The organism is Pseudoalteromonas sp. S2893 (assembly GCF_005887105.1).
Classification (GTDB): domain Bacteria; phylum Pseudomonadota; class Gammaproteobacteria; order Enterobacterales; family Alteromonadaceae; genus Pseudoalteromonas; species Pseudoalteromonas atlantica.
This window is the reverse complement of record NZ_PNCY01000012.1, coordinates 1-82944: the sequence shown is the minus strand read 5'-3', so window position 1 is coordinate 82944 and position 82944 is coordinate 1. Positions and strand designations below refer to the sequence as shown.

The window sequence follows — 82944 nt, the reverse complement described above, 5'->3', positions numbered from 1 at the left end:
CGCCGCGGCCTGATCCCGCCCCTTACCCACATCCATGTAGGCAACAAAGAGTTTATCGCCCCTAGGCAGAACCCGAAGGGCAGCACATGTTTGGCATTTATGCTGCGTTATCGCCTATTTATGGGGAATAACCACACTTCATAGGCTCTGCCTTGCCTAAAAACCAAACACACTGCTGCAAATTCAACCATCAAAGCTCAAAACGCCCTGAAAACTTGGCCTTAATTTATTGTGTAAATTGCGTGAAAAAAATTATTCAGGTGCTACTTCTAACGTCGTGAATAAAGCATAACGACCGGCATCTACGCCTTCTTCGTTTACTTTAACTTTGTTAGAGGTTTCGATTAGGTATAGGCCTGGCTCTTTCCAGGTTGTGCTAAACATGCCGTTTTTATCGGTTGTTACTTTTATTTCGCCACGTTCGTTACGGTAACGTGTATCGCCTTTTAAAATGCTTACTTCAATGCCTTCGCCCGCTGGCTTGCCATCTTGTAGTAACTGAAAACGCGCTTGCTCGCCAACAAATAAATCGTTTGGATGCGTTGGGCCGCTAAGCTCAAGGCCTAAACCAAGTTGTGCAGGCTTAGAAGTACCGTTACGGCTTACAAATGTATCTACTGTAGATATAACTTTAGTTGTGGTTACATCTTTTGCATTGCTTGGTAATTTAGCTTCTGACTTTTTACCAAATACGCGCTGGCGCTTACCTTCTTCGTTTTTGTAGAAGGTCATGTACATTGGCTTTTGCGTCATGGCAATGTGGTAAGTACCTTCTTCTTTTAGGCTTACCGCCGCTGAGCTTTTACGCTTTAGGTAATAAGCACGAATGGTCTCAGATACTTCTTCACCGTTTGGTGCAAGGGCCATAAGTAGAGTGTCGTCGTACTCTGCGCCTTTTTCTTTTGGCTTAAAGGCTTTGTCGGGTGCAAACATTTCATTAGAAATACTCGCATCAATCATTACGTAGTGCGCTTTGTCACCAGATAATGACGTGTGCGAAGGTAATAACCAGCGCCCATGTGCACTTGCCGATGTAGATACCAGCGCCGATAAGCTAAGTGCGCCAATTAAAGCCGTTTTTAATAAATTAATTTTCATTGTATTTCCTTAAATTCAAATGATTAAGTAGCAGCTACTTAGTGCTTACGGTTACAAAACTTGTCGAAAATTCTTTTTTACCTTCAATGGTCACTTTGCCAGCTTGCGATAAATCAAGCTCTACGCGGCTGTAATCACGGCCGCCTTCTTCGCGCACAACCTCAATGTTTAAAAGGTATTTGCCAGGCTTTACGGCATTGCCGTCTAAATCTTTACCTTGCCAGTCAATGGTGTAAGTACCTGCGCGCTTAGTTGCACCACTTATGCCGTCAAAGTTAATGTCGGTTTTACCTGCTTTACGCCACCATTGGCGCAAATCTTTAAACCATTCTGCTTTTTGAACCCATAGCGCAAGCGTAGTTACGTGTTTACGCTTTGGCGTTTCTAGCCAAACAGCCACGTATGGGCGGTGGTAAGGTTGTACATCGAGATCGGGTAGAGTTAATTCAATCTCTAGCTGCGGCGTTTGTGCCTGCGCAGTTGTTTGAAATAATGCGGCAACTATTAATAGTGCTCCACTTAGTACCGTACTTACTTTTAACATTAAGACACTCCTTTAATTTGTGGCACCCAACATAAATAAATAACCAAAGGCGTTGCTATGCCTAAAACGGTTATCCATATTCCTGCTAAGCGTTTTTTTCTGTTTTGAAATAAAATAATCATCCCGGTGATTGAAAAAATAATCATCAATACCGCTGAAATATCAATAACCCAGCTCCACACGGCGCCACTGTGGCGGCCTTTGTGTAAATCGCCAATGAGGCTTAAAAAGCCACCGGTTTGGTAATCTAGGTTTAGCTCACCGGTTGTAAAATCAAGCTCTGCGTAAGCAAAACCTGCCGGTAGTGGGTAGTCGAGCATAACCAGCGCGTCTTCTTTTTCCCACTCAATGCTTTTAACATTAGTGAGCGCGTATTGCTCGGCAAAAAACGCTTCTATGTCTGGGTAGAGGGTGGGTAATGTATCTAGTTGAGTATTCGCTTTAGCCATTAACGCTTGAGGAATAGCGGTACTTACTTGGCCGTTGTTTTTGTCGTTTTTAAGCCAATCAACATGGTTAAGTACAATGCCGCTAACGCAAAATAAAATAAGCAAAAAAAACAAAGCTGTAGAAATATAAATATGGAGCGCACGGCTTGTGCTGTACAAAGCCCGCTTATTAATAAACGCCATAAAAACAGTAATTAAATTAAATTTAGAACATGATAATCATTTGCATTAACTATTACAAATTTACTTACTTAACTTTACATTAAATTTTTGGCAAAACGGTGTGTGCATGCAAAAAAGGGCGGTTATTTAGAGCTTGGTGGCTGCGAGGGCCTTAAAATTAGGTAAATCATAACGGCTATTTCAATTACGCCAACAAGGTAAATAACCCAAACAGGGGCGTTTGAGTAAAGCAAAAATATAAAACCAATTAGCATACCAATCGCGGCGTAGCATTTTGCTTTTACAGGCACTACTTTATGCGCTTGCCATTGTTGTAAGGTAACGCCGTAACGAGGGTGGTTAAGTAGCCAGTGTTCAAGCGCTGGTGATGAACGAGTAAAGCAGGTAAGCGCAAGAATAAAAAAAATGGTGGTAGGCATAACCGGCAGCACAATACCAATAATGCCAAGAGCCGCTAACAATAACCCAAGTGCTTTAAGCCATAAGTTTTTATAACAAATAAATACTGCTTTTATATTCACTTAGGCTCTTTTAAGTAATGGCTGTTAGTTAAGATTGTAGGCCAAATAGTTATAAAATCGAACCCTATAAACGCAAAAAAGGGCAAACTAAGTCTGCCCTTTTAAAATACTAAATATGTTTTACTTATTTAGAAGTAGTAACCTACGTTGATGTTAAAACGACGTTCTGTATCGCCATCACCTGCAACAGAGCCACCAATAAATGGCTGGTTACGTGCTTGAATAAAGTCAAAGTAAGTAAATAATGCACCGGCCGATACGCTCATGCCTGTTACGTTCATCCACGTATCTGGGCTGTCGTCAGACTTGTCGTAAATAATGCCGTAATCGTTGTAAAATTGAACGCCTGTTACTGGGCCCCAATCAAGTGATAGGTCGTAAGCTACGTTAAAGTTGGTCATGGTTGCTTCGCTTGATACGGTATCGTAGTAATCAAACGCGCCAACTACAAAGCGGTTGCTGTTGTCATCTAGGTCGTAGTCGTACTCGCCGTGCTGAAATTGAATATTCCAGTTATTAATTTGGCTATTTACATGAAACGCCCACGCGCCGTAGTTACCTGCACGGTCGTTACCGTCGTGCAAACCACCGCTTAGTAGTGATACGCCAATATCGGTTTTAGCGTTTTCACTGTGCTCTATTTGATACACTGTACGACCAGCAAAAGTATTGTACTCACCAAGGCGCGAACCTGGTGCGTCGTAGGTGCCTTCGGTTGTTGCACGGCTACCAACAATATCGTAAGAGTAACGTTCGTTAACTTCTGAGCTGCCATCAACGCCGCCTACTTCATCATTTTTGAAAAAGCCGAGGTCTAATTTCCAGTTGTCTTTAAGTTTACGGTTTACTGTTACACCTAAATCAAAGTCATCTTCTAGGCCAACGTAGTAGTTGGTGCTAAAAAAGTAGCTGTGTGAGTTGTATGGGCCGTTACCAAACGGTACAGGTGCAATACCTGCTTGAGCTTCCCAGCCATCTGTAAATTCGTAACCTAAGTATGCATACTTAACAATGGTCATGTAATCGTAAAAACGAAAATCACCATTTACAGAAATATCGCTAATTTCACCCGATAAGTTAAGGCGAAATACTTCAAAGTCTAAATCGCCGCCACGGTCTTGTGTGTCTTCATCGTAGGTGTTTGTGCTGTAGTTAAAACGTACGGCACCGCCAATTTTAATGCCTTCATCTTCTTGTTCAGGCGCAGCGGCGGCAACAACAACTTCTTTGTTGTCGGCCTTTTTACTGATCTCGGCAACTTGTTGTTCGTGTTGCTTGTTGATTTGGCTTTGCTTTGATTTTTCATCAGCAAGCTGCTGTTCAAGCAACTGCATTTGTTGCTTAAGCTGCTTTAATTGGCTTTGCAGTGTGTCGAGATCGGCTGCATGAGCAGTGCTTGCAGCACCGCCAAGCATTAGTGCTAGCGTTAATTTTGAGAGTTTAGTCATTGTTGATGCTCAGGTTTTGATTAAAAAATAAAAAAATTCAAGGTGCCCAAAAGCCCCTTACGAATGATGTAAGAACTAATTTAAATTTATTTTTTTTATTTATTTGGTGTTTGAGTTAACGCGCCTACCTCTAACAGAGGTGCTGCGTCTAACTTATCAGCATCCATCATTGCTGCAACGCGTTGCATTGATGAAAGCAATAAACTTTGCTCCCACTCTGCAAGTGCAGAAAACTTTTCAATAAAGTGTTCTTGCAGTGGCTGAGGTGCTTTTTCTAGTAACTCTTTCCCTTGCTCGGTGAGGTATAAGCTCACTCGGCGTTTATCCATTTGACTACGAACGCGTGTTACAAGGTTTCTGCTTTCTATTCTATCAAGAATATTAGTTACAGTAGCCGGGCTTAAGTTAACATTCTGAGCGATACGGCTTGCTGTTATTCCATCGGTGTGCGCTACTTCTTGCATTATAAGCAATTGTGGGCCTGTTAAACCTGATGTTTTATTTAGCTGCTTAGAATGTAAGTCAATCGCGCGGATTACTTTACGTAAAGAAACTAATAATTCGTCATATTTTTGCATTTGCTTATCTCGTCGATGGGCCAAAGGTGTGCCGTAATCGCGAAATGTTACACATCAAATAAATTGAATTCAAATAATAAATTAAGCTTGAGCCCATGTTTATTGGTTTTTATTAGTTTGAGAAGAAACTAAAATAGTATAATTTTGTTTAAAACTTATTAAATGTTATTAGCATATTGTTTGCATTGTGGTGCGCACACTACGTATGTTGTGAATAATTGGCAAGTCTTATGGTTTAGACTTTAGTATTATACCCACCTGCATTAATACCTTAATAAATTTAACATGCGTTTGCCTAAGCTTAGCCGCGGTTTTACTGCCCTAAAGCATGGCCATTATTTATACGCATTAGTGTTATTTATAACAGCTGTTATTAATTGGTAATTGTTTGTAAGTTAGCTGTGTATGTATTAATCGCCAATGAACAAATTATGCACGCAATGTTTAGTGAGTATAGCGTATACTTTGCACATGCATTATTGTTTATATGCACATGTTAAAAATCTTTAATATCAGCATTGTAGGGAAAAACATGAAATTATCGCCATCAGTTAGCATTGAACAAAGCGAAACCGGCCTAGAGTTTATAAAAGTTGCGAGCTCAAAGTGTGATGCAAAAATATTTTTGCAAGGCGGGCAAATTACCGAGTTCATCCCAAAAAATAATAAGCCACTTATTTGGGTTTCTAAAAATGAGACGTTTCAAGAAGGGGTGAGCATTCGCGGTGGTATTCCTATTTGTTGGCCTTGGTTTGGTAATCATGAAAATCAAGATTGGCCAGCACATGGCTTTGCACGTACCAGTTTATGGCAAGCTGATGCTGTGCATGAAGATGATGAGCACATTACAATTAGCTTAAACTTACCCATGAAGTTAGTTAACCCAACGTATTGGCCGCACCAATCGGCGTTAAAGGTTGAGTTTGTATTGAGCGAGCAATTACAGGTGCGTTTAACAACCACTAATTTAAGCAATAGCCCTTTTAGCTATACGCAGGCTTTGCACAGCTATTTTCCTACCTCAGATATAAAACACACCCATGTAGAAGGTTTACAAGGTGCGCAATATATTGAATTTGGTGAAGGGCCGTTTGCGCAAAATGCGCCAGTGGAGTTTACCCGCGAAACCGATATGGTTTATACCCAGGCCGCTAAGCAGCAACACATTCACACCCCAGATGGAATTATTAATGTAAGCCGCGAGAACTCAAGCTCGTGTGTGCTGTGGAACCCATGGATAGAAAAATCTAAGCGTTTATCTAATTTTGCTGACGATGAATACCTGAGCATGGTGTGTTTAGAAGCCGCCAATGTGTTAGAAGATAACGTGACACTTGAGCCTAAACAAAGCCATACGTTAGTTACTACAATCAGCTGGGCTAACAGTCAGTAAATAGGAAAGGTACTTAAAATCGTGTTTGATAATCAGCAAGTAATGGATTTACCAAAGCATAGCGAAATACAGCTCAACCCCTTGGCCGATAAAGCGTTACTACACGTGCAACTTAATTGGCTGGCGTTTTACATTCCTTTTTGCGCGGTACTGTTTGCTGTTTGTTACTTTAACGAAGCGTTTGCTAACAAAGCACAAACCTACTTGCTTATAGGCGTGCCTATTTTAATATTGCTTTCAATGCTTTATAACGCCCTGAGTATTAAGCTGCAGGGCTTTGCGCTGCGCAATCACGATATTGCGTTTAAAAAAGGGGTTATTTGGCAGCAAATAACTATTTTGCCCCTCGCGCGTGTACAGCATATGGAAATTCACCAAGGCCCCATTGAGCGAAAACTAAAGTTAGCCAGTTTAAAGTTATTTAGTGCCGGCGGGGTCAGTGCTGATTTACAAATAAGTGGTTTAACCCACGAGCAGTGCAAAAACATACGCCAATATGTACAAAATTATCGCCAAGACGGCACACCCGCGCAGGTTGAATTAGCAAATGAGTAATACCATTAGCCAGGAGCAAAGTAGCTCACTACATTGGCAAAAAGTATCGCCTTGGGCGGTGTTGTATTTTGTGGTGTATTTTAGTGTGCGCTTTGTAAAAGACGGGCTTTTAAACCTGCTGCCTATGCTTGTGGTGTTTGTAACACAAGTAGAAAACAAGCTGTTTTGGGCGCAAGTTGCAGGTGCTATAGCGATAGTGACACTGCTAATATATTCAATTTTATATTACATAAATTTTAAGTTTTGCATTAGCGACGATCACGAAATTTTGCTTAACAAAGGGGTGTTTAAAAAAGAGCGCCTAACGTTAAAATTTTCGCGCGTGCAAAACGTTAATATTGCTGAGCCCTTTTATTTTACGCCCGTTAATTTGGTTAATTGTATTTTTGATGCCGCAGGCAGCGTAACCCAAGAGGCGGTTTTGCCAGGTGTTACCAAAGCCTATGCACAGCAAATGCGTAAACAAATTTTTGCCTTTAAGGCGCAGCAGCAACCCGACGAGCAAACACCCTCCAGCGAGTATTTTGAAGCAGAAAATAGCTTACGTATCAGTAATAAAGAAATCGCTAAATTTGGCTTAATGTCTAATATGGCTATATTAGCAATGGCCGCTATTGCGCCTTTTATAAATGTGTTGGTAGATTTTTTAGAGCAGCAAATTATTGCTAAGGTAGAAGGGTTTTATCAGCAAGAGCTTGGTTTACTGGCAAGTGCTGCAACCTTTGCCATGATAACGCTTATTGCTTTGCTTGTTTTAACGGCTGTGATGTTGTCGGTAGGTATGTCGCTTATTCGTTTTTATAACTTTGAGCTTTACTTTAAAGGCCAAAAATTTAAACGTATTGCCGGCTTATTAGAGCGCCATCAGTTGTCTATGAGCATGGATAAAGTGCAATCTATAGTTATAAAACAAAACCTAATGGGGCGGTTACTAAAGCGTTTTACCGTTGAGTGCTTACAAGCTAGTAGCGGCGGTATAGCGGCGGGCGTGGCTGCTAAAAAAAATAAACAAACCTTAGTGTTACCCGTTTTAAATAACGAGCAAGTAGATAGCGTTTGCCAATGGATTTACCCGTGGTTTAATAGCAAAAAATTGCAGTTTAACGGCGCAGAACGTGCCTTACTTTATAAAAACTTGAGCTTTTATGCCTTAATTCCAAGCGCTATTGTGCTGTTAGGCTGTTACTTAGGCGACTTTAATGCCTGGCTTAGCTTGGGAGTATTACTTATTTTAGCAGGGTTAGTAACGCTTGCTTATCAGCGTTATGGCTATTATTTGCATGAAGACAACGGCCGTTTTTACATGGTGGTACGCAAAGGTATGATAGGAGTGCATTACCGTGTGTTTGAACTGTATAAAGCACAAAGTGCACGCAGTATTAGTACCTACTTTATGCGCCACGCAGGGCTTAAAAGCCTGTATATACAACTTGCATCAGGGTTTGCCTTTATGCCCTATATAAAGCAGCAAGATGCTGATTATATAATTGATTTTATTCTTTATCAGGCAGAATCAACGCAGCGTAACTGGATGTAATTATACCAATCGACTTACATATTTAGCCTTTTTAGGTTGCCAAATAAAGCGTTAACGGCGTTATTAATCTTTCATGTAAAACAAGGCATTGCTAAATTTAAAAGCTTATAAATTATACACTTTCATAAGCTTTGTTACATTTTTTTACTGCAACATTGGTTGGTTTAATAATACTCTAAGTGGTATCAATCATTTAAAGGATTATTATGAAAAAATCACTCATCGCTGCCTCTTTGTTATTAGCCACACCTACCTTAGCTGCTGATTGGCAAACTATTCATACCGAGCACTTTAATGTACATTACAGCACCGAAAACGCCGATTATGCTAAATCGACAGCGGTCGAACTTGAAATAGTACGCAGTAAAGTGCTTGAGCAGCAAAACCGAGCGCTTGATAAAGTAGTTGATGTGGTGGTGTTTGATCCCCTAAATGCGCCCAACGGCTTTGCTTTACCTACTTCTAATAATCCTTTAATGGCCCTTTTTACCACGCCCCCGCAATCAGATACGGTGGTTTCTAACATTAGTGGCTGGCAGCAATTACTGATATTGCACGAATATATTCACTTAGTGCATTTAGCGCAGCCCACACGCAACACGTGGCAGCAAAAAATACGGAGTGTGTGGGATATTTACGACTTAACTTACAGTGATATGCCGCGCTGGGTAGCCGAAGGTTATGCAACCTTACTTGAGTCAAAAATGACGGGCCGAGGGCGACTATTTGATAACTACACTGAGTCAATGCTCATTGAGTTTGCCCAGCAGGGGGCATTGCCTAGCTATAGCCAGCTAAGCGATACAGAGGGCGGTTTTATGGCTGGCTCTATGGCGTATTTAATGGGCAGCCGGTTTTTAAATTGGCTAGAGCAAACTTATTCAGCGCAAATGCTCGATGCCGTTTGGACACGTATGCAGGCAGTTAAAAAGCGCGATTTTAACGAGGCCTTTACTGGGATATTTGGCCAAAGTGCGGCTAAGTTATATGGCCGCTTTATTGCACAATATACCTATAAAGCGATGGCAAAAGAGCAGTCAGAGCCTGCGCTTAACAGCGAGCTGTGGTTAAAGCTTAACTTATATGCAAGCAACCCTGCGCTTTCAAAGGATGGCAGTAAACTTGCGATTGTTGAACGCGATAAAGATAAAAAAACCAAGCTAATTATTTATAGCACGCAGGATAATACTAAAGCTGAAGATGAATTTACAAAAGCACAAAAAGCGCTATTAGAAAACGATGCATTGGATATACCCGATAACGCCCCGAGTGTATTTAAGCGTGAGAAAAAGCACGTATTAAATCAAATAAACAGAGCGGGAATTGCTAATCCACAATGGGTAAATAACAGTACACTTTACTTTAATGCTTATACACGTGAAGAGACGGGTATTTATAACAAAGTGTCTGATATTTTTAGTTATAACACCGAAACCGGAAAAGTTGAGCAGTTAACTAAACTTGCTGGCTTACGCCGCTTTAGTGTTACAAACAATGGAGAAACCCTTTACGCCGAGCAAGTACGTGGTGGCTACTCAGAATTAGTAAAAGTAGACTTAGCAACGCAAACCATTACCCCTTTATTTGCTAAAAGCTTAAAAACAGCTTACGACTACCCAATTTTTAGCCCTGATGAAACCCAATTAGCTTATGTATCAGCCAATTTAAATGAGAATTGGCAATTGTATATACAAGATGTTGCCAATAATACTCGCCAAGCCGTGCCTATGCCAAACGGGTATCAATACCTAAGCCAACCCAGCTTTAGTAAAAACGGAGAAAAAATTTACTTTGTAGCCGGATTAAAAGGCTCAACTGATATTTATAGCTACCATATTGCAAGTAGCACATTAACTAAACTTACCCAGGGCCAAGAAGCCGTTGCCCACCCACTAGAAACAAACGAAGGGGCATTACTTTATTTATCTATTACTGCTGATGGGCCTAATGTAAAGCAATTACCGAGTACGCTAGAGGGTGAAGTAATCACCGATTTAGCACTTGATAATAGCGCGCCACTGCTTTTAGTTGATCAGTACACTTTGCCTAAAGCAAAAATATATAGCGACAATGTAGGTAAACAAAGCAGCTACGATGTGCTTGATCAGCATGCGAGCCTAGCGCTAGGCGCACAGTATTACTCGGCCGCTACAAGTGCTTTAAATATAAATATTAAAAGTAGTGACTTACTTAAACAGTTAGACCTTCAAGCGGGCTATAGTGTTGATTTAAATGATGATGCTTTGCACGGTGGGTACGCCCAAGCAAAATATAATGCACTGCCAGTTAAGCTTAAGTTGAGTGTATTTGATTATGATTTAAATACCGCAAAACAATACCAAGTGAGCGAAAATGCAGATGTATCTGCACGAGGTGGTTTTGCAGCCTTAAGTTACCCGATTAAATACGCGGCGTTTAGCATAACGCCAGAGCTGGCTTATAACTATACCGATTATAAACAAGACTATAATAAATGGGCACGCATAGGCATTACACAAAGCTGGCAGTACGACCGCCAAGCATTTGCTATAGGGCAAAGTGTTAATGCCCAGTATTACGATGGCAGCAGTAAAAACAATAATTGGGATGGCTACGATTTAGCGGCCAAAGTATTTGGTAAAGCGTTTGATGTGCCGCTTTATATTAATTTTACTCAAAAGCAGCGCGATGATAGCAGCTTAGCGCTAGGCGGATTTAGCTCAAACCTAATTAGCGAGCACCAAAATAGTGAGTTTGTGCTTTCACCAGAGCTGCCATTTTATAGCACAACTGCTGAGCGCTACATGGGTTATGGCGGTGGTTTTAGCTTTAAAGAAGGCATGCCGTGGCTTTATTACAAACAGCATCAGGTAGATGATGCGGTATACGCACAAAGTTATGGTTTAAAGTATCAAGGCAATTTTAGCTTTGGATTAGGCCCCGTCGGTGTGAACGATTTAACTTTTAATATGGGATTATCGCGCGTAGAGGGCGATAGCTTTGAGGATGAAATGCGCGGCTGGTTTAGCTTTTACTACTCGCTTTAAATAAATTGCGATAACACGCTAATGCACTTGTGTAATAAGTGCATTAGCAAAAGCCGCGTTTAAACTAATTTAAAATAAAGATGGTTAATTGTGCTTGTTTAGCGACGCAAGCTTAGCTTGATATACGTTTAGCTTTTCTTTATTGCGCTCATATTGGATGGCTTTTTCAAGCAAGCTTTGTGTTTGCGCTGTGTTACCTTGTTGGTAGCGAATTTTAGCCAGCTCTAAATAGAGCTCCGATATATAAGGGGCTTTTGCAATGGCAAGTTCGAGTTGTTTTTTAGCTTGAGTGACCTTGCCCTGATGTAAGTTATTTTTAGCAATAACGAGTAGCTCGTAGGGATCTTTTTCTTTATCAACAAGCTGGCTTGTTAGGCGTTTTTCTAGTGTTTTATCTCCCAGCTCTTTTGCTAATATTCGATAGTTATTAATTAAATTTATACTTATATCGTTTCTATCAAGCGCGGTTTGGTAAATCATGTGAGCGCTTTTTAAATCGCCTGCACGGCGGTGCAGCACGCCGGCTATATTAAACAGTTCTGCATCGTTTGGGGTAAAGCGGTTGGCTTGCATAATTAAAGAGTAAGCCTTATTAAGGTTGTTTTCGGCTAGTGCCGTAGCGGCTAAGTTGCTATAAAAATTAGAGAGTAAATCGTTATACGTAGCGCTGCCTGAATAAAAGCTGCCGCGAGTGGGGAAGTAATCAATTAACGTGCCTGCGCGAATTATTACAATAATATCTTCATCTGTTTCTTTTTTTGGGGCGTAAATTTTCGTTCTAAAGTGGTTAGCAACATAAATTACATTGCCCTCTTTGGCATACACAGGTTCGCTCGTCATTTCTTGAAAGCTGGTTTCGAGGTTTAAAAGCTGCGCATAGCTTTGCGTAAGTATGGCTAAACTAATGCAGTTACCTTCTGAGCGTTCAATCGCTTGTTGGGCTGTGAGGGTGGCGCCATCATACTTAAAGTTGGTGAGCTGGTTTTGCAGGTAATTAAAAATAATTTCATCAGCGCGTACATTGTTTAAACGCGAGTGTGCGTAGGTTAAAAATGCGCTTTTTTCAGGCTCCGACAGCTCAAAAATACTGTGCTCGCTAGGTGTTTTAACCTGCTCGAAAAGCGAGTGATTTATTATATGGGTAAGTTGTACTTTTTTAATTGGCGCTTCGGGCGGGGTGCTACTGCAAGCAGTTAGCAATAAACTAAGTGTAAAAACTAAATATTTCATATATCACCTCACTGTGATTTTTAACATTACAGTGAGGTGATTTTTTAATCAAGCACTTACAGTGCGGTGTTTACTTAAGCGGTTTTTTTGAGACTGTTTTTTACGCTTACGGCGAGTAAACCATAAATAAAAGCCAGTACCGCCAAGCCAAACAGGGCTTAAACCAATAACACACCAAATTATTTTACTAATGAGCCCTGCAAAATAACCAAAGTGTAGTTTTCTAAAGCTATCAATTACTTGCCAACCTACACCCACTTCGCGAATGTCCCAGTTAGCCATATGCTCGCCCGTTAGCTTATTGTAAGTCACGGTATTGGCATATTCACTGGCAAGCGGGTTGCTGGTATCAACCTCACCAAATAACGTTATGTTTTCGTCTGGCTCAAGCGGCATTACTAAAAACGTACCATTAAAAGTGGGTATTTGCTTTTGGCTGTCATCAAGTACGTGCTGAAAAGAAATCTCTTCATTGTATAAATTTTTAGTTAATACAAAGTGCTCTTCTTCTGCGTGTTCAATTACTTCGTGATACCACACCGCGCCGTTAAAGTAGCCGCCGGTGATGGCTAAAATTATAATAATTGGCGAGCCAATTACGCCGGTCATTTTATGAATGTCGCTAAGCACTATTTGCAGTGTGGCGCGCCAGCGTACACTAAATAACCGCTGCCAAAACTTACGATAAATAATAAGACCTGTAATACCCAGTACTAAAAAAAACACCGCAAAAAAGAACCCTAAAACAGTGCCAGTTTGCCCTGGTAAGCTTTTTAAATCGTTAAGTAAAAAGGTGTAATGTAAGTCTAAAAACCAGTCGGTAAAGTAATGGCTAGTGCCTACTGGCTCCGATAAAATATTACCCGTGTATTGATCTAAATGAAATTTATACCAGTCCTCTGTACCGCGTTTAATTAAATAAACCCGATCAGCAGTATCATCGTTAAATATTTCCCAGCTACCTACGACATACTCAGGGTAGGTTTTTTGAGTTTTTGTTATAAGTGTATCAATAGGTAAGCGGTTGTCTTGTTGTTGTACAACAAAGTGACTGTCTGGCATTAGTAAGCCGTCAATCTCGCTTTTAAATACCAAAACGCTACCAGTTATACTGATAACAAGCAGCGGAATAAGCGCTATAAGGGCTACCCAGCTGTGAATTTTAAAAAGTGTTTTTCTCATAGTTTATTTTTTGTGTAATTGCCACAGACCTGCGTATGATAACAATTATCAGTTCTATTTCATAGTTATGCGATGAATGCACAATAATTGTTTTAGAGCGAGCCGATCTCTAGAGTAAAACGTGTTTAAGCTGTGGTGTAAGGTTGGTAACTTTTAAATACAAAGCGGCCCAGGTGTTCACTTAAAGTAACGCTTTTTGTACAGCTATCTTGCCAGTGCCTAATATAGGTTTACGCTAATTTGTTGAGTAAAATGTAATCATCATTACAATGCGCGCTCACTTTAAAACCCTTTTAAAAACATATGTTTATTTATTGTTTCAGGCGGGTTTTATATTAACATTTAAGTAACGAGCGAGGTTGTTTTGGCGCACTATCTACCTATTTTGTCGGCTTTTATTTTAGTTTTTAGCTTTTTACCGCTATTGAGCAAAATTAGAAAGAATCGCAGTGTGTCGGGGTTATCACTATTAATGATGACCTTTGGTTTAGCACAAAGCCTCTACTTTATTACCTACAATATTTATTTTGAACGCTACTTTATTGCTTTACCATTTTTTGTAACTGGGGCGCTAAGTGGTCTAATTTTATATTACTTTGCACGCTATAACGCCGCAAAAGCTGAACGTATACAGCTTGTGGCTATGCTTGGCTTTTCGTTATTACCTTTTTTATTGCTGTTAAATAAAAGCCTAGAAACATCATCGGTGCTCAACGCCCTTACATACGTAGGGCTGGTAATGAGCTCAGTGCGGGTTATGCCGCAAACGTATAAAACCTTACGCAGTGGTAATATTAGCAATTTAAGCGCCCGCTACTTTAGCTTGCAGTTTGTAGCAGGTACCTGTGGCTTATTTGTAGAGCTAAGCAGTGCTATGCCCAGCACCTCGCATATTTTAATGTTTGTTATGCTACTACTTACAAATGCCGTGCAATTTGCATGTGTGCAATATTATAAAATGCGCCCCGCAATGGCTTAAAAAACAATCGTCTTCTATTTATATTGTGCTAAATATGTGGCAAGTTACTTTATCAAATAAAAGGATAAAGTATGAATTGGAATCAGTTTGGCTACATTTGCCGTGTCTATAGTTCTAAAACATTAAGTGCCGCACAAAAAGAAGAGCTAACCACACAATCGTATTTAGCCGTTTATGCTAATAAATACGCAGACAGTAAATTAGCCAATTGCCTTGCAGCAAAATTTGCCCTGCAAGATGCAGATATTTTGCAAAAACAAGCCCTGCATTATCAATGTGTACCGCAGCTAGTTAGCGGGTATAAATTTGAGCACAAAGGCATTTTTAGCTATTTAACTGCTGTTTTTTTTATTTATGTTTTTTCTTCGCTTTTATATCAGTCTTTTGTTGTTCCTACATTTGTAGAGATATATAGCAATCATATGGCTTCTTCCGCGCACACCTTAGGTGATTACTTTTCTTATTGGTATGTGCCAATTATTCTATTGGTTTTACTGCAAAGTATTATTTTTATAGTAATTTTTAAAATTAAAAATGCATGCGCTTTAACCGACTCGCAGCCTTTTACTGGTTTATCAAAAGCTTTACTTCCCCGCAGTTTAATTAAGAAATACGATCGCCTAATGACAACGCTTAACTTTGCGGTAAATTTCAAAGAGGATGAAAACGCCGCAATAGTCGAAACTAAACATTTGGCTAAGTGTGATTCGTTAGGCTACGAAACTCATGAAGAGTTTAAAGTGTTACTTGAGCAGCAGCTCGAACAATTTAATTTGCAGGCTAAAGGCTTTATAAATAAGCTGGTTATTCTGTATGGATTAGTCATTGTTGTGTCAATTTACTTATTTGTGAAAGCGGCTTACCAACCAATTTTTATGCTAGGAGAAGTGTTATGAAGTCAAAAGGATTTACGCTAATTGAATTGATGGTCGTAATTTCTATTATTGGTATTTTGGCGGCCGTTGCCTTACCTCAATACAGTAAATATATGCAAAAAGCTGAACTTGTTGATCCGCTTGCTATGGCCGCAGTAATAAGAGAAGACGTAACTACGTATTACATTGAAAACAGAGAGTTTCCTAAAAATAATAAACAAGCAAATGTGCCTGAAAGTAAATATTTAATAGGAAATCGAGTGACAGGTATTGCCATAGAAAACGGTGCAATTAACATTAGCTTGGGGAATAAAGCCTCGCAGCCTTTACAAAATACAGTTTTAACTTTTAGACCCGCAGTCGTTACTAATAGCCCCACAAGTCCTATTGCATGGTTATGCGGTTTTGATGAACCTGTTGTAGGGATGCAAGCTGTGGGTGAAAATAAAACGACAGTACCTAAAGATGTATTACCTTCGGCTTGTTTATAACTAATTTAGGGGGTTAACCTATGCAACTCACCATCCATCAAATTGATGCATTTACAAGCGAGTTATTTAAAGGCAATTACGCGGCAGTGATCCCGCTTGAGTCGTGGCTTAGTGATGAGTTAATGCTTAATATTGGCGCTGAAAATAATGTTTCTGAAACTGCGTTTACTTGCCCTTTGGCAGATGGCAGTTTTGCAATACGTTGGTTTTCGCCATTAATGGAAATAGATTTTTGCGGCCACGCTACGCTCGCTGCTGCGTATGTTTTATGCGAGCAGCACAACCTTAGCCAAGTGCGCTTTAACGCCGCGGCTGTAGGGGAGCTTATTGTTAATAAAAATAGCGATGGCAGTTTTGCTATGACCTTTCCTAAACAAGCGCCAGATGAAGTAAAAACCATACCCGATGCGTTGTTGAAAGGGTTGTCTATACAACCAATTAAGGTGCTTAAAAATCGCCAAGCATATTTTGCTATATACGAAAATGCTCAACAAATTCATGATTTGACCACTGAGTCTGATTTGTTAAAAACCTTATATCCACTTGATGTGGTCGCCACAGCCAGTTCTGCTGAGTACGATATTGTGTCTCGTTATTTTTGGCCAGCAAGTGGTGGCGAAGAAGACTTTGCTACGGGCTCTATTCATACTGGCCTTGCCCCTTACTGGGCGCAGCAATTAGGTAAAAATAAATTAAATGCGTATCAGGCTTCAAGCCGTGGTGGTTTTATACAATGCGAAGTAGGCGAAAATACAGTGACCTTAACCGGTAACGCTGTGCGGTATTTAAAAGGCACAATTTATTTATAAATTAACAGGCCACGTATTAGGTGGCCTGTTTGATTTAGTTAATTAAGCTTCTAACGCTTTAGCAATTAAGTGATCAATATACTTTTTATGTGCTTTAGTTGCTGTATCGGCTCCCCATCCTACGCTTGTATCAGCTATTTGCGTTAGCTGATAGAGCGCGGCAGTTTTTGCCAAATTGTCGTGTTTACTGGCTTTGCCTAGGCCTGCAATAGCAATAAGCTGATTTACATACTCAATTTGTAGATTGCGGCTAATAGACGTGCTCTCTTTGCTATCAACAAAAATACTGGCAGTTAGGTCGTCCATAAATTGCGTTAGGCTATATTCGTTACCGTACAGCGCGGTGTCTGAAATACGCAGCATAACAGCAGGGTGCAGCAATTGCGCAAGTACTGTTTTTTGCATGCCTAAAATCATTTTGTGCGCTTTAGGGTCTTCATTTTTACCATAATGGCTAAAACCACGACGCTGTTGCTGTAAATAGTTATACAGTGGTTGCATGCTAGTGAGTACATCTGGCGCAAATACATATTTAGCAAGTATGTTCATTGCTTGTGTTTGGCGCTCAAGCGGTACGGGGGTAAAGGGTTTATCAGCATGCTGGTCGCCCACAACTGCGCGTTCAACATATACGCCACCTATTTGGCGAGAAACAATGCCCGCTTGCGTGCGGTATTGGCCAAATAAACTATTAGCTGAGGTAACCAGCTGTTGGTAAGACTCACCTTTTACTGTGGCTTTATCTTTTAGCTCAGTAAATAACGTATTAATTAGCGCCATACGATCGGCGCCATAGGCTGCAGGGTTTGATGAAAGGTCGCCTATCATTACGCGTGGGTCTATATGGCGACCTGGTGCACGCATGTCGTCGGCATCGTTACCAAAGGCAAGCGCATGCTCGCTAGAGCGCGCTAATATAGTATTTAGGCGTGCGCGCTCTGCGGCTTCATCTTCAAGGGCTGTGCTGTAGCCATAGTTTATAGCCCAGTCGTCATAAGGGCCTGGCTTGGTTTGAAAAATATCGCCTTGCTGCACACCAATGGGTGCTATGTTGGCCGGCGCATAATCCATCACTGAGCCTGTAACTATGCCTTGGGTTTTGGTTTTATCATGAACCTCTTTTTCATCCCACAAAATAGACGATTTCATATTGTGGTTTAAGCCTAGTGTATGGCCTACTTCATGAAGAATTAACTGAGTTAAACCTTGGCGAATCATTTCATTGTCATCAATCGAGGCACCTGTTGCTAAGCCTTTGGCAAGTAATAGGTTTTGTTGAATTTCATGGCCTAGTGAGCAATTTAAATCGCCACTTGTGTGCAGGTTTTCGCCGTGGCTCATTGTGCCTTGTGTGTAAAGCGTGTCGTAAATCCAGCGGTTTTTCATAAACACAAACTCAAGCATAATGTCTGAGCCAAGTATTTCACCTGTTAGCGGATTGGCCAGAGCCGGCCCGTAGCCACCAAATGGCGGTTTAGGTGATGAAGTCCAACGTAATACGTTGTAGTTAATATCACCAGCATCCCAGGTTGCGTCATCGGGTTGTACTTTAACTTCTAGTGCGTTTTTAAAACCGGCTTTTTCAAAAGCGCTATTCCAGGTAAGTACGGCACCGCGTATTGTGTCGCGCCACTCTACTGGGGTGGTATTTTCTATCCACCAGGTAATTGGCTTTACTGGCTCAGAAAGATCAGCATCAGGGTTTTTCTTTTGTAGGTCCCAGCGTTTAATAACATCTTCATATGGTGCCCAATCGGTCGAGGTCATTAGATCAAATTGATTGGTGAAATAGCCTATGCGCGCGTCATCTTTACGTGGTTTATAGTCATTTTTTGGTAATGCAACAAAAGAGTGCTGCACCTTTACAGAGACATTGCGCGGGTCGCTTACTGCGCTTGTACCACGCACGGTGGGGCTGGCATTACTAAATACGTAATCTACAACCACATCTAAGTTATTTGGGTAAGGACGCTGCTTAACAATACGCGACTTTTTGCTGTTTAATTTACCCACTTTAAAGCGTTTTTTAGCTTTTTTATCGGCTGGGTTTGGCGTTGGCGATACCTTGTGTAGCGCTTCACTTAAAAATAGCTTGTTGACCTTAAAGGCTATTTTTCCTTGCTCTTCTTTTTCTATTTTAATGCTGGCTAAAACGGCTTCGCTAATATTGGCATTGCTTGCTTTGGCAATGGCACTGTTTTGATCAAATTTATAGCGAGGGGTTTTGCTAACTATATCTATGCGGTCAAAGTATTTTCTAAACTCAATAAGCTTGGTTTCTCTATAGGCACCGCGATAATGCCCAGCATCAGTGACACCGTCGACTGTATGGGCAAAGTATACAAAAGGGGTATTAAGCTGCGATTCGGTGATCACCATTAAGTGCTCACCGGTTTTTGGGTCTTGGTATAAATTAAAAATACCTGAAAATTCGGTTTGTCCTTCGACCATTTCGCTTAGGGTTTGTGGTTTTTTGTCTTCTTTTTTATCGCTAGCCAGTGCGTGGCCGCTAAGCGCTACACTAAGTGTTAGCGCAAGGGTTGTTAATTTCATTGTAATAATCTTTTTCGCTGTTATTTATTTAGTGTGACTGTACGTAAATTAAAATTTGTTCGCACATCTTCTCGATGAAATAATAGCCTAAACCTGTAATTTGTTGATTTTAAATAGTAAAAGTTTGTAACAAAATATAATAAATGCGATGAATAGCAGGTGTTTGTTAACGGGTACACAGCTATATTTAGTTCCCAATTTGATTTGTAACAGTTGCTTACAAATGTCAGGTTAATGTTTTATTGCGCTCTGTTATTATAGTGTTAGTAGAAATATGAGGTAATTAGGATATGCAATCAAATTCACTGAGATGGGTGTTCCCATTTGTAGCATTAGCCATTGGTGTAGTGGGCTTTATGGGAATAAACGCTATTGCACAAGAAGATCAAAGTAAAACAGCAGTAGATACACGCCCCACCGTGCAAGTTGAGCCTGTAGAAGCTAATAATCATCAAGTAATAATAAACAGCTATGGCGAAATAAAACCATTAGAAAATACGCAGTTGGCGGCGCAGGTGTCGGGCGAAGTAATTAGTTGGCACCCTAACTTTGTAGCGGGTGGCGTGGTTTCTCGTGGCGATACACTTATTAGCATTGAAAAAGACAACTACGAAGCAGCCGTATTGGTAGCCGAAGCCGATTTAGCGCGTGCCAAAGCGGCCTTAATTGAAGAGCAAGCGCAGGCAAAAGTGGCCGAAGACGAAGCAAAGCGTTTTCCGAGTAAGGCACGTACTGACTTGTTTTTACGTAAACCGCAGGTGCTAAGCGCCCAAGCAGCGGTTAAATCGGCGCAAGCCGCATTAAAAAGAGCGCAACGCGATTTAGAAAACTGCGATATAAAAGCACCTTACGATGCGCTTGTGATAAGTCGTAATGTGGGGGTAGGCCAGTTTGTGGCTATGGGCGCACAAGTGGCCGATTTAAATAATATAGAAACAGCAGAGGTTATTATTCCTATTGCTGGTTTTGATAGCGTATTTTTACCGGAGCGAATTAAGGGCATTAAGGCCACTATTATTCAAAAAGGTTTAAACAGTTTTACACGTGAAGGCGTGATTGACCGCGACCTAGGTATTGTAGATAACGCGACGCGTATGAGCAGCTTAGTGGTACGTATTGAAGACCCATACGGCTTAAAAACACAGCAACCGGCTATTAAATTTGGCAGCTACGTGCAGGTTAATTTTGCAGGCGCCATGCTTAATAATATTTACCGTTTGCCGCAATCATTAGTTAATAACCAAACGGTGTGGATAGTTAACGAAAACCAAGAGCTTGAACCGCGCAAAGTAACCGTAGTGAGAGAAGAAGGCGAGTACTTTTATATTAGCAGCGGACTTAACGCCGATGATAAGTTGGTTACCACGTTACCTGAGTACCCACAAAAAGGCATGCAGGTTAAAGTGGCTGGCATGGGCGAGCCAAGTAACGCTAATACAAACACCGAAAGTAGCGCTGATGCGCAACAGTTGTAAGGTGTAAATTAATGAGCGAATCAATTGAAAAAAAACAAACAGGGTTAATAGCTTATTTTGCTAAAAACTCAGTTGCAGCCAACCTAATGATGGTTTTTATCATCATCATGGGGATTATTAGCTACTTAACCATTCAGCGCCAAATGTTTCCTAATGTAGAAATTAACTACATTAATGTTGAGGCAAATTACCCCGGTGCCTCACCACAAGAAATTGAAGAAAGCATTCTTATTAAAATTGAAGAATCACTAAAGGATGTGACCGAAATTAAAAAGGGCGTGTACCGCGCCTTTAGAAATGGCGGTAGAGCAAGCCTAGAAATTAACACTGATGCAGAGCTTACCGATGTACTTGATAAGGTAAAGCTGCGTGTTGATGGTATTGCAACCTTTCCTGCGGGTATGGAACCGGTCACCATAAGTCAGATTGAGTTTAGGCAAGATGTTATAGGGATGACCTTAGTTGCTGATTTGCCGCTGACAGAACTCAAACCAATTGCCAATCAAATTGAAGATGAGCTATTACAGCTATCAAACGTGTCGTTGGTAGAAAACGATGTGCCGCTTGATGAAATTGCCATTGAAATCGACCCAGACACTTTGCGCCAATACAACTTAACCCTAAGCGATGTAATGACCGCTGTGCGTAATTACTCTGCTAATTTTTCGGCGGGACAACTAACAACAGATGCAGGGATTATTTCTGTTCGGGTTGAAAACCAGTATTACTCTGGTGATGAGTTTAGACAAATTCCGGTAAAAATAGGCGAATACGGCGCTAAAGTATTGTTGCAAGACATTGCTGTTATTAAAGACCAATTTACCGAAGGCGAGCGCTACTTTAAATTTAATGGCGAAAACGCAGTGTATATGTCGGTAAAGGCAACGCAAGATCAAAACATGATCCCCGTTGCCGATTCGGTTAAAGCATTTATTGAACAAAAAAATACCCAGCTGCCACCGGGCGTTAGGTTAGAGCCATTAATGGACATGACGTACTACCTAAATGCGCGCCTTGATATGATGAAAGCTAACTTGTTTCAAGGGGCAATATTAGTCGCTATTATGCTTTCATTATTCTTGCGCTTTAAATTAGCGCTTTGGGTAATGATTGGCTTACCAGTGTGCTTTTTAGGCGCCATGATGCTAATGCCTTTATTTGGTATAAGCATTAATATTATTTCGTTGTTTGCTTTTATTATGGTGCTCGGGATAGTGGTAGATGACGCCATAGTAATAGGAGAGGCCGCCTATACTGAGGTTGAAAAAAGCGGAGGTGGAGTTGAAAACGTCGTCCGTGGTGCTAACCGTGTAGCAACCCCTGCTACATTTGGCGTACTAACAACCATTGCGGTGTTTGCCCCGTTTACACTTTCAAGCGGGCCAGAAAGCGCCTTTTTTTACGGTATTGCCGTAGTAGTTATGCTGTGTTTAGTATTTAGCTTAGTTGAATCAAAACTTATTTTACCGGCGCACATTGCCCACACGCACTTTTCACCTATTAAAAAAGGGGGCTGGCGCGATAGGTTTAATACCCGTTTTTTTGGCTTTGTAAATGGCCCTTATAAGCGTTTTATATCGCGTTGTGTAGATTGGCGTTGGACAGTATTGTTTGGCTTTATTGCTATGTTTTTTATAAGCATTGCGCTGATCACATCAAATAAAGTACGCACAGTACCTACTCCTAAAGTGCCGCATGATTTTCCGCAAATTCAAATAGAAATGAATGACAATGTGTCTGATTTACAAACTATTGCAGCTATTCGTGAAGTAGAAGCCATGGTGTTAAGAGTTGATGAAGAAACAGAGCGTGAATTTGGGCAAAAAATAATTCGTGATGTACTGGTATTTAACCAAGGCAGAACGGAGTCTCAGTTACTTGCGCCGTTAGTAGATGAAGACTTACGCCCTTATAACGCGTTTGAACTTTCGCGCCGCTGGCGAGAAGCCATGCCAACCATTGCCGGTATTAAATCACTCACTATTGAAGATGATGTTGGCGGCGGTGGCGGCACTGGCGAAGGCGAATTTGGTTATTTACTGTTTGGCTCTGATATAGAAACGCTTAATGCGGCAGGCCGTCGTTTTATTCAGCTATTGCAGCAACAAAAAGGCTTGTTTGATATAAGTTCAACCATTGACCCTGCTAGCAAAGAAGTGCAAATGAGCTTAAAACCTGTAGCTTACGATTTAGGGCTCGACCTTGCTAACATTGCAAATCAAGTAGGCGCTAGTTTTTATGGTGGCGAAGCGCAGCGTGTAATACGTAACGGCGAAGAAGTAAGAGTAATGGTACGCTACCCTAAACTGACTCGCGAAGCGTTTTCATCGCTAAAACACACTGTAGTTACTACACCGCAAGGGCGTGAAGTACTTTTAGGTGATGTGGTTGAATTAACCGAAACGCCGGGTATTAGCTATATTCGCCGTGAGGGCGGTTATCGTACTGTTTATGTGTACGGCAGTATTGATGAAGAAGCTATAGAGCCAGGCGAAGTGGTTTCGCAAGTAAAAGAAAACTTACTGCCACAACTTAAAGAAGAATACCCAAGTGTTAAATCAGAGCTAGGTGGCGCAATAGAAGAGCAACAAGCGCAAGCTAATGAGCAGCTGCTGTTTTTTGTAGGCGGCATGATTTTAGTTTATATATTGCTTGCTGTACCACTTAAAAGTTATGCCCAGCCGCTTATTGTTATGTCGGTTATTCCGTTTAGTTTAACGGGGGCTATTTGGGGGCACTTTTGGTTTGATTTAGACATTAGCTTAATGTCGGGCTTTGGTTTAATAGCCGCGGCCGGCGTTGTAATAAACGACTCGCTGGTAATGACCGACTACGTAAACCAAGTACGCCGAGAGGGTGTAAGCGTTAAAAACGCGGTAATAGAAGCCGGTTGTGCACGCTTTAGGGCAATATTATTAACCTCTATTACAACCTTTGCAGGGGTTCTGCCCATAATGTTTGAAACCAGCTTACAAGCTAAGTTTGTAATCCCTATGGCAGTAGCGCTAGGCTTTGCGGTAATGTTTGCAACACTAATCACCCTTATATTGGTGCCGTGCTTGTACATTATTTTAGGCGATATTGGCGGCGTATTTAAAATGGCTTTTCGAAAAGTATTTAGGCGAAAAGCCCCTATAAACCAAACCTCTTAAACTATTAAAAGCCAACTTTAACAAGTTGGCTTTTTAGTTGTTTAGGGTTATATAAAAATCTCGGTTACATTCTTTTGTTTGAATAAGCTTTGCGCACGTTTTATAATCACTTTTTTCTGTTGGCAAATTAGTCGAAAGGCTAAGACGCAAAGTTTCCGGTCTAAGGTGTAAACTACGATAGCGGGGCTGCTGCATAATTTTTATACGGTATTGCTTGCCCTCAGTGTCGTTTTTGTGTATCCATATGATATGGATAAAATTTTGTGACTCTTAAGGTGTTACTGTGTTTATGCATACGTCGTTGGCCTGTGGAAAATGGTCAACTATAGGTTGTTTAAACCATCATACTCAATTATTCATTGGGGATGTGGTTAGTGTAACCTTTTCAGACATGCAAGGAGTGCTTGTTGATTTATCGTTTGATTATAAAATCACCTCTTTAGAACAAGGTGAGCCTCATGCTTGGCCACGCTTAGTTGCTGAGTATATAAACGTGCATGTGCCACTGGTAAGTGCAGGTAGAATGACCAAGCTAGGGTTGGTTGTTGGCTATAGAGATAACGAAATATTTGCCCTAGAAAGTAGTGGTATTAACAAGGCAAAGGTTGATTTTCATTGCATTGCAAAGTGCGATACCCCCGCTAAGTACACCAACCAAGCATATGATTTTGTATACCCTAATGGGGGTGAGCAATACAACGCGGGGACTCGCGTACTGCAGCCTAAAACAGGTTATATATACCAATGTAAGGCATGGCCATTTAGCCAATTTTGCAGAACCAATAATGATAAAGACCCAAGCTTTGAACCTGGTATCGGAAAAAGCTGGGCAATGGCCTGGACTAAGGTCACTTAGCGCTTTTAAAATAAAAACCATCTTCCCATGGGTGTAATGACAAGAATAAAATTGCAGTAATTTTAAAATTTGGACTTATACCTCAAGCCCACTCTCTATGAGTGGGCTTTTTTATTTTTATGATAAACTGCCTGCATTGTTATTTTTTATACGGTTTTGTTGTGTCTTTAAGTGAATTTTCTTCTCAATCATTAGCGCGTTTTCCTGTTGCTAAAAAGCAACCTCATCAATTAACTATGCACAATAAAACGCGCACCGATAACTACTACTGGATGCGCGATGATGAGCGCGAAAACCCAGAAATACTCGCCCATTTAGCGGCCGAAAATACATACTGCGATGAGCAACTAGCCGCAATAAAACCACTTCAAAGCAGTATTTTTGAAGAACTAAAAGGGCGCATCGTAAAAGATGACAACACGGTGCCGGTTAAAGATGGCAAGTACTGGTATCACTCAGAGGTACGTGGTGACGATGAGTATTCGCGTCATTACAGAAGCACAAGTATTAACACCGATAACAAGCAGTTACTTCTTGATGTGAATGCTTTAGCTCAAAACCATGAATTTTACGAACTAGGTGAAGTCGCGCTAAGCCCATGCGAGCAATTAATGGCATACAGCGAAGACACCGAAGGGCGCAGAATTTACAGCGTACATTTTAAAAACCTGCAAACAGGTGAAATGCTCAGCGATGTTTTAAAAAACACCGAAGGGCAAATTGTTTGGGCTAACGACAATAAAACCGTATTTTACGTTAAAAAAGACTTACAAACGTTACTGGGTTTTCAGGTGTTTAGGCATGAACTAGGCACAGCGCAAAGCCAAGATGTTATGGTGTATGAAGAGCACGATAAAAGCTTTTTTATGGGCTTGGGTAAAAGCCGTGACGAGAGCCTTATTATTATAGATTTGGCCACCACCGAAACAAACGATACCTGGGTGCTTGATGCCAATAACCCGCAAGGAGAATTTAACGCATTACTACCGCGCGAAGAAGGGCATGAGTTTGATATAGATAAACACGACGATACTTATTACATAGTAACCAACTGGCAAGCTAAAAACTTCAGACTGATGACGGCAACAAGCGAAACGATTGCAGATAAAACGCAGTGGCAAGAGCACACCACGCACCGTGAGCATGTGTTGCTTGAAGGCGTAGAGATATTTGACGACTTTTTAGTATTAACTGAGCGCGAGCAAGGTCAAGCTCGCTTTGTTGTTATTAACCAAGCTCAAGAGCGCATGGCGCTTGAGTTTAGCGACCCATGTTACTATGCCGCTGTGGCGATGAACCCCGAGCCACAGGCACGCTCGGTACGTATTTATTATTCAAGCCTAACTACGCCTGGAACGTTGTACGATGTTGATTTAGCCACGGGCAAAAAAACATTGTTAAAACAGCAGCAAGTACTGGGCGGGTTTGATAGTGCACTTTATGCCTCTGAGCGCTTATTCGTGACAGCACGCGATGGCGTGCAAGTACCTGTTTCGTTAGTTTATAGAAAAGACACCTTTACCAAAGATGGCACTAACCCGCTGTTTCAATATGGCTATGGTGCATATGGTTACACTATAGATCCGAGCTTTTCGAGTACCTCATTGAGTTTGCTAGACCGCGGTTTTGTGTATGCGATTGCACATGTTAGAGGCTCCGAAATGCTAGGACGCCATTGGTACGAGCAAGGTAAAAAAGAGCATAAACAAAATAGCTTTAGCGACTTTATTGATATTACAAAGGCTCTTGTAGAGCAAGGCTACGGTGATAAAAACAAAGTATTTGCCTCTGGCGGCAGTGCAGGTGGTTTGTTAATGGGCACTGTATTAAACCAAGCGCCAGAGCTTTACTTAGGTGTAGGGTGCCATGTGCCATTTTTAGATGTGTTAACCACCATGCTAGATGAAAGTATTCCACTTACCACTAACGAGTATGATGAATGGGGCAACCCAAACGATGAGCACTTTTATGATGTAATAGCCGCGTACTCACCGTACGATAATATTAGCGCCCAAGATTACCCGCATATTTTAGTCACCACAGGCCTGCACGACTCTCAAGTACAGTATTGGGAGCCTATGAAGTGGGTAGCAAAAATGCGAGAACTCAAAACCGATAACAATATACTGGTATTCAAAACCGACATGGATGCAGGGCATGGCGGCGCATCTGGGCGTTTTAAAAGCCTTGAAGAAAAAGCCCTCGAAATGGCCTTTTTTATTGCGCTTATAAATTAACTGCAAAATACGCAAAATGTATTAAGCTTTAATGAAGCACTGATATATAAAAGGTTATTTATGTTTGGAGCACATGGAGAGTTTTATATTTGCTCTCAGCCACCCACCATGTATTTAAAGCTAATGGGTAGTTTTAATAATGAAGGAATTACTTTACTAACTAATGGCGTGGTGAACGAATTAAGTATGCACCCCAAAGGCGCACTAAAGTGTGTTGTGGTTAATTTAGAAGAATTTGAGTTAATAACCGTAGATAGCATGGACTCGTTAGAGGCGTACTTTGCCAGCGTAAAAGAGCGTGGCTACGAACGCGTAGATTACTTATATGCAAACATTATTGCTAAAAATATGTTCGAGAAGGTCTGGAACAACAGCGATATTGAAGTTAACTTTTATAAAGACTCAGAAAGTTACCTACATCAACACCCAGACGATGAATACATTAAAACCTACTGGTAAATAGAATTACAAGCCCCTATGCTACGGGGCTTATAATGCTCTCTAGGCAGTTTTTGTACCTTCTTGATAAATTTAACGAGATATTGTTTTTAAGCTTCACTTTATAGTCGCCACTGTCTGTTGGCATAAGCTCTTTTATGGCATGTTTTCTAACTAGCGTGGAGCGGTGAATACGTATAAAACCTTCAGGCTCTAGCTGTTGCTCAATGTTTTTCATGGTTTCACGGTGTAAAACAGGGGCGCTGTTACCATTAAAGTGCAGCTCTACATAATTACCCGCACCGTTTATCCATACAATATCGTTAATATCTATTAAACGTACCTTACCTACATCTTTAACAACAATATGTGCTGCAATGGGTTGCTCGTTTTCAGATGCGGCTTTAAACAAGCGCTCGGCTTGTGTGGCTAATGGGCATAAATGAATAAGCTTATCGAAGCATTTTTCAAGCCTTGAAGCGGTTGCATCGACGGTTAAAAAATCGACTGCGCCGACTTCAAACGCAAAATTAGCAAATTCAGCCGACCTAGCAATCACCACCACTTTCATTGTTTTAGCCAATTCAGTTAGGTGCACTATTTGAGTAGGATCATTTAAATTAGATAATTCGTAAAAAAGCACATTAAAACGAGAGGTATCTATTTGATCTAAACGCTGCTCGGGCAGTTGCGTTTGCGAATCAAAGTGACGGTGAGCTTGCACCTGCTGAGTTAAGAATGTTGCAAATTTGCTCGTGCTAACTCTAATTAGTGCATGAAAGTAAGTAATCATAAAAAAATCCATCTCTAGAGTGTGTAGTTATAAAGACCGTGTATTTAATAAAAAATGTTAAAAAAAATTTAATCTAATTTATAACAATCTGGGATAAGTACCTTCATCCCATATATCCTGCTGTTTGTACCTGACTAAATGCCTATTAAATAATGCGCATAGTGTCTTAAAATTATTCCACTTAATGTTGAAATGTTTGTAACCAACCAGTTACAAAAATAACATTTCAGGGACATTATAGTATGAAAAAAATAAATAACTTAGATAGTCGTACATTTAAAAAATCTTCATTGTCTTTAGCACTTAGTGCGACAGTGCTTGCTGGCTTTTCTTTTCAAGGTATAGCCGCAGAAGAAGACGAACTAGAAAAAATAGAACGCGTGCAAGTAACGGGTTCTCGTATTCGTTCAGCCGAGGCGATGTCATCTGCACCTATACAGGTTGTAAGTGGCGAGGCAATTGATGCATCGGGTTCTTTAAACATTCAAAACCTACTGCTAGAAAACCCAGCATTTGGTTCTCCAGCTATTAGCCGTACTAACTCTAACTTTTCAACGGCAAGCGCGGGTGTAGCTACTGTTGATTTGCGTAACTTAGGTTCAAACCGTACTTTAGTACTTGTGAATGGGCGCCGTTATGTATCGGGTGTACCTGGTAGCTCGGCAGTTGATTTAAATACCATTCCTAGTCAATTTATTGAGCGCGTGGAAATTATGACCGGTGGCGCATCATCAGTATATGGCTCTGATGCGGTTGCAGGTGTAGTTAACTTTGTACTAAAAGATGACTTTGAAGGCGTAGAGTTTGAAGGCCAATACGGCGAATCAAGCGAAGGCGATGATGAATCGCGCCAGTTTTCTTTTACCTCGGGTTTAACTACGGGTGATGGCAAAGGTCAAGCCATGTTCCACTTAGGCTACTCAGACCAAGGAGCTGTGTTTTCACGCGATCGTGAGCGCTCTGCAGTAGACCAATTTTCAGGTATTTATTTTGAAGACGATCCGGCGGCAAATCCGGGCTCTATTTTTGAAGCCGTTAATCCGTTTTTCTCATCATTTCCGCCACAAGGGCGTTTTGATGCAGGCGATACACGCTTTACTTACGATCCAAACAACAACTTACAAGACTCGTTTAGCACCAATGGCGGTGACGGTATAGATGCCAACGGCTTTAACCGAAGCGGCGTACGTACCATTGCTATACCAACAGAGCGTTACTTATTTGCCTCAAATGGTAGTTACGAGCTAACAGATAAACACAGCTTCTTTTTTGAAGGGACGTACGCATCTAGTACCACTATTTCAGAGTTAGAGCCTTTTCCGTTTGCCTCAGATGACATTTATGCCAATGGCCGCGTGCCAATTGAGTTTGACGTAAATGGCGAAATGCTCAGAAATGCCTTTGTGCCAGATGATATCTACAATGCAGCAACAGACACCGACGGTGATGGTGCTAGAGATATCTTTTTTGCAAAACGTTTAAGTGATGTAGGTAACCGTGGTGCCCGTGCAGAGCGTGATACATTCCGCTTAGCTGTGGGCTTTCAGGGTGAGATTAACGACAGCTGGTTTTACGATACCTACTATGTGTACGGTAAAACGAAAGAGTCGCAAGTATCAGGTGGCTTAGTAAATGTACAAAGCTTTCGCCAAGGTTTAGAGGCGGTAATTGATAGCCAAGATTTAGATGCGGATGGCATTACCGATGAAGCGATTTGTATTGATGCAACAGCGCGTGGCTTTAATTGTGCGCCAGTAAACATTTACGGATTTAATTCACTATCGCAAGGTGCAATTGATTTTGTAAGTGCGCCAAGTACGCTTTCTACGTCGGTAGAGCAAGAAATTATTGGCGGTAATGTCTCAGGTGATTTATTTGAGCTGCCTGCGGGTATGGTAGGTATTGCGGCTGGTTTTGAATACCGCGAAGAGTTTTCTCGCAGTGAATTTGATGCCCTACAGCAAGCAGGCTTAAATGCCGGTAATGCAATTCCTGCAACCGAAGGTTCTTTTGATGTAACTGAATACTATGTTGAGGCTAACATTCCAGTGCTGGATGCGGTAACAATGAACGCCGCAGTCCGTTTATCTGACTACTCAACAGTAGGTAATACAGAAAGCTGGAACGTAGGTGTTGATTGGGAAGTGATGGATAGCTTACGCCTTCGTGCTACCCGTGCTCGTTCTACACGTGCGCCTAATATTGATGAGTTATTTTCACCGCCTTCGCAAACATTCCCAAGTGGTTTAAACGATCCATGTATAGGTGTTACAAACAGTGGCGGTGGCGCTGTAGGTGATGCGTGTCGTGCCGATGCGGGTGTTGCAAATAATATTGCATCAAACGGTGAGTTTACCCTTAACCAGTCTGATTTACAGGGTATCAGTGGTTTTAACCGTGGTAACCCAGACTTAAAAGAAGAAGTGGGCGACTCTGTGACAGTGGGTGTAGTATTTACCCCAGAGGAGTTAATTTCGGGCCTTGACGTTACCCTTGATTACTTTGATATAGAAATCACTGATGCGATTGTTTCTACACCGCGCCAATTTATTCTAGACCAATGTTATGGCGGTGGTGACGATAGCTTCTGTAGCTTTATAACTCGTCGTAGCGGCCCTTCTGGTAATAATAGCGCAGGGTCACTTGAGTTTATTGACAGTGGTGTATCAAATAGTGGTGGCTTAGGAACTGAAGGTGTTGATTTAACACTAACTTACTCTGCCGATATTGGCCCAGGCGCATTTAGAACTCGCCTTGCATACACTTACTTGATTGACGGTTACACTATTCCGTTACCGGGTGCGGATAAAGATGAGTTTGCAGGTGAAATTGGCGCATCTGAGCACAAAGCTAACTGGAACTTAGGCTATAAGCTTGATGACTTTGATTTTAACTGGAGCATGACCTACATAGGGGCTGCTGACTTTGATGATCAATTCTTAAGTGGCTTTGGTATTCCAGCTGGCGGCGTGGGTATTGGCTCAGTAACCTACCACGATGTACAAGCAAGCTATCATATAAGTGACGCGGTAGAGCTATACGCTGGCGCTAACAACCTATTTGATAAAGAGCCTCCGCGTATACTTTCAGGTGTAAGTGGCTCAAGCACAGGTACTGAAACCGACGCAGGTACGTATGACCCAATCGGACAAACCTTCTATATTGGTTTTAGAAGTAAATTTTAAGCAGTTAATACTGCACAATTGTAGTTTTTCCAGCCTCATTTAATTAAGGAACTGGTATTAACAAAAGCCCCAGCCGTTGCTGGGGCTTTTTAATGCAAGCGCGAAAAGGGTGGGCTAGTTTGCTTTAAAATTATTTATGCTCCGCTTAAACCAAAAACAACGCCACTGGTAACAGTGGCGTTGTTTAGTCAATAGGGGGCGCTAATATAGTATCCGAATCGCAAAGAAATTTACGATTCTCCCTATTTGTAGCCCTCCCCTTTTGAGGGCTTATTTTTTAGCTTAGTCTAAGTACGCTTTTAACATCCATACTAGTTTTTCTTGCTCTGAAATATAATCACCCATTAATGACGCTGTACCTTCATCATCTGCATCACCTGCTTGAGTAAGTACTTCACGTTGCATTTTAATTAGTGTGCTGTAGCCAGCTAATAGGTTTTCTACGGCTGCCGTACCATCGCTAATGTTTTTAGCTTCTTTAATTTCACTTACTTCTAAGTAATCAGAAAACGCATGTAGTGGCGCGCCATCTAACGTTAAAATACGTTCAGCAATTTCATCTACTTTTTCAAGCAGAAGATTGTAAATCTCTTCAAATTTAATGTGTAATTCAAAAAAGTTACGGCCTTTAATATTCCAATGAAAACCGCGCGCATTCATGTATTGAATTTGGTAGCTGCTCAACAATGTATTGAGTGACTTAACAATGTCTTCGCTTTTTGCGCTGTTTAAACCAATTGCATTTACCTGTGACATACCTTGCTCCTTGATGAACCGTTTATTTATGAACTGATGATCATTATTGCTCAGTGCTATTAATTAGTAAAATTGTTTAAACCAGTCAATGCAATAGGTTTTAGCTATTAATAACGTACAGCGCAATAAATCACTCATACAATATAGATGGGTTGAATTTATTAAAATTCTACCCCTTAACAATAAAATAAAGACAAAACATGGATAAATTATGATCTAAAACAAGTTTTCTACAAGGTTGAATATTGGCTATTTGATGTATTGATCTAAATCAGTAAATGCTTATGGCTGTAGCGCATAATTCACTCAAGCAAAATAAATATCTTAAATTTATTGGAGAGCGATTATGGATGCAAAAACAGTAAAACAAAATAAAGCAGAGTTAATAGTGGTAGGTATAGCCGTTATAGCATTTGTATTGGGGCTGGTGGCGCATTTAGCAGGCGCAAGTTTTGCCAATGCCGACACGTTTGGCTACATTGCCGCACCCATGCCACTTATTTTGGGGGTGATATTTTTAATCAGTTATAAAATAGCAGAGGCGGGCGAAGACTAGGCTGCTTCGTTAAGGCACTTAATAATGTACTCAAGCACTTGGCGAGAGTAAATCATACTGGTATGGCTTAAATGAAACACTTTATGCTCAGCCATGCCTTTAAGCTTGGTTTCGTCTAGTAAAACGGTGCCATCGGACTGACTACCTTTGACAATTAACGGCATTAACCCAATAGGCAAATCGCCAGCAATACTATAAAGCTTGGCCTTAAACGGCCAGTTACCATTTTTAGTGAGTAAAAACTCGACGCTGTTTTTTAAAAAGGTTTCAAACCCTTTTTGCTTCATCTTTTGCGCTATGTGGCTGCCTTGATGGGGTGTGCCAAGCGTAATCACTTTAGTGACATGGTGACTCGCTGGCGTGCCTGCCTCTAAGTAGGCGCGGGCAATTAATCCGCCCATAGAGTGACATACTAATGCAGAGGGCTCATCACCAATAAACTCATCAATTTGTTTAAATATGGTGCTTAAGTTAGGGTCGAGCGTATTGTAAGTGAGATTCAGTACTTTAACTCCAGACTGTTCAAGACGAGAGCAGAGCGGGCGCATAACAAAGCCCGACATATAAAGGCCGTGTAATACAATAACGTGGTTTATTTTCATACGCCCTTACCTACAATTTACATTAACTGTTGTGGTTTTATTTCGATATTAGCCGTATCAGAACTGACCCACACATCACCATCTTGAACGGTAATGGTAAGTTTTATATTGCGGTCAGCTAAATCTGCAAGTGCCTGAGTAGCGGCGTAATCAAGGCTAAAAATACTTAAGTTTTTAAAATCGTACAATTTAGGTTGATGTTTTTGCCACCAAATAGCTTGGTTGTTTTCGCCATAGGTATAAAGCACCACTTTTTTAGCTTTATTGCAGGCTTTTTTAAGACGCTTTTCATCTGGCAAGCCCAGCTCAATCCACAGCTCTATCTCTTCACTGTAGTTTACATGCCAAAGCTCAGGTTCATCGTCGGCACTTAAGCCTTTGGTAAATTCTAAGCCATCACAACTATTTAGCGCATAGGCTAATAAGCGAATCATCAAGCGTTGCTCGGTTTCAGAGGGATGCTGTGCCAACGTTAAATTAAAATCTTGGTACACGTGGCGGTCCATATCGCTTAACGATAATTGCGCTTTAATAATGGTAGATTTAAGAGCCATAATATCTAATCTAAAAAAATTTGCGCCAGTATAGCGCAATTAAATGAATTGCCAGTTAAAATAGCGTCAAATTATATGTTAGGAGTTAAAAATGGCTATCCAGTGGTTCCCTGGGCACATGAATAAAGCCCGTAATGAGATTAAAGAAATAATGCCGCAAATGGATGTGATCATTGAAGTGCTTGATGCACGCATTCCTTACAGTAGTGAAAACCCTATGGTAACTACGCTTCGTGAAGGTAAACCGGTCATCAAAATTTTAAATAAGGCAGATTTAGCCGACCCTAAAATGACCCAAGCGTGGAAAGACTATTTTGAGCAAGAAAGTGGCGTAAAAGCGATTGCGTTTGGCCATGATAAAGCCGCTGAGGTGCACCGCATTAATGAGCTTTGTAAAAAATTGGTGCCACACAAAGTGGGCGCCGATAAGCAAATTAAAGCCATGATCATGGGTATTCCAAATGTGGGCAAATCAACGTTAATTAACGTATTAGCTGGCCGCATAGTTGCAAAAACGGGTAACGAGCCTGCGGTAACAAAAGCGCAGCAACGTATTAAGCTAGAAGACGGCATTATGCTTTACGACACACCAGGTATGCTGTGGCCTAAAGTAGAAAACGAGAACTCGGGTTATCGTTTAGGTGCCACCGGTGCAATACGTGATACAGCGCTTGAATACGAAGATGTGGCAAGTTATACCGCAGAGTATTTATTAAAAGCCTACCCAGAGCTTTTAAAAGCACGCTATAAAATAGATGAACTGCCAGAAAGTGACTGGGAGTTTGTAGAAATGGCCGGTAAAAAGCGTGGTTGTATTCGTGGCGGTAACCAAATAGACACCTATAAAATGTCTGAAATACTGATTAACGAATTACGTGATGGGATTATCGGCCGTATTACCATGGAAACCCCAGCCATGCGTGAAGAAGAAGAAATTATGGTAGCTGGCTTACGCGCCGCTGCAGAGGCCAAAAAAGCCGCTAAAGAAGAAGAGAAAAAACAGCGCCGTGCACGTGCACGTAAAAACCGCCGTTAATATATGAATTTATGTGAGTATGTTACTTACTAAATTACAGACATAAAAAAAGCCCGTAAGGGCTTTTTTAGTTTCATATCTACCGTCACCGATATGAGCAATGTAGCAAGTAAAATAGTAGGGCGGTTACTTATCATCAACATCAAGGGGCGTTGCGGTTCATAACAAGTAACCATAGCTGTTTACGTGCGCCACACGTTGTTTCAGGGTCGAGAAACAAATTAGTTCATTCCGTCACAAGTGGGTATGCATTCCCGTCTTGTTGATATTGATTATCAGTTAGATCTAATAAACTGTCAACACCTAAATGCAAATAATTCTTATTTTATTAAGTGCGTTTTTTAGTCATCGCATAGGTGTACTTCACTACCCTTCTTATTAATTTTTGTTTATGTCTATTTTGTTCATGGTTTTTATGAACAAAATGTACTTTACCGTCATCAATGCACCTTTCCCTCAAAATATTTCGTTAATTTCACGTTAACAATAAGCTGCGCTTTAGATAGCAGTTTGTCGTCGCTTATCTACCTGACAATAAAGATACAAACACAGCGTGGAGAAAATAATGAAAGCAAGTAACACACAGCTCGCTTTAGCAATTACAGCAGCGTTGGCTAGCACATCAGCTTTAGCCGATAACGATACTCAAAAACTACAAGCACAATTAGATGCATTGCAAAAAGAAGTTAACTCTTTAAAAACATCAAGTGGCTTTAATTTGGAGTTTGGAGGACGAGTACAGCTTGATTACAACTATTTTGAAGGTGCCTATAACGCAGGCAATGATGGCTCAGGTGGGAGCGACTTCTTCCCTCGTCGTATTCGTACCTACGTAGAGAGCGAGCATGGAAACTGGGATCACAAATTACTTTTAGAATTTGGCGAAGGGGATGCCGAAATTGTACTTGCCCGCGTGCGTTACGCCTTTAAAAACGGTCTTAAAATTAAAGCGGGTAAAATCCGTGAAGACATGTCGCTAAACGCACTTACTAGCTCAAAGCATATTAATACTATTGAGCGTAGTACGCTTGCTAATACTTTCTCGCCTTTTTTCCGTTGGGGCGTATCTGCTTATCAATACTTTAAAGACTCAGGCTTTCGATATGCCGTTGGGGTTTATAAAAATGATGCCTTTGGTGCAACGGGTAACGATGAAAACGACCGTCTAACGCTTGCTATTACAGGGCGTGCTACGTGGTCAAGTGCAGCACCTGGTGACGTGATTCATTTAGGTGCATGGCATACATACCGTGATATGGGTGGCAATGAACTAGGCGAACGTTTTGCGCGTGGTGAAGTGCGCGAAACTAATGTACGCCTTGTTAATTATGCTACAGGCGGCACAGCGGTAGCACTGGATAGCTTATCGCAGTCTGGGCTTGAATTTGCTTTTCAGGCTGACTCTTTAACATTAGAGGCAGAATATGCAAGCCGTGCTTTAGATGCGCTCAATAGCAGCGATGATCTAGATGGCGAACGTTTTGACGGCTTTCATATCTCAGCAAGTTACTTTTTAGGGGGTGAGCAACGACAGTATAAAGCTGGCTCTGCACTATTTGTACAACCTAAAAATATTAAAAATGCATGGGAGTTAGTTGCTCGAGTTTCGCAAATGGATGCAACGAGTAAAAACCAAGGTAGCGAAGTAACTACCTACACACTTGGTACAAGCTATTACGTTAGTAGTGACATTAAATTTATGGGCAATCTTATCTACAGCGATGTAGATGGCCCAGGTACCGCTGCGCTTGTAGGTGATGAAGACTCTGGTATGGGCTTTAGTGCACGTATGCAGTATTTATTTTAAGGGGACACACAATGAAATTATTTAAGTCAGTTAAAACAACATTATTAGCGGCATCATTAGTACTAAGCAGCCCTATGGCATTGGCCGATATTCACTTTTTAGTACCAGCAGGCCCAGGTGGCGGATGGGATACAACTGCGCGCGGTGTAGGTGAAGGTTTAGTAAAGGCAGGCATTGATAATAATGCGTCTTTTCAGAATATGTCGGGCGGTGGCGGCGGGCGCGCCATTGCCTACTTAATAGAATCAGGTACTAAAAAAGGCGATATATTAATGGTTAATTCAACGCCTATTGTATTGCGAGCCTTAACGGGGAAAATTCCCTATAGCTACCGAGATTTAACACCCGTAGCCAATATGATTGCTGATTTTGGTGCCTTTGTTGTTCGTAACGATTCGCCCTATAAAACTTGGCAGGATGTTATTAAAGCGCTTAAAGAAGACCCAAGCTCAATTAAAGTAGCGGGTGGTTCTGCCCGTGGCAGTATGGATCACTTAGTTGCTGCACAAGCGGCTAAAGCAGGCGGGGTTGATGGCCGCAGAATTCGTTACATTCCTTACGATGGCGGTGGTAAAGCAAAAGCTGGTTTACTCTCTGGTGAAGTAAACTTACTTTCTACCGGTTTAAGCGAGGCGTTAGAAGTTGCAAATGGCGGGCAGGCGAGGGTGTTAGCAGTTACATCGCCAGAAGCTTTAGCGGATTACCCTAAAATACCTACGTTAAAGTCGATGGGTTACGATATGGAGTTTGTTAATTGGCGCGGCTTTTTTGCTGCTCCTAATTTACCTGCCGATAAACTTGCTCAATACACCGAGAAACTTCGTAAATTACAATCAACTCCTGAGTGGGAAACTGTTCGCGCACGAAATGGCTGGTTAAATCTCTTTCAAGAAAAAGATGAATTTATCCAGTCACTCGAAAAACAAGAAGCGCAGCTTAAAGTGGCAATGCAAGAGCTTGGCTTTATTCGTAAAGCGGATTAATCGAGGTTTTTATGATGAATCGCGAACTACTAGGGCCAAGTTTATTCTTGGCGCTATTTACACTCTACGCCATTGTGGCGTGGCAAATTCCACTATTACCATTTGAAGAATACGAAACGGTTACTTCTGCTACATTACCAAAAGTATACGCAGCTTTTGGCATTGTGGTGTGCTTGCTTTCTATCGGTTCTACTTTGCTTAAGCCAAACGAAAAAGCGGCAGAAAACCAGCCTCTAGAAAAGTCGCATGTCGTACGAACTTTAGGCTTATTAGTTTTAATGGTGATTTATAGTGCAATGTTGGAGCCTGTTGGCTTTTTAATCTCGACCAGCGCCTTTTTATTAGCGGGTTTTTTTGTAATGGGTGAAAGGCGCAAGAAGATTCTATTGTTTGCCTCTATTCCTGTTGCCGTAGTGTTTTGGTTTTTGATGACTCAAGTATTAGGTATTTACTTGGTTCCGGGCGATTTATGGAGTTAAGTTATGTTTGATGGAATTATGCTTGGTTTGTCGACCGTGCTCGACTTTAATAATTTAATGTACGTGATAGCAGGCTGTTTGGTGGGTACTTTTATTGGTATGTTACCTGGGCTTGGGCCAATAACTGCTATTGCATTGATGATCCCTATTACTTACAGCATAGGTGCTGATTCAGGGATGATTTTAATGGCTGGGGTTTATTATGGCGCTATTTTTGGTGGCTCTACATCATCCATTTTAATAAATGCGCCAGGGGTGGCTGGTACGGTGGCTTCATCTTTTGATGGCTATCCGTTAGCAAAGCAAGGGCATGCTGGTAAAGCCTTGGCTATTGCCGCTTACTCCTCATTTATAGGTGGAACTATAGGCGCCATACTACTTATGGTTGCCGCACCTCTACTAGCAAAGGTGTCATTGAGTTTTCAATCTCCTGATTATGTTGTGCTAATGTTTTTAGGTTTAACAGCTATTGCTGCATTTTCAAATAAAGGCCAATTTTTAAAAGCAATGATGATGACAGTATTTGGTTTAATGCTGGCAACGGTAGGTATAGATCCATCCTCGGGAACCGAGCGATTTACCTTTGGACAAGCCGACTTACTCGATGGTATTAGCTTTTTATTAATTGCAATGGCAACGTTTGCACTTGCTGAGGCATTAATTAATGTTGTTAAGCCAGAGAAGAAAGACGCTAAAAGTCTTAATGATTCAGATACGCCGCAAATAGGTTCAACTAAATTAACAAAAGACGAAGTTAAAGATATGGCGCCGGTTGTTGGCCGTTCGTCATTTTTAGGATTTATTGTAGGTGTTTTACCTGGCGCAGGAGCCACTATTGCAAGCTTTATGGCCTATGCCACTGAGCGAAATTTGGCACCTAAAGGCCTAAAAGAAAAATTTGGGAAAGGCTCTTTACGTGGTCTTGCCGCTCCTGAGTCTGCAAATAATGCAGCATGCACAGGCTCATTTGTACCTTTATTAACATTGGGGATTCCTGGCTCTGGCACGACGGCCATAATGCTAGGAGCATTAATAGCGTATGGTATTCAGCCAGGCCCTATGCTCATGCAAGAAAACCCAAGTGTATTTTGGTCTGTCATTGTAAGCATGTACTTTGGCAACATTGTTTTATTGATTTTAAACCTACCTCTTATTCCTTATTTTGCAAAAGTATTGGCAATGCCAAAGTCGGTATTAACCATTATGATTTTGTTCTTTAGTTTAATTGGCGTGTACTTGGTGTCGTTTAACACATTCGACTTATTTATGATGGTTGGTGTTGCCTTGGTTGCGTTAATATTACGCCTATTGGCCTTTCCAATGGCTCCTTTGTTACTTGGCTTTATTTTAGGCGATATGATTGAGCGAAACTTTCGTCGCTCAATGATGATTTCGGATGGCTCTTTAAGCTTTTTATGGGATAGGCCACTCACATTAAGTATTTTTATACTTTCTATTTTAGTGTTGTTGTTCCCATTAAAAGATTATTTGAAGCAGCGCCGTGCGGATAAAACAGCTTCTAGGTTACAGCAAGAACAAGCTTAATAAGGACGTTAATGACAAACACCAACAAACCAAGCCCATTGCAGAGCATGGTAAAAAAACCTAAAAGATTAGAAACACGTTTAATTATTTGGGTAACTGGGCTATGTGTTTTACAAGCAATATTGTTTGGGGCGTTGGTGTATCAGCTTACGGCGCAAAGTTTACATAATCACATAGGTGATAAAGCACTCTCTGTAGCAAGTAGTGTCGCAACACGAACTGATGTAATAAATGCGTTAGAGGGAAAAGGTGATTTAACAGCATTTAATTTGCAAATAGAGAGCCTTACGGAGCTAACAAGCGCTGATTTTATAGTAGTTGGCGATATTAATGCACTGCGTATTATACACCCTGATGAGCACAAACTTGGCAAACCTATGGTTGGAGGTGATAGTCAGGAAGCCCTTCAAGGCGAGCGCTATATATCGGTAGCTCATGGCAGCATGGGGGAGTCAATTCGCGGTAAAGTACCTGTATATAATGCTAACAATGAAATTATAGGCCTAGTGTCTGTTGGTTTTTTGGTGCAATCAATTGATCCGCTTATTTTATCTCGTAGTGCTGAAATACTTATTTGGGGGCTGATGCTTGTTGGTTTAAGTATTATTGCCGCGGTTTATATTGGTCAACGAGTACGTAATGCTATATTTGGTTTGCAACCAGATGAAATAGCAAGATTATTTTCAGAGCAGGATGCTATTTTAAATACTGTACGTAGCGGCATTATTGCACTGGAGCCTGATGGAACCGTGCGTAAACTAAATCAACGTGCCTGCGAAATTCTTGATAAGCCTACATCTACAATCCATAAAAACCTTACTCTAGAAGACCTATTGCCTGAGCATGCTGAGTTTTTACTGCGCAATCAAAGCCGCAAAATTGTTGGGTTTGAGTTATTTGCTGCAGATAAACGAATTATTTTGTCGCGGTTTTCTTTACAAGTTCAAGGTCAGGATGATGGTATTTTGCTCAGTATGCGCCCGTCTGATGAACTGGAATATTTAAGTCAGCAGCTAACAAAAGTACAAGCATTTGCTGAGTTACTTCGTGTTCAAACACATGATTACTCGAATAAATTAAACCTAATTGGTGCTTTAGTTCAAATGGGCAAAAACGAGCAAGCAATTGAACTTATAGGGCAGGAAAGTCAGGGGTCTCAAGCACAAATTCACAACTTACTTGAGCGGATTCAAGACCCCGTATTAGCTGGTTTATTGGTGGGAAAATACCACAAAGCACGAGAGCTTAATGTTGCTCTTGAGCTTAACCAAGATAGTTTGCTTGGTGTTATAGAACGTAAGGATATGCTTGAACGAGTGGTTTCTATTTTAGGCAATTTAATAGATAACGCCATTGAAGCTGCTATTAGAGCATCTGATACTCGCCCTGCTAAAGTAAGGGTAACAGTTGACGAAACCAGTCAAACTTTATTGTTTGACGTGGAAGATACAGGGTTTGGTTTAGGCTCTGATCATGAAGTCATTTTTACGCCTCAATTTAGTTCTAAGTCTGGGGCGCAGCACGGTATTGGTTTGTACTTAGTAAAAACCAATTTAGACTCCTGCCGTGGTAGTTTAGAGATTGGTGAGTCGGATTTATTAGGGGCGCGGTTAAGTGTTTATATTCCAAAATAATAAGAGTAATTAAGCAATGACCTATTCTGTAATTATAATTGAAGACGAAGTTGAAGTAGCGCAGCTAATTGCCCAGTACTTATTACTGCCGGGGGGCGCTGCGGGAAGTCAAATTGCAAAACAGAGTTTGCGCCAAGGACAGTACCAAGTGGTTGGAATCGCAGGTAATTTAAGTACTGCAACAGCTCTATTGCAAGCGATAGAGGCAGATCTTATTTTACTCGATATACATTTACCTGATGGCAACGGACTCGATTTATTATCAGATTTACGGCGTCGTGAAATTAAGAGCGAAGTGATGCTACTAACGGCTGCCAAAGAAGTTGAAACACTTGAAAAAGCAATGCAACTTGGTGCCTGTGATTTTTTAGTTAAACCGTTAATGTTAAATAGATTAGATCAAGCTCTTTCGCGCTTTGAGGCGCGTCAACAGTGTTTTTCTGATGCAAACGAAGTGACCCAATCAATGGTTGATGTGTTATTCGGCTCAAAAGAGAAAAAACAGGGTGCTATTAGGCTGCCCAAAGGCGTTGACCAGCTTACATTGCAAAAAATCCATGATGCATTCGTACAGCATGATTCAAGTGCATTTACTGCTCAGCAAATGGGCGATTTAGTGGGGGTAAGCCGCTCAACTGCTCGTCGCTATTTAGAGTTTTTATTAGAGTCTGAAAAGTTAAGTGCTGATCAAAGCTACGGTAGTATAGGGAGGCCAGAGCGTTGTTACAAAATAATTAAGTAACTGAGTGCCATTCAGATTACAAGAATAAAGCATAATCTTTTTAATGGGTTACATAATAATCAGTGCTATTTAACCAGTGCTTGATGTAAATCTAGAAAAATTTTATTGAATTGATTGCATTTTAAGCGACTTGTATGGTGATGTTCGCTTTAAGTAATGCTATACTCCCGCCGAATAATTTTTCGACTTTATTAAGAGTAAAATAATGGCAGATTTATCGAAGTACAGAAACATTGGTATTTTCGCGCACGTTGATGCGGGTAAAACCACGACTACTGAGCGTATCCTAAAGCTTACTGGTCAAATCCATAAAACAGGTGAGGTTCATGATGGTGAATCTACAACTGACTTCATGGAACAAGAAGCTGAGCGCGGTATTACTATCCAGTCTGCGGCTGTAAGCTGTTTCTGGAAAGATCACCGTTTTAACGTTATCGATACTCCTGGACACGTTGACTTCACAGTTGAAGTTTACCGTTCACTTAAAGTATTAGACGGCGGCGTTGGTGTATTCTGTGGTTCTGGTGGTGTTGAGCCACAATCAGAAACTAACTGGCGTTACGCTAACGAATCAGAAGTTGCACGTATTATCTTCGTAAACAAATTAGACCGTATGGGTGCTGATTTTTACCGTGTAACTGAGCAAGTACGTAAAGTACTTGGTGCTGTACCACTAGTTATGACTTTACCAATCGGTATTGAAGATGATTTCGTTGGTGTTGTAGACGTTCTTACTAAAAAAGCATACGTTTGGGATGACACTGGTCTTCCTGAAAACTACGAAATCACAGACGTTCCTGCAGACATGGTTGACAAAGTTGACGAATACCATGAAATGCTTATCGAAACTGCTGTAGAGCAAGACGATGACCTAATGGAAGCGTACATGGAAGGTGAAGTACCTTCTTTAGAAGATATCAAGCGTTGTATCCGTAAAGGTACTCGTGACCTTGCTTTCTTCCCTACATTCTGTGGTTCTGCATTCAAAAACAAAGGTGTTCAACTAGTACTTGACGCTGTTGTTGATTACTTACCATCTCCTACAGAAGTTGACCCTCAACCTCTTATGGATGAAGAAGGTAATGAAACTGGCGACCATGCAATCGTATCTGCTGATGAGTCTTTCAAAGCATTAGCATTTAAGATCATGGATGACCGTTTTGGTGCATTAACATTCGTACGTATTTACTCAGGTAAACTTAACAAGGGTGACACTATCCTTAACTCGTTTACTGGTAAAACAGAGCGTGTTGGCCGTATGGTTGAGATGCAAGCTGACGAACGTAAAGAGTTAACTAGCGCACAAGCTGGTGACATCATTGCAATCGTAGGTATGAAAAACGTTCAAACTGGTCACACTCTATGTGATCCGAAAGACAAAGTAACTCTAGAGCCAATGGTATTCCCAACTCCAGTAATCTCGATTGCTGTACAGCCTAAAGATAAAGGCGGTAATGAGAAAATGGGTATTGCTATCGGTAAAATGGTTGCAGAAGATCCGTCTTTCCAAGTTGAGACTGATGAAGATTCAGGCGAAACTATCCTTAAAGGTATGGGTGAGCTTCACTTAGATATCAAAGTAGATATCCTTAAGCGTACTTACGGCGTAGACCTTATTGTTGGTCAACCACAGGTTGCTTACCGTGAAACTATCACTCGTGAAATCGAAGATAGCTACACGCATAAGAAACAATCTGGTGGTTCTGGTCAGTTCGGTAAAATTGATTACCGCATCAAGCCAGGCGAAGCGAACTCAGGCTTCACGTTCACTTCATCAGTTGTTGGTGGTAACGTACCGAAAGAATTCTGGCCTGCAGTTGAGAAAGGCTTCAAGTCAATGATGAACGAAGGTGTTCTAGCTGGCTTCCCAGTACTTGACGTTGAAGTAGAACTTTTCGACGGTGGCTTCCACGCCGTGGATTCATCTGCAATCGCATTCGAAATCGCTGCTAAAGGCGCTTTCCGTCAATCGATCCCTAAAGCGGGCGCACAACTTCTTGAGCCAATCATGAAAGTTGACGTGTTCACGCCAGAAGATCACGTTGGTGACGTAATCGGTGACCTTAACCGTCGTCGTGGTATGCTAAGCGACCAAGAAGCTGGTTTAACTGGCGTTCGTATTAAAGCAGACGTTCCGTTATCAGAAATGTTTGGTTACATCGGTTCACTACGTACAATGACATCAGGTCGTGGTCAGTTCTCTATGGAGTTCTCACACTACGCAGCATGTCCACAAAACGTAGCTGACACTGTAATCGCTGCAGAAAAAGAGAAAAAAGCAGCTAAGTAATTAGCTCTGTAACTCTTTAAAAAAACCCGCACATGTTGCGGGTTTTTTATTGCCTACGATTTAATTACTCTTTGAGTTAGCGTCTCTCAAAAACAGTAATACCAACAATGACAGCCTAAATAAAAGGTTGCTTAAAGCGGTGAGCTATACATGCTTTAATTAAAGCAGAAGTGATGACCTTAGGAGCAATGGCTGCTTAGCTTCGCACAGAGTGCGTAAGAGCGCTCACCTAATACAGTAATTTATACTTGGGTTAGTGAGGCGCAGTTATGAAAGGGAAGTTGTATAACGGCTTATTTTAGGTATAAAAAAAGGAGCAATCATGCTCCTTTTTGTATTTAGTGCGTGCCCATTGCGCTAATTAAACTTCTTAATTGCTTTAGCTCTTAGCGCTTTCATCTTTGGCAAGCGAGGCTTATTAAAGCTTTGTATTGGCATAACCACTAAATGCTCTTGTGGCAGGGCTGGCACCGTTTTAGGGTATTGCCCAGGCTCTGGTACCGAAATCTCTTTTAAATGCACTTTAAGGTTGTTTAGCATAGGGTCGTTATCAACTTCGCTAGGGCAAATAAATATTCCCATTTTACGCAGCTGCACACCTAACTTAATGCTACTGGTGTAGCGTATTATTGGCGCTCCAAATAATAGACCAAGTAATATAGGCGATAACCACCAAAAGAACACTGGCGTAAAGTAATAGGCTGTAGCGCCCCATACTATGGCAACCAAGGTAGAAAATAGTGTGTAATTAAACGCCTCTTTCCACGGTACCATGCGGCCTTCGCGCGGTTGTGCATCCCACTTAACTTTTTTACCCAAAAATACACACACTACAAAGTAAGCATGAAACACCATCATAAGTGGTGCCACAATAATGGCAAATACAGTCTCTATTATTGAGCCTAATATTAATTTAAACGAGCCGCCAAAGCGCTTATTTCTGTGCACTAACGTGACAATTACACCCATTAATTTAGGCACCAATAATATAATAATGGTTAAATAAAGTAGTGAATCAATAAGGTCTGTTTTAGCTATTTGCCACGTTGGGAATAACTGATAAACCCGATTAAAGTACACATCGCTATTTAATGCACGCGTTACCGCATCTATGGTGCTTAGTGCCAGCATAGATAACCAAATAAGCGATGAAATATAAGCGGTTGCACCTAATAAAAAGTGAAACTTACTCATTAACTTTAATTTAGACGAGCCTAATAAACCAAGATGCTGAATGTTACCTTGAACCCAACGTCTGTCGCGTATGGCATAATCTAAAATGTTACTTGGTACTTCTTCGTAGCTACCTTCAATATCGCTAAGTAATAAAACATCCCAGCCTTCACTGTGCAGTAGTGAAGCTTCTACAAAGTCATGACTTAAAATTTCACCACCAAAGGGGGCATTGCCTTCAAGCGTAGGTAAACCACAATAGTTAATAAATGCTTCAACACGAATAATGGCATTGTGGCCCCAATAATTAGCTTTGTCGGTTTGCCAAAAAGCAGACCCCGTTGCCAGCATTGGGCTGTAAAGCACTGAGGCAAATTGTAAAAAACGACCAAAGTAGGTGTCTTGACGAACTGGAATAGGGATAGTTTGAATTAAGCCAGCTTGCGGGTTGTTGATCATGCTTGTGGTCAGCTCCAGCATACATTTACCCGTCATTACGCTGTCGGCATCAAGTACAATCATGTGATCGTATTGGCTGCCCCAGCGCTCGCAAAAGTCGGTTAAGTTACCTACTTTACGGTGTTTATTATCTTCGCGACGACGATAGAAAACCTGTTTTGCAGTATCGCCTAAACGCTCACATAAAGCATGCCACGCGCTTAGCTCGTTTTGTGCTATTTCAGGGTCTTGCGTGTCGCTAAGTAAATAAAAGTCAAAATTGGCAAGTTGCCCTGTCTCTTTTAGCGATTGTAAGCTCACTTCAAAGCCGGCAATAACACGGTGCGTGTCTTCGTTATAAATAGGCATAACTACCGCGGTTTTTTGCTGTGCAAGCGCGGTATTGTCAAACACAATAGGCTTAATGCGTCTTAGGGTGAGCGGGTCAATACGAAATAATTGCAGTACAAATCCTATCGTGCCGCTACAAAATGCCGTAACAATCCATGCAAAGGTTATTGAAAATAAAACCAATAGCGCATATTCAAGCAAGGTCATTCCGTTTGAGCTTAAAATTTCAAACATAATGGAGATGCCGTACCCTGAAACAGTGAGTGCTGCAATAGCAAATAACCATACGCGCAGTGTTTTGAATGGCATTGGTGTGCCCTTTCCTTTATTACTTGATGTCATTTGGGTACCAAACATAGCTCCATACCTCACTAATTTCTTTATCACGAAGTTTTAACGATAAACGCATATCTACGGGTTGATCGTCCTGTGGTGCAATTTTAAACGCTACTCGCCAACCAAGAGATTTAGGAAGTTTTTGCACTGTTACATCTCTTACTTCACCTGTTGTTAGCTGAATGTCGGCTTCAAGTGTTAGCTTTTCAGACAGGTTGTTTAAATCGGGGCCTGCAAAGTCAACGGTAAACTGGCGATGGCTTTGCGGTGGTGGATTATCTTCACCTGGCAGCGCTGCGCTACCAATACGTGTGCGTGTTACACGCGCCTTTTGGTGTTGAGTTAAATGGGCGTTAAAGGTGCTCATTTTGTAGCTTAGCTTTAATGAATCACCAGCTTTCATTGGCTTTTCAGGCACCCAGTAACTCACTATATTGTCGTTCGTTTCTGTATCTGTTGGTATTTCTACTAGCTCAACTCGGCCATTACCCCATTCACCTTTTGGCTCTATCCACAGGCTTGGACGGTCGTGGTAGTGCGCTTCAGTATCTAGGTAATTGTTAAAGTCACGGTCACGCTGTGCTAAACCAAACCCCTTAGGGTTGGTGTACGAAAACGAGGTAACGCTTAACTGTGTTGGGTTGTTAAGCGGGCGCCATACCCATTTGTTATCAGCTGACTGTGTTAACAAGCCGTCTGAGTCATGCACTTCTGGGCGGTAGTCATCAAAAAACTTAGTGCTGTTTTCACCGTGGTAAAACATACTTGTTAAAGGGGCTACGCCTAGCTTTTTAATATCTTTACGGGCAAAAATTTGCATATCAACATCAACTAACATGCTGGTTGTTGGGTCAATATCAAATTTGTAAGCACCAGATACCGAAGGGCTATCAAGCAATGCAAAGATAGTGATGTTAGTTTGCTCAGCCTGGGGCTTAACAAGCCAAAACTCTTTAAACATAGGGAACTCTTCACCCGATGTTTCGGCGGTATCGATTGCTAATCCGCGTGCTGATAAGCCATATACTTGATTAGGACCAACAACTCTAAAATAAGAGGCCCCTTGAAACACCATTACCTCATCTTTGTATTCGTTTGTGTTAATTGGGTAATGTAAGCGAAAGCCTGCATGGCCTAGTTGTGTGCCGGCTACGCTTTTTGCTATTTCGTCTTTTAAAGGGGCGGCTGTGCCATCGTATTGATAAAAATCAGTACTAAAAGGTAGGCGATTACGTTTTGAATCACCTTCTACGGTATTAATTGTTACCGGTGTTTTATATAAAAAACCAGGGTGAAAGAGTTGTAGCTCATACAGGCCTTCATCTTTCCACACTGATTTGTCCTGCTTAAATCGAATTGAGCGGTAATCTTGGTAATCAATGTTATTTAATGCTTCTAGCTCTATATTTTTTGGAGGTGCATATTCTTGTTCGGCTAGTTTTTTAGCGCGGGCGCTTATTACTTCAAATAGGCTTTCTTGCGGAATTGCTGCATCAACACTTGCTGCTATTGCCTGCGTGCTATAGCCCCAGCCAGAAAAAATAAAAAGTAGACCCAATAATGGCGTTGCTTTTTTCTGCCAAGTAGGAGGTGTTTGGGTTAATTGTTTCATTTCCATTCCTTTATAAAAACACGACTTATTTTTACGCTTAGGGTTTGTTACTTAACTACTACACAAGGGTGACGAACTTATAGTGCAACTTTTAATCCGTAAATAAAGTGTTTACATTTCAACAAGTAAATTTATTAAAAAGGGTTTTAACTACGGCTTATGTGTAAAAAATACTCATTTAATGTATTTGTTGCGCGGCTAATTCTATTAATAGTTAATAAACGGTATGGAAGATATTAAGGGTTGTTTACTGAAGCTTGTCTGAATTACATTTTTATAAGCATAAAAAAAGCCGCAAAAATGCGGCTTTAAAACAAATCACTCGTTATTTTTTCTTAAATCTGCGCACTAATGAAAGTGGCGCTAATAAAAGAGATAACCAAAGCAATGAGCCTGAGTCGTTATCGTCATCACCACGTAGGTTGTTTACTCTTACTACAACCGTTTGTGCTTCAGATACGTTACCTACACTATCCTCTGCTTGTACTGTAAGGGTAATACGATTTTCAAACTCGTAATCTACTTCGCTTGCAACAATTAACTGACCTTGCTCGTTAATTGATACAGAATCGTTACCTGATACGATAAATTTAACCACAGGTGATACATCAGCATTAGGATCGCTAAAATCAAGTGTGCCAATCACAGTGCCTACAGCGCTGTTTTCATCTACTGTGAATATTTGATCAGGTGCAATTACCGGTGTTTGCTCTTCAGGGGTAAGTACTACTTCAGATTTTATATCAACAATCACAGGGTCGTGATCAGATGCACGGTATGGCCCTTCTGCGTATAGCGTAGATTGATGACCTTCGCTCTTAAACTCTAGGTTGTAATCAAGCACGATAGGCTCATCAGCATTGATATGCCAATCATTTGCTGCAACAACTTTGCTTAGTAAAGACTCGGTTGCTAAAGCATGGTCAAGGCTACCTGCACGGCCAGAGAAGCTATAAGAGTAGCTTAGTGTATCGCCATCAAGCTCTGCGACTACGTTTTTATAGCCTTTTTCATCAAACTTACGGATTGGATCTTCCATTGCATAAGCGTTCATATCACCAACAAGAATGATATCTTCGTCATCTACGCCAGTAGGTTTGTTGTCTAACCAATCAGTAAACGCATCAGCAGCTTCGGTACGAATTTCATTCCAACAGCCTTGGCCATCACCTAGGTCGTCGTTGTTATCATCACCACAGCTCCCTTTAGATTTAAGGTGGGCTACAGAAACAGTAAATACTTCATCTGTTGAAAGTGACTTAAAGCTTTGCGCAATAGGTGCACGGTTGCTGTAATCAAACGGGTAATCAGTAGTAATAGCGGCTGTGCCTACTTCTTCTACTTTATCTGCGCGGTAAATAAGGGCTGTGGTGATTTCGTCGGTACCAATTTGGGCTACGTTAAAATCTACAAACGCGTAGTTGTTAGCGCTGTCAGCATCGTTTAATGCATTTACTAAACTTGCTATAGCACTGAACTCACCAAAGCCATCATTTTCAATTTCCATTAAGCCAACAACATCAGCTTGCATTGCACTAATAGCACTTACAAGTTTTGCTTCTTGACGTACAAACTCTTCTTCTGAGTCTGCACCACGGCTAGTAGGGAAACCACCGCCTTGGCCATCACCGTTAAAGTAGTTAAGTACGTTAAAGCTGGCGATTCGTAAATCGGCTTCTTCACTTTGCTCAGGCGCATCTTCACGCGCATTAGTCGCTATAAATTGTGGTGTAACTGTTGGGTGAATGCGATACGTGCTAAAGCTGTATGTAACTACCCCTGTTACCGCATTTACAGTATCGCCGGTACGTAGAGTATTTTCTGCCGATAGGCCTGGCGCTGGGTAAGCCGTTGGATCTGAGTTTTGAGCTGTAGAGCCATCATCTAATAAGATTTTTTTAGTCAAGTTAGCCGCTTCAACAGCATTTGCAGCATCACCTGGCAATGCAACTTGAGTACCTTGGTATAAACGCTCAGTGGCTAGTTCTACTTCGCCATAGCGACCTAAGCCGAAGTTGTTAGTAACTACAAGTGTTTGGTCTAGGCTTACTAGCATACCTTCATAAGCTTCTAGGTCAGCTTGGCTCTCTAAAGGTAAGCTTATTGAGGTTGCAGAGGCCACTTCGTCAGTACCACATACTGCAATTTGTGTTACATCTGCTAGTTGTGTTGAATCATAGTATTCATCAACCGTACCTTGTACGCGCACGTGGTCACCTACATTTACATCGGTATCAGTAAAGTAAACAAACAAACCTTCAGAGGTCATTGGATCGTTATCTACATCTGCAGCAAGCGAGGTCACAAAGAAACCATCTAAGCCATCTTCACCTTGAAAATCGGCAGTGACAATACCTTCAATTTCAACAAGGGTATCTACTAACGGGCTTGCTTCACCAGAACCTTGCACAGCGCTAATTAGCGTTTTATCTGCGCCACATACAAGCGGTTCTAATGGTTCTGGCTCAGGGTCTGGCGCAGGAGCCGTACCACCATCGCCAGCATGCGAGCCTAAGCCGTCAAAGGTATCCTCATCAAACTGTTCCCATTCATCGCTAGGATTAAAAGTTGCAGTTGAGTCAGTTCGACCCGTTGTGATGCTATTTTTTCTTCGTAAGGTTTTATTTTGAGTTTGTACGGTATCATCAGACCAAAAAGAGCCAGGATCAACACCCACTTGGCCAAAGCTATCAACTACCACACCATCTTTAGTTAAAACAAGGGCATCGTCACCGTTGTAGTAAGTTACTGTGCTGGTTATGTCTGCAATATCAAGAATGGCAGCGTCTGCACCGGAGTTTGAAATGATATAGGTGGTATTGGCAGCCAATGTGCCTGATAAATCAATTGAGTTACCTACCGAACTACTACCATTTGAATAAAGTCCTAAAGTATAACCTTCAAGAGAAAGCTCGGTATCAGCATTGTTATAAAGCTCAATCGCTTTATTGTTGCTGCTGCCTTCGATGTATTCAGAAATGATTAGATCGGCGGAGGCTGGTGCACTGAGGCTTGCTAATACAAGCGCCAGTGGCGTTATTTTCGTTTTTAACATTTTTTATTATTCCCGTGTATTTAAATCCCAAAATGGGACACCAGTTTAGGCAATCTAAATGACAAAAAGAATACAAAAATGTTAATGATTGTAAAAAAATTAAGGCGGCGTACCGCCTTTGATAACATGTTTACTTATTTTGCAGCCATTGCGCGGCCTGCTTGGCAAAATACGTTAAAATACCATCCGCTCCGGCGCGTTTAAATGCCAGTAAAGATTCCATAATTGTGGCCTCTTCACTCAACCAGCCGTTATCGATTGCCGCTTTGTGCATTGCATATTCGCCACTGACCTGATATGCGAAAGTAGGTACACCAAATTCATCTTTAACACGACGAACAATATCAAGGTACGGCATACCCGGTTTCACCATCACCATGTCGGCGCCTTCTTGTAAATCAAGTGCCACTTCACGAATTGCCTCATCAGAGTTGGCAGGATCCATTTGATACGTTTTTTTGTCGGCCCCTTTCAAGTTACCTGCAGAGCCAACAGCGTCTCTAAACGGCCCGTAATAGCTAGAGGCATATTTAGCTGAATAAGCCATTATGCGTGTGTGAATATGTCCATCTGCTTCAAGTGCTTCGCGAATAGCACCAATACGGCCATCCATCATGTCAGAGGGTGCAACCACATCTGCGCCTGCCTCGGCGTGAGAAAGCGCCTGCTTAACAAGAATTTCAGTGGTTATGTCATTAATTACATAACCTTCATCATCAATAATGCCGTCTTGGCCATGAGTAGTGAATGGGTCAAGGGCTACATCGGTAATAACCCCAAGCTCAGGAAAAGCTTCTTTTAAAGCACGAACTGTGCGTTGTGCTAAGCCATCTTCACTGTAGGCTTCTTCGGCCATCAAAGACTTTTTGTCAGCAGGGGTTACCGGAAAAATAGCGACGGCAGGTACACCTAAATCTACAAGCTCTTTAGCTTCTTCAAGCAATAAATCAATTGATAAACGCTCAATTCCTGGCATTGATTCAATTGCTTCGCGGCGGTTTTTACCTTCAAGTACAAATACCGGAAAAATTAAATCGTTTACCGATAGTTGGTTTTCGGCCATTAAACGGCGAGAAAAATCACTGCGGCGCATTCTACGCATGCGGGTATATGGGAAAAGGTCGAGTCCTGATTGGGCCATGTTACTAAGCTCCTACTGTGGAATTGGAAAACTAATTACTTGATTTCGGCCATGTTGTTTAGCGAAATAGAGCGCTTTATCTGCGTCGTCTGTAAATAGCTCAGGGTTACTAATATCGTTTACTACAGCGCTGTTTACGCCAGCACTAATGGTTACTTTTACGGATGTTCCGGCTACATTTACGGTATTACTCTCTACGGCTTGGCGAATTCTTTCAGCAATATCAACAGCCCCCTCTTTTGGGGTGTTAGGTAGTAAAACAACAAACTCTTCGCCGCCGTAGCGAGCCACTTCATCCAACGGGCGTTTTAAGTGCTGTTTTATAATGTCGGCTACAGCGCGTATTACCTGGTCGCCGGTTAAGTGCCCGTAGTTATCATTTACGCGTTTAAACCGGTCTATATCGAGCATAATCATACTCAAAGGCGTTTGTTCACGCCGAGAGCGACGCAGTTCCATCACTAATTTTTTATCAAAAAAGCGACGATTTTTAACGCCGCTCAGCGCGTCTTCCATATTAAGTAGCTCAAGCTCGCGGTTTTTATCCTCTAGTTCGCGCAAAGTGACTTGTAACTCAAAGGTGCGCTCATCAACTAACGACTCTAATTCTTTTTGTGTTTGGGCTTGCAGCGCGAGTCGCTCATTTAATAGTGTATCTTGGGCTGCATTTTCAGCAATCAAGGTTTGTTGAGCAATAACTTGTTCATCACGCTCTAAAATAAAGCGCTTCATAACGCCATAACATAGGCAAAATGTACTACCAAAAAAACATATAAAAACAAAAGCTAAGCTACTTCTACCTAAAGGATATAAGCCAAATACAGCAATAATAAGGTACACCATAACAAGTAAAAATAGCATGAGTGCAATTAGCAGTGCTTGAATTGGTTTTGAAGGCGCATTTTGCTGGCAGATGTAGGCGCTTACCAAGCAATAAATAATAACAATCGGGCTCGCCAGTAAGCTAAATGGGGTAAACACTGTGCTAGGTAAAGCCCACATAAACAGCAGGCTAATTGCGTAAATATTAGCAACAATGGTTTGCCATTTTAGTAGTTTAGAGGCTTTAGGTTGGCACAGTTGTTTTTGTAGCGGCACAAAAGCAAGCGTAGTGAGCATTAGTAAAACTGGTATCATTACTTGCTGTAATGAAGGCGAATTTGGATGAAAATAACGAGCGCCAAAACCGCATAAATAAGCCAGTAGCACACCTAAGGTCAGCGTAATAATACCTGCATAAGCAAAATACAACTTGCGCGAAAACCCATACAAAACCAAGCAACTTATGGCCAGTGAAAATAAAAAACCAATGAGTAAGCCATAAATTAAATTAAGTTTACCTTTATGCGCTAGGTAGGCATCTGGTTGCCATAAAGTCAGCGGGATGCGCAGCCCAGCACTGTTGTTAACCTTCATTATTACGGTGCTAATACTATTTGCCGGCAGCCTCAAGGTTGCTAATAAAGATTCACTTTTTATTAGCCGTGATGAGAGCTTAAAGTTATCGCCAGTTTGCATGTGTGAGAGCAGTGCTGAATTATAAAAATGAAAAATTTGCGCTTCATTTAACAGCGGGTTATCGAGCGATAAAATAGGGCTTATATTGTTATTTAAGGTATTTTTAACTGTAAACTTGACCCATACAGGGCGTTGTTCAAACCCTAAATTTAATGGCTTATCACTTACTGTTTGCCAGTCGTTAACCTCATGGTAGGCATTGTTTGCTGTGGTGGGCGTAAACGAATAGCTCAGGGTGTCTATTTTTATTGATTTAAAATTTTCAGAAATTACGGGGTTTGCAACACTGCAAAATGAACAAAGGAGCATAAATAGGCTAAATAGCGCCTTTGGGCTTGTCATTAGCGACCTGCTATATCAAATAAGCTATAAAAGTTAGCCGTACTATGGGCGGCAATAGTACTTGGTTCAACGTTATAAAGCTTAGCGAGTGTTTCACACACATAACTAAGATAGGCGGGCTCATTTTTACGTGATTTTGGTTTAGGGGTTATTGTGCGTGGAATTAAAAAAGGCGCATCGGTTTCTATTAATAACCGCTCAAGTGGGATACTTGGCACCAATTGTTGTAATGCTTTACCGCGGCGCTCGTCACACACCCACCCAGTAATGCCAATATAAAGGCCTAATTCTAAATAGTCTTTAAGTGCTTGGGCATTGCCTGTAAAGCAATGCAGCACACCACGTACGTTATAGTTAGCCAAAATATTTAGCATATCTTCGCTTGCGTCACGTTCGTGTAAATAAACAGGTAGGTTTAGTTTTTCAGCTAACGCTAACTGGCGTTTTAATACGCTGCGCTGAATATCGCGAGGAGAAAAATCGCGATTATAATCAAGCCCACACTCACCAATGGCCACAACGCAATCGTTACTAGCAAGCTGCGTTAAAGTGGTTTCAAGTTCATCGGTGGCGTCTTTAGCGTCATGTGGATGCACGCCAGCAGTAGAAAACTGATTATATTGTTTTGCTAATGCAAGCGATTGTTCGCTACTAGGCACATCGCAGCCGATCAGTAACATAGCTTGCACGCCCGCGGCATTTGCGCGGGCAATAATGGCCTGATGCTCACCTTCAAACTGGTGATTGGTTAAATTAACGCCGGCATCAACTAACGTGTAGGTCATTACTGAGTGCGCTTCACACGGATTGAGCGGTTTTGACCATCTTTACGAAGTAAAAAAGAATTAAATACACCGCGGCTAATAACCACTGTGTCTGACTCTTTTAATTTAAGACTGTCAGAGCCAATTTGACGCCATTGCTGATCGTTATCAAGGGTAATAATGAGCTCGCCATAAGGAGCTTTTCTAACTGATGATACTGATGCTGTGATATTTTCGTCTTTATCTTTAGTGATCTCTTTATGCTCAAGGCCAAAATCATCTGCTTTAGCAGCAGGCGCTGCTTTAGAAACAGCTGCAACAGGTGCACTTACGTTTGGCGATACATTGGTTACGGCTTTTGGTGGGGTAAGGGTTTTTTTCTCACTAGGTTTAGTAAGCGGTTTACCTGCCACTGTGTTGTCATAACATAGTAAACGGTTAAAGTCGTTTTCAATAAAGCTACATGCTTGCAAAGCTTGCACGTTAATTTCTTGCGCTGCAAACGTCGGTGCGCTTAGTAAAACCAGTAGTGAGAGTAGTTGTTTTTTCATTTTATTCCTCAGATTCCTGTTGTTCTTTAGCGCTATAAAATTTCGCTAAAATTAACCCTAGCTCAAATAAAAGCAGCATAGGAAGTGCTAATAGTGTTTGTGATAACACATCGGGCGGTGTTAAAAACATCGCCACAACAAATACACCAACCACAATATAAGGGCGTTTTTGCTTTAAACTCTGCGTGGTTGTAGCGCCACTCCAACATAGCAACATTATGGCTACGGGTATTTCAAACGCCACACCAAATGCAAAAAATAGCTTAAGTACAAATCCTAAATAGCTACTAATATCCGGTGCTAGGGTCATCACTTGCGGCCCTACACTAGTAAAAAAGCCTAATATAATAGGGAGCACTATAAAGTAGCAAAAAGCGATACCGCCATAAAATAGCAAAATACTCGAGGCCAAAATTGGCATTAGCATGCGTTTTTCGTGTTGGTATAAGCCAGGTGCTATAAATCCCCAAATTTGATGCAATATCCACGGAATAGCGCCAAACAAAGCAACAAATAGCGTTAGTTTAAACGGTGCAAAAAACGGTGCCGTAACATCGGTAGCTATCATAGTGGCAGTGCTTGGTAAATGTGCGACTAAAGGGGCGGCTACAAACTCATATATATCATTGGCAAAATACACTAGGCCAATAAATATCACTAAAATACTAAAAAGTGATTTAATAAGCCGATCGCGCAGCTCAATTAAGTGAGCGACGAACCCTGATTTAGCTTGTTCAGACATTATTTTTTATACCACGTAATAAGTTGACCACAAATAGGGGAATTAATTTCACTTTTTTTCATCGAGTTGTTCGTTAGATGACATGCTTGAAGTGTTTTTATAGCTATGAGTAACCGACTGCGCTGCTTTTTGCAGTTCATCAACCGATTGTTGTAGCTCAGGGCTTAAATCTTTAAGCTCTTGTTGCTCTGCTTTTTTTAGGTTTTCGTGAAGCTCGTGTATGCGTAGCTCTTCACTCACTTCTGCTTTAACTGAGTTGGCCATCGACTTAACGGTTTTTACCCAGCGCATTACGGTGCGAATGGCAACCGGTAACCGCTCAGGGCCAAGTACCACTAGGCCAACAATAAAAACAACAACGAGCTCCCACATTCCCATATTGCTTAAACCTTAGTATCGTCTTTGGTTTTTTCAGTGCTTTGTGTCTGTGTTGGCGCTGCTTTTTGAGACTCTTGGATTTGCTCAGCTTTTTCGCTTTCAGTCTCTTTAGTTTGATCATCAGACATGGCTTTTTTAAACCCTTTTACTGCACCGCCTAAATCACCACCCATGCCGCGTAGTTTTTTAGTACCAAAAAGAAGTACGATAATCGCTAAAACAATCAATAATTGCCAAATACTAATGCCACCTAAACCCATGGTTATCTCCAACTGATAAATGCTTAAATGTTTATTTTAAGTACTAATTATACGCCCTGTGGCATAAATAGCACTTAGTTTATGTGTTACGCCACGCCACAATAAAGCTAATTGCAGACGCTGCTAATGTTACGCCTGCCGCTATGAGGTCGTGCTGCAGATAACACAGTGCCGATACAATCAGTGTAGCACTGCCAAATAGGCTAAGTACTAGCGCTTTGTGTGACACTTTACTTGGCTGAGAATGCTGCATTTGCGGACTACGTTTTAAATTTTGATAAATTAAATCAGGTAGTTCTGGCATTTTTTCAGCCCAAAATGGCAAGTTAGCATACATTTGTTTCATTACTGATAACGGTCCAACTTGTTGTTTTACCCAATCTTCTAAAAATGGCTTAGCGGTTTTCCACAAATCAAGCTGAGGATAAAGCTGACGCCCTAAGCCCTCAACGTATAATAACGTTTTTTGTAATAATACTAACTGCGGCTGTACTTGCATGTTAAAGCGGCGTGCGGTGTTAAATAAATTAACGAGTACATGACCAAACGATATCTCAGCTAGCGGCTTATTAAATATAGGTTCGCACACGGTACGAATTGCAAATTCAAACTCTTCTATGCTGGTATCAGGCGGAACCCAGCCCGAGTCAACATGTAGCTGAGCAACTTGGCGGTAGTCACGATTAAAAAAGGCGATAAAGTTTTCTGCGAGGTAGCGTTTATCTTCTTTGTTTAATGTGCCAACAATGCCACAGTCGATACCAATATACATGGGGTTTTCAGGGTGCTCGCGAGAGACAAATATATTGCCAGGGTGCATATCAGCATGAAAAAAACTGTCTCTAAATACTTGGGTAAAAAACACTTCTACACCGCGCTCAGCGAGTAATTTCATATTGGTATTTTGCGCAATTAACGACTCTGTATCTGAGACCGGAATTCCGTAAATACGCTCCATAACCAAAACGTTACTGCGGCTATAATCGCTATAAACAGCCGGGATATATAACGAATCAGAGCCTTCAAAGTTACGCTTAAGTTGTATGCCATTTGCGCCTTCGCGCATTAAATCGAGCTCATCTAGCAAGGTTTTTTTATACTCTTTGACCACTTCGACAGGGCGTAACCTTTTTGCTTCGCTGTGTACATTGGCAAGCACTTTAGCGAGTTTTTCCATAAGTGCTAAGTCGGCATTAATTTGTGTTTTTATGTTTGGCCTAATCACTTTTATAACAACATCTTGGGTATTGTTATGGGCATCAACTAGCTTAGCAGTATGCACTTGTGCAATAGACGCTGAGGCCAATGGGGTTTGCGAAAACTCACTAAACAACTGGTTTATATCGCTAATTTCGAGCGCTTTTTCAATTATTTTTTGGGCAAGTTCGCCTTCAAAGGGTTCGACTTGGTCTTGCAAAAAAGCAAGCTCTAGCGCAATGTCGTGAGGAAGTAAGTCTCGGCGGGTAGAAAGCATTTGGCCAAACTTAATCCACACAGGGCCAAGCTCTTGCAAAGCTAAGCGCAGTCGCAAGCCCGCGGGCTTATTTTTGTGCTGGTTACGTAACCAAAACAAGCTACCACGCGCAATTTTAGCGTACCAAGGTATTTTTTGTTTTGGTATTAACTCATCTAGTCCGTAGCTAAGTAATGTTTTAGTGATGTAATACAATCGAGCAGTCGACACAAAAAATCCTTAGCGGCTGTTGGTGTTAGAAGAGTTGATTAATGCATTTATGCGTTGTTCAATAGCGGCCACTTGCCCTTTTAACACTCGGTTTTGTTGTTTAAATTGCTCAAGCTCTAAAGGGTGAATAGTTACAGCGAGCTCATCTTGGCATAGGCTGGTTAATGTGGTGCTAATTTGCTGACGTGCTTTACGCTCTTTACTGCGTAAAGCGTTTAGCTGTATGTAAAGTTGTTGTGCGGGCGCATCGCCAATATAGTGTGATAGTTGCTCAGGCCAATCTATATCTAGCCCAGAAAATGCGGCGCTGTACGCCTGAGCGACGTTTAGGTCGCCTTGCAGGTCTAGCTTATCTTGACGAATGAGTTGTGTAAGCATGGCTGGCTCTTTAAGCGCCATAAGAGTATCTATATCTGCGCTGATCATACACTCTGCGCTATTTTCATCGCTGGCACTGTAAAGGTGTAATAGTTTACCATCAAAGGTTAATACTATTTGCTGCTGCCAATTGCGGATTTCGACCTTTAATGGTTTGTGCTTAACGGCACTGAGCTTATCTATTAAGGTGGCGTCGAGTTGCAGTACCTTATTAAGCACTCGCTCTATAAGCGAAAGTACAAAATTAGGTAACATAAAAAATTGCGAATCGGGTTTTGCTGCGACCACTTGCTCGCTTTTTTGCTCAAACGCCATAACTGCCTGCCTTAATATTTAAAACCACGGTGCAGTGCAACAATACCACCGGTTAGGTTTTGATACGTTGTTTGTTCAAAGCCTGCTTCTTCCATCATTGCTTTTAAGGTTTCTTGGTCTGGGTGCATACGAATCGACTCAGCTAAGTATTGGTATGACTCGCTATCATTCGCCACTACTTTACCCATAGTTGGTAATAGATTGAACGAGTAAAAATCGTACGCTTTACTTAAAATTTCATGCTCAGGTTTGGAAAACTCTAATACTAATAAACGTCCACCTGGCTTTAATATACGGTACATAGAGCGCAGGGCTTTGTCTTTATCGGTTACATTACGTAGGCCAAAGGCAATCGTGATCACATCAAAGCTGTTATCTGGAAATGGCAGCATTTCGGCATTCATTTGCACGTAGTCGATATTGCCGACTAAACCCAAGTTGTGCAGCTTTTCACGGCCGACTTTTAACATTGATGAGTTAATGTCACCTAAAACTACTTGGCCGGTGTCACCGACTAGCTGGCTAAATTTTGCTGTTAGGTCGCCAGTGCCGCCTGCTAAATCAAGGACGTGGTGGCCTTTGCGCACACCTGAGCTGGCTATAGTTTGACGTTTCCATAATCGATGTACACCAAAAGACATTAAATCGTTCATTACATCGTACTTTGCTGCAACCGAGTGAAATACGTCTGCAACCATTGAGGCTTTATCGTTTTCGGCTACGGTTTTATAGCCAAAATGCGTGGTCTTTTGCTCTGTTTCGTTCATGGTTAGTCTCTATCGTGGCAATAAAGACTAGTGTACTTGATTGTATACTGCAGGTGCAATTTGAATATGATTTATCAGGTAATTTAGCGTAAAACCTAGTGGCCAGCTGTAAAGCTACTTTGCCCCAGTGAGCGTGCTTTAAATGCCGCTTGCGAGGCTTTTTTAGCTAACTGGTTAAAGTCATCATTTTTGAGTTGCTGCGCTATGCCTAAAGATAAGTTAATGCCAGGCAGCTTAGTGCCGCTTTTTGAGCTAACAAAACGAAGTTTTTCTACGCCATTACGCACTTTTTCAGCAATAACATTGGCGGTTTCGGGGTCTATATCTGGCAGTAATACGGTAAATTGGTCCTTTGCTGTGCGCCCAGGTAAACCACTTTGAAAAACATATTTTTTTACTTGTTTAGCCACTTTGTTCAAAATAACTTCGCCAATTATATCGCCGTAATTATCTACAAAATGATCTAAATTATCTATTTGAATAGCAATTGCACAAATTGATTTGTCTTGGTTGCTCCATAGTTGGGTTTGCTGCGTTAAATAATGACGTTTATACAGCCCCGTTTGTGAGTCAATAATGTGCTGCTTACGTAATTGCGCCAGCTGTTTTTGGGTTTTTTCGTGTAACTTTTTAGCTTTATGTAGCTCGTGTTTAAAGTGCTTGTGTTGCTCAAGTAACGTGGCTGATTGCGTGTTTAACGTATCGAGTGCTTGGCGGCTTTGCTCTATATTATTCTCATCAAGCGTGTGCATGCACTCACTTACTTGGCCGGCAAAGCTAACAATTTGTTTTTCGGTTGATTGCGCATTGCGCGACAGTGAATCAATAACCCCATTTACGTTATTAATCATTGCCACTTGCGTGGTATGCCCTTCGTTTAAAAACTCAAAGTAGAGCTGCTCAATCAAAATACTATCAATTTGGGCTTTATTAGTAATGGCCTCGTCTATTGCGTTATTTAGCTGAGGATTTACTTTACTAATATAGGTATAGGCAACGTGGTAATTTAACGGTGAGGGGGGCAGCGTATGACGTTCTAAAAACAGGCATACATTCGTCATTTTTTCTTGAGCTACAGCCATGGAATCATGGAACATCATTTTAACTACCAACTAAGTACGCATTAAATTACACATTAAAATAACTCTTCAATGAGGCGGCAATGCATCCAAGCTTTATTATTTTTTTACTACAATAATCGTTAAGCAGGCTATTTAAAAGTAAAAACCAGTATTAGTGAACTTAAATTTTTACTTTTGCTGCCTAATAGCTGATTTTATCATCAAAGAGCACGTAATTAGCTTAATTTAGGCGGGTTCAGCTTATTTTACCCGCTCCAATTAAGCGTGTGTTATTGAGATTAATCGCATTTATCTTGCTATTTACTCAGCCTACGATAGTTTTGTGAAATCTATTGTATGGTTAAGTAAAACTAAAATGAATTATTCCTTACCCCCGCGAATTTGCCGCACACTGCTTGTGCTATCACTTTTTGGCACGCTAAGCGCATGTACATTAACAAGCCCCAACGCAAACACACAATTTGAACAAGTGGCGCAAAGTATTGTTGATTACCGCAAACGTGTAAATCCCTACACACAGCCTAAAGGGGTTGATGGCTATTTATTACCTAATTTATCGGCTGAATTTTTAAAGCAGCAATATGAGGAAAAAACAGCATTATTAAGTCGTTTAGATGCAATTGATAGCGATGAGCTTTCAAGTGAAAACAGTATTAACCTCAGTATTATTCGTGCGCAAGTACAAAACAGTGTTGATGAATACGTATTTAATGCGCACTACATGCCGCTAACTTCAGAGTATGGGTTCCATTCTAGCTTGTCTTATATGATTAATAGTTCGCAGTACAAGCAACCGCAACAGTTAGAAACGTATTTAGCCCGCCTTGAACAAGTACCGCGCTTTTTTGAGCAAAACATACATTGGATGAAAAAGGGGCTCGAAACGGGACTTACTCAACCACAAGCGGTATTAGCTGGGTATGAAGATTCAATAAGCGCATACATAGTAGATGATGTAACGCAGTCAGACTTTTACTCCCCGTTTAAAACGAACACGGCAGGGCTAAGTGAAAACGACTTTAAAGCGTTGCAGCAAAAAGCTAAACGCATCATAAAAAACGATGTTATTGCCTCTTACAAAGCGTATTTAACATTTTTTACTACGCAATATCAGCCAGGGGCACGCACTACGATTGGTATTTCGCAAACCCCTAATGGCAAGGCATTTTATAAAAACCGCGCACAGTATTACACCACCACAAATATGAGCATTGATGAAATACATCAGCTGGGGTTATCTGAAGTAGCGCGTATCCGCAGTGAAATGCAGGAAATAATTAAAGAAGTAGGCTTTGAAGGCACGTTTGCCGATTTTATCCACTTTTTACGTACCGATCCGCAATTTTACGCCACAACTCCAGAGCAGCTATTAAAAGAAGCTGCTTATATAGCTAAAAAAATGGACGCGCAGCTGCCTAAGTTATTCCATACACTGCCACGTATGCCCTATGGCGTTGCACCTGTACCTGCAAATATAGCCCCTAAATATACAACAGGTCGCTATGTTGGCTCGAGCCGAAGCGATCAAGCGGGTTATTATTGGGTAAATACATATGCGCTAGATAAGCGCCCGTTGTATGTATTAGAGGCGCTGACCTTACACGAAGCCGTACCAGGGCATCATTTACAAATATCGCTTAATGCAGAGCTTGAAAACTTACCAAGCTACCGACGTGATGCCTACCTTTCGGCTTTTGGTGAAGGGTGGGGGCTTTATTCTGAATACTTAGGTATAGAAGCAGGCTTTTACCAAGACCCATACAGCCGATTTGGCCGTTTAACCTATGAAATGTGGCGTGCAGCTCGTTTAGTGGTTGATACCGGTATGCACATGTACGGCTGGAGCCGAGAGCGTGCTATGAACTTTATGAGCGAAAACACGGCGCTTTCATTACACAATGTTAAAACCGAAACCGACCGCTATATTTCGTGGCCGGGGCAAGCTTTGTCGTACAAAATTGGCGAGCTGACTATCAAGCGTTTACGCACAGAGGCCGAGCAAGCGCTTGGGCCACGTTTTGATATTCGTGAGTTTCATCATCAAGTATTGCGTCATGGTTCTGTGCCGTTATCAGTGCTTGAAGAGCAAGTTCGTTTGTATATAAAAGCTGAGCTTGAAAACGCACAAAGCTAATTATCTAAAGGTATAAACCTTGAACAACGAAAGGTGTTGTGTCATTTTGACGCAACACCTTTTTTATTTTTAAAAACAGCCATCAAGGGGCCTTGGATGAGCGATTTTATAATTTTTAGTATTGATGTATTTGCGAGTATTTTTATTGTTGCATTAGGATTAATTGTACTTACCATTATTGTTTTTTATTTTCGTGATATTACTCAAACAAAGCATGCAATTAGGCGAAATTACCCGGTTATTGGCCGCTTTAGGTACTTTTTTGAGCGCCAAGGCGAGTTTTTTAGGCAGTACTTTTTTGCCCTCGATAGAGAAGAAATGCCGTTTAACCGAGCAGAGCGCAGCTGGGTGTATCGGGCTGCAAAAGATGTCGATCGTACCGCTGCATTTGGCTCCACGCAAAGCTTAGAGGTAACAGGTACAGTGATGTTTATGAACTGTGCTTTTCCTACCTTAGATGAAGAGGCGTTGGACCCAAGTAATGTAACGTTAGGCCCTTATTGTAAAACGCCGTACACCACTAACTCCTTGTTTAATATATCGGGAATGAGCTTTGGTGCGCTCTCAAAACCGGCTGTTAGAGCGTTATCAAAAGGGGCAAAATTAGCCGGCTGCTGGATGAATACCGGCGAAGGCGGGTTAAGCCCTTATCACTTAGAGGGCGGAGCCGATTTGGTGTTTCAAATTGGTACGGCTAAGTATGGTGTGCGCGACGAGCTTGGAAATCTAAGTATTGATAAACTTAAAGAAATTGCGGCGCATAAAAACGTAAAAATGTTTGAGCTTAAATTAAGTCAAGGTGCCAAACCAGGTAAAGGCGGTATGTTACCAGGTAAAAAAGTTAATGCTGAAATTGCTAAAATAAGGGGCATCCCTGAGGGTAAAGATTCAATTAGCCCAAATGGGCACCCAGAGATCAAAAAGCCAAGCGACATATTAGATATGATTGCCACAGTGCGAAACGCCACAGGCAAACCTACCGGCTTTAAAGCCGTTATTGGTGATTACACTTGGCTAGAAACACTATTTGCAGAAATAAACCATCGCGGGCTTGAATCAGCACCGGATTTTATCACTATTGATAGTGCCGATGGCGGTACGGGCGCAGCGCCACAACCCTTATTAGATTCGGTAGGTTTACCGCTGCGCGAAAGCTTACCGCTGGTTGTTAATATGCTTGAAAAACATGGCTTAACAGGGCGGGTAAAAGTCATTGTATCGGGTAAGTTAATTGTGCCCTCTAAGGTGGCATGGGCGCTTGCTTTGGGTGCTGATTTTGTTGTTTCTGCGCGTGGTCATATGTTTGCGTTAGGCTGTATACAGGCCATGCAATGTAATAAAGACACCTGCCCAACCGGTGTTACTACCCATAACGAGCGGCTACAGCGTGGTTTAAATGTTGCCGATAAAGCCCAGCGGGTTGCCAATTATAATAAATATATTCATTACGGTGCTGGCTTAATTGCCCACTCATGTGGTGTAACGAGTGCGCGGGAATTAAGGCGTAAACACGTGCGTATAGTGCAAGAAAGTGGGCTGTCGGAGCCGCTCGATAAAATTTACGAAAACTACCAATAACGGTATTGGTAGTAAAAAAGGCGCTTTGGCGCCTTTTTTAATTTAGCTGGCTTATTAATAAACTAAAAAAGGCATCTTTGCTGTCGCAGTTTTTGGCATTTAAAATAAGTTGCTCACCTAAGCTCAGCGTTTGTTTTTGTACTGCAAGGCGCGTATTTTCATCTTCAATGCTGTCAATATCTACCACATGCGCGAGCCCTATGGTGCGCCTAATTAGCTCTGTTCCACAATAGCCTATGGCGTCTTGTAATACGGTTTTCATAAAGTACTGTGGGTAGCCGTCGGTATTAAGGGTGTGATCTGTGCTGTGGTTGGCAATTAAAGCTAACCATTGTTGCTCAAATAAGTTATAGCTTTCAACAATGCAGCTAAGTAAATGCGTTTGATAGTTTCGTCGTGCTACAAACTCTTCAATATGCCCTGCTTGTGCGCAGTAATTTAATAGTAAATTGCCAATAAAAGAGCCTATATCAAAGCCAACAGGGCCAAAAAAGCCAAACTCGGGGTCAATCACTTTAGTGGTATTGGTATCTACAAAAATACTGCCGCTGTGCATATCGCCGTGCAGCAATGTTTGCGGGTTAGATAAAAAATTAGCTTTTAATTTCGCAACTTCTAACTTAAGTGCCGTGTTATCACGCAAAGCGTGTACATGTGTAGTAAGTTGCTCGTCAAAGTGATTGCGTTCGTGATCTGTATACGGATCGCTAAAAAATAAATCTTCTGTAATTTGGCAAAGCTCAGGGTTAGTAAATTGCTGCACTAGGGCCTTTTTATGCTGGGCGGTTAGGTAAAAATCTGAATTATAAAACCCGGTATGGCTTAAATACGTAGCTACGTGCTCGGCTAACCTAGGAAATTGCTCCGCGTTATTTTGCGCGGTACGCAATATTTTTAAGTGACCTAAATCTTCTAAAATGGTAAGTGCGTAAGCTTGGTTATAGTGCAGTACTTTAGCGGTGTTTTGTGGGCAAATAGCGCCATGATTAAGTAACACTTGCACCTCAATACGAGCTCTATCAAGCGTGAGCGGCCATGATTCACCTACACAACGAGCATAAGGCAGTGCTTGCTTTAGAATAATGCTGTTATGGTGCTCATCGCTAATTCTAAATACTAAATTAAGGTTACCGTCACCAAATTCGTACGCAGTTAAGCTGGCGCCAGCATTAAAAAAATCATACTGCTTAGAGTCAATTAGCGAATTTACATATTCAATTGCGCGCTGCGCATCAAACGCGACATAGTTAGCCATAGTGAGTTCTCAAATAACCTTTTTGGGCATTCTATACCTTTAAATGTTTAGATGTCTACAAGTCTAACTTGAGAGTTATTCAAACTGATGTAAAATACCCTTACGCATTTTATTTAAGCAGCCTCACCATGCAAAACCTTATCGCAAGCAGTTTAAAATATGAAAACGGCACATTAAGTGTGCTTGACCAGTATTTACTTCCTCATCAGCAGGTATGGCACGAATGCCATAGTGTTGAGACGATGAAGGAGCTGATCATCAGTTTAAAAATTCGTGGCGCACCATTAATAGGCTTAGGTGCGAGTTTGCTGGTTGCTCATTTAGCGCAGCAGGGGGGAACTCAAGCGGCGCTTGCAAAAGCAATTGATGAGCTTGAAGCCACAAGGCCAACCGCTGTTAATTTAATGCATTGCATGGCTATATTAAGAAAGGCTCTTAAAAGCGATGACTTTGTAGCAGCAGTGGTGTGCAGCGCAGAGCGCCTTTTTATTGAAGACATTGCCCTATGTGAGCGTATGACAACGCGCGGAGCTGAGCTTATAAACAGCGGCGACAATATTTTAACCCATTGTAATACCGGCGCATTAGCGACTGCTGGTATTGGTACAGCATTAGGCGTTATTTACAAAGCGCAGCAACAACACGGCAATATACATGTGTGGGTTGATGAAACGCGGCCCTTGTTGCAAGGCGGGCGTTTAACCGCGTTCGAACTTGAGCGCTGGCAAGTACCGTATACGCTTATTTGCGATAATATGGCAGCAAGTTTAATGGCCGCAGGCAAGGTAGATAAAATAGTGGTAGGCGCCGATCGTATTGCTGCTAATGGCGACTTTGCTAATAAAGTGGGAACTTATAATTTAGCTGTATTGGCGCATTTTCATGATATTCCTTTTTATGTTGTCGCGCCTTTAACTACGCTTGATACACAAACAGCTTGCGGTAGCGATATAGCAATAGAGCAGCGAAATAGCGCAGAGGTACGCGGCGTAAGTGGCAGTTTTGGTGAGGCGCTGTGGGCACCCACTAATGCCAATGTGTATAATCCCGCATTTGATGTAACACCTGCAAAACTTATAACAGCTTGGGTGTTAGATACCGGTGTTTACAATAAAAGTGATGTAGAGAGTGGCGCGTTAACAGCGCTTAAGTAGTTTTAAATATCGCTCCACTTATCCCTTTGTGGAGCGTATTACGTTTGCTATGCGAGCAACGGAAACTGCTTCGCAATTTCAGATTCGGTGCTTTTTGCAACCCAGCCCTCGGTATTATTAAATAATCGAATGGCGGTAAACTCTGGGTCGCTCCCCATATCAAACCAATGTGGTGTAAGAGTTGGGACCGAAATTAAGTCACCTTGCTGACATAATACTTGGTAAATTTTGGCATCAATATGTAGGCAAAATAACCCTTGGCCTTTTACAAAAAAGCGAACTTCGTCTTCACTATGAGTGTGCTCAAATAAAAACTTTTCTCGCATTTGTGCCGCTGCAGGATTACCTTTTGCAAGCGAAATAACATCTACCGTTTGGTAGCCATTTTGCGCTTTTAAGCGCGCTATATCATTTTTATACGCTGCAATAATTTGCTCATTTGTGGTGTGCTCATTAATGGGTGCAGTTGCTTGCCATTGTTCAAAACGTACATTTACCTTTGCTAATTGCTGAGTAATTTCGCTTAAATCGCGGGTATTTACCAGCGCATTACTTGGATTGTTGTTAGCATAAATTGTTAATTGGCTCATGCAAATTGCTCCAATTTAACTGTGCTAAAGTCATGTACGTATGGGTGCGCGCTATGTGCTTGGCCATCACGTATTAAGTGCAAGGTTTTAAGCCCTGCGGCTTTGGCTGCATCAAGCTCACCTGCCACATCACTTAAAAACAAGATTTCGTTAGCACTAAAAGGGAGCTGGTTAACTATAGTGTTATAGGCTGCTTGCTCTTGCTTTGCGCCGACTTTGGTATCAAAAAAATCATTAAACAGGGGGCGAATATCGCCATAGTCACTGTATTTAAAGAGTAACTGCTGCGCCCTTATCGAGCCTGATGAATACACATAGAGTGCGGTACCTTGAGCGTGCTGAGCTTGTAAAAACTCAAACGCATCTGCGTATAGGTGGCCTTTAAAATCACCGTGCTCGTAGCCCGTTTGCCAAATTAGCCCTTGTATTTGCTTTAAAGGGGTAATTTTTTTATCTTCTTCAATCCACTTTAGTAACACGCTAATGACATTTTCTATATCGGCATCTGGCTCATTAATAATGGCTTTAACAGCCGCTATTTGCTCAGCGACATGGGGTTTATTTTCGTTTAAGCGCATAAACGTTGCTAGTTGTTTAGCTGCATACGGAAACAACACCTCTTTTACAAATGAGATACGTGTTATGGTGCCTTCAATATCAGTTAAAATTGCTTTTATCATTATAGCTGTGCCCCAATACCTTCTATTTTTAACCGTTCCAGCTCGCAACTAAATAAAAACTCTAACCCTTCTAAATGGCGAAGTGCTTGCTTGTAATTACGCCCTACTACATAAACGCCATGCCCACGAATTAACACTGCATGTTCAATGGGTGTATGTAAGTGGTGATCACTAAGCAGCAAGCTTAAGCGGTCTATGTCTTGGTCGTTTTCAAAAATAGGGATGCTCAGGGTATCTAAATGCGAGGTTACCCCACTGAGTGACTTTTGCATTTCGTAACCGCTTAAATTTAATGCATGGCTTTTAATTACACGCGATAGTACGGTGGCTGCTACTGAGTGAGTATGCAGCACTACGTTTGCGTGCGGAATAAGCTTATACATGCCTAGGTGCAGTTGCGTTTCGGCCGATGGGTTGCCAGCACCTTTGGTGCGATTACCTTGATGATCAAGCTCAATGAACGTGTGTGTACCGAGCTGACCTTTATCAAAGCCGCTAGCGGTAACCACATACCCTGTTGCGGTGCGCGCCGAAAAATTTCCGCCGGTGGCGGGAACCCAGCCTTTTTGACTGATCCATTTTCCGGCTTCAATAAGTTGCGAAATAGCGGTATTGTTGTGCATACATTCCTCACCAATGAGTGTAATACCAATGCGTAATAATACTTAATGCATTTGAGGCGCTAAACCAAACGCGAGCTGCGTTTTTGCTACCTCAAAATAGCTAAGTTAATTGAGCAAATTGATATAAAGCTATTTAATTTTAGACGGCTATACTTCTGTTTTAAGCAATGATAGCATCGCTTTAAGCGCAAAACCATCATTAAGGGCCTGTCGTGTTTGAAAGTAAATTACCAAATTTAAGTGTTAGTATATTTAGCCAAATGAGTGGCTTGGCAAGTCAGCATTCGGCAATAAATTTATCGCAGGGTTTTCCTGAGTTTGATGCGCCAGAACTACTGAAAAACCAGCTAAATTTTTATGTTCAGCAAGGGGTTAATCAATACTCGCCATCCAGTGGTGTGCCCCGTTTACAGCAACAAATAGCAAATTTAGTTTCGCGTAAATACGCGGCTAATATTGATGCAGCTGAGCAAGTTACGGTAACGTCGGGCGCCACCGAAGCATTATTTGTGGCTATTCAAACTATAGTACGCCCCGATGATGAAGTCATTGTGTTTGACCCCGCTTATGATTCTTACCAGCCTGCCATTGAGCTTGCTGGCGGTAAAACAGTTCATATTGCATTGCATGCCCCCGATTACGCTATTGATTGGCAAACTGTTCGCAGCGCAGTGAGCAAAAACACGCGCGCTATAATTATTAATACGCCACACAACCCAAGCGGAAAAATACTTAAAAGCCATGATATAAACGCGCTTAAATTGTTAGTCAACGATCACGATTTATATGTAATAAGTGATGAAGTTTACGAGCATATTACCTTTGATGGCGATAAGCACTTAAGCATGCTTTGTGATGAGCAGCTACGTGAAAAAAGCTTTGTTATATCAAGCTTTGGCAAAACGTTTCACAGTACCGGCTGGAAAATGGGGTACTGTGTTGCGCCTGCACCACTTGCTACTGAATTTAGAAAAATACACCAGTACGTTACCTTTTCAAGCTTTACACCTGCACAACACGCATTGGCCGACATGCTTGAACAACAAGGCGAGCATGTCGATGAGCTGAGTAATTTTTATCAGCAAAAGCGCGACTTACTGGCACAGCACTTAAGTGAGAGCCGTTTTAATATTTTACCAAGCCAAGGTACGTACTTTTTATTGCTCGATTACAGTGAGGTGTCTGATCTTAATGATGTGGATTTTTGCCACTGGTTAGTAGAGCAAGCTGGGGTTGCTGCTATTCCTTTAAGTGTGTTTTATAAGCAACCTTCAAATGATAAAGTGATTCGACTGTGTTTTGCTAAAAACGATGAAACCTTAATAGAGGCCGCGCAAATATTATGTCAACTTTAACGCTTACACTCGTTCAAAGTGCGCTGCATTGGCTTGATAAAGACGCCAATCTAGCCATGTTTGATAAAAAATTAGCAGCGATGAGCGCTCAACCTGATTTAATTTTACTACCCGAAACCTTCGCCACAGGCTTTGCTATTAATCTTGATTGCGCAGAACCCGAAAATGGCAAAGTGTTGAGCTGGCTAAAAACCCAAGCACATAAACATAAAGCCGTTATTGCAGGTTCGGTTTTGGTTGCTCAAGGCGATAAAAAAGCGAATCGCTTTTATTGGGTGACCCCAAGTGGCGAGGTAAATTATTACGATAAACGTCATTTATTTCGCTTAGGTAGTGAGGGCGATTACGTTGTCGCAGGGCAAGCACGTAAAACGTTTGAAATTAACGGTTTTAAGTTACTGCCGCAAGTATGTTACGACTTGCGCTTTCCGGTTTTTCAGCGCAACAATAATGATTACGATGTAATGATAAACGTTGCTAACTGGCCTGCGGTTCGTCGCCATATTTGGGATACGCTATTAATGGCGCGCGCTATGGAAAACCTATGTTATGTAGTAGCCGTTAACCGTGTTGGCGACGATGGCAATGGTGTTGCGCACAATGGCGGCACGGCTGTATACGACTTTAAAGGCGATACACTCGCCAAAGCAAAAGACAATACACAAGAGTTACTTACTGTAACACTTGAAAAAGCACCGCTTGATGATTTTAAAGCCTCGTTTCCTGCTTATTTAGATGCCGACGCGTTTACCTTGGTATAAATCGCTAAGCATTAGCGCCTAGCCAATAAAGTGCTAAAATAGCCGCTGATATGTTTATTGGCGGCTTTATGAATACAACCCTTATAACACCGGTAATTTTAGCGGGCGGCATTGGCACACGGTTATGGCCGCTTTCTCGCCAAGCTATGCCTAAGCAATTTTTACCTCTGCTTGATAACAAACACTCACTATTACAAAGTACGTTAGCGCGTGTATCGGGCAAGGGGTTTGCAAAGCCAATACTTGTTTGTAACGAACAGCACCGTTTTATTGCTACTGAGCAAAGTGCACAGGCCGCTCCTCATGCACTTTTGTTAGAGCCGCAGGGTAAAAATACCGCGCCGGCTATTGCGCTGGCAGCACACTACGCTTTACAGCAAGGCATAACTGGGCCAATACTGGTGATGCCTGCCGATCATCATATATCCAACTTTACTGAGCTCACACTTAAATTAAACGATGCAATTGAATTAGCCCAGCAAGGTATGTTGGTCACGTTTTCAATTACACCAACACAGCCCCACACTGGGTTTGGCTACATTAAACAAGGTAGTAAAATAGCGGGCTCAAATTGCTATAAAGTGGCTGAATTTAAAGAGAAGCCAAGCTTGGCTACCGCTGAGCATTATTTAACTCAAGGCGGTTATAGCTGGAATAGCGGCATGTTTTTATTTACACCACAAGCCTATTTAAATGAGCTAGAACGCTTTGCACCAAAAATTGCACTCAGTGTAAGCGCGGCGGCTAATTTCTCTGACGATTTAGGGTTTACAAGGCCGGTAAGTGAGCCACTTAAAACCTGCCCAAGTGACTCTATCGATTACGCCATTTTAGAGCGCAGTAATAATGTAGCAGTATTGCCTGTTGCTCTTAATTGGAGTGATGTAGGCAGCTTTAGTGCCTTGGCTAGCCTTATTAAAAAAGATGCACATGGCAATAATGAAAACGACAGCCATACCGCGCAAAATAGTACGAATAATTTTGTTATAAGCGAAAACGATCACAGCGTTGCTACCCTTGGGGTTAGCGACTTAGCCATTATTCATACCCACGATGCCACCCTCGTTGCCAATAAAAACAAGCTCGATGGTCTGCCTTTATTGCTCAAGCAATTAGCGGTTAGCCAAAGTGATAAACTCAATCATCATCAGGTTGTATATCGGCCATGGGGCAATTACCGCACTTTGGTTGAAGGTGGTGGTTTTAAAGTTAAAAAAATAACTGTTAATAGCGGTGCTAAACTTTCAACGCAGCGCCATCAGCATCGTGCAGAGCATTGGGTGGTGGTATCGGGTATTGCCGATGTACGTATTGATAAGCAAGCATTAACACTTAGCCACGACCAATCTTGCTACATTGCAGCAAAACAAATACACAGCTTAGCGAACAATCAAAAAGAGCCGCTAATTGTCATTGAAGTACAAACTGGCGCCGTACTAGATGAAAGTGACATAGAGCGATTTGATGATAGGTATGGAAGAGAGTAAACAGCTTAATCTGTAATAGAAAAGCCCATTAACTTAACTGCCCGCGCACGTACTTTAAGTATTGTTCTAGGCTGCGCTGCCATAGCTCTAACGCCTCATCTAGCAGGTTATTATGGGGTTTGTTATCAAGCAGGCGGCGCTCTATTTTTTTAAGCTCAATACCGTAACGGTTAAAGCCTAATTGCAGCGCCGTGCTTGCTTGGCGGTGCAATAATTTAATGCACTGCTCTGGTTGCTGGTCAATAAGTTCTTGGCATCGGGTTAGTTTAGTCCGTGCTGAGAGTACAAATTCATTGTAAATCGACGACACTTCATCCTCACTAAATGAGCTGGTTAGTGTTTCTGCTGCGGTTTCGTCGTACAAAGTGTCTACTAGCTCTACAGCTATATTTGCAGTTTGATTGGATTGTGAATCACTCAGTGCTTGGCGAAGCTTTTGCTGCTTAATTGGTTTGCCTACTATGTCTTTTATTCCCAGAGCTAAGTATTCTTTTACCTCATCAGGGCTTAAGCTTGCTGTAAAGGCCAGTACGGGCGTGCGCTGGTTTTTATGCTCCAAACGCTGCAAACGTTTTAATACCTCTTGGCCGGTAAAGTCTGGCAGGTTCATATCCAGTAAAATAACGTCAAAGTGATGTGTTTGCAGCAGTTCAATAGCGCTTTTACCATCTTTGGCGAGCTTTATTTTATGCTCATCTTCGGCCATAAACTCAATGGCAATTTTTTGATTCAAATCTAAATCTTCGACTAGCAGTACTTCAAGGCCGGTTAAGTAGTCTTTGTTTTGATGGCGCTGCTCTACCAAACTAAGCTCCCCTAGCGTAAAGGTGGTGGTAAAGCTAAACACGCTACCAGTGCCTAGTTGACTGGTTATTTCTAAACGGCTGCCTAGCTTTTCTAGTAAGCGGCTGGTGATGGCAAGCCCAAGGCCGGTGCCGCCTTTTTCTTTGCCGGCGCTACTTTGTACGTAGGGTTCGGTTAAGTAGGCTATTTCGTCTTTTTCGATACCAGGGCCTGAGTCTTTAACGCTAATTTTTATGGTGTGCTCAAGCTGCCTGTCGCTTATTAAATCAACCTGAATTTTTACTATACCGTGGTCGGTAAACTTAATGGCGTTACCAACAAGGTTAATAATAATTTGCCTCAATTTTTGCTGATCGCAGTAGTAACAGGCTTGTTCAGGGATATTACATACCAGTTCAAACTTAAGCTGCTTTTGCTCCGCCAATGGGCTGAGTAATAAACACAAATTGTTTAACCAGGTTTTAAATTCAATGTCTTCTTCGTAAAGTGCTTCATCACTTTGATCTAGGCTTGCGTAGTCGAGCACTTTATCAACCAGTAAATTTAATGACTCGGCTGAATTAATGATGGCCTCACAATAGGCTTTATTGCGGGTGTCTGTGCTTTGGTTCATAACCAATTGGGCGCTGCCTAATATGCCATTAAGGGGGGTGCGAATTTCATGGCTAATCGTTGATAAAAACAGGCCTCTAATTTCTAAATCTTTTTGGGCTTTGTCGGCCAGCTTGTTAAGATTTTTTTCTCTGCGTTCATTACACAAAAGCGCCATACCGGCGGCATAAAACATAGGTGCAATAACGCCATTTAAAAACAGTAAGCTACTAAACCATGGGCTTTGCAATAGCAGGGGTTGTTCAATATTAACCATAAATAGTGAGCGGCTAATAAAGCTCAGGCCAACTAAAGTTAATATTAAAATGTAAACAATGGTGCCATTAGGGTAGGGCTTTCGGGCATATTTAATAAATAAAAACAGCAAAAAAGCGGCTTCTGCAATGTGCTGTACATCCGAGACGTAAATTCGCTCGCGTAAAGAAGGGTCAATAAAAGAATAATATCCCAACATTACGGCGCTAAACGCGGTAAAGGAGCACAGTAGCTTAAATCCAATACCCCGATAATCTAAAAATTGGCATATGGCCAAGCTGTGCACAATTGATGCGCCAAACATCATACTGCTGGCAATACTAATCACAATAAGGTTGTGCGTTTTACCAATAAGCGTAAAGCCAATTACTGCGCCTAGTAATAAAACCGGGTAAAAAATATAAAGCAGAGTACCTGGGGTACTTTTGTTGGTACGCCAAGTTAAAAAGTTAAGAAGGGTCATTACAATAATAACGGCAATGCTGGCAAAAAAGAGGGTAAATGAGTCGAGCATAGAGGTTCCAGCAATGGGTACTTTAAATAGAGTAATAAAAAGCGATTAATTTAACAAGCATGCGGCATAAACAAAAACAGGCACCATAAGTGCCTGTTTTTAAATTACGAAATTGATTAACGAATTTCGTCTGGAATGTTTTGTTGAGCCCAAGATAGTAGCTCAATACGGTTACGACATTTAGTTTTTCTAAATGCGCTGTATAAATGTGTTTTAACTGTGTGTGGGCTGATGCTTAAATCTTCAGCAATTTCTTTGTTTTTAGAACCCTTACTCATTAACGAGATTATTGCTTTTTCTCGTTTAGTGAGTTTAATTGGCTCTATGTCACCTTCGGTCAGCTTGTGTAGTGCGTCTTTATTAAACTGCAGCATGCGGTTTAATGCATTACACATAATGTCACGTCTGTACCAAAGCTGATCTTCTAAAAGTAAGCGAATACCTTTCATTAATACATCAGCGTTATCTGTCGTATAAAACACGCCACGAATACCGCTCAAAAGCGCGCGGTTAGCGAGCTCTGGGTTTTCGTCTAGGTTAAATAATACGATATCGCACTTGGTGCGCAGGTTAACTAGCTGTTCTTTTAGTTTACCCCATGCATCGTTACTTGATGTTTCAATGAACAGTAATCGAGTCCCTTCTGGTACATCTAAAATATTTGTACCCGTGGTTACGTCAAGGCCTTGCGTTTTTAACAAAGGTTCTAAAACGTTAATGCCAATGGTGTTAATTGGCTCTTGATCTAATAACAAAAAGGCTGAACTGCTCATGTTTTTATACTCTTTTTATAAAGCTGACTAGTTAAGTTTATCACGACTTCCACACCTTTTGTATTAGAAAGTCGGGTTTCGCCTTGTGAACAAGTACGATTTTACGATTATTTAAACATAAAATGTTGCAAATAAGTAATTATTTTTCACTTTATATACATGATTAACCATAACATTTGTAACTAGCCAAATACTAATAATTCCAGTGAATTTTTATTATTAAATTTTTAATTTTTTAGCTTCTTGATACGGAGGCCAGCCCATTTCTTTGCCTGCAAGCATATGTAAATGTATGTGATACACGGTTTGCCCGCCGTGTTTATTGCAGTTCATTACTACTCTGTAGCCATCGTCACTAAAGTTAAATTGCTTGGCTAATTTAGCAGCAGTCTCGTATAAATTTCCAACTAAATGTGAGTTTTCGCTATTAATATCATTGATAGTGGCAATTGCTTTTTTTGGAATAATTAACACATGAAAAGGAGCTTGCGGGTTTATGTCTTTAAATGCAAGGGTGGTGTCGTCTTCGTAAATAATGTCGGCGGGAATTTCGCGGTTAATAATTTTTGTAAATATTGTTTCTGTGCTCATAATCGTTTCAGTGTAAGGGTTGAATTTAAAGTCACTAATGACAAATTTTGTTTGCAGTGTCAAACTCAAAACAAATAAAGGAGTTTTTATGCGTAAACCAATGTTAATAACTGCAGCTGCGGCACTATTGATGAGTATGTCAGTAAGTGCCGGAAATATTCACTTTCCTGAAGAGTTAGTGCCTTTACAAGTCGGCGAAAGAGTGATTGAAAGCTCTTTATTTAGCCGCGTTGACGACATTGAACTTGCCCCAGGGTCTTATCGATTAAAATTAAAATACACCGATTTATACGAGCTAGGCTTTGACGACCATGAGGTAATAGAGTCTGAACCGTTTTGGGTAGATATTACTATTGACGATAACAAAGACTACGACATGGTGTTTAATCGTGCCGATAACGCGGTATCAGCGAAAATATTTGCTGAGGCACCACAGGTAAGTTTAAAAGCAAAGGGCGCGTCTGTGGCACAGCCGCTTAGTGTTATTTCAAATACACAGCTTGCAAGTCAAAAGCCTGCTTTACAAAATACGGTGCCAGCGGGTCCAACGCGTCCAAGCCAACCTATTAAGCCTATTGCGCCTATTAATGGCAAAGGCATGCCAAGTGCACCGCAAATGCTAGAATTTTGGTGGCAGCAAGCCACGATTGCTGAGCGAAAGGCCTTTTTAGAAAAGGTAACGAACCAAGGCGCTGAGTAATAAACTTATCTCAAGCTAATAATGTTAAGCGCTAACTTCGCTGAGCTTAGTTACAGTTTTTAGCTTGAGAAAATTACAGTATTAAAAAAGGCCGATAAATCGGCCTTTTTTAATGGTTTTGCTGTTTTACCCTAAAGGTCTAAACACCTTTTGGGTTGGCACAGGTTGCTTATTTATCAAATAAAGCGTCAATGGTGCCTTGTGCAAGCGGGTGGTAGCCTGGGCGTGCTTTGATGTATACATCATGTGCCCACTCACGCTTACCATTTTTAATAAGTGCTTTGTATAACGGCACAATTAATTTACGGCGGCCAATACCTGATAAATGCTTATCAAGCGCTGGGTAAATAGGTTGGTAACCATTACCTACCGCTAACATAAACCATGCAAACGCGCGCTCTGCATTGGTTGATTGCGTTAAGTTAAATTGCTTATCAAGCTCGCTCATCTTATCTAAGCTTAAATCACGTGGTAGGTTATTTAAAAAGTGTAACCACTCGTGCACTGTCCATTGAGCCGTAGGTAATTGTGCTGCGCTTGTTTCACCTTTTAACCATGCTGCGCTTGCTGTATCTACTTTATCAAACGCATCCGATGTGGGGTTAGGTGCATCGCTTGGTAAACCTGGCTCAAAAATCCACTCATTCACTTTATCCATGCTTACAACGCCTGGATATTTTTCAATTAAGTTAGCTTTTAAATAAGTAACAAATTGCGCAGTAGTCAGCGATTTAAATGCAAACTCATTAAAGTAGGTCTTAACAAAGTCATCAAACTTATCACGGCCGTATTTTTCTTCTAGGTAGATTAAAAATAGCTGACCTTTAGTGTATGGCACTGAGCTAAATGCATCATCTGGATCGCGGCCATTAAGTTTTAAATTAAGGCGAGTATCGGGTGCATCAATGGTTTTAAGCTGAGCACGTAAGCCTGCTGCATCTAAAGCTTGCTCCATTACGGCGCGGTCGCGGCCAAACACTTCTTCCATAATGCGGTTTTCAACGTAAGAGGTAAAACCTTCGTTTAACCATAAATCTTCCCACGTCGCGTTGGTAACTAAGTTACCAGACCAAGAGTGTGCAAGCTCATGGGCAATAAGGTTTACTAAGCTTTTATCGCCAGCAACTACGGTAGGGGTAATAAACGAAAGACGCGGGTTTTCCATACCACCAAACGGAAAGCTAGGCGGTAACATTAATAAATCGTAACGGCCCCATGCATACTCACCATACATTTCGTTGGTTTTGTCGATCATGGCTTGGGTGTCGTTAAACTCGGCAACCGAAGCGTCTAAAATTTCAGGCTCGGCAAATATACCTGTTTGTTTTGACATGGCTTTGAATTCTAAATTACCTGCACCAATCGCAATTAAGTACGGCGAAATAGCTTGAGGCATCTCAAAGTGGTAGTCGCCATCTTTGTATAGTGCGTCTTTGTTATCGGCGCTCATTACGGCACGTATATCTTTTGGTGTATGAATACGGGCAGAGTAAGTAACGCGCATGGCTGGGGTATCTTGTACCGGTAACCAGCTACGAGCGTGAATAGCCTGCGATTGGCTGTACATAAACGGGTGCGTTTTGCTGGCTGTTTGCTCTGGTGTTAACCATTGCAGGCCAGATGCTTCTGGGCGGCTGTTGTAGTAAATTCGTACTTTTGGCGCTTGGCTTTTTAAAGTAATTGTTAGTTTTGAGCCTTTAACATCATCGCGATCTGCCAGTGTAAATTTAGCTTTGTGCCAATCGCCCGAGGTGTCTTGGTACATTACTTTATCAATGTCTAAGTCGCGGGTATCAAGTACCAGCTTTTTACTCGTGTCATTGTTCCACTTTAGCGTGTGCTCAACAAAACCTTCTAATTGCTTGTCGGCAAAATCGACATCTAAATCAAGGTTTAAGTGTGTTGTTACCACATCATCTAGGTTGGCGTATGAGTTTTGATCAATCGCGTTTGCCATTGCTTGCGAGCACATACCGGCCATAGCGAGGCTTAAAAAAAGAGGTTTAATTTTCATAAAATACCCTGAACACTAATAATAAGTGCAGGTTTTATATCATGATTGATACAGCGGGTTGAGTGATTTTTACATTCTTTGCGACAATAAGGTAAACTACTGCGATTAGTTACCAGTACACTCAGAGACCTTTGTGGCGCACTCATTAAAACCTTTACATACCTTTGCACTAAACAATCAATGCCAGCATTTTGTTGAAATAACCTCGGTTGAGCAACTTAAAGCACACCGTTTTAGTGCTCCGTTTTGTTTATTAGGGGAAGGCAGCAACACAATCTTTTTAGAAAACTACGCAGGCACCGTAATTAAAATGGCCACTAAGGGCATTACTATTACCGAGCGTGAAAATGATGTACTAGTGAGTGCAGCTGCGGGCGAGAACTGGCATAACCTAGTAAGCTATTTACTTGATAAAAATATTGCAGGGCTTGAAAACCTAGCGCTTATTCCGGGCACTGTTGGGGCGTCGCCGGTACAAAATATTGGTGCTTATGGTGTTGAGCTCGCTCAATTTGTAGAGTCGGTTGAATACATTGATATAGCCACAAAAACCAAAGTGACTTTAACTAACGCACAGTGTGAGTTTGCTTATCGTGACTCTATTTTTAAACATGCTTTAAAAAACAAAGCGGTGATCACTCAAGTTAGTTTAGCGCTCCCTAAAATGTGGCAGCCAGTTTTAAGTTATGGCCCACTCAAAGTATTGCAAAATCCCACCCCTAAAATGGTATTTGAGCAGGTTATTGAAATTCGTAACGCTAAGCTGCCAAACCCATACACTTTAGCCAATGCGGGTAGTTTTTTTAAAAATCCGATTATTAGCAATGCGCGTTTAGAAGCGCTGCTTGTGCGGTTTAATGATTTACCTCATTACCCCTATGGGGAAAGCCATCACAAAGTGGCGGCAGGTTGGCTAATAGACCAAGCGGGCTTGAAGGGCTTTACAGTAGCAGGGATTGAGGTGCATCAGCAGCAGGCGCTGGTATTAGTAAATCATGGTGATAGTAAAGGGCGCGATTTAATCACTATGATCACGCATATACAAAATACGGTGTTTGCACGTTACGGCATAATGCTAGAGCACGAAGTAAGGCTTATAAACACAAATAGTGAATGCCATATTATTACGGAGCACGCGTAATGAAAGCACCAGATGGAAATAAACTAGCTATATTAAACGCACTTAACCAAGGTGGCTTTGTATCGGGCCAAGTCCTTGGCGAGCAACTAGGTATAAGCCGTGCTGCAGTGAGTAAACATATTCAAACACTGCAAGACATGGGGCTCGATATATTTAAAGTGACGGGTAAAGGTTACAGTTTAAACAATGCGGTGGGTTTGCTAAACCAAGCCGATATAACCAAACATTACCATGCATTAGGTGCCAATACAGCCCAAGTAGAAGTACACCCTATTATAGATTCAACCAACAGCGAGCTAATGCGCCGTATTCAAAATAAAGTCGCGCTTGAGTCTGGCACTGTTGTGGTTGCCGAAATGCAGCAAGCCGGGCGCGGAAGGCGAGGGCGGGTATGGCAATCTCCGTTTGGCGCTAATTTATATTACAGTTATTTTTGGCGTTTAGATGATGGCCTGCAAGCTGCTATGGGCGTATCAATTGCAGTAGGGCTTGCGGTATATGATGCTATAAAAGCACTTTATGATATAGACATTGAACTTAAATGGCCAAACGACATATACATAAATAAGCAAAAACTAGCCGGAGTATTAGTTGAGCTAGATGGGCAACCGCAAGGCCCTTGTCAGCTAGTCATTGGTATTGGCATAAATTTACACATGCCGCAAAACACCAGCGAACACATTGACCAAGCATGGACAGATTTAAGTCAACACACCACCGCGCTTGATAAAAACCAGTTAGTTGCTTCGCTTACCTTTTATTTAGAGCAGCGTTTGGCAGATTACCAGCAAGACGGGCTAAACAGCATGTACGCACAGTGGAACGCCCTAAACGCCTTTGCAGGAGAATGCGTAGAGCTAAATACGGGGCACAGAAGCTGGCGGGGTATTTGTGAGGGTATTGATCAGCACGGCGGAATACGTATTCGCCAAGACGGCGAAGTTAAAAGTTACTATGGCGGCGAAATCTCGTTAAGAAAGGCCGAATTATGAAACTGCTAATAGATGTAGGTAATACGTCATTAAAAGCGGCCTTATGGCGCGAACAACAAGCAACGCCCGTTTCTATGAGCGACGTGCCGTGGCAAGCAATAACTGAGGTTGTGTATGCTTGTGTAGGTAACAGTGAATTATTAAATGACGCACTCACATTAGCCGCCAAAAAAAGCATTCCGTGTTTTGAGGCGCATGTTAGTAAAAATCTCAGTGGCTTAAGCTGCGCATATGAACAGGTTAGCAATTTAGGTATTGATCGCTGGCTTGCGCTGGTGGCAGGTTTTACACTTTACCCTAACACACCATGCATTATTGTTGATGCTGGCACTGCAACCACTATTGATGTGCTGAGCGGCGAAGGCGAGCACTTAGGGGGCTGGATATTGCCCGGCCTTGACTTAATGACTCGCTCATTAACACAAAATACTCAGCGCGTGTTTGATGATGCCAATACCCCCTTTTTAAACGAGCTAGGTAAAAACACACCCAACGGATTAAAAAATGGCGCGCTGGTGGCAACATTAGGCGCTATTGAGCAGGCCAAATACCAACTTAAACACGTAACAGGCGAACAAAAACCACAAATTTTGTGCGCCGGTGGTTACGGTTTGCTGTTACAGCAACAAATAAGTGGCAGTATTTTTGATTCTTTATTGGTTATGAAAGGATTAAATTATTGGCATGAGCTAAGTAAAAACGACGAAAAACAGCAAAATTAAGCACTTTTGCATGAATTGTGAGCATTTAAGCTAAAAAATTACATTTTTTTTAATTTTATAGTTGCATCATAATAAACCTTACTCTAATATCTCGCCCCGTACTAAAGCAGTGCCGACTTAGCTCAGCTGGTAGAGCAACTGACTTGTAATCAGTAGGTCAACCGTTCGACTCGGTTAGTCGGCACCACTTTCCTTTTACCGAAAGTGAATTAGTAAAGAATTATCGTGGAGGGGTTCCCGAGCGGCCAAAGGGATCAGACTGTAAATCTGACGGCTCAGCCTTCGCTGGTTCGAATCCAGCTCCCTCCACCACTTTATTCTTGACGGTTAGAGGTAGTTTAAGAACAGGTTCCTAAAGCGGGCATCGTATAATGGCTATTACCTCAGCCTTCCAAGCTGATGATGCGGGTTCGATTCCCGCTGCCCGCTCCAATTATGGTGTTGCTGATATAGCTCAGTTGGTAGAGCGCACCCTTGGTAAGGGTGAGGTCGGCAGTTCAAATCTGCCTATCAGCACCAGTCATATGAATCTCCTTGAATACTTCCTTTATCTGTCAGAAAAAACTATTTGAAATTTGAAAAAATTAAATTAATCTACCTCTGGTGGATTATTTTCATATGTAATCTAGATACACAAAACTGATAGGTTCCGTCATGGCAAAAGAAAAGTTTGAACGCGTAAAACCGCACGTAAACGTTGGTACAATCGGCCACGTTGACCACGGTAAAACTACACTAACTGCAGCAATCT

Annotated in this window: 69 protein-coding genes, 4 tRNA genes and 1 riboswitch; of the genes, 38 read left to right on the top strand and 35 right to left on the bottom strand. The window is 41.5% G+C overall.

The features are described 5' to 3' along the window. Positions 1–252: 252 nt before the first annotated feature. The 6 genes from CWC04_RS07700 to CWC04_RS07675 form a co-directional block, all read right to left on the bottom strand. Positions 253–1098, bottom strand: coding sequence for a DUF4198 domain-containing protein (locus CWC04_RS07700; protein WP_126008637.1), 846 nt, complete (start codon positions 1096–1098; stop codon positions 253–255). 34 nt (positions 1099–1132) lie between these two features. Beyond that, a complete protein-coding gene (locus tag CWC04_RS07695; protein WP_138685067.1) occupies positions 1133–1642 on the bottom strand; it encodes a DUF2271 domain-containing protein in 510 nt (169 codons plus the stop codon). Continuing rightward, positions 1642–2274, bottom strand: a complete 633-nt coding sequence (locus CWC04_RS07690) for a PepSY-associated TM helix domain-containing protein (RefSeq protein ID WP_138685066.1) — start codon at positions 2272–2274, stop codon at positions 1642–1644. Before CWC04_RS07690 ends, CWC04_RS07695 begins: the two co-directional genes overlap by 1 nt. Positions 2275–2396: 122 nt before the next feature. After that, positions 2397–2795, bottom strand: a complete 399-nt coding sequence (locus tag CWC04_RS07685; RefSeq protein ID WP_138685065.1) for a YbaN family protein — start codon at positions 2793–2795, stop codon at positions 2397–2399. A gap of 128 nt (positions 2796–2923) precedes the next feature. Next, positions 2924–4243 (bottom strand): porin family protein, encoded by a 1320-nt coding sequence (locus tag CWC04_RS07680; protein ID WP_024033996.1) that lies wholly within the window; start codon positions 4241–4243, stop codon positions 2924–2926. Between the two features lie 95 nt (positions 4244–4338). Further along, a complete protein-coding gene (locus CWC04_RS07675; RefSeq protein ID WP_138685064.1) occupies positions 4339–4821 on the bottom strand; it encodes a MarR family winged helix-turn-helix transcriptional regulator in 483 nt (160 codons plus the stop codon). A 532-nt stretch (positions 4822–5353) separates the two neighbouring features. Between CWC04_RS07675 and CWC04_RS07670 the strand changes: the two genes are divergently transcribed. From CWC04_RS07670 to CWC04_RS07655, 4 genes are all read left to right on the top strand, one after another. Next, positions 5354–6214, top strand: a complete 861-nt coding sequence (locus CWC04_RS07670; RefSeq protein WP_004586010.1) for a D-hexose-6-phosphate mutarotase — start codon at positions 5354–5356, stop codon at positions 6212–6214. A 21-nt stretch (positions 6215–6235) separates the two neighbouring features. Next, positions 6236–6769 (top strand): PH domain-containing protein, encoded by a 534-nt coding sequence (locus CWC04_RS07665; protein ID WP_138685063.1) that lies wholly within the window; start codon positions 6236–6238, stop codon positions 6767–6769. Beyond that, entirely contained in the window at positions 6762–8306 is a 1545-nt protein-coding gene (locus tag CWC04_RS07660; RefSeq protein ID WP_138685062.1) for a PH domain-containing protein, read from the top strand. Before CWC04_RS07665 ends, CWC04_RS07660 begins: the two co-directional genes overlap by 8 nt. A 206-nt stretch (positions 8307–8512) precedes the next feature. After that, on the top strand, positions 8513–11332 hold the full coding sequence (locus CWC04_RS07655; RefSeq protein WP_138685061.1) for a TolB family protein: 2820 nt from the start codon (positions 8513–8515) through the stop codon (positions 11330–11332). 84 nt (positions 11333–11416) lie between these two features. Here CWC04_RS07655 and CWC04_RS07650 read toward each other — a convergent pair whose 3' ends face one another. Further along, positions 11417–12562: a tetratricopeptide repeat protein gene (locus CWC04_RS07650; protein WP_138685060.1), complete on the bottom strand. Its 1146-nt coding sequence runs from the start codon at positions 12560–12562 to the stop codon at positions 11417–11419. A 48-nt stretch (positions 12563–12610) separates the two neighbouring features. Beyond that, on the bottom strand, positions 12611–13744 hold the full coding sequence (locus CWC04_RS07645) for a PepSY-associated TM helix domain-containing protein (protein ID WP_138685059.1): 1134 nt from the start codon (positions 13742–13744) through the stop codon (positions 12611–12613). 364 nt (positions 13745–14108) lie between these two features. Here CWC04_RS07645 and CWC04_RS07640 point away from each other — a divergent pair, with 364 nt between their 5' ends. From CWC04_RS07640 to CWC04_RS07625, 4 genes are all read left to right on the top strand, one after another. Continuing rightward, complete coding sequence (locus CWC04_RS07640) at positions 14109–14723, top strand: PQ-loop domain-containing transporter (RefSeq protein WP_138685058.1); 615 nt, start codon at positions 14109–14111, stop codon at positions 14721–14723. Positions 14724–14794: 71 nt separating this feature from the next. Then, positions 14795–15619, top strand: coding sequence for a hypothetical protein (locus CWC04_RS07635; RefSeq protein ID WP_138685057.1), 825 nt, complete (start codon positions 14795–14797; stop codon positions 15617–15619). Next, a complete protein-coding gene (locus CWC04_RS07630; protein WP_138685056.1) occupies positions 15616–16089 on the top strand; it encodes a pilin in 474 nt (157 codons plus the stop codon). Before CWC04_RS07635 ends, CWC04_RS07630 begins: the two co-directional genes overlap by 4 nt. Positions 16090–16109: 20 nt before the next feature. Next, positions 16110–16898 carry a PhzF family phenazine biosynthesis protein gene (locus CWC04_RS07625; RefSeq protein ID WP_138685055.1) on the top strand — a complete coding sequence of 263 codons (789 nt, stop codon included), beginning with the start codon at positions 16110–16112 and terminating at the stop codon, positions 16896–16898. 42 nt (positions 16899–16940) lie between these two features. Here the strand turns inward: CWC04_RS07625 and CWC04_RS07620 are convergent, their stop codons facing one another. Further along, complete coding sequence (locus CWC04_RS07620; RefSeq protein ID WP_138685054.1) at positions 16941–19451, bottom strand: zinc-dependent metalloprotease; 2511 nt, start codon at positions 19449–19451, stop codon at positions 16941–16943. A gap of 290 nt (positions 19452–19741) precedes the next feature. Here CWC04_RS07620 and CWC04_RS07615 point away from each other — a divergent pair, with 290 nt between their 5' ends. The 5 genes from CWC04_RS07615 (at position 19742) to CWC04_RS07595 (ending at position 27630) form a co-directional block, all read left to right on the top strand. Then, on the top strand, positions 19742–20926 hold the full coding sequence (locus tag CWC04_RS07615) for an efflux RND transporter periplasmic adaptor subunit (RefSeq protein WP_054983590.1): 1185 nt from the start codon (positions 19742–19744) through the stop codon (positions 20924–20926). Between the two features lie 11 nt (positions 20927–20937). Next, positions 20938–24078 carry an efflux RND transporter permease subunit gene (locus CWC04_RS07610; RefSeq protein ID WP_064385951.1) on the top strand — a complete coding sequence of 1047 codons (3141 nt, stop codon included), beginning with the start codon at positions 20938–20940 and terminating at the stop codon, positions 24076–24078. A 111-nt stretch (positions 24079–24189) separates the two neighbouring features. Beyond that, positions 24190–24272: riboswitch (cyclic di-GMP riboswitch) on the top strand. A gap of 95 nt (positions 24273–24367) precedes the next feature. Further along, on the top strand, positions 24368–24934 hold the full coding sequence (locus CWC04_RS07605) for a chitin-binding protein (RefSeq protein WP_138685053.1): 567 nt from the start codon (positions 24368–24370) through the stop codon (positions 24932–24934). A 119-nt stretch (positions 24935–25053) separates the two neighbouring features. Then, a complete protein-coding gene (locus CWC04_RS07600) occupies positions 25054–27171 on the top strand; it encodes a S9 family peptidase (RefSeq protein WP_502705336.1) in 2118 nt (705 codons plus the stop codon). Positions 27172–27231: 60 nt separating this feature from the next. After that, positions 27232–27630 carry a hypothetical protein gene (locus CWC04_RS07595; protein ID WP_138685051.1) on the top strand — a complete coding sequence of 133 codons (399 nt, stop codon included), beginning with the start codon at positions 27232–27234 and terminating at the stop codon, positions 27628–27630. Between the two features lie 16 nt (positions 27631–27646). Here the strand turns inward: CWC04_RS07595 and CWC04_RS07590 are convergent, their stop codons facing one another. Further along, on the bottom strand, positions 27647–28402 hold the full coding sequence (locus tag CWC04_RS07590; RefSeq protein WP_024033980.1) for a LytR/AlgR family response regulator transcription factor: 756 nt from the start codon (positions 28400–28402) through the stop codon (positions 27647–27649). 242 nt (positions 28403–28644) lie between these two features. Here CWC04_RS07590 and CWC04_RS07585 point away from each other — a divergent pair, with 242 nt between their 5' ends. After that, positions 28645–31587, top strand: coding sequence for a TonB-dependent receptor domain-containing protein (locus CWC04_RS07585; RefSeq protein WP_029772910.1), 2943 nt, complete (start codon positions 28645–28647; stop codon positions 31585–31587). Positions 31588–31869: 282 nt separating this feature from the next. On the opposite strand, the gene CWC04_RS07580 is transcribed toward CWC04_RS07585, so the two are convergent. Further along, positions 31870–32343, bottom strand: a complete 474-nt coding sequence (locus CWC04_RS07580) for a Dps family protein (protein WP_004585992.1) — start codon at positions 32341–32343, stop codon at positions 31870–31872. 346 nt (positions 32344–32689) lie between these two features. Between CWC04_RS07580 and CWC04_RS07575 the strand changes: the two genes are divergently transcribed. Further along, entirely contained in the window at positions 32690–32899 is a 210-nt protein-coding gene (locus CWC04_RS07575) for a hypothetical protein (protein ID WP_024033977.1), read from the top strand. Here the strand turns inward: CWC04_RS07575 and CWC04_RS07570 are convergent. Continuing rightward, positions 32896–33501 carry a PGAP1-like alpha/beta domain-containing protein gene (locus tag CWC04_RS07570; RefSeq protein WP_004585990.1) on the bottom strand — a complete coding sequence of 202 codons (606 nt, stop codon included), beginning with the start codon at positions 33499–33501 and terminating at the stop codon, positions 32896–32898. The two genes, CWC04_RS07575 and CWC04_RS07570, sit on opposite strands and share 4 nt — an antisense overlap. A gap of 17 nt (positions 33502–33518) precedes the next feature. Continuing rightward, positions 33519–34055 carry a YaeQ family protein gene (locus CWC04_RS07565; RefSeq protein WP_024033976.1) on the bottom strand — a complete coding sequence of 179 codons (537 nt, stop codon included), beginning with the start codon at positions 34053–34055 and terminating at the stop codon, positions 33519–33521. A gap of 91 nt (positions 34056–34146) precedes the next feature. On the opposite strand from CWC04_RS07565, the gene ylqF reads away from it, so the two are divergent. The 8 genes from ylqF (at position 34147) to fusA (ending at position 44571) form a co-directional block, all read left to right on the top strand. Next, complete coding sequence (gene ylqF, locus CWC04_RS07560; protein ID WP_054983594.1) at positions 34147–35091, top strand: ribosome biogenesis GTPase YlqF; 945 nt, start codon at positions 34147–34149, stop codon at positions 35089–35091. A 565-nt stretch (positions 35092–35656) separates the two neighbouring features. After that, on the top strand, positions 35657–36898 hold the full coding sequence (locus tag CWC04_RS07555; protein WP_138685050.1) for an OprO/OprP family phosphate-selective porin: 1242 nt from the start codon (positions 35657–35659) through the stop codon (positions 36896–36898). Between the two features lie 11 nt (positions 36899–36909). Next, positions 36910–37881 (top strand): Bug family tripartite tricarboxylate transporter substrate binding protein, encoded by a 972-nt coding sequence (locus tag CWC04_RS07550; protein ID WP_138685049.1) that lies wholly within the window; start codon positions 36910–36912, stop codon positions 37879–37881. Positions 37882–37892: 11 nt separating this feature from the next. Next, on the top strand, positions 37893–38360 hold the full coding sequence (locus tag CWC04_RS07545) for a tripartite tricarboxylate transporter TctB family protein (protein ID WP_004587461.1): 468 nt from the start codon (positions 37893–37895) through the stop codon (positions 38358–38360). 3 nt (positions 38361–38363) lie between these two features. Next, positions 38364–39905, top strand: coding sequence for a tripartite tricarboxylate transporter permease (locus tag CWC04_RS07540; protein WP_064385956.1), 1542 nt, complete (start codon positions 38364–38366; stop codon positions 39903–39905). Between the two features lie 11 nt (positions 39906–39916). Then, positions 39917–41539, top strand: a complete 1623-nt coding sequence (locus CWC04_RS07535; protein WP_138685048.1) for an ATP-binding protein — start codon at positions 39917–39919, stop codon at positions 41537–41539. A gap of 16 nt (positions 41540–41555) precedes the next feature. Next, positions 41556–42281: a response regulator gene (locus CWC04_RS07530; RefSeq protein ID WP_004587464.1), complete on the top strand. Its 726-nt coding sequence runs from the start codon at positions 41556–41558 to the stop codon at positions 42279–42281. 205 nt (positions 42282–42486) lie between these two features. Further along, a complete protein-coding gene (gene fusA / locus CWC04_RS07525) occupies positions 42487–44571 on the top strand; it encodes an elongation factor G (RefSeq protein WP_138685047.1) in 2085 nt (694 codons plus the stop codon). 357 nt (positions 44572–44928) lie between these two features. On the opposite strand, the gene mdoH is transcribed toward fusA, so the two are convergent. From mdoH to CWC04_RS07455, 14 genes are all read right to left on the bottom strand, one after another. Further along, positions 44929–46890 carry a glucans biosynthesis glucosyltransferase MdoH gene (gene mdoH / locus CWC04_RS07520; RefSeq protein ID WP_138685046.1) on the bottom strand — a complete coding sequence of 654 codons (1962 nt, stop codon included), beginning with the start codon at positions 46888–46890 and terminating at the stop codon, positions 44929–44931. Beyond that, positions 46862–48481, bottom strand: coding sequence for an OpgD/OpgG family glucan biosynthesis protein (locus CWC04_RS07515; protein WP_054983610.1), 1620 nt, complete (start codon positions 48479–48481; stop codon positions 46862–46864). Before CWC04_RS07515 ends, mdoH begins: the two co-directional genes overlap by 29 nt. Before the next feature lie 325 nt (positions 48482–48806). Then, positions 48807–51536, bottom strand: a complete 2730-nt coding sequence (locus CWC04_RS07510; RefSeq protein WP_138685045.1) for an ExeM/NucH family extracellular endonuclease — start codon at positions 51534–51536, stop codon at positions 48807–48809. A gap of 130 nt (positions 51537–51666) precedes the next feature. Further along, a complete protein-coding gene (gene hemB, locus CWC04_RS07505) occupies positions 51667–52677 on the bottom strand; it encodes a porphobilinogen synthase (protein ID WP_029772896.1) in 1011 nt (336 codons plus the stop codon). A 12-nt stretch (positions 52678–52689) separates the two neighbouring features. Continuing rightward, a complete protein-coding gene (locus CWC04_RS07500; RefSeq protein ID WP_138685044.1) occupies positions 52690–54537 on the bottom strand; it encodes a sensor domain-containing diguanylate cyclase in 1848 nt (615 codons plus the stop codon). Beyond that, positions 54537–55322: a TatD family hydrolase gene (locus tag CWC04_RS07495; protein ID WP_138685043.1), complete on the bottom strand. Its 786-nt coding sequence runs from the start codon at positions 55320–55322 to the stop codon at positions 54537–54539. Before CWC04_RS07495 ends, CWC04_RS07500 begins: the two co-directional genes overlap by 1 nt. Next, the gene (locus tag CWC04_RS07490) at positions 55322–55852 is read right to left on the bottom strand and encodes a hypothetical protein (protein WP_096042484.1); all 531 of its coding nucleotides are present in this window, start codon (positions 55850–55852) and stop codon (positions 55322–55324) included. Before CWC04_RS07490 ends, CWC04_RS07495 begins: the two co-directional genes overlap by 1 nt. A gap of 1 nt (position 55853) precedes the next feature. Further along, complete coding sequence (gene tatC / locus CWC04_RS07485) at positions 55854–56594, bottom strand: twin-arginine translocase subunit TatC (protein WP_138685042.1); 741 nt, start codon at positions 56592–56594, stop codon at positions 55854–55856. 48 nt (positions 56595–56642) lie between these two features. After that, the gene (gene tatB / locus CWC04_RS07480) at positions 56643–56966 is read right to left on the bottom strand and encodes a Sec-independent protein translocase protein TatB (RefSeq protein ID WP_249326079.1); all 324 of its coding nucleotides are present in this window, start codon (positions 56964–56966) and stop codon (positions 56643–56645) included. A gap of 11 nt (positions 56967–56977) precedes the next feature. After that, positions 56978–57232, bottom strand: a complete 255-nt coding sequence (gene tatA / locus CWC04_RS07475) for a Sec-independent protein translocase subunit TatA (protein WP_004587475.1) — start codon at positions 57230–57232, stop codon at positions 56978–56980. A gap of 79 nt (positions 57233–57311) precedes the next feature. Beyond that, complete coding sequence (gene ubiB / locus CWC04_RS07470) at positions 57312–58916, bottom strand: ubiquinone biosynthesis regulatory protein kinase UbiB (protein ID WP_029772890.1); 1605 nt, start codon at positions 58914–58916, stop codon at positions 57312–57314. Between the two features lie 9 nt (positions 58917–58925). Further along, positions 58926–59609 (bottom strand): ubiquinone biosynthesis accessory factor UbiJ, encoded by a 684-nt coding sequence (locus CWC04_RS07465; RefSeq protein WP_138685040.1) that lies wholly within the window; start codon positions 59607–59609, stop codon positions 58926–58928. Between the two features lie 11 nt (positions 59610–59620). After that, positions 59621–60376, bottom strand: a complete 756-nt coding sequence (gene ubiE, locus CWC04_RS07460; RefSeq protein ID WP_004587478.1) for a bifunctional demethylmenaquinone methyltransferase/2-methoxy-6-polyprenyl-1,4-benzoquinol methylase UbiE — start codon at positions 60374–60376, stop codon at positions 59621–59623. Positions 60377–60471: 95 nt separating this feature from the next. Then, the gene (locus CWC04_RS07455; RefSeq protein ID WP_004587479.1) at positions 60472–61458 is read right to left on the bottom strand and encodes a GGDEF domain-containing protein; all 987 of its coding nucleotides are present in this window, start codon (positions 61456–61458) and stop codon (positions 60472–60474) included. Between the two features lie 355 nt (positions 61459–61813). On the opposite strand from CWC04_RS07455, the gene CWC04_RS07450 reads away from it, so the two are divergent. Both CWC04_RS07450 and CWC04_RS07445 read left to right on the top strand, forming a co-directional pair. Further along, positions 61814–63592: a DUF885 domain-containing protein gene (locus CWC04_RS07450; protein WP_138685039.1), complete on the top strand. Its 1779-nt coding sequence runs from the start codon at positions 61814–61816 to the stop codon at positions 63590–63592. Positions 63593–63688: 96 nt separating this feature from the next. Beyond that, entirely contained in the window at positions 63689–65170 is a 1482-nt protein-coding gene (locus tag CWC04_RS07445; protein ID WP_138685038.1) for an FMN-binding glutamate synthase family protein, read from the top strand. Positions 65171–65207: 37 nt separating this feature from the next. Here CWC04_RS07445 and mtnK read toward each other — a convergent pair whose 3' ends face one another. Then, positions 65208–66425: an S-methyl-5-thioribose kinase gene (mtnK, locus tag CWC04_RS07440; RefSeq protein ID WP_138685037.1), complete on the bottom strand. Its 1218-nt coding sequence runs from the start codon at positions 66423–66425 to the stop codon at positions 65208–65210. A gap of 128 nt (positions 66426–66553) precedes the next feature. Between mtnK and mtnA the strand changes: the two genes are divergently transcribed. Continuing rightward, positions 66554–67579 (top strand): S-methyl-5-thioribose-1-phosphate isomerase, encoded by a 1026-nt coding sequence (mtnA, locus tag CWC04_RS07435; protein ID WP_138685036.1) that lies wholly within the window; start codon positions 66554–66556, stop codon positions 67577–67579. A 47-nt stretch (positions 67580–67626) separates the two neighbouring features. Here mtnA and CWC04_RS07430 read toward each other — a convergent pair whose 3' ends face one another. The 3 genes from CWC04_RS07430 to CWC04_RS07420 are packed head-to-tail and all read right to left on the bottom strand — an operon-like array spanning position 67627 to position 69472. Next, positions 67627–68169, bottom strand: coding sequence for a 1,2-dihydroxy-3-keto-5-methylthiopentene dioxygenase (locus CWC04_RS07430; protein WP_121638140.1), 543 nt, complete (start codon positions 68167–68169; stop codon positions 67627–67629). Continuing rightward, the gene (mtnC, locus tag CWC04_RS07425) at positions 68166–68849 is read right to left on the bottom strand and encodes an acireductone synthase (RefSeq protein WP_138685035.1); all 684 of its coding nucleotides are present in this window, start codon (positions 68847–68849) and stop codon (positions 68166–68168) included. Before mtnC ends, CWC04_RS07430 begins: the two co-directional genes overlap by 4 nt. After that, positions 68849–69472 (bottom strand): methylthioribulose 1-phosphate dehydratase, encoded by a 624-nt coding sequence (locus CWC04_RS07420; RefSeq protein WP_004587487.1) that lies wholly within the window; start codon positions 69470–69472, stop codon positions 68849–68851. Before CWC04_RS07420 ends, mtnC begins: the two co-directional genes overlap by 1 nt. 212 nt (positions 69473–69684) lie before the next feature. Between CWC04_RS07420 and CWC04_RS07415 the strand changes: the two genes are divergently transcribed. The 3 genes from CWC04_RS07415 to CWC04_RS07405 all read left to right on the top strand — a co-directional run bounded on the left by CWC04_RS07415 (position 69685) and on the right by CWC04_RS07405 (position 73075). Next, a complete protein-coding gene (locus tag CWC04_RS07415) occupies positions 69685–70827 on the top strand; it encodes a methionine aminotransferase (protein WP_138685034.1) in 1143 nt (380 codons plus the stop codon). After that, the gene (locus tag CWC04_RS07410; RefSeq protein ID WP_126008575.1) at positions 70815–71588 is read left to right on the top strand and encodes an amidohydrolase; all 774 of its coding nucleotides are present in this window, start codon (positions 70815–70817) and stop codon (positions 71586–71588) included. Before CWC04_RS07415 ends, CWC04_RS07410 begins: the two co-directional genes overlap by 13 nt. Before the next feature lie 68 nt (positions 71589–71656). Next, positions 71657–73075 (top strand): mannose-1-phosphate guanylyltransferase/mannose-6-phosphate isomerase, encoded by a 1419-nt coding sequence (locus CWC04_RS07405; protein ID WP_138685033.1) that lies wholly within the window; start codon positions 71657–71659, stop codon positions 73073–73075. Between the two features lie 28 nt (positions 73076–73103). On the opposite strand, the gene CWC04_RS07400 is transcribed toward CWC04_RS07405, so the two are convergent. From CWC04_RS07400 to CWC04_RS07390, 3 genes are all read right to left on the bottom strand, one after another. Beyond that, positions 73104–75260: a response regulator gene (locus CWC04_RS07400; RefSeq protein ID WP_024033948.1), complete on the bottom strand. Its 2157-nt coding sequence runs from the start codon at positions 75258–75260 to the stop codon at positions 73104–73106. Between the two features lie 116 nt (positions 75261–75376). Continuing rightward, positions 75377–76033, bottom strand: a complete 657-nt coding sequence (locus CWC04_RS07395) for a helix-turn-helix transcriptional regulator (RefSeq protein ID WP_004587492.1) — start codon at positions 76031–76033, stop codon at positions 75377–75379. Between the two features lie 219 nt (positions 76034–76252). Next, on the bottom strand, positions 76253–76624 hold the full coding sequence (locus tag CWC04_RS07390; protein ID WP_138685032.1) for a histidine triad nucleotide-binding protein: 372 nt from the start codon (positions 76622–76624) through the stop codon (positions 76253–76255). Between the two features lie 88 nt (positions 76625–76712). Here CWC04_RS07390 and CWC04_RS07385 point away from each other — a divergent pair, with 88 nt between their 5' ends. Beyond that, the gene (locus tag CWC04_RS07385; RefSeq protein WP_029772876.1) at positions 76713–77324 is read left to right on the top strand and encodes a DUF2057 domain-containing protein; all 612 of its coding nucleotides are present in this window, start codon (positions 76713–76715) and stop codon (positions 77322–77324) included. Between the two features lie 169 nt (positions 77325–77493). Here CWC04_RS07385 and CWC04_RS07380 read toward each other — a convergent pair whose 3' ends face one another. Then, positions 77494–79338 carry a M1 family metallopeptidase gene (locus tag CWC04_RS07380; protein ID WP_029774313.1) on the bottom strand — a complete coding sequence of 615 codons (1845 nt, stop codon included), beginning with the start codon at positions 79336–79338 and terminating at the stop codon, positions 77494–77496. 133 nt (positions 79339–79471) lie between these two features. On the opposite strand from CWC04_RS07380, the gene murB reads away from it, so the two are divergent. The 8 genes from murB to CWC04_RS07340 form a co-directional block, all read left to right on the top strand. Then, a complete protein-coding gene (murB, locus tag CWC04_RS07375) occupies positions 79472–80479 on the top strand; it encodes a UDP-N-acetylmuramate dehydrogenase (protein ID WP_138685031.1) in 1008 nt (335 codons plus the stop codon). Continuing rightward, positions 80479–81471, top strand: coding sequence for a bifunctional biotin--[acetyl-CoA-carboxylase] ligase/biotin operon repressor BirA (gene birA / locus CWC04_RS07370; RefSeq protein ID WP_138685030.1), 993 nt, complete (start codon positions 80479–80481; stop codon positions 81469–81471). Before murB ends, birA begins: the two co-directional genes overlap by 1 nt. Further along, positions 81468–82193, top strand: a complete 726-nt coding sequence (locus tag CWC04_RS07365; RefSeq protein WP_138685029.1) for a type III pantothenate kinase — start codon at positions 81468–81470, stop codon at positions 82191–82193. The genes birA and CWC04_RS07365 overlap by 4 nt, the downstream gene beginning before the upstream one ends. Positions 82194–82304: 111 nt before the next feature. Next, positions 82305–82380: transfer RNA gene (locus tag CWC04_RS07360), tRNA-Thr, on the top strand. A gap of 40 nt (positions 82381–82420) precedes the next feature. Then, a tRNA-Tyr gene (locus CWC04_RS07355) sits at positions 82421–82505 on the top strand. 45 nt (positions 82506–82550) lie between these two features. Further along, positions 82551–82625, top strand: a tRNA-Gly gene (locus CWC04_RS07350). A gap of 11 nt (positions 82626–82636) precedes the next feature. After that, a tRNA-Thr gene (locus CWC04_RS07345) sits at positions 82637–82712 on the top strand. Between the two features lie 135 nt (positions 82713–82847). Continuing rightward, positions 82848–82944, top strand: a 97-nt coding sequence (locus tag CWC04_RS07340; protein WP_249318404.1) for a GTP-binding protein, incomplete at its 3' end; no start/stop codon positions are given.

Coding starts and splice junctions, on each gene's coding strand:
- CWC04_RS07700 (WP_126008637.1), bottom strand. CDS start 1,098: ATGAAAATTAATTTATTAAAAACGGCTTTAATTGGCGCACTTAGCTTA.
- CWC04_RS07695 (WP_138685067.1), bottom strand. CDS start 1,642: ATGTTAAAAGTAAGTACGGTACTAAGTGGAGCACTATTAATAGTTGCC.
- CWC04_RS07690 (WP_138685066.1), bottom strand. CDS start 2,274: ATGGCGTTTATTAATAAGCGGGCTTTGTACAGCACAAGCCGTGCGCTC.
- CWC04_RS07680 (WP_024033996.1), bottom strand. CDS start 4,243: ATGACTAAACTCTCAAAATTAACGCTAGCACTAATGCTTGGCGGTGCT.
- CWC04_RS07675 (WP_138685064.1), bottom strand. CDS start 4,821: ATGCAAAAATATGACGAATTATTAGTTTCTTTACGTAAAGTAATCCGC.
- CWC04_RS07670 (WP_004586010.1), top strand. CDS start 5,354: ATGAAATTATCGCCATCAGTTAGCATTGAACAAAGCGAAACCGGCCTA.
- CWC04_RS07660 (WP_138685062.1), top strand. CDS start 6,762: ATGAGTAATACCATTAGCCAGGAGCAAAGTAGCTCACTACATTGGCAA.
- CWC04_RS07655 (WP_138685061.1), top strand. CDS start 8,513: ATGAAAAAATCACTCATCGCTGCCTCTTTGTTATTAGCCACACCTACC.
- CWC04_RS07650 (WP_138685060.1), bottom strand. CDS start 12,562: ATGAAATATTTAGTTTTTACACTTAGTTTATTGCTAACTGCTTGCAGT.
- CWC04_RS07645 (WP_138685059.1), bottom strand. CDS start 13,744: ATGAGAAAAACACTTTTTAAAATTCACAGCTGGGTAGCCCTTATAGCG.
- CWC04_RS07635 (WP_138685057.1), top strand. CDS start 14,795: ATGAATTGGAATCAGTTTGGCTACATTTGCCGTGTCTATAGTTCTAAA.
- CWC04_RS07630 (WP_138685056.1), top strand. CDS start 15,616: ATGAAGTCAAAAGGATTTACGCTAATTGAATTGATGGTCGTAATTTCT.
- CWC04_RS07625 (WP_138685055.1), top strand. CDS start 16,110: ATGCAACTCACCATCCATCAAATTGATGCATTTACAAGCGAGTTATTT.
- CWC04_RS07620 (WP_138685054.1), bottom strand. CDS start 19,451: ATGAAATTAACAACCCTTGCGCTAACACTTAGTGTAGCGCTTAGCGGC.
- CWC04_RS07615 (WP_054983590.1), top strand. CDS start 19,742: ATGCAATCAAATTCACTGAGATGGGTGTTCCCATTTGTAGCATTAGCC.
- CWC04_RS07610 (WP_064385951.1), top strand. CDS start 20,938: ATGAGCGAATCAATTGAAAAAAAACAAACAGGGTTAATAGCTTATTTT.
- CWC04_RS07605 (WP_138685053.1), top strand. CDS start 24,368: ATGCATACGTCGTTGGCCTGTGGAAAATGGTCAACTATAGGTTGTTTA.
- CWC04_RS07600 (WP_502705336.1), top strand. CDS start 25,054: ATGATAAACTGCCTGCATTGTTATTTTTTATACGGTTTTGTTGTGTCT.
- CWC04_RS07595 (WP_138685051.1), top strand. CDS start 27,232: ATGTTTGGAGCACATGGAGAGTTTTATATTTGCTCTCAGCCACCCACC.
- CWC04_RS07590 (WP_024033980.1), bottom strand. CDS start 28,402: ATGATTACTTACTTTCATGCACTAATTAGAGTTAGCACGAGCAAATTT.
- CWC04_RS07585 (WP_029772910.1), top strand. CDS start 28,645: ATGAAAAAAATAAATAACTTAGATAGTCGTACATTTAAAAAATCTTCA.
- CWC04_RS07580 (WP_004585992.1), bottom strand. CDS start 32,343: ATGTCACAGGTAAATGCAATTGGTTTAAACAGCGCAAAAAGCGAAGAC.
- CWC04_RS07575 (WP_024033977.1), top strand. CDS start 32,690: ATGGATGCAAAAACAGTAAAACAAAATAAAGCAGAGTTAATAGTGGTA.
- CWC04_RS07570 (WP_004585990.1), bottom strand. CDS start 33,501: ATGAAAATAAACCACGTTATTGTATTACACGGCCTTTATATGTCGGGC.
- CWC04_RS07565 (WP_024033976.1), bottom strand. CDS start 34,055: ATGGCTCTTAAATCTACCATTATTAAAGCGCAATTATCGTTAAGCGAT.
- ylqF (WP_054983594.1), top strand. CDS start 34,147: ATGGCTATCCAGTGGTTCCCTGGGCACATGAATAAAGCCCGTAATGAG.
- CWC04_RS07555 (WP_138685050.1), top strand. CDS start 35,657: ATGAAAGCAAGTAACACACAGCTCGCTTTAGCAATTACAGCAGCGTTG.
- CWC04_RS07550 (WP_138685049.1), top strand. CDS start 36,910: ATGAAATTATTTAAGTCAGTTAAAACAACATTATTAGCGGCATCATTA.
- CWC04_RS07545 (WP_004587461.1), top strand. CDS start 37,893: ATGATGAATCGCGAACTACTAGGGCCAAGTTTATTCTTGGCGCTATTT.
- CWC04_RS07540 (WP_064385956.1), top strand. CDS start 38,364: ATGTTTGATGGAATTATGCTTGGTTTGTCGACCGTGCTCGACTTTAAT.
- CWC04_RS07535 (WP_138685048.1), top strand. CDS start 39,917: ATGACAAACACCAACAAACCAAGCCCATTGCAGAGCATGGTAAAAAAA.
- CWC04_RS07530 (WP_004587464.1), top strand. CDS start 41,556: ATGACCTATTCTGTAATTATAATTGAAGACGAAGTTGAAGTAGCGCAG.
- fusA (WP_138685047.1), top strand. CDS start 42,487: ATGGCAGATTTATCGAAGTACAGAAACATTGGTATTTTCGCGCACGTT.
- mdoH (WP_138685046.1), bottom strand. CDS start 46,890: ATGTTTGGTACCCAAATGACATCAAGTAATAAAGGAAAGGGCACACCA.
- CWC04_RS07515 (WP_054983610.1), bottom strand. CDS start 48,481: ATGAAACAATTAACCCAAACACCTCCTACTTGGCAGAAAAAAGCAACG.
- CWC04_RS07510 (WP_138685045.1), bottom strand. CDS start 51,536: ATGTTAAAAACGAAAATAACGCCACTGGCGCTTGTATTAGCAAGCCTC.
- hemB (WP_029772896.1), bottom strand. CDS start 52,677: ATGGCCCAATCAGGACTCGACCTTTTCCCATATACCCGCATGCGTAGA.
- CWC04_RS07500 (WP_138685044.1), bottom strand. CDS start 54,537: ATGACAAGCCCAAAGGCGCTATTTAGCCTATTTATGCTCCTTTGTTCA.
- CWC04_RS07495 (WP_138685043.1), bottom strand. CDS start 55,322: ATGACCTACACGTTAGTTGATGCCGGCGTTAATTTAACCAATCACCAG.
- CWC04_RS07490 (WP_096042484.1), bottom strand. CDS start 55,852: ATGAAAAAACAACTACTCTCACTACTGGTTTTACTAAGCGCACCGACG.
- tatC (WP_138685042.1), bottom strand. CDS start 56,594: ATGTCTGAACAAGCTAAATCAGGGTTCGTCGCTCACTTAATTGAGCTG.
- tatB (WP_249326079.1), bottom strand. CDS start 56,966: ATGTGGGAGCTCGTTGTTGTTTTTATTGTTGGCCTAGTGGTACTTGGC.
- tatA (WP_004587475.1), bottom strand. CDS start 57,232: ATGGGTTTAGGTGGCATTAGTATTTGGCAATTATTGATTGTTTTAGCG.
- CWC04_RS07465 (WP_138685040.1), bottom strand. CDS start 59,609: ATGGCGTTTGAGCAAAAAAGCGAGCAAGTGGTCGCAGCAAAACCCGAT.
- ubiE (WP_004587478.1), bottom strand. CDS start 60,376: ATGAACGAAACAGAGCAAAAGACCACGCATTTTGGCTATAAAACCGTA.
- CWC04_RS07455 (WP_004587479.1), bottom strand. CDS start 61,458: ATGGCTGTAGCTCAAGAAAAAATGACGAATGTATGCCTGTTTTTAGAA.
- CWC04_RS07450 (WP_138685039.1), top strand. CDS start 61,814: ATGAATTATTCCTTACCCCCGCGAATTTGCCGCACACTGCTTGTGCTA.
- CWC04_RS07445 (WP_138685038.1), top strand. CDS start 63,689: ATGAGCGATTTTATAATTTTTAGTATTGATGTATTTGCGAGTATTTTT.
- mtnK (WP_138685037.1), bottom strand. CDS start 66,425: ATGGCTAACTATGTCGCGTTTGATGCGCAGCGCGCAATTGAATATGTA.
- mtnA (WP_138685036.1), top strand. CDS start 66,554: ATGCAAAACCTTATCGCAAGCAGTTTAAAATATGAAAACGGCACATTA.
- CWC04_RS07430 (WP_121638140.1), bottom strand. CDS start 68,169: ATGAGCCAATTAACAATTTATGCTAACAACAATCCAAGTAATGCGCTG.
- mtnC (WP_138685035.1), bottom strand. CDS start 68,849: ATGATAAAAGCAATTTTAACTGATATTGAAGGCACCATAACACGTATC.
- CWC04_RS07420 (WP_004587487.1), bottom strand. CDS start 69,472: ATGCACAACAATACCGCTATTTCGCAACTTATTGAAGCCGGAAAATGG.
- CWC04_RS07410 (WP_126008575.1), top strand. CDS start 70,815: ATGTCAACTTTAACGCTTACACTCGTTCAAAGTGCGCTGCATTGGCTT.
- CWC04_RS07405 (WP_138685033.1), top strand. CDS start 71,657: ATGAATACAACCCTTATAACACCGGTAATTTTAGCGGGCGGCATTGGC.
- CWC04_RS07400 (WP_024033948.1), bottom strand. CDS start 75,260: ATGCTCGACTCATTTACCCTCTTTTTTGCCAGCATTGCCGTTATTATT.
- CWC04_RS07395 (WP_004587492.1), bottom strand. CDS start 76,033: ATGAGCAGTTCAGCCTTTTTGTTATTAGATCAAGAGCCAATTAACACC.
- CWC04_RS07390 (WP_138685032.1), bottom strand. CDS start 76,624: ATGAGCACAGAAACAATATTTACAAAAATTATTAACCGCGAAATTCCC.
- CWC04_RS07385 (WP_029772876.1), top strand. CDS start 76,713: ATGCGTAAACCAATGTTAATAACTGCAGCTGCGGCACTATTGATGAGT.
- CWC04_RS07380 (WP_029774313.1), bottom strand. CDS start 79,338: ATGAAAATTAAACCTCTTTTTTTAAGCCTCGCTATGGCCGGTATGTGC.
- birA (WP_138685030.1), top strand. CDS start 80,479: ATGAAAGCACCAGATGGAAATAAACTAGCTATATTAAACGCACTTAAC.
- CWC04_RS07365 (WP_138685029.1), top strand. CDS start 81,468: ATGAAACTGCTAATAGATGTAGGTAATACGTCATTAAAAGCGGCCTTA.